General features: G+C 60.9%; 107 protein-coding genes and 2 tRNA genes (1 of these 109 running past the window's edge). 15 read left to right on the top strand and 94 right to left on the bottom strand.

Annotated elements, in window-relative coordinates:
- The 40 genes from miaB to pyrR form a co-directional block, all read right to left on the bottom strand.
- Positions 1–102, bottom strand: the 5' portion of a protein-coding gene (miaB, locus tag DXA43_RS04145) for a tRNA (N6-isopentenyl adenosine(37)-C2)-methylthiotransferase MiaB (protein ID WP_022094691.1). 1,269 nt of this gene lie to the left of the window's left edge; 102 of the gene's 1,371 nt are visible here — the first part of the coding sequence; it begins with the start codon at positions 100–102; the stop codon falls past the left edge of the window.
- A gap of 45 nt (positions 103–147) precedes the next feature.
- Positions 148–465: a stage V sporulation protein S gene (locus DXA43_RS04140; protein WP_006235982.1), complete on the bottom strand. Its 318-nt coding sequence runs from the start codon at positions 463–465 to the stop codon at positions 148–150.
- 74 nt (positions 466–539) lie between these two features.
- Entirely contained in the window at positions 540–1,625 is a 1,086-nt protein-coding gene (locus DXA43_RS04135) for an ATP-binding protein (RefSeq protein ID WP_117806327.1), read from the bottom strand.
- Position 1,626: 1 nt separating this feature from the next.
- The gene (gene rny, locus DXA43_RS04130) at positions 1,627–3,177 is read right to left on the bottom strand and encodes a ribonuclease Y (protein ID WP_089573375.1); all 1,551 of its coding nucleotides are present in this window, start codon (positions 3,175–3,177) and stop codon (positions 1,627–1,629) included.
- 257 nt (positions 3,178–3,434) lie between these two features.
- Entirely contained in the window at positions 3,435–4,127 is a 693-nt protein-coding gene (locus DXA43_RS04125; protein WP_117773512.1) for a regulatory protein RecX, read from the bottom strand.
- A gap of 11 nt (positions 4,128–4,138) precedes the next feature.
- The gene (gene recA, locus DXA43_RS04120) at positions 4,139–5,287 is read right to left on the bottom strand and encodes a recombinase RecA (RefSeq protein ID WP_099431786.1); all 1,149 of its coding nucleotides are present in this window, start codon (positions 5,285–5,287) and stop codon (positions 4,139–4,141) included.
- Positions 5,288–5,544: 257 nt separating this feature from the next.
- Entirely contained in the window at positions 5,545–6,075 is a 531-nt protein-coding gene (locus DXA43_RS04115; protein ID WP_117806326.1) for a CinA family protein, read from the bottom strand.
- A 12-nt stretch (positions 6,076–6,087) separates the two neighbouring features.
- Positions 6,088–6,636 carry a CDP-diacylglycerol--glycerol-3-phosphate 3-phosphatidyltransferase gene (gene pgsA, locus DXA43_RS04110; RefSeq protein WP_231500751.1) on the bottom strand — a complete coding sequence of 183 codons (549 nt, stop codon included), beginning with the start codon at positions 6,634–6,636 and terminating at the stop codon, positions 6,088–6,090.
- Between the two features lie 99 nt (positions 6,637–6,735).
- Positions 6,736–8,085, bottom strand: coding sequence for a 30S ribosomal protein S12 methylthiotransferase RimO (gene rimO / locus DXA43_RS04105; RefSeq protein WP_117773514.1), 1,350 nt, complete (start codon positions 8,083–8,085; stop codon positions 6,736–6,738).
- 27 nt (positions 8,086–8,112) lie between these two features.
- Positions 8,113–8,610: a YajQ family cyclic di-GMP-binding protein gene (locus DXA43_RS04100; RefSeq protein WP_022094699.1), complete on the bottom strand. Its 498-nt coding sequence runs from the start codon at positions 8,608–8,610 to the stop codon at positions 8,113–8,115.
- Positions 8,611–8,636: 26 nt separating this feature from the next.
- On the bottom strand, positions 8,637–10,130 hold the full coding sequence (locus DXA43_RS04095) for a RodZ family helix-turn-helix domain-containing protein (protein WP_089573380.1): 1,494 nt from the start codon (positions 10,128–10,130) through the stop codon (positions 8,637–8,639).
- The gene (locus tag DXA43_RS04090; protein WP_233540012.1) at positions 10,130–12,910 is read right to left on the bottom strand and encodes a DNA translocase FtsK; all 2,781 of its coding nucleotides are present in this window, start codon (positions 12,908–12,910) and stop codon (positions 10,130–10,132) included. Before DXA43_RS04090 ends, DXA43_RS04095 begins: the two co-directional genes overlap by 1 nt.
- A 1-nt stretch (position 12,911) precedes the next feature.
- Complete coding sequence (locus DXA43_RS04085; protein WP_117654800.1) at positions 12,912–14,582, bottom strand: ribonuclease J; 1,671 nt, start codon at positions 14,580–14,582, stop codon at positions 12,912–12,914.
- A gap of 292 nt (positions 14,583–14,874) precedes the next feature.
- Positions 14,875–17,121 carry a polyribonucleotide nucleotidyltransferase gene (locus DXA43_RS04080; RefSeq protein WP_117639884.1) on the bottom strand — a complete coding sequence of 749 codons (2,247 nt, stop codon included), beginning with the start codon at positions 17,119–17,121 and terminating at the stop codon, positions 14,875–14,877.
- Positions 17,122–17,271: 150 nt separating this feature from the next.
- Positions 17,272–17,550 carry a 30S ribosomal protein S15 gene (gene rpsO / locus DXA43_RS04075; protein WP_099431792.1) on the bottom strand — a complete coding sequence of 93 codons (279 nt, stop codon included), beginning with the start codon at positions 17,548–17,550 and terminating at the stop codon, positions 17,272–17,274.
- 138 nt (positions 17,551–17,688) lie between these two features.
- Positions 17,689–18,438, bottom strand: coding sequence for a DNA repair protein RecO (recO, locus tag DXA43_RS04070; protein ID WP_117806325.1), 750 nt, complete (start codon positions 18,436–18,438; stop codon positions 17,689–17,691).
- A gap of 15 nt (positions 18,439–18,453) precedes the next feature.
- Complete coding sequence (gene era, locus DXA43_RS04065) at positions 18,454–19,521, bottom strand: GTPase Era (protein ID WP_199580519.1); 1,068 nt, start codon at positions 19,519–19,521, stop codon at positions 18,454–18,456.
- Positions 19,522–19,533: 12 nt separating this feature from the next.
- The gene (locus DXA43_RS04060; RefSeq protein WP_117635248.1) at positions 19,534–19,911 is read right to left on the bottom strand and encodes a diacylglycerol kinase family protein; all 378 of its coding nucleotides are present in this window, start codon (positions 19,909–19,911) and stop codon (positions 19,534–19,536) included.
- A gap of 9 nt (positions 19,912–19,920) precedes the next feature.
- Positions 19,921–20,430 carry an rRNA maturation RNase YbeY gene (gene ybeY, locus DXA43_RS04055; RefSeq protein ID WP_117806324.1) on the bottom strand — a complete coding sequence of 170 codons (510 nt, stop codon included), beginning with the start codon at positions 20,428–20,430 and terminating at the stop codon, positions 19,921–19,923.
- Positions 20,427–21,413, bottom strand: coding sequence for a PhoH family protein (locus DXA43_RS04050; protein ID WP_117786041.1), 987 nt, complete (start codon positions 21,411–21,413; stop codon positions 20,427–20,429). The genes ybeY and DXA43_RS04050 overlap by 4 nt, the downstream gene beginning before the upstream one ends.
- Positions 21,394–22,686, bottom strand: coding sequence for a MiaB/RimO family radical SAM methylthiotransferase (locus DXA43_RS04045; RefSeq protein WP_117806323.1), 1,293 nt, complete (start codon positions 22,684–22,686; stop codon positions 21,394–21,396). The genes DXA43_RS04050 and DXA43_RS04045 overlap by 20 nt, the downstream gene beginning before the upstream one ends.
- A 9-nt stretch (positions 22,687–22,695) precedes the next feature.
- Positions 22,696–23,844, bottom strand: coding sequence for a molecular chaperone DnaJ (dnaJ, locus tag DXA43_RS04040; RefSeq protein ID WP_117806322.1), 1,149 nt, complete (start codon positions 23,842–23,844; stop codon positions 22,696–22,698).
- Positions 23,845–23,925: 81 nt separating this feature from the next.
- Entirely contained in the window at positions 23,926–25,029 is a 1,104-nt protein-coding gene (locus DXA43_RS04035; RefSeq protein ID WP_199580518.1) for a DnaJ domain-containing protein, read from the bottom strand.
- A 58-nt stretch (positions 25,030–25,087) separates the two neighbouring features.
- Positions 25,088–26,320 carry a radical SAM family heme chaperone HemW gene (hemW, locus tag DXA43_RS04030; protein ID WP_117806321.1) on the bottom strand — a complete coding sequence of 411 codons (1,233 nt, stop codon included), beginning with the start codon at positions 26,318–26,320 and terminating at the stop codon, positions 25,088–25,090.
- Between the two features lie 2 nt (positions 26,321–26,322).
- Positions 26,323–27,366 (bottom strand): tRNA dihydrouridine synthase DusB, encoded by a 1,044-nt coding sequence (dusB, locus tag DXA43_RS04025; protein WP_117806320.1) that lies wholly within the window; start codon positions 27,364–27,366, stop codon positions 26,323–26,325.
- A 4-nt stretch (positions 27,367–27,370) separates the two neighbouring features.
- Positions 27,371–29,182, bottom strand: a complete 1,812-nt coding sequence (lepA, locus tag DXA43_RS04020) for a translation elongation factor 4 (protein ID WP_117806319.1) — start codon at positions 29,180–29,182, stop codon at positions 27,371–27,373.
- A gap of 96 nt (positions 29,183–29,278) precedes the next feature.
- Positions 29,279–29,545 (bottom strand): 30S ribosomal protein S20, encoded by a 267-nt coding sequence (rpsT, locus tag DXA43_RS04015; protein ID WP_022094714.1) that lies wholly within the window; start codon positions 29,543–29,545, stop codon positions 29,279–29,281.
- A 133-nt stretch (positions 29,546–29,678) separates the two neighbouring features.
- Positions 29,679–30,641, bottom strand: coding sequence for a DNA polymerase III subunit delta (gene holA / locus DXA43_RS04010; RefSeq protein ID WP_117800128.1), 963 nt, complete (start codon positions 30,639–30,641; stop codon positions 29,679–29,681).
- Positions 30,642–30,719: 78 nt separating this feature from the next.
- Positions 30,720–33,023 carry a DNA internalization-related competence protein ComEC/Rec2 gene (locus tag DXA43_RS04005; protein WP_117806318.1) on the bottom strand — a complete coding sequence of 768 codons (2,304 nt, stop codon included), beginning with the start codon at positions 33,021–33,023 and terminating at the stop codon, positions 30,720–30,722.
- On the bottom strand, positions 33,020–33,730 hold the full coding sequence (locus DXA43_RS10435) for a ComEA family DNA-binding protein (RefSeq protein ID WP_117806317.1): 711 nt from the start codon (positions 33,728–33,730) through the stop codon (positions 33,020–33,022). The genes DXA43_RS04005 and DXA43_RS10435 overlap by 4 nt, the downstream gene beginning before the upstream one ends.
- Before the next feature lie 214 nt (positions 33,731–33,944).
- Positions 33,945–35,189, bottom strand: a complete 1,245-nt coding sequence (gene thiI / locus DXA43_RS03995; protein ID WP_117806316.1) for a tRNA uracil 4-sulfurtransferase ThiI — start codon at positions 35,187–35,189, stop codon at positions 33,945–33,947.
- Positions 35,190–35,471, bottom strand: a complete 282-nt coding sequence (locus DXA43_RS03990; RefSeq protein ID WP_035138532.1) for a DNA-directed RNA polymerase subunit omega — start codon at positions 35,469–35,471, stop codon at positions 35,190–35,192.
- Between the two features lie 5 nt (positions 35,472–35,476).
- Positions 35,477–36,046, bottom strand: a complete 570-nt coding sequence (gmk, locus tag DXA43_RS03985; RefSeq protein WP_099431806.1) for a guanylate kinase — start codon at positions 36,044–36,046, stop codon at positions 35,477–35,479.
- A complete protein-coding gene (mihF, locus tag DXA43_RS03980; protein WP_117806315.1) occupies positions 36,047–36,355 on the bottom strand; it encodes an integration host factor, actinobacterial type in 309 nt (102 codons plus the stop codon).
- 239 nt (positions 36,356–36,594) lie between these two features.
- Entirely contained in the window at positions 36,595–37,311 is a 717-nt protein-coding gene (gene pyrF, locus DXA43_RS03975; RefSeq protein ID WP_117564271.1) for an orotidine-5'-phosphate decarboxylase, read from the bottom strand.
- The gene (locus DXA43_RS03970; protein ID WP_199580523.1) at positions 37,305–38,213 is read right to left on the bottom strand and encodes a dihydroorotate dehydrogenase; all 909 of its coding nucleotides are present in this window, start codon (positions 38,211–38,213) and stop codon (positions 37,305–37,307) included. Before DXA43_RS03970 ends, pyrF begins: the two co-directional genes overlap by 7 nt.
- Before the next feature lie 14 nt (positions 38,214–38,227).
- Positions 38,228–38,995, bottom strand: coding sequence for a dihydroorotate dehydrogenase electron transfer subunit (locus tag DXA43_RS03965; protein WP_117806313.1), 768 nt, complete (start codon positions 38,993–38,995; stop codon positions 38,228–38,230).
- A gap of 116 nt (positions 38,996–39,111) precedes the next feature.
- Positions 39,112–40,401, bottom strand: coding sequence for a dihydroorotase (locus DXA43_RS03960; RefSeq protein WP_117806312.1), 1,290 nt, complete (start codon positions 40,399–40,401; stop codon positions 39,112–39,114).
- Positions 40,385–41,329 carry an aspartate carbamoyltransferase catalytic subunit gene (locus DXA43_RS03955; protein WP_117806311.1) on the bottom strand — a complete coding sequence of 315 codons (945 nt, stop codon included), beginning with the start codon at positions 41,327–41,329 and terminating at the stop codon, positions 40,385–40,387. The genes DXA43_RS03960 and DXA43_RS03955 overlap by 17 nt, the downstream gene beginning before the upstream one ends.
- Before the next feature lie 4 nt (positions 41,330–41,333).
- Positions 41,334–41,918: a bifunctional pyr operon transcriptional regulator/uracil phosphoribosyltransferase PyrR gene (pyrR, locus tag DXA43_RS03950; RefSeq protein WP_006236123.1), complete on the bottom strand. Its 585-nt coding sequence runs from the start codon at positions 41,916–41,918 to the stop codon at positions 41,334–41,336.
- 451 nt (positions 41,919–42,369) lie between these two features.
- Here pyrR and rpmB point away from each other — a divergent pair, with 451 nt between their 5' ends.
- On the top strand, positions 42,370–42,558 hold the full coding sequence (gene rpmB, locus DXA43_RS03945; RefSeq protein WP_022094725.1) for a 50S ribosomal protein L28: 189 nt from the start codon (positions 42,370–42,372) through the stop codon (positions 42,556–42,558).
- Between the two features lie 186 nt (positions 42,559–42,744).
- Here rpmB and DXA43_RS03940 read toward each other — a convergent pair whose 3' ends face one another.
- Complete coding sequence (locus DXA43_RS03940; RefSeq protein ID WP_117806310.1) at positions 42,745–43,521, bottom strand: transposase; 777 nt, start codon at positions 43,519–43,521, stop codon at positions 42,745–42,747.
- Between the two features lie 332 nt (positions 43,522–43,853).
- On the opposite strand from DXA43_RS03940, the gene adhE reads away from it, so the two are divergent.
- Together adhE and DXA43_RS03930 are read left to right on the top strand one after the other, a co-directional pair.
- Positions 43,854–46,502: a bifunctional acetaldehyde-CoA/alcohol dehydrogenase gene (gene adhE, locus DXA43_RS03935; RefSeq protein ID WP_117797767.1), complete on the top strand. Its 2,649-nt coding sequence runs from the start codon at positions 43,854–43,856 to the stop codon at positions 46,500–46,502.
- 88 nt (positions 46,503–46,590) lie between these two features.
- Positions 46,591–47,355, top strand: a complete 765-nt coding sequence (locus DXA43_RS03930; RefSeq protein ID WP_006236119.1) for an aminoglycoside phosphotransferase family protein — start codon at positions 46,591–46,593, stop codon at positions 47,353–47,355.
- Between the two features lie 177 nt (positions 47,356–47,532).
- Here DXA43_RS03930 and DXA43_RS03925 read toward each other — a convergent pair whose 3' ends face one another.
- From DXA43_RS03925 to rpsP, 26 genes are all read right to left on the bottom strand, one after another.
- Positions 47,533–49,254, bottom strand: a complete 1,722-nt coding sequence (locus tag DXA43_RS03925; RefSeq protein ID WP_233502546.1) for a proline--tRNA ligase — start codon at positions 49,252–49,254, stop codon at positions 47,533–47,535.
- Complete coding sequence (ispG, locus tag DXA43_RS03920) at positions 49,255–50,337, bottom strand: flavodoxin-dependent (E)-4-hydroxy-3-methylbut-2-enyl-diphosphate synthase (RefSeq protein WP_117806309.1); 1,083 nt, start codon at positions 50,335–50,337, stop codon at positions 49,255–49,257. It abuts the gene before it with no gap.
- 13 nt (positions 50,338–50,350) lie between these two features.
- Positions 50,351–51,712, bottom strand: coding sequence for an RIP metalloprotease (locus tag DXA43_RS03915; RefSeq protein ID WP_117564266.1), 1,362 nt, complete (start codon positions 51,710–51,712; stop codon positions 50,351–50,353).
- A 25-nt stretch (positions 51,713–51,737) separates the two neighbouring features.
- Complete coding sequence (gene dxr / locus DXA43_RS03910) at positions 51,738–52,925, bottom strand: 1-deoxy-D-xylulose-5-phosphate reductoisomerase (RefSeq protein ID WP_117806308.1); 1,188 nt, start codon at positions 52,923–52,925, stop codon at positions 51,738–51,740.
- Entirely contained in the window at positions 52,925–53,839 is a 915-nt protein-coding gene (locus DXA43_RS03905; protein WP_233502990.1) for a phosphatidate cytidylyltransferase, read from the bottom strand. The genes dxr and DXA43_RS03905 overlap by 1 nt, the downstream gene beginning before the upstream one ends.
- A gap of 2 nt (positions 53,840–53,841) precedes the next feature.
- The gene (locus tag DXA43_RS03900) at positions 53,842–54,636 is read right to left on the bottom strand and encodes an isoprenyl transferase (protein ID WP_117776218.1); all 795 of its coding nucleotides are present in this window, start codon (positions 54,634–54,636) and stop codon (positions 53,842–53,844) included.
- 1 nt (position 54,637) lies between these two features.
- Positions 54,638–55,174 (bottom strand): ribosome recycling factor, encoded by a 537-nt coding sequence (gene frr, locus DXA43_RS03895; RefSeq protein ID WP_006236112.1) that lies wholly within the window; start codon positions 55,172–55,174, stop codon positions 54,638–54,640.
- A gap of 2 nt (positions 55,175–55,176) precedes the next feature.
- Complete coding sequence (gene pyrH / locus DXA43_RS03890; RefSeq protein WP_040359955.1) at positions 55,177–55,899, bottom strand: UMP kinase; 723 nt, start codon at positions 55,897–55,899, stop codon at positions 55,177–55,179.
- A 117-nt stretch (positions 55,900–56,016) separates the two neighbouring features.
- Positions 56,017–56,886, bottom strand: a complete 870-nt coding sequence (tsf, locus tag DXA43_RS03885; protein WP_022094736.1) for a translation elongation factor Ts — start codon at positions 56,884–56,886, stop codon at positions 56,017–56,019.
- Between the two features lie 45 nt (positions 56,887–56,931).
- Positions 56,932–57,660, bottom strand: coding sequence for a 30S ribosomal protein S2 (gene rpsB, locus DXA43_RS03880; protein WP_006236109.1), 729 nt, complete (start codon positions 57,658–57,660; stop codon positions 56,932–56,934).
- Between the two features lie 219 nt (positions 57,661–57,879).
- Positions 57,880–58,788 carry a tyrosine recombinase XerC gene (locus tag DXA43_RS03875; RefSeq protein WP_334202455.1) on the bottom strand — a complete coding sequence of 303 codons (909 nt, stop codon included), beginning with the start codon at positions 58,786–58,788 and terminating at the stop codon, positions 57,880–57,882.
- Positions 58,789–58,796: 8 nt separating this feature from the next.
- Positions 58,797–60,134, bottom strand: a complete 1,338-nt coding sequence (gene trmFO / locus DXA43_RS03870; protein ID WP_117806307.1) for a methylenetetrahydrofolate--tRNA-(uracil(54)-C(5))-methyltransferase (FADH(2)-oxidizing) TrmFO — start codon at positions 60,132–60,134, stop codon at positions 58,797–58,799.
- 14 nt (positions 60,135–60,148) lie between these two features.
- A complete protein-coding gene (locus DXA43_RS03865) occupies positions 60,149–61,084 on the bottom strand; it encodes a DNA-processing protein DprA (protein WP_334202454.1) in 936 nt (311 codons plus the stop codon).
- On the bottom strand, positions 61,081–62,604 hold the full coding sequence (locus tag DXA43_RS03860) for a YifB family Mg chelatase-like AAA ATPase (RefSeq protein ID WP_117766659.1): 1,524 nt from the start codon (positions 62,602–62,604) through the stop codon (positions 61,081–61,083). Before DXA43_RS03860 ends, DXA43_RS03865 begins: the two co-directional genes overlap by 4 nt.
- Entirely contained in the window at positions 62,604–63,089 is a 486-nt protein-coding gene (locus DXA43_RS03855) for a YraN family protein (protein ID WP_117766661.1), read from the bottom strand. The genes DXA43_RS03860 and DXA43_RS03855 overlap by 1 nt, the downstream gene beginning before the upstream one ends.
- A 189-nt stretch (positions 63,090–63,278) precedes the next feature.
- The gene (locus DXA43_RS03850; RefSeq protein ID WP_117806306.1) at positions 63,279–64,067 is read right to left on the bottom strand and encodes a ribonuclease HII; all 789 of its coding nucleotides are present in this window, start codon (positions 64,065–64,067) and stop codon (positions 63,279–63,281) included.
- A gap of 93 nt (positions 64,068–64,160) precedes the next feature.
- Positions 64,161–64,502: a 50S ribosomal protein L19 gene (rplS, locus tag DXA43_RS03845; RefSeq protein ID WP_006236098.1), complete on the bottom strand. Its 342-nt coding sequence runs from the start codon at positions 64,500–64,502 to the stop codon at positions 64,161–64,163.
- Positions 64,503–64,713: 211 nt separating this feature from the next.
- A complete protein-coding gene (ppdK, locus tag DXA43_RS03840; RefSeq protein WP_117806305.1) occupies positions 64,714–67,464 on the bottom strand; it encodes a pyruvate, phosphate dikinase in 2,751 nt (916 codons plus the stop codon).
- Positions 67,465–67,761: 297 nt separating this feature from the next.
- Positions 67,762–68,637, bottom strand: a complete 876-nt coding sequence (locus DXA43_RS03835) for a pyruvate, water dikinase regulatory protein (protein WP_117806304.1) — start codon at positions 68,635–68,637, stop codon at positions 67,762–67,764.
- Between the two features lie 34 nt (positions 68,638–68,671).
- Positions 68,672–70,768: a glycine--tRNA ligase subunit beta gene (gene glyS / locus DXA43_RS03830; protein WP_117806303.1), complete on the bottom strand. Its 2,097-nt coding sequence runs from the start codon at positions 70,766–70,768 to the stop codon at positions 68,672–68,674.
- 3 nt (positions 70,769–70,771) lie between these two features.
- The gene (locus DXA43_RS03825) at positions 70,772–71,683 is read right to left on the bottom strand and encodes a glycine--tRNA ligase subunit alpha (RefSeq protein ID WP_006236091.1); all 912 of its coding nucleotides are present in this window, start codon (positions 71,681–71,683) and stop codon (positions 70,772–70,774) included.
- A gap of 59 nt (positions 71,684–71,742) precedes the next feature.
- On the bottom strand, positions 71,743–72,306 hold the full coding sequence (lepB, locus tag DXA43_RS03820) for a signal peptidase I (RefSeq protein ID WP_117806302.1): 564 nt from the start codon (positions 72,304–72,306) through the stop codon (positions 71,743–71,745).
- Positions 72,307–72,308: 2 nt separating this feature from the next.
- Entirely contained in the window at positions 72,309–73,067 is a 759-nt protein-coding gene (gene trmD / locus DXA43_RS03815; RefSeq protein ID WP_117806301.1) for a tRNA (guanosine(37)-N1)-methyltransferase TrmD, read from the bottom strand.
- Between the two features lie 10 nt (positions 73,068–73,077).
- Positions 73,078–73,599 carry a ribosome maturation factor RimM gene (gene rimM, locus DXA43_RS03810; protein WP_117806300.1) on the bottom strand — a complete coding sequence of 174 codons (522 nt, stop codon included), beginning with the start codon at positions 73,597–73,599 and terminating at the stop codon, positions 73,078–73,080.
- A 4-nt stretch (positions 73,600–73,603) separates the two neighbouring features.
- Positions 73,604–73,849 carry a KH domain-containing protein gene (locus DXA43_RS03805; RefSeq protein WP_117806340.1) on the bottom strand — a complete coding sequence of 82 codons (246 nt, stop codon included), beginning with the start codon at positions 73,847–73,849 and terminating at the stop codon, positions 73,604–73,606.
- 42 nt (positions 73,850–73,891) lie between these two features.
- Positions 73,892–74,233, bottom strand: coding sequence for a 30S ribosomal protein S16 (rpsP, locus tag DXA43_RS03800; protein WP_022094749.1), 342 nt, complete (start codon positions 74,231–74,233; stop codon positions 73,892–73,894).
- A gap of 201 nt (positions 74,234–74,434) precedes the next feature.
- On the opposite strand from rpsP, the gene dinB reads away from it, so the two are divergent.
- Positions 74,435–75,688, top strand: a complete 1,254-nt coding sequence (gene dinB / locus DXA43_RS03795; protein ID WP_197032155.1) for a DNA polymerase IV — start codon at positions 74,435–74,437, stop codon at positions 75,686–75,688.
- Positions 75,689–75,786: 98 nt separating this feature from the next.
- Here dinB and rsfS read toward each other — a convergent pair whose 3' ends face one another.
- From rsfS to DXA43_RS03700, 19 genes are all read right to left on the bottom strand, one after another.
- Positions 75,787–76,242, bottom strand: a complete 456-nt coding sequence (gene rsfS, locus DXA43_RS03790) for a ribosome silencing factor (RefSeq protein ID WP_117806299.1) — start codon at positions 76,240–76,242, stop codon at positions 75,787–75,789.
- 28 nt (positions 76,243–76,270) lie between these two features.
- Positions 76,271–76,804 (bottom strand): bis(5'-nucleosyl)-tetraphosphatase (symmetrical) YqeK, encoded by a 534-nt coding sequence (yqeK, locus tag DXA43_RS03785; protein WP_199410567.1) that lies wholly within the window; start codon positions 76,802–76,804, stop codon positions 76,271–76,273.
- 86 nt (positions 76,805–76,890) lie between these two features.
- Entirely contained in the window at positions 76,891–77,568 is a 678-nt protein-coding gene (gene nadD / locus DXA43_RS03780; protein ID WP_117637231.1) for a nicotinate-nucleotide adenylyltransferase, read from the bottom strand.
- Positions 77,569–77,571: 3 nt separating this feature from the next.
- Positions 77,572–79,038 carry a GTPase ObgE gene (gene obgE, locus DXA43_RS03775; RefSeq protein WP_199580517.1) on the bottom strand — a complete coding sequence of 489 codons (1,467 nt, stop codon included), beginning with the start codon at positions 79,036–79,038 and terminating at the stop codon, positions 77,572–77,574.
- An 84-nt stretch (positions 79,039–79,122) separates the two neighbouring features.
- Positions 79,123–79,380 carry a 50S ribosomal protein L27 gene (gene rpmA, locus DXA43_RS03770; protein WP_006236075.1) on the bottom strand — a complete coding sequence of 86 codons (258 nt, stop codon included), beginning with the start codon at positions 79,378–79,380 and terminating at the stop codon, positions 79,123–79,125.
- Between the two features lie 33 nt (positions 79,381–79,413).
- Entirely contained in the window at positions 79,414–79,788 is a 375-nt protein-coding gene (gene rplU / locus DXA43_RS03765) for a 50S ribosomal protein L21 (protein WP_035138585.1), read from the bottom strand.
- A gap of 67 nt (positions 79,789–79,855) precedes the next feature.
- Positions 79,856–80,668, bottom strand: a complete 813-nt coding sequence (locus DXA43_RS03760) for a TIGR03936 family radical SAM-associated protein (protein ID WP_099431827.1) — start codon at positions 80,666–80,668, stop codon at positions 79,856–79,858.
- Positions 80,665–82,542, bottom strand: coding sequence for a TIGR03960 family B12-binding radical SAM protein (locus DXA43_RS03755; protein WP_117806297.1), 1,878 nt, complete (start codon positions 82,540–82,542; stop codon positions 80,665–80,667). Before DXA43_RS03755 ends, DXA43_RS03760 begins: the two co-directional genes overlap by 4 nt.
- Positions 82,543–82,552: 10 nt before the next feature.
- Entirely contained in the window at positions 82,553–83,482 is a 930-nt protein-coding gene (locus DXA43_RS03750) for a YcjF family protein (RefSeq protein ID WP_117806296.1), read from the bottom strand.
- An 18-nt stretch (positions 83,483–83,500) separates the two neighbouring features.
- A complete protein-coding gene (locus DXA43_RS03745; RefSeq protein WP_055249988.1) occupies positions 83,501–84,727 on the bottom strand; it encodes an FtsW/RodA/SpoVE family cell cycle protein in 1,227 nt (408 codons plus the stop codon).
- A gap of 9 nt (positions 84,728–84,736) precedes the next feature.
- Positions 84,737–86,806, bottom strand: coding sequence for a penicillin-binding protein 2 (gene mrdA / locus DXA43_RS03740; RefSeq protein WP_117806295.1), 2,070 nt, complete (start codon positions 86,804–86,806; stop codon positions 84,737–84,739).
- Between the two features lie 13 nt (positions 86,807–86,819).
- On the bottom strand, positions 86,820–87,386 hold the full coding sequence (locus DXA43_RS03735) for a hypothetical protein (RefSeq protein ID WP_117646379.1): 567 nt from the start codon (positions 87,384–87,386) through the stop codon (positions 86,820–86,822).
- A gap of 11 nt (positions 87,387–87,397) precedes the next feature.
- Entirely contained in the window at positions 87,398–88,339 is a 942-nt protein-coding gene (gene mreC / locus DXA43_RS03730; protein ID WP_117564242.1) for a rod shape-determining protein MreC, read from the bottom strand.
- 78 nt (positions 88,340–88,417) lie between these two features.
- Complete coding sequence (locus DXA43_RS03725; RefSeq protein WP_006236061.1) at positions 88,418–89,449, bottom strand: rod shape-determining protein; 1,032 nt, start codon at positions 89,447–89,449, stop codon at positions 88,418–88,420.
- A gap of 127 nt (positions 89,450–89,576) precedes the next feature.
- A complete protein-coding gene (locus tag DXA43_RS03720; RefSeq protein WP_233502548.1) occupies positions 89,577–90,881 on the bottom strand; it encodes a tetratricopeptide repeat protein in 1,305 nt (434 codons plus the stop codon).
- An 11-nt stretch (positions 90,882–90,892) separates the two neighbouring features.
- Positions 90,893–91,435, bottom strand: a complete 543-nt coding sequence (locus DXA43_RS03715; RefSeq protein ID WP_117736658.1) for a peptidylprolyl isomerase — start codon at positions 91,433–91,435, stop codon at positions 90,893–90,895.
- Between the two features lie 107 nt (positions 91,436–91,542).
- Positions 91,543–92,685, bottom strand: coding sequence for a zinc ribbon domain-containing protein (locus tag DXA43_RS03710; RefSeq protein WP_158561643.1), 1,143 nt, complete (start codon positions 92,683–92,685; stop codon positions 91,543–91,545).
- 103 nt (positions 92,686–92,788) lie between these two features.
- Positions 92,789–95,506: an HAD-IC family P-type ATPase gene (locus tag DXA43_RS03705; RefSeq protein WP_199580516.1), complete on the bottom strand. Its 2,718-nt coding sequence runs from the start codon at positions 95,504–95,506 to the stop codon at positions 92,789–92,791.
- A 76-nt stretch (positions 95,507–95,582) separates the two neighbouring features.
- Positions 95,583–95,659: transfer RNA gene (locus DXA43_RS03700), tRNA-Arg, on the bottom strand.
- A gap of 204 nt (positions 95,660–95,863) precedes the next feature.
- Between DXA43_RS03700 and aroF the strand changes: the two genes are divergently transcribed.
- The 8 genes from aroF (at position 95,864) to aroQ (ending at position 104,301) form a co-directional block, all read left to right on the top strand.
- Positions 95,864–96,886, top strand: a complete 1,023-nt coding sequence (gene aroF, locus DXA43_RS03695; protein ID WP_117629151.1) for a 3-deoxy-7-phosphoheptulonate synthase — start codon at positions 95,864–95,866, stop codon at positions 96,884–96,886.
- A gap of 3 nt (positions 96,887–96,889) precedes the next feature.
- A complete protein-coding gene (locus DXA43_RS03690) occupies positions 96,890–97,804 on the top strand; it encodes a prephenate dehydrogenase/arogenate dehydrogenase family protein (RefSeq protein ID WP_117564237.1) in 915 nt (304 codons plus the stop codon).
- Between the two features lie 36 nt (positions 97,805–97,840).
- Entirely contained in the window at positions 97,841–98,947 is a 1,107-nt protein-coding gene (aroB, locus tag DXA43_RS03685) for a 3-dehydroquinate synthase (RefSeq protein ID WP_117806293.1), read from the top strand.
- The gene (gene aroA / locus DXA43_RS03680; protein WP_117806292.1) at positions 98,941–100,260 is read left to right on the top strand and encodes a 3-phosphoshikimate 1-carboxyvinyltransferase; all 1,320 of its coding nucleotides are present in this window, start codon (positions 98,941–98,943) and stop codon (positions 100,258–100,260) included. Before aroB ends, aroA begins: the two co-directional genes overlap by 7 nt.
- A gap of 1 nt (position 100,261) precedes the next feature.
- Positions 100,262–101,359, top strand: a complete 1,098-nt coding sequence (gene aroC, locus DXA43_RS03675) for a chorismate synthase (RefSeq protein ID WP_117806291.1) — start codon at positions 100,262–100,264, stop codon at positions 101,357–101,359.
- Between the two features lie 43 nt (positions 101,360–101,402).
- A complete protein-coding gene (gene pheA, locus DXA43_RS03670; RefSeq protein WP_117806290.1) occupies positions 101,403–102,548 on the top strand; it encodes a prephenate dehydratase in 1,146 nt (381 codons plus the stop codon).
- Positions 102,549–103,799 (top strand): shikimate kinase, encoded by a 1,251-nt coding sequence (locus tag DXA43_RS03665; RefSeq protein ID WP_117806289.1) that lies wholly within the window; start codon positions 102,549–102,551, stop codon positions 103,797–103,799.
- Positions 103,800–103,863: 64 nt separating this feature from the next.
- A complete protein-coding gene (aroQ, locus tag DXA43_RS03660) occupies positions 103,864–104,301 on the top strand; it encodes a type II 3-dehydroquinate dehydratase (protein ID WP_117806288.1) in 438 nt (145 codons plus the stop codon).
- Between the two features lie 104 nt (positions 104,302–104,405).
- Here the strand turns inward: aroQ and DXA43_RS03655 are convergent.
- From DXA43_RS03655 to DXA43_RS03645, 3 genes are all read right to left on the bottom strand, one after another.
- Positions 104,406–104,482, bottom strand: a tRNA-Arg gene (locus tag DXA43_RS03655).
- Between the two features lie 54 nt (positions 104,483–104,536).
- Positions 104,537–105,304, bottom strand: a complete 768-nt coding sequence (locus tag DXA43_RS03650; RefSeq protein WP_117806287.1) for an ABC transporter ATP-binding protein — start codon at positions 105,302–105,304, stop codon at positions 104,537–104,539.
- A gap of 11 nt (positions 105,305–105,315) precedes the next feature.
- Positions 105,316–106,161, bottom strand: coding sequence for an ABC transporter permease (locus DXA43_RS03645; RefSeq protein ID WP_233540011.1), 846 nt, complete (start codon positions 106,159–106,161; stop codon positions 105,316–105,318).
- A 160-nt stretch (positions 106,162–106,321) separates the two neighbouring features.
- Between DXA43_RS03645 and DXA43_RS03640 the strand changes: the two genes are divergently transcribed.
- The 3 genes from DXA43_RS03640 to DXA43_RS03630 are packed head-to-tail and all read left to right on the top strand — an operon-like array spanning position 106,322 to position 110,660.
- Positions 106,322–107,293 (top strand): glycosyltransferase family 2 protein, encoded by a 972-nt coding sequence (locus DXA43_RS03640; protein ID WP_117564228.1) that lies wholly within the window; start codon positions 106,322–106,324, stop codon positions 107,291–107,293.
- A gap of 6 nt (positions 107,294–107,299) precedes the next feature.
- On the top strand, positions 107,300–108,268 hold the full coding sequence (locus DXA43_RS03635; RefSeq protein WP_117806286.1) for a glycosyltransferase family 2 protein: 969 nt from the start codon (positions 107,300–107,302) through the stop codon (positions 108,266–108,268).
- Positions 108,252–110,660, top strand: a complete 2,409-nt coding sequence (locus DXA43_RS03630) for a YfhO family protein (RefSeq protein ID WP_117806285.1) — start codon at positions 108,252–108,254, stop codon at positions 110,658–110,660. The genes DXA43_RS03635 and DXA43_RS03630 overlap by 17 nt, the downstream gene beginning before the upstream one ends.
- 37 nt (positions 110,661–110,697) lie before the next feature.
- Here the strand turns inward: DXA43_RS03630 and DXA43_RS03625 are convergent, their stop codons facing one another.
- From DXA43_RS03625 to DXA43_RS03605, 5 genes are all read right to left on the bottom strand, one after another.
- A complete protein-coding gene (locus DXA43_RS03625; RefSeq protein WP_117806284.1) occupies positions 110,698–112,152 on the bottom strand; it encodes a sugar nucleotide-binding protein in 1,455 nt (484 codons plus the stop codon).
- Between the two features lie 123 nt (positions 112,153–112,275).
- Positions 112,276–113,295: a dTDP-glucose 4,6-dehydratase gene (rfbB, locus tag DXA43_RS03620; RefSeq protein WP_117806283.1), complete on the bottom strand. Its 1,020-nt coding sequence runs from the start codon at positions 113,293–113,295 to the stop codon at positions 112,276–112,278.
- A 75-nt stretch (positions 113,296–113,370) separates the two neighbouring features.
- On the bottom strand, positions 113,371–114,345 hold the full coding sequence (locus DXA43_RS03615) for a hypothetical protein (protein ID WP_117806282.1): 975 nt from the start codon (positions 114,343–114,345) through the stop codon (positions 113,371–113,373).
- 9 nt (positions 114,346–114,354) lie between these two features.
- Complete coding sequence (locus tag DXA43_RS03610; RefSeq protein WP_117806281.1) at positions 114,355–114,792, bottom strand: DUF4869 domain-containing protein; 438 nt, start codon at positions 114,790–114,792, stop codon at positions 114,355–114,357.
- A gap of 95 nt (positions 114,793–114,887) precedes the next feature.
- On the bottom strand, positions 114,888–115,343 hold a 456-nt coding region (locus DXA43_RS03605), incomplete at its 5' end, for a sugar nucleotidyltransferase (RefSeq protein WP_255413618.1).

Below are 115,343 nucleotides of genomic sequence, written 5' to 3'. Positions count from 1 at the left end.
ACCGCTCACACGCTCGGAGTCGTGCTGATTCATCTGGCAGCCAAAGGTGCGGATAAAGTAGGTTTTACCGGCAAGAATATCGCGTACGGAACGCTGGTCCATGTGCATAAGTCCTAACGATGGGGAGCGAAACGAGGCAAGCAGAAGCTATGCCACAGGCTTAACATCATCCATGACGACGTTATCCATAGCAGCTCGATTGATCTGGTGAACGTAGATAGAAAGGCGGATGGCCGTGCGCGACTCCCCGTTAATGAGGATGTCGGAGAACACGGGCGCGCAGGAAATATCAAAACCGGTTGGAATCAAAAAACCGCGCGCGATAGCAACGGCCTTAATGGCCTGGTTGACGGCACCGGCGCCGACACACTGGATGTTGACGGGTACACCATCCTTGACCATGCCGGCGATGGCGCCGGCAACGGACGCGGGCGATGATTTGCTTGATACCTTCAGGCAATCCATGAAGAAACTCCTGCATTTAAAAGTACGTTTTAACTGCAATAACTGTATCGTACCGAGTGGACTCGGTAAAGGCACTATTCCTCTTTGGCAAGATCAAAGGTCACGGTGATTCGATCACGCGAAACACGAATCTTTGGGTCGCCGCAAAGGTTGAGATAGTACCGGGCAGCAAGGTCATTAAAGTCGCGCTCCACAGCACGCGAAAACTGTGCAATGTCATCCTTGGCAATACGTAGCCCGCGACGATCCTTCGCGAGATCGACAGGAGCCGGCGCATGCGAGGACGAATCACGCTCGCGCAGCAGACGCGCGGCCACACCGCGAACGGGCTTAATCTGCCCCGCCAAAATGCGATGGGCCGTGCGCTCGGACATCTCAAGACCCAAACCCGAACAGATACGGATAAAGTCCTCGGCATCAGAAGCAAGGCCTAAACGATCGACAACCGGAAGCTCGCTCTCGTCATCAATGAACAGGAGACGAGACGTATCAAGCCGGCTTGACGCCTGAGCATAAAGGGTCGCGGCAATCTCAGACGGAGAACCAAGATAGACATCGCAACCACGCAACTCCTCGAGCGCAAACTCACATGCAGCGCGAATAATATTATGCGGACCGCGAGCACAGACATAACGTCCGTCCTCATCCTTGACGGCCTGGGGCCAGCTGGACTGATCGGCACGCTCACTGAGGCGGTCGGCCGCGACGCTCACCTTAAAGGCTGAACCAAGATCGACACCGGACGTGACCACACGGGCCTCATCGGTGTTCTGCTTGATCGAAAACAATGCCATGCCACGACCGTGAACGCCCCAACGGTCCATCTTCATGCTCTCGAGCTTGGAGGTAACGCGGGCATCAAAGATTCGCTCTTGCATATCCTGCGGAACGCCCGAACCGTTATCCAGAAAGACAAGCGTGCGGACGCCGTCTTCCTTGGTCGTGGCGAGATAGACCTTGTCGGCGCCGGCATCGCGAGCATTACGGAGCATTTCGATGACGATATCCTCGACATGCTGAATGTCGTGCTTTGCCTGGCGCCGCTCGGCCTCCGAAACGCGGAGGCGGACATACCCCTCGCCAAGGTTCTCCTCGACGCGAAGGTTGCCCTCCCCCGACATCGACGCGATAAATGAGATGAGCTCGTTCGCGTCGCTCATGTTATTTAGCGATATCGACAGCGCGGCTCTCGCGAATCACGACGACGCGCACCTGACCGGGATACTCCATCTCTTCCTCGATCTGATGGGCGATATCGTGAGCCAGAACCGTGGACTGGGCGTCGGAAATCTTGTCCGGCTGGACCATGACGTGGACCTCGCGACCGGCCTGCATGGCATAGGTACGTTCGACGCCGTCATGAGAGTTGGCGATCTCCTCGAGCTTCTCAAGACGCTTGATGTAGTTCTCGGCAGACTCGCGACGGGCACCGGGGCGAGAGGCAGAGACAGCATCGGCGGCCTGCACCAGGACATCGAGCACCGTGTTGGGGTCGACATCGGCATGGTGAGCCTCAATAGCGTGGACGATAACGGGCTTCTCGCCATAACGGCGGGCAAGCTCGGCGCCGATGACGGCATGTGGGCCCTCGACGTCGTGGTCGATTGCCTTGCCCAGGTCATGAAGCAGGCCGGCGCGCTTGGCGGTCACAACGTCCAGGCCAAGCTCGGAAGCCATCACGCCGCACAGATCAGAGACCTCGAGGGAATGCTGAAGCACGTTCTGACCAAACGAGGTACGGTAGCGCAGGGCACCAAGGGTCTTGACGATCTCGGGGTGCAGGTCGTGGATGCCGGTATCGAAGGCAGCCTGCTCGCCAGCCTCGCGCACGCGCTGCTGAACCAGGTCGGCGGCCTTGTGATACATCTCCTCGATACGGGCAGGGTGAATGCGGCCGTCGGCGATTAGGTTCTCGAGGGCGACACGGGCGGTCTCACGACGGACCGGGTCGAAGCTCGAAAGAACGACGGTCTCGGGCGTGTCGTCGATCACGAGGTTGACGCCGGAAACCTGCTCGAAGGTCCGGATGTTGCGACCCTCGCGACCGATGATACGGCCCTTGAGGTCATCAGAGGGAATGTGCACGGAGGTAACGGTGACCTCGGCAGTGTGGTCGGCAGCGCAGCGCTGAATCGCCAGAGACAGAATCTCCTGGGCGGTCTTGTGGCACTCGGCGCGAACCTGCTGCTCGGACTCGCGAATGATCGTGGCGGCCTCGTGGGTGACCTCGCCGCGAACCTTATCGAGGAGCTCCTTGTGGGCGTCCTCGCGGGTAAGGTCGGCGATACGCTCGAGCTCGGAGGTCTGCTTTGCGCAGAGCTCCTCGAGCTCACGGGAGCGCTTCTCGACCTGACCGGCCTGGCTGGACAGCTGATGCTCGCGCTTGTCGAGAGCGTCGTTGCGGCGATCAAGGGATTCCTCGCGCTGCATCACGCGGTTCTCGAGCGTACGAATCTCGTTCTTACGCTGCTTGTCCTCGGCCTCGGCGGCCTGCTTGTTCTTGATGATCTCCTCTTTAGCCTCGAGCAGAGCCTCTTTTTTGAGGGTCTCGGCCTGACGCTTAGCATCACCGATCAGGGACTCAGCCTGTGCGTGTGCCGACTGGATTTTTTCGTCGGCCTCGTGAAGACTACCCTGCTTGGCGGTGCGCATGTAGGCAATGGCGGCGATGGCACCCAAAACGATGCCAACGAGCGCTGCGATGATAGGCATGCTCACTCCTTTTTATGGATTCGTTACACAACAAAGCGAACCGTCCTTACGAACGGCTCGCGACATTTGAGTAATATGGGCGCAGCTTATGCGGGTCGGATACAGATAAACATATAAACAAACTCATCACAGATGAGCACATATCACAAAGCAAATGACAGTGTTTATCGTACGTTGAACCACAACAACTGTCAAATAAATGGCCCCAGCACGGCGGCTAAAACGCGGTGAACGGCAGGGCCACAAAACGCATACGCCTAAACCGCACATTCCTCACGTTCGGCATCGAGACGTGCCTTAACGGCATCGGCGGCGATGTGATACGAGAAGCCCTTGCCCATCAAAAACCGAACCAGTTTTTCGAATCCGCGCGTCTCTGGAACACGCCGCTTGGCGAGCAGGGCTGACGCACGCGCCAAATCGTCTTCGACGGCAAAATAGTCCTCGGGATAACCGGGAATGTCATCGAGCACGACATGACGGCGCTTGAGCTCGGTCTCGATTTTACGCTGTCCCCAACCGCGCCGCTTGCGTTCCTCGATAAAGTACGAGCAAAAGCGGTTCTCGTCTAAAAAGCGATACTCGGTGGCGCGCTCGACGGCGAAATCGATCGCGGTCTGGTGAAAGCCGTAGCGAGCCAGCTTGTCACGGACCTCGCCCGTCGCATGGTCGCGGCGCGATAACATCTCGGTCACCATGGTAAGTGCACATTTACGCTCGACGAGCTGCACCGCCTCACGAAAGTTGTCCCAATCACAGGGAAGATCGGGGCGGTTTTTGACATACAGGCGCGCGACCCGCGCGGGAATCCAAATGGACCGCTCAAAACCGCCCTCAAGCTCACAATCGATATGTGCGCAAGGCTTTTTGGACGCATACCCGCTCGAGAACGAGGAGGCCGCCTTCTTATCGGGAAAGACGACCGTGGCCTCGGTCACCGTATACGACATGAGCGTAACCGCTACTCGTCGTCATCATCGAGCATGGCGGAACCATCGATGGCGTAAAGCTCGTCAAACTCCTCAGGTGCAGGCTGATCGGTCAGCTCGACCTCGGACGGAGCATCGTCATCAAACTCAAGCCCGCAGGCAAGGCGGACCTTATGCTCAATCTCGTCGGCGCAATCGGGGTGTTCGCGCAGGAACGCCTTGGCGGCCTCGCGACCGTTGCCGAGCTTGTCCTCGCCATAGGCAAACCAGGAGCCCATCTTCTTGCAAATGCCGCACTCGACAGCCATGTCCAGAATCGAGCCCTCCTTAGAGATGCCCGTACCGTACATGATGTCGAACTCAGCAGAACGGAATGGAGCTGCCACCTTGTTCTTAACGACCTTGGCGCGCACGCGGTTACCGATAACCTCATCCTTAAGCTTAATGCTGTCGATGCGGCGAATGTCGATACGCACCGAAGAGAAGAACTTAAGGGCGCGGCCGCCCGTCGTGGTCTCGGGGTTGCCGAACATGACGCCGATCTTCTCTCGCAGCTGGTTAATGAAGATGCATGTCGTGTTGGACTTGGACAGCGAGCCGGCGAGCTTGCGGAGCGCCTGACTCATCAGGCGAGCTTGCAAACCGACCGTGGTATCGCCGATCTCTCCCTCGATCTCGGCACGCGGAGTCAGCGCGGCGACGGAGTCGACGACGATGGCATCGATGGCGCCGGAACGCACGAGCATGTCAACAATCTCGAGCGCCTGCTCACCCGTATCAGGCTGGGAAATCAGCACCTCGTCGATATCCACGCCAATGCGTGCGGCATACGTGGGATCGAGCGCGTGCTCGGCATCGATAAATGCCACCACGCCACCCATTGCCTGGGCCTCGGCCAGGATCTCGAGCGAAAGCGTCGTCTTACCGGAGGACTCAGGACCGTAAATCTCGACGATACGGCCGCGCGGCACACCGCCGATACCCAGAGCGGCATCGAGTGCCAGAGCGCCCGTGGGGATGGCCTCAACCTCAAGCTCGGGGCCGCCGTCACCATACCTCATGATGGAGCCTTGACCGAACTTCTTCTCGATCTCGGCCTTGGTGGTGGCGATCATCTCTTCGCGCTCTTTACCCGTCGTGGGTGCATGAACGGTACGTACGGGACCTGAATTCTTGGCCATGAATAGCCCTCCTCTTAACAACCTGTATCGATAATAAACGAACGGCTGTTCGTGGTCAACCGTTCAGGCCAATCATATGCAGGCAGTCTTTCCAAAACCCAACCAAACGCCGACCAAACACTGACCAAATGCTTGACCACAAAGGGCCGAATAAGAACAAGGAAGGCAAGAATACACCTATAACCAGCGCAAACGCTAAATTCGTCAGGGGTCCCTATCTCCACAATTAAGGGGCCCTAAGGCCCCTGAAAACACGTCTATTCCATAGAGTTGAGCACAAGGGCAATGCGTCCCAATGCCTCCGCGACCGCATGGGCACGAACACACGAACGGTCGCCCTCATAGTGGCAGCGCACAGAGTCCACGACCGGCACTTCCCCATCAGCCGCGCGATACGCCCAGCCAATATAGAAAGTGCCAGCCGGATCGTCCTCAGTGCCGCCGCCGGGGCCGGCATAACCCGTTGCGCTCACTGCAATATCGCTCTGGTACAGCTCCAGCGAACCCGCCGCCATCTCGCGCGCGGTCTGATGCGACACCGCGGTATAGCGGTCGAGCGTCTCCTGATCAACGCCCAAAACGCGATGCTTGATCTCATCGCAGTAGGTCACCGCACCGCCACGCAGCACCGCCGAGGCGCCCGGGATATCGGCAATCGTCGAGGAGATCATACCTGCCGTCAGCGACTCAGCCGTCGAAACCGTCACGCCCCGAGCGCTCGCGCGCTCGACAATATCGCGCGCCAGCTCCTCGTTATGTGCGGAAATCTGCTCAAAAGAGTCCGTCATACCCACCAGGACCTAGACCGAAAAGACGATCTTGCGGCAGTTCCAGAAGTACTGGGCGCCCGAGATAACGGTCAGGACAACGGCAACGGCGTACAGGAAGCGCGACACCGAGTAGATGCCGAGCGTCAGCGCCAGCGGGCCAAGGTGCAAGCCGGCCATCGCAAAGACGCACAGGTAACCGCAGATGGAGACCATCGTGGTCGCCGTCTTGTACTTGCCAAGCTTATCGGCGGCAACGACCACGCCGGCGGCACTCGCGACCATGCGAAGGGCGCTCACCAGAAGCTCACGGAACAGGATAATGAACACGGACCACACGGTCACAGCGCCAAAATCCAAGAACAGCAGCAGAGCCGAGAACACCAGCAGCTTATCGGCGATGGGGTCCAAGAACTTACCGAAATCGGTAATCTCGTTGCGCGAGCGCGCCAGATAACCGTCGACCTTATCGGTGCACGACAGGATCACATACAGAATGAAGGCAGCGGCGGCGAGCGGGCCGTCGAAGGTGCTCCAATCTGTACCGGCAACACTCGTGTGAGAAAGCGCCGACACGATCATGAACACCGGGATAAAGACGATGCGCACACACGTCACGATGTTGGCGGGCGTCCAAACACTCGTCAGTTCCTTATTGCTCTCGTTTGCCACGATGCTCTCCTACTCCACAACATGGCCGATAAGCTCATAGCAGAAGCTATCGGTAAACTCGACCGTCAGAATATCGCCCACGGACGCCTCGCTGGCGTCCAAGTGCACCGCGCCATCGGAATCGGGCGCCTGGAACCAAGCGTGGCCGATCAGCTCGGCGCCGTCCTCGGTCTCCTCGATGCCGTCGACAATCACCTGGGCGCGCTCGCCCACATGTGCGGCGGTGGCGGCAAAACCGAGCGACTCGGCCAGGTCCATGGCCTCCTGGGCGCGCTCGAGCTTGACCTCCTCATCGACCTGACCCTCCATCTTAGCGGCCAGGCTGCCCTCCTCCTGCGAGTAGGCAAAGACGCTCGTGTAGTCAAAGCCGACGGTGTCCATAAAGTCGATAAGGTCGCGGAACTCATCGTCGGTCTCGGTCGGGAAGCCGACCATGGCCGTGGAACGGATCACAATGCCGGGGATACGCTCACGCAGATCACGGAACAGGTCCTCGAGCTCCTGGCGCGAACCAGAACGGCGCATAGCCTTGAGGATGCGCGCGTCGCAGTGCTGCACGGGGATATCGATATAAGGCAGTACCTCGGGCGTATCGCGAATCGTATCGATAAGCTCGTCGGTCATGCCCTCGGGCTGCAGGTAGAGCACGCGGACCCAGACGTTGTGCGGGCGCACGGCCTCGGCGACGGCATGCAGCAGCTGCGCCAGATTGCGCGGCGAGCCATCGGTGACGTCTTCGTCGGCAAAGTCGGTGCCCCAAATACCCGTGTCCTGGCCGATCAGCACGATCTCGCGCACACCGCCGGCAACCAGGTCGCGCACCTCGGAAATAATGCTCTCGGCATTGCGCGAGTGATAACGACCGCGGATATACGGGATCATGCAGAAGCTACAGAAGCGGTTGCAGCCATCGGAGATCTTGACGTAGGCGACAGCGCCCTCGACGGTGCGCTTGACCTGCGGAATATAGGCGGCAATCTCACGCTCGACACCCAGCACGCCATCGATGACCGTCACGATGCCATCCTCCTCGTCGGCCTTCACAAAGGCAGCGACCTCGGGCAGCTCGTCAGGCAGGTCGTCGCCATAGCGCGACGGCACACAGCCGCACATGACGATGGGACAAGAACGAACGCCGTCCTGAACCTCGTTGGCGAGCTCGAGCGTGGTCTCGATGCTCTCGGACGTTGCGGAGGCGAGGAACGAGCATGTATTGACGATGGCGATATCGGCATCCTGTGGGTCGAATGCCTCCTCGTAGCCCGCGGCGGTCAAAAGAGAACGCATGCGGTCGGTGTCAACCTCGTTCTTAGCGCACCCGAGGGTGATGTAGAGCACGGAGCCCAACGGTGTATCCATGTTGGAGAGCAGTCCTTTCGAATGATATTAGCGGTAGTTGGTGAACTGCAGCGGCTGGCCGTAGTCCTGGTCGCGCAGGAACTGGATCACGGTCTGCAACGCGTCCTTCGAAGCAGAGGAAACACGCAGCTTGTCGGCCTCGATAGTCACCTTGACCTTGAGCTTTTGGTCCTTGATGTCCTTGTTGATCTTCTTGGCGGTCGCCTGGTCGATACCCTCGACGATATGGCCGAGCACGCGAACGGTGCCGCCCGATGCCGCCTGCGGAGCATCCCACGAGACAGCCTTGAGGTCGATGCCGCGCTTGATGAGCTTGGAGCTCAGCACGTCGATAATCTGCTTGGAGACAAAGTCGGCCGGGGCGTTGATCGTAAAGAGCTTGTCGCCCTTCGAAAGCTCGATCGTGGCGCCGGAATCCTTCAGGTCATAGCGCTGGGAAATCTCGCGCGTGGTTTGCTGGAAGGCGTTGTCGACCTCTTGCATGTTGACCTCGGACACGACGTCGAAGCTGGAATCTTTAGCCATGATGTTTCCTTTCGCGTACGAGCGGCTTAGTAGCTATCGTACGAATAGTCGGTAGAATCGGTGGGCGTCTGGCCGTCAGTTGCGGTATCGGCGCCATCCGTGGACTGGGCATCGGTGCCGTCGGTGGTGTCGGCACCATCAGAACTTTCACCATTCTCGGAATCAGTCGTCTCCTTCTTGGGAACGGTGATCGTCACACGCGCCACGCCCGAGGTCTTGGTATCGTAACGGACCTTTTCGCCGTTCTTGGTAACGGTGACATCGGAAGGCTTGGACGTGGTGATCTCGATCGAGGACTCGGGCGTGTACTCCTGCTCAAAGGGGCCAGTCGCCTGGGCGCCATAGACCGACTTTCCGTCGACCTTGACCTCAATCCACGCGGTCTTTCCCTTGGCAACGGAGACCTTAACCTTTGTGACCTCGTTCTCTTCCTTCTTGGCCGTCGTCTTGGCGGCGTCCGAATCAGTCGACTCGTCAGTCGGCTCATCGGTGTCTTCGTCCTCGTCGACCGTTTCGGTCTTCTTAGAAGACTTCTTGGTCGTCGTCTTGGTAACAGCGGGCGTCTCGGGCGTGGTCTCGGGCGTCGAAGATGCGCAGCCGCGCAGAAGTACCACGATGAGCACGATCAGCAGCAACGCCACGGCACCGATGCCGGCGTAGACGATACGCGGATCGAGACCGTTGTTTTGAGGAGTACGGGAACCGCCGCGTCCACGACTGGAACTGCTGCGGCCGCCTCCCTGAGGCATACGACCACGATTGCTGTCGGAACGGCCGCGATAGCCACCCTGGCCCTGAAGGCTGCACTGACCCGAGCGGGGCGCAAGTTCACCGCGGCCTTGATAGCCACGCTGGCCCGCACGCGGAGCCGAAGAGCGCTGGCCATACGGCTGTGGTTGAGAGCGAAGACGCGGCGTCACCTGCGTGGTATCGGCGTCCGCATAGCCACTGCGAGAGCGTCCGGTGGAGATACCACGGTGACCGCGATCAGAATAGCCGCCGTCGCCGTAGCCGGCACGAGGGTCACGCGCCACGCCGCGGGCAGCGGGAAGCGCACGGTCCTCGGGCATCGGCGTACTGCGGAACCGGTCACGCTGCGAGCGAATCTCCTCGCCCGAACCCGTCTCGGTAATATAACCGGCCTGCTGAGGACGCTGTCCATAGCGGGTCGAACGACCGCCCTGAACCATCAGGAAGCGCCCGTTATCGACAGAGGAACGCGAATTGACATAGCCGGCGGCGTCCTGAAAACGACCGCCCCGCTGCGACGTCTCGCGCTCGTATGCCATCAGCTCGTCAAAGTAGGCATTGACGACCTCGCGTGGATTGAGGCCCAAAAAGCGAGCATAGCTCGAAATCATGCCCTGCGCATAGCCGCGCGGCGGCATCGAAGCAAAGTTACCGGTCTCGAAAAACTCGATGATCTGCGGCCTGATTTTGATGGTGTTGGCGACCTGCTGAATGGAAAGGCCCATTCGGCGACGCTGCTCGAGCAGCATGTCACCAAAGCGTGCAGCCATCAGAATCCTCCAAACTCACGATCTTCACGTGCCATCTCGGCGTCGACAGATTCCAGCGCGGCAAGCCCCTCCTCGTCCAACAGGACCTCGCGCGGCTTGGAACCGTCGGGCGGGCCGACGACACCCTTTTCTTCCAGCATGTCCATAATACGCCCGGCACGCGCATAGCCAACCTTCAGACGACGTTGCAGGCCAGATGTGGAGCCAAGCTGCGATTCCACCACAATATGGGCGGCTTCCCAAATGAGCGGATCATCGTCTTGCGGCTCGGCTACTCCGGTGCGGACAATGCCGCCGCCACCCGCCATGGACATGGAAGCGGGCGCCACGGCAGACAGGATCTCCTCGTGGTAGTCTGGCTCACTCTGCGACTTGACGAACTCGACAATCTCGTTGATCTCATCATCCGAGACAAAGCAGCCCTGGATACGGCGGGGCTTGCCCCAGTCGACCTTGGAGAACAACATGTCGCCCAAACCGGTGAGCTTCTCGGCGCCCATCTGGTCGATGATGACGCGCGAGTCGATGCCCGTGGCGACGTTAAAGGCGATGCGGTTGGTGATGTTGGCCTTGATGAGGCCCGTCACCACGTTGGAGCTGGGGCGCTGCGTGGCAACGATAAGATGAATACCGGCGGCACGGCCCAGCTGTGCAATACGCACGATCGAGGCCTCGACATCCTTACCGGCGACCATCATCAGGTCAGAGAGCTCGTCAATGATAATGACAAGGTAGGGCATCTTTTGCGGCGGATTGTCGTAATGCTCAAACTCGCCAGCAGCCTGCTTTTCGTTGTAGGTCGAGATCTTACGCACGTTGAGACGCTCGAAGACCTTCAGGCGACGCTCCATCTCGGACACAGCCCATTGCAGAGCGCTCGCGGCCTGCTTGGGCTCGGTCACCACGGGCACATAGAGATGCGGCAGACCGTTATAGCCCGCAAGCTCGACGCGCTTGGGGTCGACCATGATCAGGCGAACGTCCTCGGGAAGGGCGCGCATGAGCAATGTCGTGATGATGGAATTGATCATCACCGACTTACCAGAACCGGTCGTACCGGCAATCAACAGGTGAGGCATCTTGGCGAGGTCGGCGACAACCGGCGTGCCCTCGGCGTCGCGGCCGATGGCGAGCTCGAGCGGACCGCCCTTCACATAGGGCAGTACGTCGCCCAGATTGACGTTCTGGCGCTTGCGGTTGGGAATCTCGATGCCCACGAGCGAGGTGCCGGGGATCGGGGCAAAGATACGCACCGACTGGGCAGCGAGCGAAAGCGCGATATCGTCCTCGAGGCTCGAAATTTTGCTCACACGCTCGCCCTCACCGGGCTGCAGTTTAAAGGTCGTCACCGTGGGGCCGGCGATCCAGCCGACCACGCGGGCACTGCGGCCAAACTCAAGCAAGGTGGATTGCAGTGACTCAGCGGTCTGCTCCAGCTCCTTGTCCGAAGACGCGGCGGAAGCCGACTGCGGGTTGGCATGCAGGATTTCGAGCGGCGGAAGCTTGAGGCCGTCCTCTTCTTCGCCCTCGGCGTCAGTTGCGGTGTCGCTCGCTCCCCCATTGTCAGCCGCAGCAGGAGCGGCAGAGGCCGTAGAGGTTGAGGCGTCAGCGACCTTGGGGTGCTTCAGGAAGTCGGGGATCTGGGGGGCGGCCGAGACGGGATTCACGGCAAACGGCGGCTCGGACTCGTCAACCTTGTCCGGATCGTCCTCCATCGAAAGCTGTCCAGTGACCTGACCGCGCTTGGCGTGGCGACGCGGCAGCAAGGTTGTCTTGGCGGTCTCGAGCGGAGCCTCGTCGTCCTCGTCGTCACCCTCGGTGAGCTCAATCTCGCTATCGGACCAAGACGGGTCGGGCTCGCTTGTGTTGAGCTTGGGCGCAGCCTTGCCCTTCTTGGCATGGCGGCGCGGCAGCAGCGTGGTCTTGGCGCGCTCGGCTTCAACCGACTCGGATACGTCGACAAATGGGTCATCGTCCTCGTCGTCATCCAAAACCGGGTCGACATCGCCACCCATGACCGTGGTCACCGCGGCGTCAGTCCCCTTCTGGCGCAGAATGCTCAGGTGCGGACGAGCGACGCCGGGAACAGACAGGGCCTCTTCATCGCCCCACGGGCTCGCATTGACATCGGCACGTCGACGCTCGGCAAAATCGGCAGCGCGATCGCGTGCGGAGCGCAAAACGCCACCCACCGAAAAGCCGATAATGACCAAACCAACGACGACAAGCCCCAGCAAGACAACCATGGCGATAGGTTTACCCAGGGCGTTTTGCAAGGCACTTGCGATAAAGGCGCCAATGTAGCCGCCCGACACGGAAAGGTTCTGCGGCGTAAACATAAGGTCGCACGAATCGCTCGTGCCCGGCACCATCAGCGAAAGAATGGAGACGACGGCGATAAAGACCAAGGCGCCGCCCGCAACAGAGCGCACGTTGAGCGGCGAGTCCTCACCCAAAAAGAGCGTGGCGGCAAACAGCAAGATGACGATCGGCAGCACGTAGGCGCCCAGACCAAAGCCCAGGTGGTAGAAACCGGCAACCGCAGCCGTCACGGGCGCTGTTGCCGGAGAGATCACGGCAATGAAGGACGCGATCGCCAAAACGGCGATGACCACACCGGCGATATCGCGATTGGCCGAAGGCTCGACCAAGGGCTCAAACTCATCGAACTCGGACTCGTGGCCCTTATTGGCACGCAGATGGGAACCGGCACCCTTAGCAGATGCCGGTTGGTTATTGGCCTTATTGCCTTTGGCGTTTTGTGCAGATCCGCGCGCCAAACTAAACCTCCATGACGACCGGGATGATCATCGGACGGGTGCGCGTACGGCTCCAGATAAAGTTAGAGAGCGAATCGCGCACGGCCTTGCGAATGGCATCGGAACCGCTGCTGGTAAAGCTGAACTTACCCTTCTCGATCGTCTTCATAATGGACGCGGAGGCATCCTCGGAGAACTGGTCGTCGATGGCAAACGAGACGCCGCGGCCCGAGAACTCGATGGCCTCGATCTTCTTATGTTTGAGGGAGACGATGGCAACGGCCGTGACCATACCGTCGTTGGCGAGCTTCTGGCGATCGCGCAGGACGATGGGGTCGGTATCGCCGATACGCAGGCCGTCGACGTAAACGACACCGGACTCGACGGGCGTACCGCGCTTGACGATACCACCGCGCATCTCGAGCGTGTCGCCGTTATCGAGGATAAAGATATGATCGTCCTTGATGCCCATCTTGCGGGCCAGCTGGGCATGGGCGCGCAGATGCACGGCCTCACCGTGAACCGGCATAAAATACGTGGGCTTGGCCATGGCCATCAGGAGCTTGAGCTCCTCCTGGCTACCGTGACCCGAGACGTGGACGAGAGCGCGGTTCTTATCCCACACGTCGCAGCCGAGCTTGGCCAGGCTGTTGACGACCTGCTGGACGGCCTTCTCGTTGCCAGGAACGGGAGTTGCCGAGAGGATAACGGTATCGCCCTCGTGGATGGAGAGCGTCTTGTGCTCGCCATTGGCCATGCGGGACAGGGCCGACAGCGGCTCGCCCTGCGAACCAGTGCACATGACGACGATCTTGTCGTCAGGCAGGTTATCGATATCGAAGGCATCGATGATATCGGCATCATCGATGTTGAGATAACCGAGCTCGCGCGCCACGCGGGTGTTCGTGAGCATGGAGCGACCGGTCACAACGACCTTACGGCCGCACTTGCGGGCGGCATCGCAGATCTGCTGCAAACGATGGATGTGGCTCGAGAACGATGCGACGAACACGCGACCCGGGGCGTTCTTGATGGCGTGCAGCAGGTTGGGACCAACCTCGGCCTCGGACTTGGTAAAGCCGGGAACCGTGGCATTGGTGGAGTCGGAAAGCAGCAGGTCGATGCCCTGCTTGGCAAAGCGGCTGATAGCGGCATAGTCGGGCGTGACGCCATCGATGGGCGTCTGGTCGAGCTTAAAGTCGCCGGTGTGCATAACGGTGCCCTGATTGGTGCGGATGAACACGCCCAGAGCGCCGGGGATGGAGTGCGTCATCGAGAAGAAGTCGAGCGAGATGCCGCCGAGGTTGACATGGCTGCCGCCCTTGACCTCGCGGAACTTAGGCGCGCGGATGCGGAACTCGGAGAGCTTGCCCTCGATAAAACCGAGCGTCAGCTTGCTCGAGAAGATGGGCACCTTGTTGTTGAGGTCCTGCAGCAGGTACGGAAGCGAACCGGTGTGGTCCTCGTGGCCGTGAGTGACGATGATACCGCGGAGCTTCTCCTCGTTCTCCAGAACATAGGTGTAGTCGGGAAGCACCAGGTCGATACCGGGCTGGGAGTCATCCGGGAACATAAGACCGGCGTCGACGAGCACCATGTCGTCGCCGCACTCGAAGACCGTCATGTTCTTGCCGATGCCGTCAAGGCCGCCGAGCGGAATGATCTTCAAAGGAGATGATTTTTTAGCTGCCATAGGTAAGTGTGGTTTCCTTTCTTCGAAACGGGTCTGGAACAACCGACGGGGCGCTTCTGGCAAACCGACCGCCGGGAACATACAAACATGCATCGCAGAGTCGATGCAATAACCACAGTATGATACCCATTTGCCCACCAACAGACCACCCATGCATCAAAGCCCCATCCAAACCGGTCTATCCCGCCGGTTTCCCGTAGAGCAGGAAACTTCATATGCGGCCCTCCCGGGCGCAAGCAAAAGGGCGACCCCTGTCCGGAGTCGCCCTTGCGGTGCTGGTTATGTACGGCTGTTACTCGGCGTCGTGGTGACGGCGGGGCTTGCGGCCTCCGTTGTCGCCGGGACGGCGCGGACGGTCACTGCGCTCGGAGCGCTCGCGACGCGGACGCTCACGGCGCTGGAAGTGCTCGCCGTCGCCCTCGGAGGCACCCTCGGCGCGTGCCGGGGCCTCGGGCTTATCCAGACGATCGAGCGAGATCTTACCGCGATCGTCGACCTCGATGACGACGACCTTGACCTCGTCGCCCACGTTGAGGACGTCCTCGACCTTCTCCACGCGGCCCTTGGCGACGCGGGAGATGTGAAGCAGGCCGTCCTTACCGGGCAGCAGGTTCACGAAGGCGCCGAAGGGCTGGATGGAGACCACGCGACCGGTGTACTCCTCGCCCGGCTCAGGAACCTTGATGATGAGCTTGATGCGCTCGACGGCCTGATCGACGGACTCGCCAGTGCCGCCGACAAAGACGGTGCCGTCCTCCTGGATGTCGACCGAAGCGCCGGTCTCATCCTGGATGCCGCGGATGACCTTACCACCAGAACCGATAACGTCGCGGATCTTGTCGGTCGGAACCTGGATGGAGACGATGCGCGGAGCGGTGCTGCGCGTGGTGTGGCGCGGCTCGGGGATCACATCGAGCATCTTCTGCAGGATGAAGGCGCGACCCTCCTTGGCCTGCTGCAGGGCGCGGGCCAAGATGTCGAAGGTAAGACCGGTGGCCTTGTTGTCCATCTGCAGGGCGGTGATGCCCTCGGTGGTGCCGGTGACCTTAAAGTCCATGTCGCCCAGGAAGTCCTCGAGACCCTGGATATCGGACAGGACCACGGTCTTGCCCTCCTCCTGGATCAGGCCCATGGCGATACCGGAGACCGGGCGCTTAATAGGCACGCCGCCGTCCATAAGGGCGAGCGTGGAGCCGCAGGTCGAAGCCATCGAAGAGGAGCCGTTGGACTCCATGACCTCGGAGACCACGCGAATAGCGTAGGGGAACTCGTTCTCGTCGGGGAGCACCGGGAGCAGGGCGCGCTCGGCCAGGTTGCCGTGGCCGATCTCGCGGCGCTTGGGGCTGCCCATGCGGCCAGTCTCGCCGGTGCAGAACGGCGGGAAGTTGTAGTGGTGCATATAGCGCTTGCCCTCGGTGGGCTCGATGGTATCCAGACGCTGACCCTCGTTGAGCATACCGAGCGACAGGACGGAAAGCACCTGGGTCTGGCCACGCTGGAACAGACCGGAGCCGTGAACGAGCGGCAGGTAGTTATCCTTCACCATGATGGGGCGAATCTCATCGGCGGCACGGCCGTCGACGCGCTCGCCGGTCTCGACGACCATGGTGCGCATAGCCTTCTTCTCGAGCTTCTTGAGCGCCACGGGGATCTCGCGCTCCCAAGCGGCCTGCTCCTCCTCGGTGAACTCGGCACGGATGGACTCCTTCAGAGCCTCGACCTTACCGATACGGGAGAGCTTGTCGGCATCGCGAAGGGCGGCGGCCATCTCGTCGTAGTGGGCGAAGATGCGCTCCTGGACCTCCTCGACGGGCTGGTCGAGCGGGTACTCCTTCTTGACGATGGCGCCATTGACCTGCTCCCACTCGGCAACGAACTCGTCCTGGGCCTGGCAGAAGGCGGCAAGGGCCTCCTGGCCAAACTTCATGGCGGCGAGCATGTCGTCCTCGGAGATCTCCTCGGCGCCGGCCTCGACCATCGAGATGAAGTCGGCAGAGCCGCCCAGCTCCAGGTCCAGGTCGGAGTTCTCGCGCTCCTCGTAGGTGGGGTTGACGATAAACTCGCCGGTCTCCACGTTACGGCCGATGCGCACGCAGGCAAGCGGGCCCTCGAAGGGCACGCCGCCGAGCGTCATGGCCAGGGAGGCACCCATGACGTTGATGACGTCAAAGGGGTTGACCTGGTCGGCGACGAGCGAGGTAGCGACGATGTGTACCTCGTTGCGGAAGCCGTCCGGGAAGCTCGGGCGAATCGGACGGTCGATCATGCGCGCGGTGAGCGTGGCCTTCTCACTGGGACGGCCCTCACGCTTGAGGTAGCCACCCGGGATGCGGCCGGCGGCGTACATCTTCTCGTTGAAGTCGACGGTCAGCGGGAAGAAGTCGTAGTTCTTGCGCTCCTTGGAGACGACCACGGTGTCGAGCATCGTGGTGTCGCCCTGCTTGACCAGGCAGGCGCCGGTGGCCTGCTTGGCAAGCTCGCCCGACTCAAAGGTGTAGGTCTTGCCGTACAGCTCAAAGGTCTTGGATACGAGTGTCATTGTTCTCCTTTACCCCGCAGACCCCTTGCCTGCGGGCTTCTCATGTGACGCGGGCCCCCTGCCCCCGCCACGCTTCAGAGCGCGATTGTTCACGCCCTTACACAAAAAGAGCGCCCCGCTGCGCAGGACGCTCTTAGCATGTACAAATCCTTACTGGATGTTGTCGCGGATGCCCAGAGCCTTAATGAGCTCACGGTACTCGACGATGTCGTTCTTCTTGATGTAGGAGAGAAGACGACGACGACGGCCGACGAGCATGAGCAGGCCACGACGGGTGTGGAAGTCCTTCTGGTGGGACTTCATGTGCTCGGTCAGCTCCTTGATGCGCTCGGTCAGGATGGCGACCTGAACCTTGGGGTTGCCGGTGTCGACCGGGGTGTTACCGAACTGGGCAGTCAGCTCCGCCTTGCGCTCTTTGGAAACAGTCATTGTTTCACCTTTCGCTTCTTGTCGCCCGCGGGCGACGCTATTCGCCTCGGACTGGGAAGCCGCCGGTGGAGCGAGCATCCAAGGTCGAGGTACCAACAGGTCGGTATGTTACCACAAGCAGCCCGTGCCTGCGCATCATCACCGACCCAACATGAATTCCATCGCACGGAGGCGCTGATCGGTGTGCGTCGCAGCCCACACATGCGAAAGCCCGAGCAAGAACGCCGCCGTATGCGTGTCGATCCTCTCGGCCATAAGCGCATCGAAGGTCATGGACATGAGGGCGCGCAGCCATGCGACCTCACCGGTCGACACCAGCTCGGCACCGGGCACGCTCGACGCGCACGACCCGCACATGAGGCCGCCCGCCTGGGGCGAAAAATACGACAGCATCGGGTCTCCGCACAGCACGCATGCCGAAAAATCGGGTCGGTAGCCAACGTGCGACAGCAATTTAAAGACAAAGGCCGCCACGAGCAGGTCCATATGTGCCGCGTCGAGCCCGCTGCCCACCAGGGCAAGCGCCCGCTGCGTGATGGCAAAGGTAAACGGATCCTCGGCGTCCTCGAACGAGCACACGCGCGCGACCTCGGCGATCGCGCTTGCGGAGCATGTCATCTCGTAATCGGGCGCGGCGCCGAGCGGCGCCTCCATAAGCTCGGCCTGGGAAACCACGTCGAGCGACCGTCCATGCGCAAGCAGCAGATCAACGGTACAGAACATCTCGCAGCGCGCAGCCAGGCGTCCGCCGGGTTTGCGGGCGCCCTTTGCCACGGCACGAACCTGCCGACCCCGCTCGTCAAGCATCGTCAGGATCAGGTCCGTCTCTTTGAGCTTCGTCTTATCGAGCACGAGCACTTTCGTGCGATATGTACGAGAACCTGCCATACGCGCCGCGTGTCCCTAATCCTCGGCGTTATAGCCAAAGCGGCGAATCTGGGCCTCGTCGTCACGCCAGCCGGCCTTGACCTTCACGTCCAGCTCCAAAAAGACTTGGGTGCCAAAGATGAGCTCAAGGTCGCGACGGGCGTCGATGCCGATATGTTTGATCATCTCGCCGCCCTTGCCGATGATGATGCCCTTTTGGCCCTCGCGCTCGACGTAAATGGTGGCGTGCACGCGCAGCACCTTCTTGGTCTGCTCAAGCGCATCGCAAATCACACCCACGGAGTGCGGGATCTCATCACGGGTGCGGCGCAAGACCTTCTCGCGCACAAACTCGGCAACGAGCGTCTCATCGGAAGCGTCGGTACCCATGTCCTCGGGGAACCAACGCGGACCCTCGGGCAAAAAGTGCGCAACGGTCTCGATGAAGGCATCGACGTTAAAGTTCTTGACCGACGACGTCACGATCTCGTCGTCATATTCCATAAGCTCGTGGGCGGCCTTAAGCTGCTCCATGACCTGTGCGGGGTCGGCTTCATCGGCCTTGGTGAGCACCAGGACCTTCTTGCAACGGGCGCATCTGACGCGCTCGGCAACCCAGGCGTCTCCCCTGCCGATCGGTTTGGTGGCATCAATCAAAAACGCGACAACATCGACATCGTTCAGCTCGAACAGCGCACTTTTATTGAGCTCGGACCCTAGACCGTCCTTGGGCTTGTGGATACCCGGGGTATCGACAAAGACCAGCTGGTAGCCGGGGCGGTTGACGACGGCGCGCATGCGGAGGCGGGTCGTCTGGGCCACCGGCGAGGTGATGGCGACCTTTTTGCCATAGCAGGCGTTGAGCAGCGTTGACTTACCGGCGTTGGGGCGGCCGACCAAGGCCACGAAGCCACTGCGGAAACCGGGCTCAACGTCGCCAAAGCCCGCGAGGCTGTCGTCCTCGTCGCACAGGGCGTCGAGTTCCTCGTCGCTCATGCCCTCAAACGGGTCGAACTCCTCGACTTCCTCATAGGCCTCGGTCGCCTTAGCATCCGGGGACTCGTCGTCCAAAATTTCATCGATAGGCTGCATATTGTCGGACATGGGAATCCCTTTCTAAATAAAGCCGAGCGCGTGGGCAAATACCAGCAAGCCCACAATCGCGGCGGTGATTGAAAGTACGTATACCGAGGCGGCGGCGATGTCCTTGGCGCGTTTTGCCAACGGATGGAGCTCCTGGGTCGCCAGATCGACAATGGCCTCCATGGCGGTATTGCACAGCTCGCCGTGAATCACCAGGCCGCAGCAGATGATAATCGTGGCCCACTCGGCAATGTCGAGCCCCACGATGCAGCCGGCAATGATGGTGCACACGCCCGCTACGAGCATGACCTTAATGTTGCGCTCGGTCTTGACGGCGGTGACGAAGCCCTCCATGGCGTAGGAGAACGACTTTAAAAAGGACGGATGGTCCTTGTTCGATCCGGGAATCATAAGCGGCTCCTAGTCGTGGGCATGATTGGTGATGGGGCCGACGTGAACGAGTTTGGGGTCCTCGCCGCGCTCGAGCGCCAGAACGCGCAGGATAGCGTCCTCGCGGGCCTCCATGACCTCGGCCTCGTCGTCCTCGATATGGTCATACCCCAGCAGGTGCAGCATGCCGTGTACGAGCATCAGGCGGCACTCGTCGGCAGGGCTATTGCCAAAGCCGGGGGCCTGACGGGCAATGACCTGCGGGGCCAAGATGATATCGCCGAGCTCGAGCGTCTCGTCGGCGGGAATATCCTCGTCAAAGGCCGAGTCGCATTCAAACGAGAGCACATCGGTGGTGCGGTCGATGCCACGCCACTCGTGGTTGAGCTCGTGCATCTCGTCCTCGTCGACATACGAAAGGGAAATCTCGACTTCACGTTCAACGTCCTCGGCAGCAAGCACAACCTCGCAAATGTGCTCCACCTCCTGCGCGTCGAGCAGCGTATCGAGCTCGGCATCGTTGCTGATCAATACACTCAACGGGACTCCTTTCGGTCGCGCGAGCGCTGCTCACGCACGTCATCATAAGCATCGTATGCCTCGACGATACGACCCACCAGGGCATGGCGCACCACATCGGCGCGCTCCAGGTGTGCAAACGCCACATCGTCGACACGGCCCAAAATCTTCTCGACATCCGCCAAGCCACCACGACGACCCACCAGGTCGCGCTGGCTGAGGTCGCCGGTAATCACGAACTTGGAGTTGAATCCAAGTCGTGTCAGGAACATCTTCATCTGCTCGGGCGTGGTATTTTGCGCTTCGTCGAGCACCACGAAGGCATCGCTCAGCGTACGACCGCGCATATAGGCAAGCGGGGCGATCTCGATCACGCCGCGCTCCATAAGCTCATCGGTGCGCTCGCGATCCATCATGTCAAAAAGGGCGTCGTAGAGCGGACGCATGTACGGATCGATCTTTTCCTCGAGGGTGCCGGGCAAAAAGCCCAGGTTCTCCCCTGCTTCGACAACCGGACGCGTCAAGATCAAACGGCCCACCTCGTGGCGCTTGAGCGCGGCAACGGCGAGCGCCATGGCCAGATAAGTCTTACCGGTACCGGCTGGACCCAGGCCAAACGTGATGGTATGCGAGCGGATGGCATCCACATAGCGCTTTTGCCCGAGCGTCTTGGGGCGAATGACGCGGCCGCGATACGAAAGCAGCACGTCATCGCGAAGCGACGTAGCCTCGTGCTCACCGTCGCGCAAGACGGCCAGGCAGCGAGAGACATCGTCGGCAGACAGGGTACGACCGGCCGCCGCCTCGCGAAAAGCATGTTCGAAAAAGCGAGCCACGAGTTCGACCTCGTCCGGGTCACCGCTCACGGCGATGCAATCGCCACGGGCGACCACATGGGCGCGAACCAAGCTCTCGAGTGCACGAAGGACGCCGTCGCCGGCGCCCAAAACGCACGAGGGATCAATTCCCTCGGGAACGGTAAGTCTAATCTTCGAGGCTTCCATGGACCTCCCTGCGCGCATGGACCAAGCCGGAATCATCGACTCCGATGATAGCAACATCGAGCAGGCACGGGGCTGTAAGTCCACAGGTATCGTCAAGACGGGCATGATGGAACGAACCGAGCGTCAGGCTGTCACCATACTCGAGCACGGCACGCTCGACAGTGCCCACGCGACGACGAGCATCGGCAATAGCGAGCTCCTGCGCCGTGTCTCGCATACGACGGCTGCGCTCGGCCATAACCTCGGGCGGCACCTGGTCGGGCATGTCGGCAGCAAGGGTACCGGGACGCTTGCTATAGCGGAACACGTGCATACGCGAGAAACCCACACGGCGGCACAGCGCCAGCGACTCCTCGAACTCCTCGTCCGTCTCACCAGGAAAACCGACGATGACGTCGCACGAAAGAGACGCCTGCGGCAGGATGGCGCGAATCATGCGCACCGTGTCCTCAAAGGCCTCGGCACTATAGGGACGACCCATGCGATGCAGCGTCGCCGTACAGCCGGACTGCACGGGCAGGTGCAAAAACGGGGCAATACGCTGCGGATAGCGCGCCATAACCTTAAGCAGGCGCTCAGAGATATCCATGGGTTCGACCGAGGAAATGCGCACATGCGCAATAGTCGTGCGCTCCATGATGGCCTCGAGCAGCTCATCGATTTCGACATGCTCGTCGGTCGCGCTCTTGCCATCGTAGGCACCCAGGTTCACACCGGTCAGCACCACCTCGGGCACGCCGGCCTCCTGGGCCTCGCGAACTTGCTCAAGCACGGACTCGACAGGCACGGAGCGCTCGGGGCCGCGCGCCTTCCACACAATGCAATAGGTGCAGCGATGGTTGCAGCCGTCCTGGATCTTCACGCCCAGGCGAGAGCGACCGAGCGCATCGACCACCCCGCCATCGCTGCAGGCGGGAACGCTATCGGACTCAACGCCCAGCACCTCGCAGACACGTTCGGCGACATCGATCTTGGACGGCTCGGCGATCACGCGATCCGAAAGCTCCAACAGCTCCTCGGGATGCAAATTGACCACGCAACCGGTCACGAGCACATAGGGCTCATTTGGATGGGCCAGCGCATGACGGACGGCCTTACGGGTCTTGGCCTCGGCCTCGCCCGTAACGGCACAGGTGTTAATGACGATCAAATCGGCATCCTGGGGCTCCACAATAGCAAAGCCCAGGCGCATAAGATCGGCAGTGATACGGTCAGACTCAACCCGGTTGACACGGCAGCCGAGGTTGACGACGGAAATATGGGGTGCGAGCACGCGGGCTCCTTAATCGAGGATATCGTCGAGGGCACTCTTAATACGGTCGGTCACCGACTTCTTACCGGAAGCGACGTCATCGCCCATCTCGTCGGCAAAAGCACGGAGCAGCTCGCGTTGCTTATTGGAAAGATTGGTGGGAACGACCACGCGCAGTTGCACGATCAGGCGGCCACGCGAACCGCCACCGCCAATGCGCGGCATGCCGTAATTATTGACGCTCACGGTGTCGCCGTACTGGGCGCCGGCGGGAACCGTCACCTTAACGACCTCGTCGGGCATAATGCCCTCGACCTCGATCTCGCAGCCGAGCGCAGCCTGCGCAATCGAGATATCGCTCACCAGGTACAGGTCGTCACTGTTGCGCTTAAAGCGCTCATGGTCGGCAACGCGCACGTTGACAATCAGGTCGCCCGAAGGCTCGCCGCGAAGGCCGGCCTCGCCAAAGCCGCTCACACGCAGCTGGCGACCGGTCGAAACGCCGGCGGGAATATCGATGTCGATCTTTTCGTGCGAAGGCGTGCGGCCCTGACCGTCGCAGGTCTCGCAGGGATGGTCGATAACCGTGCCCTCGCCATGGCAGTCGGGGCAAGGCGAGGAAGACTGAACCTGGCCCAAAAACGATCGCTGAACCGTCGTGACGTAGCCCGTACCGTGGCAGCGACTGCACTGCTTTTCCTGTGCACCCTCGGCCCTACCGGTACCGTTGCAGTCCTCGCAAGGAGCAAGGCGATCATAGCTGATCGTCTTTTTGCAGCCGAGCGCCGCCTCCTCGAGCGTCACCGAAAGCGAGATGGCCATGTCACGTCCGCGACGACGCTCACGACGGCTGCGGGCGCCACCGCCGGCACCGCCGCCAAAAAACGATGAGAACAGGTCGTCCATGCCCATGCCACCAAAGATATCGTTGATGTCGACATAACCAGAGCCACCGGGGCCGTCCGCGGTGCCGTAACGGTCGTAGTTAGCACGCTTCTGCTCATCGGAAAGAACGGAATAGGCCTCGTTGAGCTCCTTGAACTTGGCCTCGGCCTCGGGGTCGTCCGAAACATCCGGATGTACGGTACGGGCCTTCTTTAAAAACGCACGCTTAATCGTCCGCGCGTCGGCATCCCTGTCGACGCCAAGCACCTCGTAGTAATCCCTATTTTCCGACACGACCGAATCCTTCCGACTTTCAATATTGTCACAGTGCGTCCTATACCCATGCAGGGCCGGCCGCAAACAGAGGGTTTGATGTTATTGCATCCCGTAGGGCGCAAGCATCGCGCGCTGCGAGCAGCTCGCGAACCAAACCGACACGAGCGCGAACATGAAGCCGTTGGCAAAACCGTTGGCAAACTGCATCGCACCGCGCTTCCACCACAGCAGGCTGCGATGAAGCACACCGTCCGAAAGCACCATGAACAGGCCCATGGTAAACGGAATAAAGCACATCACGGCAAAGGCCGAGAACACGCCCGAGATGGCCGACAGCACCAAAAACGGCGCCACAATGCCCATCAGGTAAAAGCCAGTACGAGCTTTGCCTTCCAAGCGCTCGGCCTCAACATGGGCGCGGCCGACCAGGTCGCCGCCCGCGGCACCGTTAGTGCCAGCATGGCCCATGCCGCCAATGCGGACCTCGTCGCCGTCATGCGTGCCGGCAGGAAACTCAATCGTCTGCTCGGAGGTCACACGGGTTCGCCCGCTGCCACCGCAATCGGGGCAGGGGTCGGCCACGACCTTACCGGAACCGCCGCACTCGGGGCAGACCGACTGGAACGTGCCCGCACCAAACAGGAAGGACAGGTCGACGTCGATGTGGCCGCGGCCACCGCAGCTCGGGCAGGTATGGGCATGCTCAGACGAAACGGAGCCCAAGCCGCCGCAGTTGCTACAGGTATCGAAGCGCGTGTAGCGGACGGTCTTGCGGGCACCGCCCTTGGCCTCCTTGGCGTCGAGTTTGATATCGACGACCACGTTGGCGCCGTTCTCGGGATTGTAGGCAGCCTGGCCGCGACGCTGCTGGCCCCAGGCGCCACCAAAGGGAAAGCCGCCCTCAAAGGGATTGCCATAGCCCGTGCTGCCGGCGTAGCCGCCACCATAGGGCGAAGCCGTAGGAGCACCGGCAAAGGGATTGCCAGAACGCATGGCGTCGTAGCGCGCACGTTTTTGTTCATCCGAAAGCACGGCGTAGGCCTCGGAAACCTCTTTAAACTTTTCCTCGGCATCCGGCTCTTTATTGACGTCCGGATGGAGCTTACGGGCCTTTTGCTGGAAGGCCTTTTGAATATCACGCGAGGTGGCGTCCTTGGAGACACCCAGAATCTCGTAGTAATCTTTTTCGTTCATCGTCGCCATGCGCGGCAACCTCCTGCTCACAGCAGCGTATATATTCCGGTAATTCTACCCGAGCGGCCTAAGCTAGATCCCAAAACAGCTCGAACAGAACATTTCCATCGAGCCAGCCCAGATGGGTCGGCGCCAGACGGGCACAGGAGCAGCCAGCGATGACATCGACAGAGGCGATAGGCCCCGCATGGGTATCACCGTGCTCGGGCACCCAAGTGGCAAGCCCAAGCTCAAGAGCGCGATCACAAGCCGCTGCCAGTTCATCGGCAGGGATGACACGAGACGCGCGAACCAACAGGTCGGAATCAACACCGCGCGTCATGCGACAAGCGAGCATCAGGTCCTCGGCCGCCGCCTCGCGCCGCGACAGATACTCGGCATCAAACATCGTCGCGGCATCGTCGCGTTGTACCAAACGCACGCGGTGAAAGTCACCACGGGGAGCCACGCCGGGAAACAGTCCAGCCAAGCGGTCGAAATCCTCGTCGTCGAGCATGCCCGCGGCAGAACGACCCAGGCCCAGGTAGCCCCGACCAGTCCAGTAGGCGATATTATGGGCACATTCATGCCCATCGAGCGCGTAGCTCGCCACCTCATACGGATGGTAGCCGGCCGAACTCAGCCGCTGGCGCGCAACGTCCATGCATGCGGCCTGGAAATCCTCATCGGGCTCAAGCGACTCGTCACGGCATGCCATGCGATAGAGTGGTGTGCCCTCCTCGAGCGTGAGCGGGTACACCGATACATGATGCGGCGCCGCCGCCAGCACGCCATCGAGCGTGCTCCGCCAGCTTGCGGCCGTCTGCCCGGGAAGGCCGCAAATCAGGTCGCACGACGCATCGAGGCCAGCGTCCTTCACCGTCGCGATAGCCGCAAGTGCCCGATTGGCATCGTGAATGCGGCCAATAGCAGCCAGCTCGGTATTGTCGAGGGTTTGCACGCCCAGAGAGATGCGCGTGACACCCGCCTCGGCAAGCGCTGAGGCGAGCTCAGCGGTCAGGGACTCAGGATTGGCTTCGCAAGTAAATTCAACGGGTTTGCACCACATGGAGATACGCCGGGCAAGTTCCACCAAGCGCTCCCCTGCCAGCGATGGCGTGCCGCCGCCAGTATAGACCGTGCGGACCTGCGCAAGCGCCCCGGCGTCGCCAAAGGAATCGAGGCGCGCATACAACTGCTCAAAATAGGAATCAAGCGCGGCATCCAAATCACACGCAGCAAAGCTGCGCGAGTCAAAGTCGCAGTACCGGCACTTTTGAGCGCAAAACGGCACGTGCACGTACAGCGCGGTAACGGCCACCGTTAGGCCTCCAGCGGATGAGCAGGCACCGACTCGCCGGCGGCAAGCGCGGCCTCGCAGGCCACCACGTCGCGCTCGATATCATCGACCAGCGCCATAAACTCCTCGTACGTAGAGCAACGCACCACCTGAGCGCGCCAGGCGGCGGCATGGGGCATGCCCTTTAAGTACCAGCTTGCGTACGTGCGAGCACGCGACATGAGCGGCAGAAGCTCGTGCGTCAACGTCAGGTGCTCGCGCAGAGCCTCCAGGCGCTCGACCGAGGAGCGAGAAGGAACCGGCGTGCCATCGAGTGCAAGGGCTCGGGCATCGCCGAACACCCACGGATTGCCGTAGATGCCGCGCGCGATAAACACCGCGCTGGCACCCGAGCCGTGCAGATGCTCAGCAGCGTCCTCGGCCGAGAACACATCGCCCGAACCAATCACGGGAATCTCGACAGCGTCGGCAACCTCATCGACGACCGACCAATCGGCCTGGCCCGTGTAGAGCTGCGTGGCGCAACGACCATGCACGGCGACTGCGGCAGCCCCTGCACTCTCAAGCATCTGGGCAAATGTCGCGGCATTGCGGTCCTCGGCATAAAAGCCCTTGCGAATCTTGACGGTCACGGGCACGTGCGCCGCGCCAACCGTGGCCTCGACGATCTTCTCCGCCAGGTCGGGCGTGCGCATGAGCGCCGAACCCTCGCCCTTGGTGACAACCTTGCGGGCGGGGCATGCCATATTGATATCGATGAGCGACAGGCGATCGCCAACGCGCTCCTCGACGGCGACGACGGCGCTCGCAAACTGCTCGGGCCTGGAGCCAAAGAGCTGCACGCAAATCTGCTGCTCCTCGTCGGCCGGTAGCACCAGGCGCCAGGTCTTGTTGCTGGCATAGGCAAGACCCGCCACGCTCACCATCTCGCTGTAGGCAAGGTTGGCACCGCGGCGGCGACACATGATGCGATAGGCGGGGTCGGTCACGCCCGCCATGGGAGCCATAAGGAACGGCTGCTCGGCATAGGCACCCAGCAGCCGCTTGCTGTATTCAGAAAGCGCCATGGACCTACTCGTCCACCTTGAGGATCGCCATAAACGCCTCCTGCGGGACCTCGACCGATCCGATGGCCTTCATACGCTTCTTGCCCTCTTTCTGCTTCTCGAGCAGCTTGCGCTTACGCGAGATATCGCCGCCGTAGCACTTAGCAAGAACGTCCTTGCGACGCGCCTTGACGGTGGAACGGGCGATGATCTTGTTGCCGATAGCACCCTGGATGGGCACCTCGAACAGCTGACGCGGGATGATCTCCTTGAGCTTGTCGCACAGGCCACGGGCCAGGCCATATGCCTTGTCCTTATGGACGATAAACGAAAGCGCGTCCACCTCGTCGCCCGAAAGCAAAATTTCGAGCTTCACGAGCTCGGAGGGACGGTACTCGTTGAACTCGTAGTCGAGCGAGGCATAGCCCTTGGTGCGGCTCTTGAGCTGATCGAAGAAGTCCAAGATGAGCTCGGCGAGCGGCATATCGAAGCGCATCTCGACCGATTTGCTCGTCAGGTGGATCATGTCGGTTGTGACGCCGCGGTGCTCGATGGCGAGCTGCATGACGGCACCCGTGTACTCAGGCGGGCAGATGATCTTTGCCTTGAGGTAGGGTTCCTCGATACGATCGATGCGTGTGGCCTCGGGAAGGTCCTGCGGACTGCGGACATCGATCATTTCGCCGTCGGTCTTGTAGACGTGATAGTCAACCGAGGGACTCGTGGCAATGAGGTCCAGGTTGAACTCGCGCTCCAGGCGTTCCTTGACGACTTCCATGTGCAGCAGGCCCAGGAAGCCCACGCGGAAGCCAAAGCCGAGCGCCACCGAGGTCTCGGGCTCCCACACCAACGACGGGTCGTTGACGTGCAGTTTATCGAGCGCGTCACGCAGGTTCTCGTAGTCCTTGTTGTCGATCGGGAACAGGCCCGTATAGACCATGGGCTTGGCCTCGCGATAACCGGGAAGCGGCTCGGGGCAGGGGTTCGACGCCCACGTAAGGGTATCGCCCACGCGAACGGCCTCGGGATCCTTCAAGCCCGTGACCACATATCCGACCTCGCCGACCGTCAGCGCGTCGACCGGGGTCTCGGCAGGACGCTTGACGCCCACGCCGTCGACCAAAAAGTCGCCCTTGGCTTGCATCATAAGCAGCGTATCGCCCTTTTTGATGGAACCATCGAAGACGCGCACCGTAGCCACCACACCGCGATACTCGTCAAAGTACGAATCCAAAATGAGCGCTTTGAGCGGAGCGTTTGCATCGCCCTTAGGCGGCGAAATCAAAAAGACAATGGACTCCAGCAGATCGTGAATGCCCTCGCCGGTCTTGCCCGAGACGCACACAGCATCATCGGCAGGGATCGCCAGGTCATCCTCGATCTCGGTCTTAACCTCATCGGGATGGGCCGAGGGCAGGTCGATCTTGTTGATGGCCGGCACAATGTCCAGATTGGCGTTCATGGCGAGCGTCGCGTTGGAAACGGTCTGCGCCTCGACGCCCTGCGTGGCGTCGACAACGAGTACCGCGCCCTCACAGGCTGCCAGCGAGCGCGAGACCTCATAGGTAAAGTCCACGTGGCCCGGCGTATCGATCAGATTGAACTGATACGTCTCACCATCGTCGGCGTCATAGGAAACGCGGACGGCATTGGACTTGATCGTAATGCCGCGCTCGCGCTCGATATCCATGGTGTCGAGCAGCTGCGACTCCATGTCGCGTTCGTCGACGGTATGGGTGAGCTCGAGGATGCGGTCGCTGATCGTGGACTTGCCATGGTCGATATGCGCAACGATCGAGAAGTTGCGGATGTGGGAAATGTCAATTGAAGTATTCATGCGGACTATCTTACCCGAGCGGTACAAAAAATGGAGCCTGTTCCATAAAACAGGCTCCATTTATGCGCGTAATCTGTGTGGTGTGAAATTTACAACTTAGGCGTTGATGCTGTTCACGAGCTTGGCAAGACCGGACTTGCGGTTGGAAGCCTGGTTCTTGTGGATAACATGCTTGGCGGCAGCCATGTCGAGACGCTTGGTGACGGTCTTGAGGGCAGCCTGGGCCTTCTCGGCGTCGCCCTCGGCGACGGCGGACTGGACGTGCTTGGTCAGCGTCTTGAGCTCGGACTTGACAGCCTTGTTACGCATGCGAGCTGCCTCATTGGTGCGGATACGCTTCTTCTGAGACTTGATGTTTGCCACTTCTGGAGTTCCTTTCGAGTTCCTTGCAAAAAATGTATGACACCTCTGAGACACGGTGAGGTCATGCAAGCGCCTACTATAGCACGCTCCCTCTCAAAGGGATAGAACGAATTTGTCAAATAGGCAGGTATCATCACGATTTTCTCAAGATGTTCGTAATCCAGAGCAAAAGCGCCGTCTGAGAATCGGCCGAACCCTTGAGCGCGAGCTCCACATCAACGGCACCCTCGAGCGCTGCGACGAGCTCGGTCATCGAAAAACGACGCGCCCAGGTAAGGTGATTCTTGACCTGCCAGGACTGGAGCTTGAGCGTTGCGGCCAGCTCGCGACCCTGCCCACGCGCGTCGAGCGCCTTGGCGACGATCAGCTCGCGAATGCGACCGCACAGCAATGTGTAAGTCCACACGTAGCTCTTGGAGGGCAGGAGCTTAAAGAGCTCGAGCGAACGCCGCATATCGCGAGCCGAGACGGCGTTGAGGAAGTCCCAGGGTTGGACCTCGGCCGTACGTACAATCCAGCGATCAACATCGGCAAGTTCAATCTGGGGCGACTCGACCATCTGGGCAAGCTTGGCCAAGTCGTTATCGAGCATGCGCGTGTTTTCGCCCGAACGCGAGACGAGCTCCTCGGCGGCCGCCGTCGAAATCGACTTACCGCGCTGCGTCGCCATCTGCTGAACACGGCGCGGCAGTTCCCAGCGCTTGGTACCCGAGCAATCGACGATAGCCTTCTTGTCGATCTTGGCGATTGCCTTATACAGGCGCGTATTCTTGGCAAGTGAGTCAGCGATGATGAGGCAGACCGTTGTTGGGCTGGGACTCGCCAGATACCCAACGAGCGGCTCCGAGACCGCCTTGGCGAGCTTTGAGCAGCCATCGAGGATTACCAGACGAAACTCGCTGCCCATCGGAAAGGTGTTAAGCGATCCGATAATGGACTCGATATCGGGGTCCTTGGTCATGTCTCGCTCGTCGAGGTTGAACTCGACCATACCCGATTTTTCCAGACGCGCTTTCATACGCGAGACGGCGTGGTCGCGCTTGACTCCGTCGGTACCGACGATCAGATATGCCGGCAGCAAACCGGTTTCGGACATTGCGCTCCCCTCCCGCAGGCCTTCGTATTCGTTCCGTGCCATTCTAGCCCAGGGGCCCACCACACGCCAACGACGTCGTCACGGTCGCTGGCATCGCATCGCAAAGCCATTCGCAGTCGGTGTGACGGTAATGTCGCCGTGTTCGATGGTACACGCGAACACACCACCCGCTTCCTTAACGGCATCGATGCAGGCATCGGACGGATGGCCGTATCGATTCCCCTCACCGGCGCTTGCGAGGGAAAGCTCGGGCTTCAGGACGTCCAGCAACTCGCCATCGACTGAAACCTTGGAGCCGTGATGCCCAAGTTTAAGGACATCGATATCCCCCACCTCCTGCACGAATTCCCGCTCTTGGTCGAGCTCGGCATCACCGGTGAGAAGTATTCGCAGGCCCTTGCCTTCCTGAACATAAGAGAGCAGCAGGACAAGCGAGTCCTCATTTCCCTCGCCATCCACGAACTCGAATGGCCACATCACGCGAGCGCAAAATGAGCCGATGTCGACCGTATCCCCACGGCGCACCTGCCGATACTCCACGCCAGGTCGGTTCAATACCTCGGCAGGAGCATCCTCCAGCGCATCCGCCGCCACGGCAATCGTTCCGACCGAAAACTGTTCGAGCACGGCAGGCAAACCACCCCAGTGGTCCTCATCCCAATGCGTCACAAAGACGGCATCGATATGGTGCACGTTATTGCGAACCAACGCCGCAACCACACGCTCGTCGAGCCCGCAGTCGACGAGAGCTACTGCGCCGCCTTGGCGGATAAGAATCGCATCGGCCTGGCCCACATCGAGCACCGTCACCGAAGGCGGAGCGAATCGATCCCAATAGACGTACGGAATCGCAGCCAAGAGCATCAGGCATGCAAGCCCCACCGCCATAGGACGTGCACGGGGACGCGGCCACCAGACCAGCAGAACCGCCAGAAAACACGGCACTAGGTAAATCCACATGCTATCGGGCGGCACGCTCACGTATGCACCCGGCACGGCGGCAAACAGCTGCTCGAAGAACAGCGCGCAACGGGCGGCAATCATGGGCACAACGAGCGCCCAAGTCCGCAACGGTCCCACGAGCGAAAAGGGAGCCAGCGCGATCGACACAGCGAGCAGAACGCTCACCACCGGACCGATGACCGCATTTGCCAACGGAGCAATGAGCGAGAATGTACCGAAGGCAGGAATGGTAATGGGAAGTGTCGCCAGTTGCGAGCACAGCGTGACGGAAAGCACGCTGGCAACGCCCGATGGCACACCTAGCTCACCCAACGCGTAGGTCGCATAGGGACAAAAACACAGAATGGCTAAGACGCTGGCGCATGAAAGCTGAAAGCCCATCTCGAACAGCACCGTCGGCCGCAGTAGCACAAAGATGGACATGGTTACGAAGAGTGCCGAAAGGCCGTGCCGACGACGCCCCGCGCCGTTTACGACAAGCGTCACGAACACCATGCAGCACGCGCGCACGGCCGAGGGAGACGCGCCCGTAAAGGCAGCGTAGCCCACAAGCGTTATCGCCAATATCGCCCGCTGAAGACCACGTGAGCACCGAGTCTTTTGCAATACACCCTCGATTACAAACCCCACGATAGCCAAATGGCTGCCCGAGACTGCGATAAGATGCGCCGTTCCCGTCACCGAAAACCAGTCGCCCGCCGGCTGGGCGCGCAGCTCGGCCGAACGACCGCAGACGACACCGGCTATGAGCGCACGCGCCGGGTCGGTCGCAGGCGCGATGGACGCAAGCAGCCCATTTCGCAGCCGAAGCAGCGGCCTCGGAGAACCCTCATCGACCGACACAATCCGAACGGCTTTAACCTTGCGCACCTCGCCTCGAAGCACGCGCGATCGTCCATACGCATCGTTCTCAAAACGTGACACGCGACCGATAACACGCACGTGCGCCCCGACCTTGAACTCACGGTCACACGATAGGCGAACCGTTGCCAAGTTCTTACCGTCCGAGCGTGCCTCGCAGGTATAGGAATACACGTCGTCATTTATGGATGGGTCACCCTGCACGACAAACTCGAGACTGCTTGCCGCTCGACCGTCGAGCGTCTTCGAGGCGTTGAGCGCACCCACGGCCCACCACGCCGAAACGACCGCACCCGCCACGAGACCGACGGACGCGGCATACAGCCACCGCTTCAAAGGGGCAAGCCTCGCACAAGAGTGAGCCAGCACAACGAAAACCGCTGCCGCAACGGGAATGGCCCATAGCGGCCCGACCGCCGTCGCCCGCCCCCTCAGCAGCGCATCAGCGGCTATGCTGAGCACCAAGGCGCAGCTCACGCACATGCCGGCACACAGGGCCATCGTCCACGGAATCAGGGGCCGCGGAGGCATCACGTGCTCTCGCTCGGTCGCACTCATACGCAGATGCAATCTTTGATTTTGGCAAGCTTCTTCTCGCCGATTCCCGACACGCGCATGAGGTCATCGACCGAGGTAAAAGCCCCGTTTTGCGTCCGCTCGTCGATAATCGATTGAGCCATAGAAGGCCCGATGCCCGAAAGCGTCTGCAGCTCCGCCGCACTTGCCGTATTGATGTTCACGAGTCCCGACGAAGACCCCACACCAGAAGTCGCGGCGGCACCGCTTTCGCCCCCGCCGACCGCCGCAGCCGCTTGTTGCTCCCCCACCGCCGGAACATAGATCTTTTGTCCATCCGTGATCTTGGACGCGCGATTAAGCCCTGTCACATCCGCCTCGGCCGTAAGCCCTCCGGCGGCGTCGATCGCTTGGGATACCCGTGCTCCATCTTTGAGCCGGTAAACGCCAGGCCTCACAACGGCGCCATCAACATCGACGTACACCTCGGCAGCAGAAGAGCTCTTGTCAGACGACTCATCGGCATCGTCAGGTGACGCATCCCCGGCCCCGCGCACATCCGAGGCGCCCGCCTCATCGCTACGTTCAAACGACACGTCGCTGGAGTGGCCACCAAAACCTGCTATCGCCAAGCCGCTCGCGGCGGCAATGACAACCAGAATCGCCAGGACCATCGCCTTGTGGCCGAGCAGCTTTTCTGCCCAGCGGTCCATCCGTTTAACCCGTTCGTGTTGCTCGCGCTGCGCCATAGCAAACACCTCCCAACACCATCGTGTCAGGAAACGAACGCCGCAGCCTCCGCACGCCCACGCCGGTTTTCGCGGTCAAACCAAAAGTTAACCAAAACCTTGCGCAAATGTGCCCGTTTATTCAGGCACACGTCAGCAAATGAACACTTAGCCGCAAAATGCCCAGATAGCAAAAGACCGACGATGCAGGCGCATCGTCGGTCTATGCACAAATTTACTCGTGATCTTGGTAAATCTCACGCGGAGCAAGCTCAGAATGTTTGCGTTTTAAGGTCTTAGGGGCCTTGTACGTGTTGCTCTCGAAGTCGATGTACTCGGTCTGCTTGAGCAGACGCTCAATCATCTCCTCATGATCAAACAGTTTCCAGGCCTCATGCACGGCATCGAGTTTAGCGTGCGTCTCGGGACGGCGCGGCATAAACAGCGTGCAGCAGTCGGGAGCGGCCTCAGTCGAGATATCGAACGTACCGATCTCCTCGGCGCGTGCGATGATCTCCTGTTTGTCCGAACCGATGAGAGGACGGAACACGGGAATCTTCACGGCTTCGTTGACGGCCATGATGTTCTCAAGCGTTTGGGAGGCAACCTGCCCAAGCGATTCGCCCGTAACGATGGCCCTGGCACCCTCGATGTGTGCAATGCGCTCGGCAACCGAATACATGATGCGGCGATACATGATCACGCGCAGGTTACTGGGACAGGTGACCGAAATCTCACGCTGGCAGTCGCCAAACGGCACCACGTACAGGCGGCCGATCTGGACACCCGGCTCAAGCGCACGGATGATATCCTGCACCAAATACTCGCTCGTATCGGGCGTCTGCGGACGACCGGAGAAATGCACCGGCACGCAGACCGCGCCGCGACGCGCGAGCATCCAAGTCGCCACCGGAGAATCGATACCCGACGACAGCAGCGTCACGACCTTGCCGGCAGAACCCACCGGAAGGCCGCCAACGCCGCGCTCGGAGCGCGCATACACGTAGACACTACCCTGAACCACCAGAACGTGCACCATCGCGTCGGGGTCGTGCATCTGGACCTTTTTATCGGGAAACGCCTCACACAGCACCTCGCCAACCTGTCGATTGATATCGATCGAGGTGAGCTCATAGTCAGTATTGGAGCGCTTGGCGTGCACCTTAAACGAATCGAAGGAACCAAACTCGCGCAGCGCCTTCACGGCGGCGGCGCAGTACTCCTGCGGGTCGCGGTTGGTGTGATACGCCAAAGACACACGGGCAACGCCGGGAACGGTGCGAATGACACGCGCCGCCTCGTCGGCCTGATGTTCGTTAAAGGTCACGAGGATATAACCGGAAATTCGAGACACGGCATTCACGGAAAAGGCGGCCAAGGCCGCCTTGATGTTATCCATGAGGATATGCTCAAAATGTGCGCGGTTCTTGCCCTTCAGCCCAACCTCGTGATAGTGGACTAGGCAGACGCGAGCCGCCATTTAGGCTTCAGCAACCTTGTGGCCAAGCGCCTTCTCGTAACGAGCCTCGTCGTAAGAGATGTCACCGTCGACAATCTCGTCCATAGCCATCGAGATGGTATCGGCACCGGAAAGCCCGATGGTGATGTCATCGACATCCTGGACGGCAAGCACGCGGTTGTGCTGGCCACGCAGCATGCTATTGATGTCGCAGGCGCGCTTGGAGGCAAGCGAAGCGAGCAGGAAGCGGTTGTGATCGGTCTTCTCCAGAAGATCGTCAATGCAAGGCTTTACAACGGACACGGACCTCAGATCCTTTCATGCATATCGAGAACGCGAACGAGCTCATCGGTCGCGCGGTCGAGATCGTCATTCACCACGACGTCGTCGTAGCGGTCGGCAAGGGCAAGCTCATCGGCGGCGTTTGCCATACGCAGCTCAATCGTCTCGGGCGTCTCGGTACCGCGACCGACTAGACGCTCGCGGAGCACCTCAAGCGAAGGCGGCTTGATAAAGATCAGCACGGCCTCGGGGAAACGCTCCTTCACCTGCAGGGCGCCCTGGACATCGATCTCCAAAATCAGAGACGAGCCCGAGGCGAGCTTGGATGTGACCTCGCTCACCAACGTGCCGTAGCAGTTACCGTGGACCTCGGCCCACTCAACAAACTCACCGTTTGCCACGCGGCGGTCGAACTCCTCGCGCGTCAGAAAAAAGTAGTTGACGCCGTCGACCTCACCTTTGCGTGGTGCTCGCGTGGTAGCCGAAACCGTCAGACCCAGGTTCGAGCGGCGCTCGCGCACACGAGTGACGAGCGTACCCTTGCCTGCGCCTGACGGTCCAGAAATCACAAAGAGCTTGGAATCCTGAGCGCTCACTTATTTGGTCAGCTGCTCGAGGAGCTGCTCGCGCTGACGGACACCGAGGCCCTGGACGCGACGAGTAGCGGAGATACCGAGCTCCTCCATGATCTTGGCGGCCTTGGCCTTGCCATAACCGGGGAGAGACTCGATGAGGGTGGAAACCTTCATGCGGGAAGCGATGGGGTCATCGGAGTTGAGCACGGACTCGAGGGACTTCTCGCCCTTCTTGATCTGCTCGCGAAGCTCAGCGCGGGCGTGACGTGCGGCAGCAGCCTTCTCAAGAGCCTGCTTGCGCTGCACGTCGGTAAGCTGAGGGAGTGCCATTCGTACCTCCAAATAGTTGGGTTATATCTGATTCAATAATTGGCATTTTAGCACGTAGAACGCACAAAAAGCCTAATCGCGGCTCCATAGGTTAGACGATACCCGCAAAAAGTGCAATATACTGCGCCCAAAGTTAAGCCCCTGACCTGCGATTCCACACAAAGGATGGGAAAGTTTACGCAGGCACAGGGGCTATTTTGTGCTAATGAGACCCAAAAGTGGTGACTTAGGGGAATCTTTTACGCGACGTTTTCGACCAGCTCGGCGACGATGGCGTCAAAGGCGGCAACCGGATCGTCGGCACCGGTGATGGGACGGCCCACCACAATGTGGCTTGCGCCACGCTCGATAGCCTGGGAAGGCGTCGCCACGCGGGACTGGTCACCAAGGGCGGCACCCACCGGACGCACACCCGGAGTCACGATCAGGGCATCAGGACCCAGCAGCTCACGCATGTCGTGAGCCTCCATCGGTGAGCACACGATGCCATCGATGCCATTGGCCTGAGCAAGCTTTGCCAAGCGGGCGGCCTCCTCGGCCACGGGAGACTCGACGCCGATCTCGCTCAAGGCATCCTGATTCATGCTCGTGAGCACGGTGATGGCGACGAGCTTGGCGCGGTCCTCACGCGCCTCCTCGGCACCCTCGCGGCAGGCAGCGAGCATAGCACCCGAGCCCAGGCCGTGGACCGAAAGCAGGTCGGCACCAGCAAGCGAGGCCGAGCGGGCAGCGCCGCGCACCTGATGCGGAATGTCATGGAACTTAAGGTCGAGGAAGACCTTAAAGCCAAGGTCCTTAAAGGTCTTGACGATCTGGGGACCCTCAGCGTAATAGAGCGTCATGCCGACCTTGAGCCAGGCGGCATGGCCCGAAAGCTCGTGGGCGAGCTCGAGCGCGCGCTCACGGTCGCAGTCGAGGGCGACGATAACACGGTCGCGGGCATCATTCTCTAGCATTCGAAAGCACCCACCAGCTCGTTGATGTCCTTTACGCCCTGGGACTCGGCCCAGGCCTCGAGCTCATGCGCGATCTTAAGCGAAGCGCACGGATCGACGAAGTTGGCCATGCCGACCGACACGCAGGTGGCGCCGGCCAGGATAAACTCAGCCGCATCCTCGCCAGTCATGACACCGCCGACACCGTTGATGGGGATATCGACGGCCTGGGCAACCTCCCAGACCATGCGCACGGCGATGTGGTGGCACAGCGGGCCCGAAAGGCCGCCCTTGGGCTTGGCCACGCGGGACTTGCGGGTATGGACGTCGATGGCCATGCCCTGGATGGAGTTGATGACCGAAAGGCCGTCGGCGCCGGCAGCCTCGAGAGCCTTGGCAATCTCGGCGACGTTAACCGGAGCCATCTTGACGAACAGCGGCTTATCGGTCACCATACGGCAGGCGGCCATGACGGAAGAGGCGCCCTCGGGCGTAGAGCCCATGGCGGCACCGCCGGCGGCGATGTTGGGGCAGCTCACGTTGATCTCGTAGCCGGCAGCCCAGGGGCATAGCTCGACATACATCTCGAGCGCGCGCACAAACTCATCAACGGAGTGCCCGGCAACCTGGCAAATGACCTGGCAACCGTCCTTGGACAGCTGCTCGAGCCACGGGCCGGACTCACGGGCAAAGGCGGCCACGCCGGGGTTCTGAAGACCCACGGAGTTGATCATACCGCCGGGAATTTCGGCCATGCGGGGCGCGGGATTGCCGGGCCAGGGCTCGGCAGCGCAACCCTTGGTGGTGATGGCGCCCAGCTGGGAAACATCAAAGAAGTTCTGGAACTGCCAACCGTAGCCAAAGGTACCGGCTGCGGTGTTAATGGGGTTCTGCATCTTGACGCCGCCGAAATCGACGGCCATGTTAACGGTACCCACTAGAAGACCACCACCTTGGAAGCATCGAACACGGGGCCGCACATGCAAGCACCCTTCATACCGTCGACCGTCTCGACATTGCAGGTGTTGCAGGCGCCAAAGCCACAGCTCATCATGCGCTCAAGCGACACCTCGCAGTACGCACCGGCCTCGGCGGCAGCGGCGGCGACTTTCTTCATCATGACAGCGGGGCCGCAGCTGGCGACGTAGTCGTAGCCGCCCTCGCCAAGCAGCTCGGCTGCCGGATCGGTGCAAAAACCGTGCGTGCCGAGCGAACCGTCGTCGGTGCACACGTTAACCGTGGCGCCCAGCGCACGGAACTCATCGACACCCACGACTTTGGAAGCGGTGCCAAAGCCCAGGCACACGTCCACATCAACACCCTGCTCGGCAAGCATGCCGGCAAGACACAGCACAGGCGGAACGCCGATGCCACCGGCGACGAGCAGTGCCTTCCTGGTGCCCTCGGGTACCATCCAGCCACGGCCACCGGGGCCCAACAGGTTAGAGGTGGAGCCAGGGCCCATCTGGGACAAACGGCGGGTATCGTCGCCCACGACGGCGTACCACAGCTCGACGGTGCCGGCCTCGGCGTCGGCGCGATAGAAGCTCAGGGGCACGCGAAGCAGCGAGGAGGCATCGCCGGGCACGGCAATGTTCACAAACTGACCGGGCTTGAGCGCACTTGCAAGCTTGGGGGCCGAGATTACGAGCGAGAAGATGCCGTCGGCGATCTCCTGGTTCGAGACGACCTCGAAGTCGTGCATGCGTGCAGTGGAAGGTGTGGGCATAGACGCTCCAATCCCCCATGCGGTTGCATGGTTCAGGCGAACAGAAAGCGCGGCACCGCAAGGGCGCCGCGCACAAAAGCGATAAGGCTATGCTAGCAGATGCAGCCGTCGGCGAGCGTCTGCTTGCCGCCGACAAACACATCGGTGGCACGACCGGTGAGCGTGCGGCCGGCAAAACCGGAGTTCTCGGCACGCGACTCGTAACCGTCCTCGCCGACCGTCCAGGTAGCAGCGGGATCGAACACGGTCAGGTCGGCAACGGAGCCCGCCTTGACCTGAACCTGGTCGAGGCCCAGGATCTCACGCGGTTTGATGGCCATGAGCTCGACCATGCGGCCCATGCTCATCTTGCCCGTGTTGACCAGCTCGGTGAGCACGAGCGACAGCGAGGTCTCGAGGCCGATCATGCCGAAGGGCGCAAGCTCGAACTCGCGGGCCTTCTCCCACGGAGTGTGGGGAGCGTGATCGGTGACGATAGCGTCGACGGTACCGTCGATGACGCCCTGACGGATTGCCTCAGCGTCCTCATCGGTACGCAGCGGCGGATTGACCTTGAGAGAGGTGTTGTAGGTCTCGTCCAGGTCGTTCTCGGTCAGGAACATGTGGTGCGGGGTGGCCTCGCAGGTAACCTGAACGCCAGCGGCCTTACCGGCACGCACGATCTCCAGGCCATGGGCGGTGGAGATGTGCTGGATGTGCAGCTTGGCACCAGTCAGCTTGGCGATCTCGATGTCGCGGGCGATCTGGAGCTCCTCGCCGGCAGCCGGCCAGCCCTCGAGGGCCAGACGGGTCGAGACCTTGCCCTCGTTGATCTGGCCGTGGCCGACCAGATCCTCGTCCTGGCAGTGGCTCATAAAGACCTTGCCGAACATCTTGCCGTAGTCCATGCAGCGACGGAGCATGCCCGCACCCTGCACGCCGCGACCGTCATCGGTGAAGGCGACGGCGCCGTGGGCGACCATATCGCCCATCTCGGACATAGCCTCGCCCTTAAGGCCGCGAGTCATAGCACCAGAAGGATAGACGCGGCAGTGGCCGACCTCGGCAGCGCGGGACTTGACGAACTCAACGACGGTTCCGTTATCGGTAACGGGGTCGGTGTTGGGCATGGCGCACACGCCGGTGAAGCCGCCCTTGGCAGCAGCGCGGGTGCCGCTCTCGATGTCCTCTTTGACCTCGTAGCCAGGCTCGCGCAGATGCACGTGCATATCCACCAGGCCGGGGACGAGATACTTGCCGGAAAGGTCGCGGACCTCGGCTCCCTCGGCGGCGAGGTTCTCGCCGACCTCGGCGATCTTGTCACCGTCGATCAGGACGTCGACGACACCGTCAAGCTCGACGGACGGATCGACGACGTGGGCATTCTTAAGAAGCAAGGCCATTATCGGCACCTCCAAGCAGCAGATACAGGATAGCCATACGCACGCAGATACCGGCGTAGACCTGCTCCAGGATGACGGAGCGTTGCGGGTGGTCGGCCATATAGGAGTCGAACTCGACGCCGCGGTTGATGGGGCCCGGGTGGCAGATGATCGCATCGGGCTTCATGAGCTTATCGCGGTCCTTGGTCAGGCCGAAGAGCTTGTGGTACTCGCGAATGGTCGGGAACGGGGCACCCTCGAGGCGCTCCTGCTGCACGCGCAGCATGTAGACGACGTCCAGCTCGGGGAGTACCGAATCGAGGTCGCTCGTCACGTGGTCGCAGCCCAGGACCTCGGGCGCCGGCGGCAGCAGCGTGCCGGGGGCGACGGCGTAGGTCTCGCAGCCCATGATCTTAAGTGCGGGGATCAGCGAGCCGCACACGCGGGAGTGCGCAATATCGCCGACGACGGCGACCTTCAGACCGTGGAAGTCACCCTTGTGCTCCCAGATGGTGTACAGGTCGAGCAGGGCCTGCGTGGGGTGGTTGTGCTTGCCGTCGCCGGCGCAGATGACGCTCGCGGGCGAGTTCTGCGTGACGATGTAGGGAGCACCGGCGTGCTTATCGCGAACGACGATGCAATCAATCTTGTAGGCGTTGAGGGTCTCGACGGTGTCGACGAGGCTCTCGCCCTTGACCGTGGAGGTCGAGGAGCCGCCAAAGTTGAGGCTGTCGGCCGAAAGACGCTTCTCGGCGAGTTCGAAGGAGCTGCGGGTGCGCGTCGAGGGCTCGTTGAACATGTTGACGATGGTCTTGCCCTTGAGCGTGGGGACCTTCTTGATCGCACGCTCGTTGACCTCAGAGAACGCCTTGGCGGTCTCGAGGATGAGCTTGATGTCCTCTTCGGAGTACTCGGTAATGTCGATCAGGTGCTTATGGTTGAACGCCACGGTACTACTCACCTCCCAGCGGCGCGGAGCCCACGTGGGAACCCGGCGCGACGTCGTTAATCTCGACGGCGGTGTGGCCGTCGACTTCCTTCATATATAGGTGCACATTCTCCTCATGCGACGAGGGAACGTTCTTGCCGACAAAGTCCGGCGAGATGGGGAGCTCACGGTGACCGCGGTCAACGAGAACTGCCAGCTCGATGCGGCTCGGACGGCCCAGGTCCATAACGGCGTCCAGAGCGGCGCGGATAGTACGGCCCGTATACAGGATGTCGTCCACCAGCACGACGCGCTTGCCGTCGACGCTGAAGGGAATGTTGGTAGCGTGGATCGCGGGAGCGAAATTGGTCGCATAGTCATCGCGGTAGAAGCTGATGTCCAGGCTGCCGAGCGGAACGTCGACGCCCTCGATCTCCTTGATCTCCTCGGCGAGCTTCTTTGCCAGAAGGTCGCCGCGCGTGACGATGCCGACCAGAGCGAGGTCTTCACAGCCCTCGTTGCGCTCGAGAATCTCGTGCGCGATGCGGGTCATCGCTCGATTGACGGCGGTCTCGTCCATGATGACCGCCTTGGGGGAAGTCGTGCCCATCGATCTCCTTCCTCACATGTCTTGACTGCTGACACAGTCAAAAAAATAGATGCCCGACCGCTTAAAGCGGACCAGACACCCACAGGAAGGGCTGCTCTTCGGCAGCTATGTAATTCCATGTGGGTATCTCGTACCCCTTTAATGGTCAAGGGATAGTGTAGCCAACCTCGAGCTTAATTGCGAGCATAAATACAGAACAATCCGTAAACGGAGCCCAATGCTCCATAAACCTATATATATTTGTGGGACGAGCTTGAAAACGCACGCACGAGCTGGCATAATCCCCTCTGCTGCACGCAAATCGGATCTACGTCCAGGGCCGTGGCGTGAGCACTATCGCCAAAAGAGGAATATCTCTGTGTAGATTACGCACAGGGAGCTGCTTCTGTGCTATAGTTCAGGCTTGTTTGTTAACGCGACATGTTCGTTTGTCGCCCAAGGAGGGTCAGTTATGTCCAAAGTTTGCGAAGTTTGCGGTAAGCACCCCGTTGCCGGTCGCTCCATCAGCCACTCTCACCGCGTCACCAACCGTAAGTTCCGCCCCAACATCCAGCGCGTTTACGTCGTCGTCGATGGTCACCGTCGCAAGATGAACGTTTGCTCCACCTGCCTCAAGTCCGGCAAGGTTGCGCGCTCCTAAATAAGGTCTTACCAACAAGTACCTCGGACTCTCCGGGTCAAAGACCTCGCGTTCATATAGAACTTACCAAAGGCGTCCTCCCCCACGGAGGGCGCCTTTTTGCACTCATTGGGGACAGACTTACATGAGTGTTTTCACGCATTGGGGACAGACGTAACGCATGCCGACTGCGGTTCGGCCCCTACCTCACGCTGCCTCCTTCCAGCCTACAGTGGCCTTGGTCACGCTTGTAGCGCCGATACCGGTGATACGGGCAATTTGCTTGACCGTGAGATGTGCCCGCCTGAGCCTCAGCAGACAGGCATCACGTTCGGAGCGTGGCAGGGCCTTGAGCAGCGCAGGATCCATGCTCGGCAAAACTTCGCGCGCAACGGAAAGGGCGTCCTCATCGGGGATCCGTCGGCGCGGAAGAATCTCCACTGACCAGATGCGCCCGGCAACTTCCTCGAGATGCTCGCAATAGCAACGAGAGCCTCCGACAATATCGAGCATAGGAGCCGCGTCACAGATATCAAAGGGATCGTATCCCAGCTGGTATGCCTTGTAGCTTGACCAGCGGTAGGCATCGAGCGAGTCGAGCACACCTTTCACAGGATTGAGATGGATATAATCGAGCAACTGCACCGCCTGCGTGTCCGACTCGACCGCGATCCGCGAATAGCGATTATCAAACAGGTGACCCGTTCTTTCCGTTTTTCCATTGAAATACTTGGCATAGGCCGTCAGCGCGCACTGCATTGCCTTTGAAAGGTTGTCATATGGGTCATCAACCATCAAATGGAAGTGATTATCCATAAGGCACCAGGCCAACACCGCCACGTCATGGCACGCAAACCTGTCTGAGATGTCCGATAAGAAACGATAGCGGTCGGAATCATCTTCAAAAATGATCTGTTTGGAGTTGCCGCGGTCAAAGACGTGGTAATAGCCGGTGAGCGATATTTCGCGGGCGCATCGGGGCATGGTCTCTCCTTTCAAAGCCGTACAGGCAACACCTAAAAGGAGAGAAGGAACGCGAAATGCTGAGCCTGTGACCTATTTATATCCAATCTGCGCCAAAAACAGGCCCAGAACGGCAAAATGACAAATCCATGTCTGTCACAAATGAGTGAAAGCACTCATGTAAGTCTGTCCCCAATGAGCGGGGCAATGCAATAGGCAGATACTTATAGTTGAAACGTTTCAGTTGATTGAAACGTTTTAGTATGCCTTTTACGGGAATCTTACCGTTTACCGAATTATTTCTTGCTATCATGCAAGACGTAGGGTAAATCTCCGATCGCAAGGAGACACAAATGGTGAAAAAGTCACCGGAAAACACTACTCCCGCAATTGTGGACAACGTAGAGGCGCTTGAGGCTAAGCTCGCTCAGATGCGAGAGGCCCAGGCGCTTTTTGCTACGTACACGCAGGAGCAGGTCGACAAGATCTTCTATGAGGCCGCCATGGCCGCCAACAAGGCTCGTATCCCGTTGGCGAAGATGGCCATCGAGGAGACCGGCCGCGGCGTTCTTGAGGACAAGGTCATCAAGAACCACTACGCCGCAGAGTACATCTACAACGCTTACAAGAACACCAAGACCTGTGGTGTCCTGGAGCGCGACGAGGCTTATGGCATCACCAAGATCGCCGAGCCCATCGGTATCGTGGGCGCCGTCATCCCGACGACCAACCCCACCTCCACTGCGATCTTCAAGACGCTGATCAGCCTGAAGACCCGCAACGCCATCATCATCTCCCCGCACCCGGCTGCCGCCAAGTGCACCATCGCCGCCGCCAAGCTCGTGCTTGACGCCGCCGTCAAGGCCGGCGCCCCCGAGGGTATCATCGGCTGGGTCGATGTCCCCTCCATCGAGCTAACCAACATGGTCATGCGCGACGTCGACATCATCCTCGCCACCGGTGGCCCGGGCATGGTCAAGGCCGCCTACTCCTCGGGCAAGCCCGCCCTGGGCGTTGGCGCCGGTAACACCCCGGTCGTCATCGACGACACCGCCGACGTGCTGCTCGCCGTCAACTCCATCATCCACTCCAAGACCTTCGACAACGGCATGATCTGCGCTTCCGAGCAGTCCGTGACCGTCATCGACACCATCTATGACCAGGTTAAGGCCGAGTTCCAGAAGCGCGGCTGCTATTTCGTCAAGCAGGGTGCCGAGATGGAGGCCCTGCGTGCCGCCATGTTCAAGAACGGCGCCCTCGATCACCGCATTCCCGGCATGGCTGCCGCCAAGATCGCCGAGCTCGCCGGCATCGAGGTTCCCGCCAAGACCAAGATCCTGATCGCCGAGGTCACCTCCACCGACCCCGCCAAGGAAGAGTTCTCCCACGAGAAGCTCTCCCCGGTCCTGGCCATGTATCACGCCAAGGACTTCCAGGAGGCCGTCGACAAGGCCGAGCACCTGGTGCTCGCCGGTGGCCCGGGCCACACCGCCTCTCTGTACGTGCACCCCGCCCAGGCCGAGAAGATCAGCCTATTCGAGCACGTCATGAAGGCCTGCCGTATCGTCATCAACACCCCGTCCTCGCACGGTGGCATCGGTGACCTGTACAACTTTGGCATGAAGCCGTCTCTGACCCTGGGCTGCGGCTCCTGGGGCGGCAACTCCGTCTCCGAGAACGTTGGGGTGAAGCACTTGATCAACGTTAAGACTGTGGCCGAGCGCCGTGAGAACATGCTGTGGTTCCGCGCTCCCGAGAAGGTCTACTTCAAGAAGGGTTCCACGCCCGTCGCCCTCGACGAGCTGGGCAACGTTATGGGCAAGAAGCGCGCCTTCATCGTCACTGACCAGTTCCTCTTCAAGAATGGCAACACCCGCGCCATCGAGGCCAAGCTCGACGAGATGGGCATCGCTCACGACTGCTTCTACGACGTCGAGCCCGATCCGTCGCTGCAGTGCGCACGTCGCGGCGCCAAGCAGATGGCTCTCTTTGAGCCGGACGTCATCATCGCCGTCGGCGGTGGCTCCGCTATGGACGCCGGCAAGATCATGTGGATGATGTACGAGCACCCCGAGTGCAAGTTTGAGGACATGGCCATGGACTTCATGGACATCCGCAAGCGTATCTTCACCTTCCCCGAGATGGGCAAGAAGGCCTACTTCGTCGCCGTCCCGACCTCTTCGGGTACCGGCTCCGAGTGCACGCCGTTTGCCATCATCACCGACAAGGAGACCGGCATCAAGTGGCCGCTCGCCGACTACGCGCTGCTCCCCAACATGGCTATCGTCGACGCCGACAACTGCATGACCGCCCCGCGCGGCCTGACCGCTGCCTCCGGCATCGACGTCATGACCCACGCCATCGAGTCCTACGTCTCCATCATGGCTTCCGACTACACCAAGGGCCTCTCCGAGCGCGCTGCTAAGCTCGTCTTCGAGAACCTGCCCTCCAGCTTCACGAACGGCGCCAAGGACCCGCATGCACGCGAGGAGATGCACAACGCCTCTTGCATGGCCGGTATGGCCTTCGCCAACGCCTTCCTGGGCCTCAACCACTCCATGGCTCACAAGCTCGGCGCCTTCCATCACCTGCCCCACGGCCTCGCCAACGCCGTCATCCTGACCCGCGTTATGCGCTACAACGCCGCCGAGGCTCCCGTCAAGATGGGCACGTTCTCCCAGTATCCTTACCCCAACGCGCTGCACAACTACGCCGAGATGGCCAAGTACTGCGGCATCGAGGGCAAGGACGACAAGGAGGTCTTCGAGAACTTCATCACGAAGCTCGAGGAGCTCAAGGACTTCATCGGTGTCAAGAAGACCATCGCCGACTACGGTGTTGACGAGCAGTACTTCCTCGACACCCTCGACGAGATGACCGAGCAGGCATTCAACGACCAGTGCACCGGCGCTAACCCGCGCTACCCGCTCATGAGCGAGATCAAGGAGCTCTACCTGGACGCCTACTACGGCCGCGAGCCTCAGGACTACGCCGTCTGCTAGTTTTAGCACGGTTTTTAACGGCGGGGGTGCACGGGTGTTTCACCCCCCCCCGCCGTCGCTTCTATCGCATCGTTGAAAGGATGCAACCATGCTGCTACCCGATTCCAAGACCGAGCTCGTCCGCCGTGGCAACAAGGTCGTTTACGACCTGGGCGACAAGATTGTCAAGGTCTTTAACGAGACCAAGCCTGTCTCCGACGTGTTCAACGAGGCTTTGAATCTTGCCCGCATCAATGAGTGCGGCATCCGCAGCCCCAAGGCTCTCGAGGTTTCCCAGCTCGAGAACGCCAACGGCTGGGCGCTCGTGACCGAGAAGGTTCCGGGCACCACCCTTGCCGAGAAGATGACTGCCGAGCCCCAGCGCTTTGGTGAGTATCTCGAGATGTTCGTCGACCTCCAGATCGAGATCCACGGCTACACCTCCCCGTTGCTCAACCGTCAGCGCGACAAGTTCGCCCGCATGATCGACAGCCTTGATCAGCTCAATGCCACCACGCGCTACAACCTTCAGGAGCGTCTGGACGGCATGACCAAGGAGTTCAAGGTCTGCCACGGCGACTTCAACCCCTCCAACGTCATCGTCGGCGACGACGGCCAGCTCTATGTGTGCGACTGGGCACACGCCACCCAGGGCTCCCCTGCTGCCGACGTTGCCACCACCTACCTGCTCTTCGCCCTCAACAGCAAGGACCAGGCTGAGGCCTACCTGGAGCTCTACTGCGACCGCGCCGACATGCCCATGCAGGTCGTGCGTCAGTGGACGAGCATCGTCGCCGCTTCCGAGCTCGCTCGTAAGCGCAACGTGAACGATGAGTTCCTGAAGAACTGGATCGACGTCGTCGATTATCAGTAATATCTGAGCGATTTATTTCGCATCGGAGGCACAAGAAAACCCCGCAGCTCATATGGGCTGTGGGGTTTTCCTTTTAGATATCGAGGATGCCACAAGATAAAAGGACGGCCCCACATCTCCCCGATCTGGAGAAATGTGGGGCCGTCCCGTATATCGAACTACAAGCGAAATCGTCGATTAACGGCGGGCCGCCTTAACAAGCTCGGCAACCTTGGCGACGACCTCGTCGATCGCCACGTCCTCACGCTCGCCCGTGGCACGGTCCTTGAGCTCCACAGTACCATTCTTGAGGCCGCGCTTACCCAGAACGACCTGATACGGGAAGCCCATGAGGTCGTTATCGGCAAACTTAAAGCCGGGACGCTCGTCACGGTCATCGACGACAACCTCGATACCCTCGGCGCACAGGCCCTCGACGATTTGGTCGCAGACGGTTGCGCACTCCTCCTTCTTGGGATCGAGCGGAATCACCGCGACCTCGTACGGGGCAACGGAGACCGGCCAGACGATACCGTGCTCGTCGTTGTGCTGCTCCACGACGGCAGCAAGCGAGCGGGACACGCCCACGCCGTAGCAACCCATGATAAGCGGCTTCTCCTTGCCGTCCTCGTCCATAAAGGTGGCGCCCATGGCCTCGGAATACTTGGTACCCAGCTGGAAGACCTGCGAGACCTCGATGCCGCGAGCAGCAGAGAGCGGCTTGCCGCAGTGCGGGCAGGGATCGCCGGCAACGACGGTGACCAGATCTGCCCACTCATCGACGGTAAAGTCGCGCTCGGGGCAGGCACCGGTAAAGTGATAATCGACCTCGTTGGCACCGCAGGCCCACTGCTTGGACTCGCGCAGGCTCTCGTCGCACACCAGACGGATGCCCTCGGGCAAGTTAACCGGTCCGATAAAGCCCTTGTGCAGACCGTAGGTCTGGAGCTCCTCGTCGGTCATCATGCGATAGCCCTTGCCAAAGACGTGCTCGGCCTTGCAGTCATTGAGCTCGTGGTCGCCCGGGACAATGGCCACGACTGGCTTGCCCTCGGCATCGATCAACGCCAGCGACTTTCGCGTACCGTTCTCGGGGAAGCCAAAGAACTTGGCAACGGCCTCGATGGTGCCCATGCCCGGAGTCTCGACCTTGGTGAGCGTACCGTCGCCGGGGCCCTCGGTCACGACGACCTTGGTGCTTGCCGCCTCGTCATCGGCAGCAAAGCCGCAATCGTCGCAGTAGACCAGCGAAGCCTCGCCGGCGTCGGCCAAAGCCATGTACTCGACGGAGGTATCGCCACCGATCTCGCCGGAGTCGGCGACAACGGGCAGAGCCTTGATGTAGCAGCGCTCGCAGATGTTGGCGTAGGCCTGCTTCATCTTGTCGTACTCCTCCTGCAGACTCTCCTGCGTGGCGGAGAAGCTGTAGGCGTCCTTCATGATGAACTCGCGACCGCGCATCAGGCCAAAGCGAGGGCGGAACTCGTCGCGGAACTTGTCCTGAATGTGGTACAGGTTGACGGGCAGCTGCTTATAGGAGCGCAGCTCATTGCGCACTAGGGCCGTGACGGTCTCCTCGTGCGTGGGGCCCAGGACGAACTCGCGACCATGACGATCGTCAAAGCGCACAAGCTCCTTGCCATAGGCGTCGATACGGCCGGACTCACGCCACAGCTCGGCATCGACCATGATGGGCATCATAAGCTCCTGGGCGCCGGCAGCGTCCATCTCGTCGCGCACGATGTTCTCAATCTTGCGGATCGAGCGCCAAGCAAGCGGCAGATAGGAATACAGGCCGGCGGCCTCCTTGCGGATCATGCCGGCACGGAGCAACAGGCGGTGGCTGGCGAGCTCAGCGTCCGCCGGATCCTCTTTAAGCGTCGGCGCATAGAGCTTAGACATATACATTGCTCGAGTCATTTACTTCTCCTCAATAAGCTTGTCGACCTCGGCCATAAGCGCGTCGACAATTTGGTCCTCAGCTACTTTACCAATGATCTGGCCATGCGAAAAGAGCAAGGCCTGACCACGTCCGCAAGCAACGCCCAGGTCGGCATCAGAAGCCTCACCGGGGCCATTAACGGCACATCCCATGACGGCAATCGAAAGCGGCGCGGAATAGTTCTTAAGCCGCTCGGTGACCTCCTCGGCGATGGGAATGAGGTTAACCTGGCAGCGGGCGCACGTGGGGCACGAGACAATCTCGGGACCACGGCGACGCAGGCCCAGCGACTGTAGAATTCCCCAGGCGACCGGCGGCTCCTCAACCGGATCGGCCGTGAGCGAGACGCGCATGGTGTCACCGATACCCTCAGACAGCAGGATACCAAGGCCCACCGAGCTCTTGATGGTGCCCTGCAGCTTGGTACCTGCCTCAGTTACGCCCAGGTGAAGCGGAACGTGGGGAATCTCACGCGACAGGGCTCGATAGGTATCGAGCGTCGTCTGCACGCTATGGGCCTTGGCCGAAAGCACAATGTTCGTAAAGCCGCGGTCTTCAAAACGCCTGACGAAACGCTCGCTCGACATCACGAGCTTTTCGGGCTGCGTGAGGTCGTCGCGCTCGGCGATATCCTGCTCAAGCGAACCGGCATTGACGCCGATACGAATCGCACAGCCCGCGGCACCCGCAGCATCGATAACCGCGTCAACCTTGGCCCAATCGCCGATATTGCCGGGATTGATGCGCAGCTTGGCAGCACCGGCCTCAACGGCACCAATGGCGAGCTTATGGTTAAAGTGGATATCGGCGACAATCGGCACCGGAGACTCGGCACAGATGGTGCGGAAACCCTCAAGCGCGGCCTCGGTGGGCACGCTCACGCGCACGATATCGCAGCCAGCCTGCGCCAACGCGCGCACTTGCGCAAGCGTTGCCTGGGCATCGGCGGTATCGGTGCAGGTCATAGATTGGACCACCACCGGCGCGCCGCCACCGATCTGCACGCCGCCCACATGCACGGGGCGCGTCAGCTCGCGAGGCAAAGGATGGGATAAAGACAATCCAAACACTCCCCTACAGAATAAATCGAAGGATGTCGGAACGAAGCATATAGACAAACAGCAGTGCAAAGAGCGCGATGCCGACATAGCTGACGATTGTCTGCACTTTGAGCGGCAGCTCGCGGCCCGCAATCTTTTGAATGATCTCGATGACCAGCTTGCCGCCATCGAGTGGTGGGATGGGTAGCAGGTTCATAAAGCCAAGCGAGAACGAAATGAGGGCGGCAAAGGAAAGGAACGTGGCAGGGCCGGCAGCAGCGGCCTGTGAGGACATAACGCTAATACCCACGATCGAAGAAGACTGATCGAGAATCTCCATCGTATGCTGCGGCTGGAGCAGGCGCATCACGCCATCCGCTGTCTGCACGACATAGGAGAACGACAGGCGAGCCGACGTGATGGGGTCTAAACGGACCACCTGCGTAGAGGCATACACACCTAGGCGCTCGTCCTCTTTGAGCGCAACCGTGGTCGAATGCTGCTTGCCGTCACGCTCGTACTCGATGGCGATATCGTCCTTACCGGCAGCCTTGCCGATGGCATCGTAGACATCCATCCAAGTGGAACATGAGACACCGTCAACCGAAAGGATCGCGTCACCGCCCTCGATACCCGCCTTGGCGGCAATAGACCCCTCGTCAACCTGACCGATCACGTTGGTATCCATCGGCACGGTGACACCCGCAATGGAATAGATGCTCATAAGGAGCAAAAAACCCGTCAAGATATTGACGATAATGCCCGCGAGCAGCATAAAGGCGCGCTTGAGAAAGCCTTGGCCAAGATAGGTGTGCGAGCGCTCTTGCGCAAGGAACTCGGCCTCGCCGCACGGCAGCTCCCACACATCGCCCTCGGCAGTCGCATGTTCGCGATCGAAACGGCGACCATCAAAGGTGGTATAGCCTGCCTTGTCTCGCGGCAACGTCTGATATTTGGTGGGATAGTAGCTCGGCGAGGGCTTCTCCCCTTCCTCATACCAGGGCGCGATGGAGCCCCAGCCCAGCAAAAGGGCGCATGCCTCGAGCACATCCTCCTCGGAAAGCTCGAGCTCGACAGCAAGGTCGGCCACGGTCACGCGACCATGACGATAGATAGCCGCGAGTACGCGGTCGGCGCACGAAACATCGGTCGGATCCATACCGCAGATGGCAGCGTAGCCACCCAGCAGCAGCGGGGTCACGCCAAACTTGGTTCCAATGCGACGCGACGTGTAATGGATGTCAAAGCGGCACGGCAGACCCAAAAAGAACTCGGTCACACGGACGCCGCAGGCACGCGCCGCCAAAAAGTGGCCGCCCTCGTGCAAAAACACGAGGACGGAAAGCATCAGCAGGCCCCAAAAGACCGATGAGAGAACGCTCAGAACAGTATCCATAAAACGAAAAAGCAATCCTTATGGGTTAGGAACGGGTTGCGGCGAGCACCTGCGCAGCCTTTTCACGCACCCACGCATCGATGTCGCGAAGCTGCTCAAACGAATCGACCACCTGCATATCGTGGGCGTCCATGCAGGATTCCACAATGCGATCGATATCGGTAAAGCTGCAGCCATCGTGCAGGAAGGCATCGACGGCGACCTCGTTGGCGGCATTGAGCACGCACGGCATGGTGCCACCCGTCTTGCCGGCACGCTCGGCCAGTGCCAGACAGCGGAAGGTATCCATGTCGGCAGCATCAAACGTGAGCTGCCCCAGCTCGCGGAAATCGATACGAGGCGCCGGAGTATCCCAACGCTCGGGATACGAGAACGCGAACTGGATGGGAATACGCATGTCGGATGCACCGAGATGCGCCATCACGGAGCCGTCGGCGAACTCGACCATAGAGTGAATCTTGGACTGACGCTGCACGACCACGTTAATGAAATCGAGGTCGCAGTTAAACAGATGCATGGCCTCAATGCGCTCCAGGCCCTTGTTCATGAGGGTGGCGGAGTCAATGGTGATCTTGGCACCCATGGCCCACGTGGGATGCGCGAGGGCATCGGCACGCGTCACGCGATCGAGCTCGTCGCGCGTGCGGCCAAAGAACGGACCGCCCGAGCAGGTGAGCCAAATGCAGTGGGCCTCGCGCGGGTTCTCCCCCAGATAGCACTGGTAGATGGCGGAATGCTCAGAGTCGACCGGAATAAGCTGGCCCGGTTGCGCCAACGGCATAAGCAAGTCGCCACCGACGACGAGGGACTCCTTGTTGGCAAGAGCAAGGCGCTTATTCGAGGTCAAGGCCGCATGGCTCGCCTCGAGACCGGCGGCGCCCACAATAGCGACGAGCACGCAGTCGACATCGTCGCGACGCGCGAGTTCGCAAACCGCCTGCGCGCCAACGCCGAGCTGTGTGCCCTCGGGCAACTCCTGCAGCACGGCGTCATCGCCATGAGCGACATCGGCAACGGCAACCGCCGGAACCGAGAACTCGCGGGCAGCGGCAACGAGCTCCGAGGTGCTGGAATTAACGGACAGCGCCGTCACCTGCAGGCGATCGGCATGCCTACGGCATACATCGAGTGCCTGCGTGCCGATAGAGCCCGTACAACCCAGGATGGCAACGCGAAGGCGTCCATCGGGGCCATACGTCGTCTGGAAGGACATTACAGCACGCCTCCGATCATCAGCAACAGCTGTGCGGTGATGCAACCGAAGATAAGCGAATCGCTACGATCGAGCATTCCGCCGTGGCCCGGGATAAGGTTGCCGGAATCCTTGACGCCCACACCGCGCTTGATGCGCGACTCGATAAGGTCGCCGATAACGCCCAGAATGGACACGACCACGCCGCACAGCAGCGCATAGGGCAGGCTGAGCTTGTAGAAGTGCGTCGCCCACAGGATGAGCCAAATCAAAACCGAGCCCAAGATGCCGCCGGCAAACCCCTCCCAGCTCTTTTTGGGGGAGATCTTGGGAACCATCTTGTGCTTGCCGATACGGCTGCCCACGATGTAGGCAAACGAATCGGAGACCCAAAGGGACGCGCAAACGCCCACTGAAAGCAGGGCGCCGGCAAAACCGGGCACGGCATCGCGCAGCAGCACGATAGCCGACAGCATAAAGCCAGTGTAGATGGGACCCATGAGCGTCACGGCCACATCAGAGATGCGGGTACGCGGCGACCAGACATACCAAATGCCCACAGCGAGCATCAAGGCAAAAAGCAGGGCATTCAGCAACATCGAATCGCCCAACGCCGACAGCGGAAAGAGTACGGCGGCAGCGATACCCATGCGCTCGTTAGCCATCTTGCCATCGAGCCTTGTCATACGGAAAAACTCATAGCAGCACAGACCGCTCATGACAGAAACAAAGATGGCCGTGGGCACGATACCCAAAACCAGGCACAGGATAAAGACAACGGCGTAGACGATACCGGCGGCGGCACGGGTAATAAAGCCCGCCAGCCACGAACCGGTGCCGCTCTTTGCTGCAGGTGCTCCCGCAGCGGCAGCCTTGCGCGCAGGCGCCGCGGAAACTGGCGTCTTGGGAGCAGATGCCTTGGGACGATCGGACACGATTAAGCCTCCTCGGTCTTGCTCAGTCCACCAAACCTACGGTCACGGCCCTGATAGGCCAAAATGGCGTCGACAAGGCCCCAACGATCAAAGTCGGGCCAATAGGTATCGGTGACGTAGAATTCGGAATAAGCCACCTGCCACAGCAGATAGTTCGAAAGGCGCAGCTCACCAGAAGTGCGAATCACAAGCTCAGGATCGGGAAGGCCGGCGGTATAGAGGTGGGAAGCCACCATGTCGTCATCAATTGCGGCAGGATCGATCTTACCGGCGGCAGTGTCGAGTGCGATTTGACGGACAGCGCGGGTAATCTCGGCACGCGCGCCGTAGTTGACGGCAAGCGCCAGCGTCATACCGGTGTGATCGGCGCACTCGGCAAGACCGCGTTCAAAAACGTCGCGGGTCTTCTTGGGCAGCGCGGAAATGTCACCCAAAAAGACAACGCGCACATTTTCGCGCTTCAGAAGCGGCAGCTCGTCGATAAACGTCTTGGCAAACAGATGCATCAAGACGTTTACCTCATGCTGCGGACGGTTCCAGTTTTCGGTAGAAAACGCATAGGCAGAAAGCACGTCGACGCCCAGGCGCACGCAGGCGGTAATGATCTCGCGAAGGGAGACGATACCCGCCTTGTGGCCCTCAGTGCGCGCAAGACCGCGCGACGTGGCCCAACGACCGTTGCCGTCCATGATGCACGAGATATGGTGCGGAATGTTATTGAGGTCAAGGTCGGAAAAACCGACGCCCGCAGGGGCGTCGGCAAAGTACTCGACCAGTTTATGCTCGTCGTATTGCACCTTAGATCTCCATGACCTCGGCTTCTTTTTCCTTCAGAAGCTCCTCGACCTTGGCGACATACTCATCGGTGTGCTTCTGGACCTTGGCCTGCTCGCGACGGACATCGTCCTCGGTGAGCTCCTCATCGCGCTCGAGCTTGTTGTTAAAGTCGCGACGGATGTTACGGATAGACACCTTGGCCTGCTCGGCGTACTCGCGGCACTCCTTGACGAGCTCGCGACGGCGCTCCTCAGTGGGAGCCGGGAACGGAAGACGAACGACGGTGCCATCGGAGTTGGGGGTAATACCCAGATCGGAAGCGCCGATGGCCTTGACGATAGCATTGATGAGCGCCTTGTCCCACGGCTCGATGAGCAGCATGTGGGCCTCGGGGGTCTTGACGGCGGCAACCTGCGTGACCGGCGTGGGAACACCGTAATAATCGACGGTGATGTCGGACAGAATGTTGGCATTGGCGCGGCCGGTACGAACCTTGGAGAAGTTATGCTTGAGGGACTCGAGCGACTTGTCCATATGGGCGGTGATGTTCTCTGCCATGCTTAATCCTCCTGATAGACGAGCGTGCCGACGGGCTCACCCGCGAGCGCGCGCTTGACGGTGTCCTCGCCATCGATGTTGAGGACCAAAATAGGCATACGGTTATCCTGGCACAGAGCCGTAGCCGTGGAATCCATAACCTGCAGGCCGCGAACGAGAACCTCGTGATAGGTAATCTTGTCAAAACGGACGGCATCGGCGCACTTGACGGGATCCTTGTCGTAGATGCCGTCAACCTTGGTGGCTTTAATCAGAATCTCGGCGCCGATCTCGCACGCACGAAGAGCCGCGGCGGTGTCGGTCGTAAAGTACGGATTACCCGAACCGGCGGCAAAAATAACAACGTTGCCCTTGGAAAGGTGGTTGATAGCGCGACGGCGAATATAGGGCTCGCAGATCTCGTTCATCTGGATAGCGCTCATCACGCGGCAGGGAACATCGTTATGCTCGAAGGCATCCTGCAGGGCGAGCGCGTTCATAACGGTTGCCAGCATGCCCATGTAGTCGGCCTGAGCACGCTCCATGCCACCGGCAGCGCCTGCCATGCCGCGGAAAATATTGCCGCCGCCGACAACGACGCCGACCTCATGGCCAACGGCGAGCAGCTCCTTGACCTGCTTGGCAAGATGGTCGGTAACCTTGGGGTCAATGCCATATTGGCCGTCGCCCATCAGTGCTTCGCCGGAAAGCTTAAGAAGCACGCGTTTATATCGGATGTCGGACAAAGCGATCCTCCTTTAATTAGACTCTCAATATGATATCAAAGGCTCTAAGAAGAGCCATGAAAAAGCAGGCTGTGAGTAAAACCCACAGCCTGCTCATTACCAGCTACAAGAGCTTATTTACTCGCCACGGACCAGACGGTCAAAGGCAACGACGGTAATGGTGTCGCCGAGCTCCTTGGAGACCTGCTCAGCGTACTTCTTGATGGTGAGGGAGCTGTCCTTGATGAACTCCTGCTCGGTGAGCACGGACTGCTTGTAGAACTTCTCCAGACGGCCGACAGCCATCTTCTCCTGGATGGCCTCGGGCTTGCCGGACTCGGCAGCCTGAGCCATGTAGATCTGCTTCTCGTGCTCGACGGTCTCGGCCGGAACCTGATCGCGGGTGGCGCAGATCGGGGCGACGGCGGCAACCTGAAGGGCAACGTCGTGAGCGAAGGTCTTGAAGGACTCAGCCTGAGCGGTCTCGGCCTTCTCGAAGGCGAACTCGACGAGGACGCCGATCTTACCACCCATGTGGATGTAAGAAGCGAGCGCGCCGTTCTCGGCCTTGCGGGCGGCGAAACGGGAGATCTTCATGTTCTCGCCCATGATGTGAATCATCTCGGTGAGCTCGGAGGAAACGGTCTCCTCGCCCATCGGCTTCTCGAGCAGAGCGTCGACGTCAGCAGGCTCGGTGGTAGCGACAACCTCGGCGACCTTGGAAGCAAAGCCGGTGAACTTGGCGTTGGAGCCAACGAAGTCGGTCTCGCAGGAGAGCTCGAGCAGAGCGCCGGTCTTGCCATCCTCGGAGACGAACGCGGCGACAGCGCCCTCGTTGGTCTCACGGCCAGCCTTCTTGGCAGCCTTGGCAAGGCCGTTCTTACGCAGAACGTCGACAGCGGCGTCCATGTCGCCGTCAGCCTCGACGAGAGCCTTCTTGCACTCCATCATCGGGGAGTCGGTCATCTCGCGGAGCTGCTTGACCATAGCGGCGGTAATCTGGGCCATTGTGGTTCCTTTCAAAGAGATGAAAAAGAATTAACTAAGACTGATTTACTCGGCCTTGGGCTCAGCGGCCATCTCGGCCTCGGAGACCTGCTCCTTGCCGGAGCCAGCGAGGCAGGCGTCAGCCATGAGCTCGCACATAAGGGTGACAGCGGAGATAGCGTCATCGTTGCAGGGGATGCCGTACTCGACCTCGTCGGGATCGGAGTTGGTGTCGATCAGAGCGACGACGGGGATGTTCAGGCGCTGAGCCTCCTTGATGGCGTTCTCCTCGCGCTTAGTGTCGATGACGAAGAGAGCCTGGGGCAGACCCTTCATGTCGCGGGCGCCACCGAGGTTGGTCTGGAGCTTGGTGAGCTCCTTGCCGAGCACAGCCTGCTCCTTCTTGGGGAGCACTGCCATGCGGCCGTCCTCGACCATGGCCTCGAGCTCCTCCATGCGGTTGATGCGGGAGCGGATGGTGACGAAGTTGGTCAGCATACCGCCGAGCCAACGCTGGTTGATGTAGGGCATATTAGCGCGCTCAGCAGCGTTCTTGACGGCCTCCTGAGCCTGCTTCTTGGTGCCGACGAACAGCACGTTGCCGCCCTTGGCGACGTTCTTGACGAAGGTGTAGGCCTGGTCGGCGTCGAGGATGGTCTGCTTAAGGTCGAGGATGTAGATGCCGTTGCGCTCACCGAAGATGAACGGCTTCATCTTGGGGTTCCAGCGACGGGTCTGGTGACCGAAGTGGCAGCCGGCCTCGAGCAGGGTGCGGATATTAATCTTGGTAGCCATGTTAAACCTCCTGTGGTTTGCCTCCGCGCGGGGTCATCCTCCAAAACCAACCCGGACATGTGCTACCAAAGCCCGGGCACCACGGTATGAAGTAGCCGCGCGTGCGTGATAAAAACCTGTTGCCGTGAAGCAACCCGATGAATGATAGCAGGAATGCATCTTCCTGCCAACCCGCAATCAAAACCACACACCTGAGCGCGGCGCGGGACGTCCCAGCCACTATTCGCCGCGGGGATGGGCTTGAGCCACAGCCCGCTTAAGCCGATCGGGTGTGAGATGCGTGTAGATCTGCGTCGTGGACAGGCTCGCATGGCCCAGCAGCTCTTGAACCGAGCGCAGGTCCGCACCGCCCTCGAGCAAGTCGGTCGCAAAGGTATGGCGCATCGCATGCGGGGCGATGTCGGCAGGCATGCCGGCGAGCGTCGCCAGCGTATGAAACCGCCGCCTGAGCATGGCGGCACTCATGCGATTACCGCGCGCCGATATAAGCAGCGGATGCGGCCCGGTAACGGGGTCACGACGCTTTGCCTGAGCGAGCAACTCCGGCCTTCCCTCCTCAATATAGAGACGCGTCGCCTCGAGCGCACGACGATACAGAGGGACGATACGTTCTTTGCTCCCCTTGCCCCACAGGCGCAGCGTGCGTTCGGACCACGCAATGGACTCCACATTGAGTGCTGCGAGCTCAGAGATACGGGCGCCCGAGGCATAGAGCAGCTCGAGCATCGCCGCATCGCGCAGTCCCGCGGGTGTAGAGGTATCAGGCGTCTTGAGCAGCGCCTCCACCTGTTGGGTCGTCAGCACACCGGGTAGATCGCGCGGAAGCTTGGGCGAGGAAATTGCCGAGACCACATCGCCCTCCACGACCCCCTCGGCAGCCATCCATCGATAGAGCGATCGGATAGCCGACAGATGCGCCGCAAGCGTTCGGGGAGCCACCTGCTCACGCGAAAGCTCGGCAAGATAGCGACGAATGGTGCGCACGTCGGCAGCGAAAGCATCGATATCCTCGCGCTCGCACCAGGCAGCAAAGCGCTCCAGCCTCGAGCCATAGGCCGTCACCGTATTGGGAGAAAGCCCCTCGACACGTGCGATATAGGCGATAAACGAGTCGACGGTGTCGTACAGGTCAAAGGCTATGACCGGTCGCCTCCAAACAGATCGGGGCGAGTGGCCAGATAGGCATCAAGGGCCTCGAGCGCACGGTCCGCATAGGCCTGGTAGCGGTCGCGCTTGCTGCGGCGCTTACCATCCTCGAGTGGCGGCACCAGGCCAAAGTTGACATGCATAGGCTGATAGCCCACCGTGGCCGGATCGGTAGCATAGCCCACGAGCGCGCCCAAAGCACCCACGCGCGGCAGCTCGATGGGAGCGGCCCCGACAGCCTCGGCATAGGTGTTGAGTGCCGCGAGCAGACCTGTCGCCACGGCTTCCATGTACCCCTCGGTGCCGGTGATCTGACCGGCCAGGCGCACGCCGGTACCAGGCACGGCAAAGGTGCCATCGAGCACGTGCGGCGCATCGACAAAGGTATTGCGGTGCATGACACCGTAGCGGAAGAACTCAGCGTTCTCCAGGCCCGGCACCATATGGAAGACGCGCTTCTGTTCGCCAAAGGTCAGGTTGGTCTGGAAGCCCACCAGGTTATAGGCGGTCTTCTCCTTGTTCTCGGCACGCAGCTGAATCGCCGCCCAGGGACGACGACCGGTTCGCGGGTCGGTGAGGCCGACGGGCTTCATGGCGCCAAAGCGAATGGCGTCCTTGCCGGTGCGCGCAACTTCCTCGGCAGGCTGGCAGGCCTGGAACAGATCGCCGCCCTCAAAGTCCTTGAGCACCACGCGGTCGGCCGTGGTAAGCGCCTCGATAAAGGCCTCGTACTCTTCCTTGTTGAGCGGAGCGTTGAGATAGTCGCCGCTCCCCTGCTCCTCGTAGCGCGACTGCGAGAACAGCACGTCCATATCGAGCGTGGAGGCATCGACGATCGGCGCCGCGGCATCGAAGAACGCAAGGGCGTCGCCACCGACGAGCTTCATGACCTCTTCGCTCAGCGCCGGCGAGCACAAGGGGCCAGCGGCAATGACCACGTGACCTTCGGGAATCTGCGTGACCTCGCCGTGAATGATCTCGATATTGGGACGGGCGGCAACCTCGGCCTCGACAAACTCGGAAAACTTGACGCGGTCGACCGCCAAGGCGCCACCGGCGGGAACAGCCGCGCGATGGGCGCAATCGAGCAGGACTGAACCCATGCGCTCAAGCTCGGCCTTCAGCAATCCAGCCGCGGAATCCGGACGGGTCGACTTAAACGAATTGGAACAGACGAGCTCTGCCAGGTGATCGGTATGGTGGGCCGGGGAGCTAACCTGGGGGCGCATCTCGCACAGCTTTACGGCGAACCCGCGATCTGCCAGCTGAATCGCGCACTCCGAACCCGCCAGACCGCCACCGATAACCGTCACCTGATCAAACAGCATCTGCAAACACCTTTCTAATTGACATGTTTTCCATTGTGACCGAAGGGTGTCTGAGCGTGAAGGGCAAACTTGGAGGGCGCATACCTTCCATCCATCATGCGCTCGATAAGACCCTCGAGCTCAAGCGAACCCAGGAGTTTGAGTACGCCGACGGCATCGAGCGAGACGAGCGCCGCGATGTCGTCGACCTTGAGCGGAGAGGCGATGAGCGCATGCATCACGGTCTGCTGTGTTTGATCCAGGTCGGCAATGCCGGGAGCATCGGGGCGCGAGTAGCGCAGGGTGCCGTAGATGCGTGAAATAGCCATCTCGATAGATTCCTCGTCGATGATGCAGCAGGCACCGTTCGCAATGAGGTAATTCGTGCCACGCGACTCGGGCGATAGGATCGACCCTGGCACGGCAAGAAGTTCTCGCCCCAAATCCATAGCAGCCTCGGCTGTAGAAAACGTCCCGGAAGGCATACCCGCCTCGGATACAAAGAGGGCTTGCGACAGGGCCGCGATTACGCGATTGCGGCGCGGAAAGGCAAACTTGCGCGGACCCATGCCCCACGGAGAGATCGACACGACCGCGCCACCCGTATCGAGCGTGCGCGTAATAAGCCCCGCGCTCGAACGCGGGTAGACCACGTCGGCGCCCGTCCCCAGCACCACGACGTGTTTGCCGCCGGCATTGACCGCAGCCCAACCCGAGGCCTGGTCACAACCGACCGCGCCGCCCGAAACTACCGTCACGCCCGCCTCGACCGCAACCTTTGCCGCAAGCTCTGCCACGGCAAGACCATACGGAGAGGCCTTGCGCGCGCCGATGATGGAGAGCGCGGGCGTCGAAAGCACCTCGGGGTTGCCGCGCACATAGAGTGTCTGGGGCACATCAGAAAGCTCCAAAACGGTCTCGGGATACAACGCGTCACCTGGATGCAGCTCGAAGGTCCCCTCGGCCATCATTGGTCCCTCCTTCCCTGGTACATCGCCGCCTCGAGCACGTGGTCCTGCGTCACTTGCTCGCTCTCGGCGACGTCGGCGATGGTACGCGCGATACGCACCAGGCGCACGATGCCGCGGCCCGTGAGATGCGTGCGCTTCGACAGGCCGAGCACACACTTCTCCGCCGCATCATCGAGCTCAAAGGTCGAAACGACGCCGTCAATGGACCGTGTCTCGTCATCCTCGGCCTCGGCATCAGCATCGTCCATACGGGATTCGCGCCAAGCGCGAAAAGCACGACCGCGCACAACGTAGTCACGTAACTCAGCTGACGACATACCCTCCGCGCCCTCGATAATCACCTGAGGGTCGGGACGGGTCACATCGATCATCATGTCGATACGGTCGGCCAAAGGACCGCGCAGTTTAGACCGATAGCGCTCGACCATCGCCGCCGAGCAGCGACACGGTACCTCACGATCGCCCAAAAAGCCGCAGGGGCAGGGATTGCTCGCAGCCAGCAGCTGAAAGCGCGACGGGAAGGTAAAAGCCCCGTCGACGCGTACGATCCTGACGTAGCCGCGTTCGATGGGCTGACGCAGCGTCTGCAGCACACCCGTGGGAAACTCAGCAAGCTCGTCCAAAAAGAGCACGCCGCCATGAGCAAGGCTGATCTCACCCGGGTGCACCGGGCGCCCACCGCCGATAAGACCTGCGGTCGAAATACTGTGATGGGGACTGCGGAAGGGCCGGTGCCCCGCCAACAAGCCATCAATGTTCTCACCCAAAACCGAATGGATGCACAGCGCCTCCTGTTGATCCTCAACGGAAAGCTCGGGCAGGATGCCGGTCATACGACGCGCGAGCATCGTCTTGCCCGATCCCGGGGACCCGATCATGAGCAAGCCGAGTTCTCCTGCCGCCGCAAGCGCCATGCCGCGCTTGGCGACCTCCTGCCCCAGTACGTCGGCATAGTCGAGCTCGGGCTCAAAGGTCGCCTCGAGCACTTCAGAATCCAAGTAGTGCCGCGCGGCATCGCCCATGCCATGGGCAAGCTGAGACAAATGATCGATGAATCCACAATCCACGCCCGCAAGCGGCACATGCTGATCGGACCTGCCGGCGATAAAGGACAGCCCCATATCACGCGCCAATAGCTGAAACGCCACCTCGCCCTTGACAGGAAGCACCGTACCGTCCAAGCCAAGCTCACCAGCGATAAGACAACGATCGAGGTTGTCGCGGGGAATCTGACCATCGGCCGCCAATACCGCGATGGCGATGGGCAGATCAAAGCCGCTACCGGTCTTGCGAATATCGCCAGGCGCCAGATTGACCGTAATGCCCGAGCGCGGGATCTCGAACCCGGCGGAGCGCATCGCGCAGCGAATACGACCGCGTGACTCCATCACCTCCATGCTCGGAATGCCGAGCATCTGGATGCCCGGAACGCCACCGGCAAGCGAGACCTCGACCGTGACGTGAATCGCCTCGACGCCGCGGATGCAGGCCGCGTGAACGGCAAACGTCTCGAACGCCATCACGACACCTGCCAATCGAACGCGTTGTACTGATGCTCGATCTCGGCGATATGCCCGCCACGAATGGTGACGCCCACGGCATCGAAGCGAATCGCCTTGAGCGGATAATGCTCCATGAGGTAGCAACTTGCGATGCGGCGGTAGCGGCGTTGCTTTTGGGCGTCCACGGCCTCCTCGGGAAAGACCCGCGTGCTGCAATCCAGTGCAACTCGTCTGGTTTTGACCTCGGCCATCACCACGACATCGTCGAGCTCATCGAGCAGCACCAGATCGGCCTCGCCCTCGGTGCAACGATAACCCTGCTCCAGCAAGGTGTAGCCGCGCTCGTTAAAGTAGTCGATGGTGATCAGCTCGCCCAGCATGCCCAGCTCGCGGGGACTGAGTCCCTTGATAAAGTCGGGCGTCATCGCCCCACAGTCGAGCTCGCCGTTTTCCCAACGCTCCTTGAGTTGCTGCGTCTTGCTCTTTTTGCTTGCGGCACTCATGGGGTCTCCTTTCCCGCACACTGCATTGCCCCGATGATGAGGGCACCTTTCATGCGGGTAAGTACCGGAAGCAAACCAAAAGCTGACCAAATGCCGTCAAAAAACGGGCCGTACGCAGCAATGGTGTTGCATACGGCCCGCTACCAGCAGGTTTATAAAACCCCTGAGGTCCCTGTCTCCACAATTGACCTAGAAAAGGCGCTCAGTCTGCAGAAAGTTTCCGCAAAAGCTCACGCGGTGCAGTGGACAAAGTCCATGTTTGCGAATGGCCTCGATATGCTCGGGGCTTGCATAGCCCTTCGACTCGGCCAGATGGTACTCGGGATACTCGGCGTCGTACTCGACCATCATCTCGTCACGCGTGACCTTGGCCATGATGGACGCCGCGGCGATGCAGGCGATTTTGGCATCGCCCTTCACCACATCGCGCTCGTTAGGAACGGCGCCCAAGGGGTTGCCATCCATGAGGACGCGGTCGGGTTCAAGTCCCGTATCGGCCACGGCGCCCGCAACGGCAGTACGGATAGCACGGGCCATGCCCATCTCATCGATATCCTTCGGCGCGATATGGCAAAAGCCGATGGCAGTCGCCACCTCGGCTATCTTCACCGAGAGCAACTCGCGGCGCGCGGGCGTGAGCTTTTTGGAATCGTTGATACCCCAGACGCGCGGCTCCATAGGAAGACAGACGGCGCATACCGTCAAAGGGCCGGCCACCGATCCGCGACCTACCTCGTCGACACCAACGACCACCCCATCGCCGCCAAGCTCATGCATAAGCTCGTACATGTCATTGACGCGCTCGCGCTCGGCAAGTTCCTTGGCATGGCGCTTAAGAGCACGCTCGCAAGCCTTGATCACCTGCTGGCGCGGGTCCTCGCGATAATGCTCCACGAGGGCGGGAATCTCCTCGAACGTGGCGCTCGCCAGCTCGCCGGCAACCTGCGATGCCGAAACCGAGCTCGTCATGTTGGCCATACCAGACCCTCCTTGCATGCAAATCAGATAAAAAGAAGGGCCACCCGAAGGTGACCCTCGTGTCCAAACGAGTGGACAGACGCTGCGATCTTCTTAGCGCTTCTCGGGGATGCGAGCAGCCTTGCCCACCTTGTCGCGGAGGTAGTACAGCTTGGCGCGACGGACGCGACCATGGCGAACGACCTCGAGCTTGGCGATCTTGGGGCTGTGAAGCGGGAAGGTACGCTCAACACCGACACCGAAGGACATCTTGCGGACGGTGAAGGTCTCGCGGGCACCGGCGCCGGCCATGCGGATGACGTCGCCCTGGAAAACCTGGATGCGCTCGCGGTCGCCTTCCTTAATGCGGTAGTGAACCTTGACGTTGTCGGCGACGCGAACCTGAGGAATGTCCTCGCGGATCTGCTGACGCTCGATTGCGCGGATGTAATCCATGTGCAATTCCTTACTCTTCTAGAGGTGCCGTACCACCTTGGCCGGCACGTAGTTGAACAAACGTATTCGAGTATACACGCGCGGGTTTCTGCTGCAAGAACAATTTTTTGCGCAGACAAAAAGACAAAACCCGCACATGATAACCGCCCGCTTCACGAATGAGACGGGCGGTATGAAGGGGGGGCTACGCTAGGCGTCTAAACGCTAAACGCTAGGCGGAACGCTTGGCCTCGAGCTTGGCCTGGGCGGCAGCTAGGCGCGCGAGGGGCACGCGGTAGGGCGAGCAGGACACATAGTCCACGTCGGCCACGTTAAACAGGCCCTTGATGGACTTGGGGTCGCCGCCGTGTTCGCCGCACACGCCAAAGTGCATGTCGGGATTGGTGGCGCGGCCCTTCTCGACGGCCAAGCGCACGAGCTCCAGCACCGCCGTGTCGATGGTCTCGAAGGGGTTGTCCTTCAGGATCTTCTTGTGCAGGTACAGCGGAATGAACTTGGCCTCGGCATCGTCGCGGGAGAAGCCGAAGGTCGTCTGGGTGAGGTCGTTGGTGCCAAAGCAGAAGAAATCTGCGTGATGGGCGATCTCGTCGGCGACCATGCAGGCGCGCGGCAGCTCGAGCATCGTGCCCACGGGAATGTTGAGCTCGACACCTTCCTCGGAGGAAACCTCGGCGATGGCACGCTCAATGACCTCGCGGGTCTGGACATGCTCTGCCGTGATGGAAACGAGCGGAACCATGATCTCGGGGCGTGGGTCGACACCATCCTTGATAAGGCGGGCAGCAGCCGTGGCCACGGCGCGGACCTGCATGAGCGGCAGATCGCCAAAGACGACGGACAGGCGCACGCCGCGCAAGCCCAGCATGGGGTTGGACTCGACCATGCCGTCAATGCGACGTAGGCGGGCGCGCAGGGCAGTGAGCTCCTCCTCGGGAGCGCCGGCGGCCTCCTTCTTGGTGATGGCGACCTCGAGCTCGCGAGGATTATCCAGGAACTCGTGCAGCGGCGGATCAAGCAGGCGAACGACCACATCGCGACCGGACATGGTCTTGAACATGGCTAGGAAGTCCTCGGTCTGGACCTTGAGCAGGTCGGCCAGGGCCTGCTGCTTCACGGCCTCGTCGTCGGACAGGATGAAGCTCTGGATGATGTTCTTGCGATCGCCCAGGAACATGTGCTCGGTGCGGCATAGACCGATGGCCTCGGCGCCAAACTCGAGCGCGAGCTCGGCATCCTCGGGGTTGTCGGCGTTGACGCGCACGTGGTTGGCGTGACCGTCGGTCTCGTCCAAACGGATCTCATCGGCCCAAGACAGGATGGTGTCCAGGTCGCCGGTGAGCTCTGCAGAGACCAGGTCAACCGCGCCGTCGACGACGATACCCTGGGTGCCGTCGATGGAGATGACATCGCCCTCGCGCAGCACGCGGTCGCTGCCCTCGATGCGCACGACCTTCTCTGCCGCGTCAATGTGGAAGCGCTCAACGCCGCAAACGCAGGGCGTACCCATGCCGCGGGCGATAACGGCGGCATGGCTCGTCTTGCCACCGTGGCTGGTCAGGATGCCCTCGGCGGCGACCATGCCCTTCAGGTCGTCGGGGTTGGTCTCCCAGCGGACCAGAATGACCTTGTGGCCCTCGTTGGCGCGCGCGACGGCGTCATCACTCGAGAACACGACCTCGCCCACGGCGGCACCAGGGCTGGCGTTAAGGCCGCTGGCCAGGGCCTCGTACTTCTTGGAGGCGTCGAACTGCGGGTGCAGGAGCTGGTCGAGCTGCGCGGGATCGATGCGGCTCACAGCCTCCTCGCGGGTGATGAGGCCCTCCTCGACCATTTCGATAGCAATGCGCAGGGCGGCAGTGGCGGTGCGCTTGCCCACGCGGGTCTGGAGCATCCAGAGCTTGCCCTGCTCGATGGTAAACTCGATATCGCACATATCGCGGTAATGATCCTCGAGCGTCAGGAACACGCGCTCGAGCTCCTCGCCTGCGGACTCGAGGCCCGAGGTGGTCTTGAGGTCGGCGATGGGCTCGGTGTTTCGGATGCCGGCGACGACGTCCTCGCCCTGGGCATTCACCAAAAAGTCGCCATAGAACTCCTTGGTGCCGTCGGCCGGGTTGCGCGTAAAGGCGACGCCGGTCGCAGAGGTCTCGCCCTTGTTGCCAAAGGCCATGGCCTGGACGTTGACGGCGGTGCCGAGCTCGTCGGAAATGCCGTGCTGTTTGCGGTAAATGCAGGCACGCTCGTTCATCCAGCTGCCAAAGACGGCCTGGATGGCAAGGCGCAACTGGAGCTCCGGATCATGCGGGAAGACGGGCTTGCCGTCGGCAACCTCAAGCTCGGGATACAGGGTCGCCTCGACGTTATCGGAGAAAATACCCTTGAACGTCTCGACAAGCTCCTGCAGGTCCTCGGCCGAAAGCTCGGAATCGACGCGAACGCCGGCGACCAGGCGGGCCTGGGTCAGAGCGTTCTCGAATAGGTCGGCGTCGACGCCCATGACGACGTTGGAGAACATCTGGATAAAGCGACGGTAGCTGTCCCAGGCAAAGCGCGGGTTTTGCGTCTGGGCGATAAGGCCCTGGACGGAATCGTCGTTGAGGCCCAGGTTGAGGACCGTGTCCATCATGCCGGGCATGGAGAACGGAGCGCCCGAGCGAACCGACACGAGCAGCGGATCGGAGGCATCGCCGAGTTTCTTGCCGCAACGGGCCTCGAGGTCCGCCTCGGCGGCAACGATCTCATCGAGTGCGCCTTCGGGCCAGACGTTGCCGGCACCGGAGTACTCGACACAGGTCTGGCAGGTAATGGTAAAGCCACCGGGAACCGGCAGACTGATGCGGCTCATCTCGGCAAGGTTTGCGCCTTTGCCGCCAAGCACGAAGTTCATGGATTTGTCGCCCTCAGTGACACAGGTGCCCTGGGCGTCGGTTCCAAAACGGTAAACCCTCTTGCAATCGCTCACGATACTTCCCCTTCCATGCACTTACGCGCACGACCGTGGTAACGAATCGACCCGCCGAATGCGAGCCGTGAGGGTACTATACGGCGGGTTTTGGGCGGGCTTGCGCAGAGGGCGCGGGGGTTGGTAAACGTGGTAAATATGGCGGTAAACGGTAGGTAAAGTTGGTTACCTTATGAAGATACCAATGCAAGATGCTTGCAGGTCAAATGCTAGTTTATTGCTAAATCGCTTTACCAATATCGTGCATTATTTTTAGGTAGTCTTTTAGAGACGGGCATTTTTAGCTACCCCAATAAGCTAGCTTTGCTGGGCTCGGCGGGCGGCGCGGCGGGCACGGGCATCTTGGATTTCCTCCAAGTGGCTAATGATCTCGGCAGCGCTTTCCTCGATGGCCTTGCCATCGGTACGCACCACAAAGCAGCCTAGGCGCTTCATGAGGGCACGGGCTTCCTCAAGCTCGCTGCGCACACTCTCGGGCTCGGCATAGGAGCCGGCAACGGCACGGGCGTAGTCATCGCCCAAGCGACTATCGCGAATTTCGGAAATCACAGCGACGGTCGAGATCAGACCAAACAACCGCATCGGGTCAACCTCGTAAATCGACTTCGGCGGCTCCATGCCATGCGCCAGTGGGACATTGGCGACCTTGTAGCCCTGATAGGCTAAATACATCGACAGCGGCGTCTTGGATGTACGCGACACACCCAGCAGCACGATATCGGCACCCGACAGATCGTCGCAACCGCGCCCGTCATCGTGCTCAACGAAATACTCCATGGCCTCGATACGATGGAAATAGCGGTCATCGGTCTTGTGAATCACGCCCGCAACGCACTTGGGCGGCACACCGATGAGCGACGACAGCACGGCAAGCGTCGGGCCGATCAGGTCGACCGAACGGATATGCAGCATACCCAGGTAATCGAGCACGCGGGCGCGAAGCGCCGGATCGACAATGGTATGGAACACGGCGACATCGCGATGGTCGGCATCGACGCGCGGCCCCACAAATGACTTGACCTGCTCCACGGAGGTCACCTTGGGCAGGCGCAAAACGCGAAAAGCCCCTTCATCAAATTGCCCGGACGCCGCAAGCACCACCTCACAAGCGGTATCGCCGAGCGAGTCGGAGATAACGATAACGGTGGGACGAGCGGTGACCGGGCAATCCATGCGGGGCTCCTTTTGCGCTTATGCGCAGGCTGGCTTACTTTTTGCGGGCAAGCTCACCGATGTTGGCAATGCCGGAGAAAACGGCCTCGAAGCGGTTGAGCAGCTTAAGGCGATTATCGCGAAGCAGCTCGTCCTTGTCCATGACCATGACCTCATCGAAGAAACGGTCGATGGGCGCGCGCAGGGCGGCGAGGGCGGCAAATGCGGTCGGGTAGTCCTCGGCAGCAAGGGCGGCATCGACGGCGGTCTGAGCAGCCTCGGAGGCGTCGGCGAGCGCAAGCTCGACCTCGCCCATCAGGCTGCGGTCATACTCCGCACCCAGCTCGGGCTTGGAGATATGCGCGGCGCGGGCATAGGCGGTCGCCAGGTTGTCGAACGTCTCAGCGTCGTTCTTGCGGGCCTCGTCGAGGGCGGCGCAGCGGGCGAAGAAGACGGACGGGGCGATGATGTGCACCGCGGAGACGGCGGCGACGGTATCGGCCGGAATCTTTTCGTCGCGGGCCATGCTCACCAGGCGGCCATGGAAGAAGTCACGAACCTGCTGGGCGACCTCGGCGGCGTCGAACTCAATGCCCTGCTCACTGTAGAGTTCGAGGGCAAAGTCGATGAGCGACGTGGGGTCGATCGGCAGACGGTCGCGCAGGATGTTGATAATGCCGATAGCGGCACGACGCAGCGCGTAGGGGTCGGAGGAGCCGGTCGGGGGCTCGCCGATGGCAAAGATACCGGCGATGGTATCGAGCTTGTCGGCGCAGGCCACGATGCAGCCAGCGGTGCCCTCGGGCAGCTCGTCACCGGCAAAACGGGGACGATAGTGATCGCGAATAGCATGGGCGACCTCGTCGTTCTCCCCCATCGCGGTCGCGTAATAACCGCCCATCACGCCCTGCTGGCTCGTGAACTCGACGACGGCGTTGGACACCAGGTCTGCCTTGCACAGGTGTGCGGCGCGAGCAGCGTCGGCGGCAAGATGGGCGCCCAGGTGAGCCTCGCGGGCGATAGCGAGCGCGAGCTGCTCGATGCGCTCGGACTTGGCGAGCACGCTACCGAGCTTCTCCTGGAAGGCAACCTTGGACAGACGCTCACGGAACTCGTCGAGGGAGATCTTCAGGTCCTCATCGTAGAAGAACTTAGCGTCGTCCAGACGGGCGCGCACGACGCGCTCGTTACCGTCGATCACTCGCTCGGCGTTCTCGGGCTTGCTGTTGGAGACGACCACGAACTCACGCGTCAGCTTGCCCTCGCCGTCATAGATCGGGAAGTAGCGCTGGTTGGTGAGCATGGACTCGCAGATAATCTCGTGCGGGACCTTGAGGAACTCCTCGTCGAAAGTACCGACGAGCACCGTCGGCCACTCGCAGAGGTTAATGACCTCCTCAAAGACCTTCTTGGGCGTATCGACATGGCAGCCGGGGCGAGCGGCCTCGACCTCGGAGATACCGGCAAGGATGGCCTCGCGACGGCGCTCGGCAGAAAGCACGCCGGCGTCCTCGAGTACCTGCTCGTAGGCGGCGGGGCTGGCGACAACGTGGTCACCGGGGCCGAGCACGCGATGGCCGCGCGTGGTGTTGCCGCTCGTCACGTCGGCAAACGACACGGGCACAACATCCTCGCCCAGAAGGCAGCAAATCCAGCGGACCGGACGCACGAACGTCGCGTGCTCGTGGCCCCAGCGCTGGCTGCGGTAGTTGGGCCACTGCAGGCCGGCGATGGTCTTCTCGCACAGGGCCGTCAGGATCGGGGTAGCCGGTGCGGAAGGAATGTTCTTCTCGGCGAACACGTACTCACGGCCGTCGGTGTCCTCGCGACGGACCAGATCCTCGGCACCCACACCGCACTTGCGGGCAAAGCCCTGGGCGGCCTTGGTGGCGTTGCCGTCGGCATCGAAGGCAATGTTAGCCGCGGGACCGCGCTTGACCTCGTGAACCTCATCGGTCGCAGTGGCGACGTTGGCCACGAGCGCAGCCAGACGACGCGGGCTCGAGATCACGCGGACCTCGCCATGGGCCAGACCGGCCTCGTCGAGGCCCTTGGCAATCATGGTGCCAAGCTGCTTGACGGCATTGTTCAGCGGTGCGGAGGGCATTTCCTCCGTACCGATCTCAAACAGGAAATCCTTAGCGTCTGCCATGGCTTACGCCACCTCGCCTTCCTGGTCGGCATTCTCGTTGACTCCGGCGACCTCGGCCATGTAGGCCTCGCAGCACGCCTTAGCGACGGCGCGGACGCGCAGGATGTAGTTAGCACGCTCGACCGCGGACAGCGCGCCGCGGGCATCGAGCAGATTGAAAGCGTGGCTGCACTTCATGACACAGTCGTATGCGGGCAGCGGCAGTTTGCGCTCCAGGCAGGAATGGCACTCGGCCTCGTAGTCGTCAAACTTCTGACGCATCATCTCGACGTTGGCGACCTCAAAGTTATAGGCACTGAACTCGCGCTCGTTCTCGAGGAACACGTCGCCGTAGGTCATGGGCGTGCCGTCGGGCAGATAGCTCCACACCAGATCGTAGACCGAGTTGACGCCCTGGGCGTACATGGCGATACGCTCCAGGCCATAGGTAATCTCGACGGGCACGGGGTCGACCTCGATACCGCCCACCTGCTGGAAGTACGTAAACTGCGTGACCTCCATGCCGTTGAGCCAGACCTCCCAGCCAAGGCCCCAGGCGCCCAGGGTCGGGCTCTCCCAGTCGTCCTCGACAAAGCGGACGTCATGGTCGTTGGGGTCCAGGCCAATGGCGGCCAGCGAACCCAGGTAGAGCTCCTGGGCGTTGACCGGCGACGGCTTGATGAGCACCTGGAACTGATAGTAGTGCTGCATGCGGTTAGGGTTCTCGCCGTAGCGGCCGTCGGCGGGACGGCGGCAAGGTTGAGCATAGCAGGTGCGCCACTCGGCGGGACCGAGCGAGCGCAGCGTGGTCGCGGTATGGAAGGTACCGGCACCGACCTCGGAGTCATAGGGCTGCATAATGACGCAGCCCTGCTCGCCCCAGTACTGCTGGAGGCGCAGGATGATGTCTTGGAAGGAAAGCGATGAAGCGTTCATGCCTCTAATATCCCCTCGTCGAAACGAATACACGGTTAGGTACTGTACTATAGCGGTTTTTAATCGATAGCGCCGATGCGGTTGAGCGGCCAGTAACGCACGAGTGCCACGGCGATCAAATCAGAGCGATCAACGGGACCAAAGTAGCGTGAGTCGGCTGAGTTCTCGCGGTTGTCGCCCATCACCCACACGCAGCCGTCGGGGACGGTGTAGGGATAGCTCACCTGGGCGGCGGGCGCCTGGACCGAAAGCGGCCAGCTCATGCCGGTCGTATAGTCCTCATCGAGCGCCTGGCCGTCGACGACGACCTTGCCGTCCTGAAGGTCGACCGTCTGACCGGCCGTGGCGATGACGCGCTTTACCAGCACGTCATGCTCGGACGTGGCATCGGGGTTATGGAACACCACGATATCACCCTGTTTGACGGGCTGACCGAGCTCGAGGCTCACCTTTTGTGCCAGGATCTGGTCGCCAATCTCGATCGTGTCCTCCATGGAGCCGGTGGGCACCACAAAGGGCTCGACCACAAAGGTGCGGATCAGGAAGGTGGCCACGAGCGCGATTGCGATGACCGCGATCCACTCAAAAGCGCCCCTCAACGCGGAATGTTGCGTAGGAACCATACTCACTCCTCGCTCTGCGAATACGAAGCGTCAAGGATCTCCTGCGCGTAAGCGCGCTCCTCGAGCGTGAGCCGCGCCGTCTCGATCAAGTCCGGACGCCAGCGGCAGGTGCGCTCGATGGCATTCTTACGGCGCCAGGCGTCAACCTTGGCATGGTCGCCGCTCACGAGCACCGGCGGCACGCCCTCGCCGTTGAACTCGGCAGGGCGGGTGTACTGCGCATACTCGAGCAGGCCTCCGTCCTCGGCGGTCGAGAACGACTCGTCCACGTTGCTCATCTCGTCACCAAGGGCGCCGGGGATCAGGCGTACGACGGCATCGGCAACGACCATAGCGGGAAGCTCGCCGCCCGTGAGCACGTAATCGCCGATCGACAGGCGCTCGTCGGCATACGCATAGGCACGCTCGTCAACACCTTCGTAACGGCTGCACACAAACAGCAGGCGCTCGCTTTTGAGCAGGCGCTCGGCCACATGCTGCGTAAAAGGCTCGCCGCACGGGGTGAAGAACACCACCGTCGGCTTGGGGCCCTCCGCGCTAATGGCCTCGATAGCCTCGGCGATAGGCTCGACCTTCATCAGCATGCCCTGCCCGCCGCCGTACGGCTCGTCATCGACGGTACGATGGCGGTCGTGCGTCCAGTCGCGCAGGTTATACGCCTTAAAATCAAAAAGGCCGGCCTTGCGGGCGCGGCCCAAAATCGATGTGGACATGACGGGCTCAAACATCTCGGGAAAGACCGAAAGGGTCTCAATCAGCATGTTGTCCTCCCTACTTGTCCATATCGATCAGGCCGTCCATAACGTGGACGGAAATTGTTCCTGTGTCGGGAAGATCGAGCACAACCTGCTCGATCACGGGAATCAGTACCTCGCCGTACCGATCGCCCTCGACGACCCAAACATCGTTAGCGGACGTCGACATGATCTCGACGATCGTACCGAGTGAACCGAAGCGCTCGTCGACCACCTCGCGACCCATCAGGTCGGAATAGGCGGCGTCGAGTGAATCGAGCTCAAAATCGTCACGATTTGCCAACACATAGCATCCCGTGATGCCCTCGGCGGCCGTCAAGTCGTCAATGCCCTCAAACGAGACCAGATCGCCATCGCCCGTATCGGTGACGGACACGACCGTGCAAAAGCGGTCGCGCTTGAGCGCCGGCGGCGTCAGGGCGACGCGCATACCCGGCTCTAATACAGAAGGAAGCCCCCGCAGCGGCTGCGCGAGGACCTCCCCCTTCCTTCCGTGCGGCTTGACCACACGGGCGATGTTTTTGTACTGGGACCTCAAGGTCCTAGCCCAGAACCTCTACCTCGACAGCAGTGTCGAGGCGAGCGGCCAGTGCACGGGCGAGCGTGCGAATGGCCTTGATGGTACGGCCACGACGGCCGATGACCTTAGCGACGTCATCCTCGGCGACCGAAACCTCAATCATGGAGGCGTCGTCACCATCGATGACCTCAAGGCTCACGGAATCCGGGTCGTCGACGATCTGAACAACGAGATATTCGACGAGATCGGCGATGCGATCTGAGAGCATTGCCTCACCCTCGAGCTGTGCAGCGTCAACCTCAGGCACGATTTACTCCTCGGCGCCCTCAGCGGCCTCAGCGGCAGCCTTAGCGGCCTCGGCCTCTTTGGCGAGCTGCTTCTTGGACTTCTTGACGACGGTCTCGGTCTTCTCGCCCTCGTTGGCGGCCTTGACCAGAGCGGCGACGGCGTCGGTGAGCTGAGCGCCCTTGGACTGCCAGTCGGCGATCTTCTCGAGGTCGAGATTGATGGTCTTGGGGGCGGTCATCGGGTTGTAGCGGCCAACCTCCTCGATGATACGACCGTCACGCGGGGCGCGGGAATCGGCGACGACGACACGGTAGTACGGACGCTTCTTAGCGCCGTGACGAGCAAGGCGAATCTTGACTGCCAAAGGAAACTCCTCCAACCAAGCAGCTTTAGGCTGCAACTACAAACAAACAGTTGAACATAATACGCCATCGACGCGGGCAGGTGAAGTCCGTGAGACCAACTTCTTCGGTGTAGTCGAGGGCAAATCCATATCTTAGACAAGAATTCGGGATTTGCAAGCACATACACGCACCCCACATGAGCTGCGCGGTATACTCATGACATGGAAAGACGCGAACATACATACGGTTATGAGGATGCCATGGGCGTCACGCCGCCGCCCTGGACGGGTCCGGCGGTGGGCCTCATGGACCTCGATGCGTTTTTTGCGAGCGTGGAGATGCTCGATCATCCCGAATGGCGCGGAAAGCCGCTCATCGTGGGCGGAGACGCCGATTCGCGTGGCGTCGTGTCCACGTGTTCGTATGAGGCACGTCGCTTTGGCGTGCACTCTGCCATGGCCTCGGCCGAGGCGCGGCGCTTGTGCCCGCAAGCCATTTGGACGCACGGGCACTTTGATCGCTACCGCGAGGTGAGCGCGCAGGTCATGGCGATTCTTGCCGAGGAGACGCCGCGCGTTGAGCGCGTATCCATCGACGAAGCCTTTATCGATATCACACCGGGTCGCTTTGCGCCCGAAGACCCGCTACTGGTTGCGCGGCGTATAAGCGACCGCGTGGCAGCGCTGGGAGTGACCTGCTCCATTGGCGTGGGCTGCAACAAGACGGTCGCAAAGATCGCAAGCGAGCGGGATAAGCCGTTTGGGCTGACCATCGTGCGCCCCGGAACCGAGCAGCGCTTTTTGGCCGCGCTGCCGGTATCTGCCATGAGCGGCATCGGGCGCTCGGCCGAGGAGCGACTGCGCCGCATGCGCATCTACACGCTCGGCGAGCTGTCACGTTCACCGGAATCAACCTTGGCCTCTATTTTTGGCGTCAACGGCGAACGCATGCGCCAGCGTGCGCTGGGACTCGAAATATCCGAAGTAACAAGCCTCGATGAGGAACGCGAGGTTAAATCCGTGAGCAATGAGCGCACCTTTGCGAAAGATTTGACTGAGCGTGGGGACATCGAAGCGGCGATTGCGCTGTTGGGAGAGTCGGTTGGACGCCGCCTGCGCCGTCAGGGACTGACGGGCGGCACGGTAACGCTCAAGCTTAAGTATTCGTATGGCAGCGGACGCACGGCGCAGCGGCGGCTTCCCCACCCCACCGACGATGAGAACATCTTTGTGGCGGTTGCGCTCGAACTGCTCGACAACATCTGGCAGGAAGGCATGCATGTGCGTCTGGCGGGTATCGGGATGAGCGACTTTGACCATCAGGGCGGCATCCAGACCGACCTGTTCTGCGAAGTCGACGACCGCGGAGCCCAATCAAGCGACCGTCGCGACCTCTCAGTCGCGATCGATGCCGTCCGAGACAAGTTCGGCGACACCGCCCTATCTTTCGGCCGCCAATCCCGCTTCAATGATTAACCGCCTTTGTAAAAATAGAAAGCCGGGCAGGTGCGGAAAACCGCAACTGCCCGGCGAAATGCGCGAGGCTAGCTAAAAGCCCCATATCAAATGAGCCACTAGAGGAGGTCGAGGGGGAGCTGGGGGGCGTCACCCCAGAGCTTTTCTAGGCGGTAAAAGTCGCGGGCTTCGGGAGTGAAGACATGGACGACAACCGAGCCGTAGTCCATGAGCATCCAGGTCTTCTGCTCGCGGCCCTCGATGGAGAACGGATGCTCGCCGCAAGCCTCGGCAACCTTCTCCTCGATCTCGTCGACAATCGAATCGACCCGGCGGTTGTTGGTACCGGTGGCAAGCACAAAGTAGTCGCACACGTCGGAAAGCTCGGTCAGGTCGAGCACCTGCACGTCCTCGCCCTTCTTGTCGTAGGCGGCCTGCGCGGCGGCGCGGGCGACATCCTCGGCGGCGACACCGCTCGCGGACAGCGAGGCGGCGGTGCGGTCGGACGTGGCAGCGAAACTCTTGTGCTCCACACCTTCAAGAATCTGCTCGTCAGTCATGGTCTCGTCGGCCATGGAATACCTCTTTCTAGACACACCCGAGCTAGCGCAGCTGGGCGTAATGGTTGTAAATCGTAATAGCCGTGGGATAAAGATAGCGCCCGGACTGGATCACAAAGACCAGACCCTGCGCAAAACAGGAGAAGAACAACTCATCGAGCGAGGACTTCCCCACCATCTTGCGCAGCGCATGGGCATAGTCGCCGTGACGGTTGGGCTCGATGGCATCTGCCACAAAGACCACCATATCGAGCGGCGTCATGTCGCAGGCACCCACGGTGTGACGGTCGACAGCCTGGAAAACGGCCGGTGACAGCTCGGGAAAAAGCTGCGGAAGCTCATAGGCGGCAACAGGGCCATGCAAAAGCGGCGTCGCGGCGGAAGGAGAGCCAGCAACCTTGATGCCATAGTGAAGCGCGCGGGCCACGAGCTCGTCATCGGAAAGAACCTTGTCCCAGTCGTGAATTAAGCCGGCGGCAGCCGCATCAAAGCGGTCAACGCCGTAGACCTCGGCCAGATGAAGTGCGGTCTCGGCAACACCCAGCGAATGCACATAGCGCTTGCGCTTATCTTTCATGCGAACATCGAGCAGCTCTTGAATGCGCTTGAGCAGCGCGCGCTCATCGCCCTCAAACTGATCCTCTACCGACAACGTAGCCCCCATCACTCAAAATCTTCTTGGCCCAAATCGGCATATAGCCTGCGCTTGCGAATGTAGCCGAGCACGGACTCGCTCGTAAGATAGCGCACGCTCATGCCGCGGGCAACTCGCTTACGAATGTTCGTCGAGCTGATCGCCAGCGCCGGAATCTGAATATAGCGCACGTCGAACGGCAGCCCCGACTCTTTGATTCGGGCACGCGCCGTATCGATATCAAAGCCCGGTCGCGTCGCCGCAATAAAGGTAGCAAGCTCAGCGATTCGTTCGGCATCATGCCAGGTCACAATATCGATAATCGCATCGGCGCCCGTAATAAAGTAGAGCTTTACCTGCGGCGGGTAAAAATCGCGAAGGGCATGAAGCGTATCGGCCGTATAGGTTACACCCGGACGGTCAATCTCGAACCGGCTCGCCAAAAAGGCCGGGTTCGCGGCGGTGGCGAGGACCGTCATGGCATAACGGTCCTCGGCAGGCGTAACCGGCTTGTCAAGCTTAAAGGCGGGAGAGCCCGCCGGCATAAAGAGCACAGCGTCCAAGTCGAGCGACTCGCGCGCCTGCTCGGCAGTCACCAGGTGCCCGTAATGAATCGGGTCGAATGTGCCGCCCATAATGCCAAGCCGAAACTCCTTGCCCTCTTTTATGGGCAGCTCGGGCAAACCGATTCCACCGCGCAGCGACATGGCTTACTCGCCCTCCGAGGTCTCGGCATCGTCCGCGGCATCCGCCGCATCGACAACCTCGACGCCCTCATCCGCAGCATCGGCCACGTCAATGGCCTCAACGGCAACGTCCTCACCAGCGTCCTCGAGCTCCTCGTACTCCGAGAAGTCCTCAGCGCCCTCAAAGTCAAAGGCGCGCTGGCAAATGCGGACCTCGTCGCCCGCACGGCAACCGGCCTTCTCGAGCGCGTCGTCAACACCCATACGCGCAAACTTATGCTGCAGGTAGATGACGGCTTCCTCGTTTTCCCAGTCGGTCTGGATGACCATGCGCTCGATGGCACGACCGACCACGCGGAAGGCACCGGGCTCTTCCTGGACAATGCGGAAACGCTTCTCGCGCTGCAGACGGCGGCGCTCCCACTCCTCGTCGCGCAGATCGACCGGCTCAGCGGAGACCGCCAACTCGGCACGCAGCTTAGCCACCTGCTCGCCCACGGCAAGCATCAGCGTGTTGAGGCCGGCGCCCGTCACGGCGGACACGGCAAAGAACATATGTCCATCGTCGAGCGCGGCGCGCTTGAGGTCGGCAATCTTGTCGGCCGTGCCCGGCGCATCGCACTTGTTGGCGACGACGATCTGCGGACGCTCCGAAAGCTCGGCGCCATACTGCTCGAGCTCACGGTTGATGATACGGTAATCCTCGACCGGATCGCGATCCTCAAACCCGCCCGTCATGTCAACGACATGCATGATGAGCGCCGTACGCTCGATGTGGCGCAGGAACTGGTGGCCCAAGCCCTTGCCCTCGCTCGCGCCCTCGATGAGGCCGGGGACGTCGGCAACGACATAGGAGTACTCGCCGGCACGCACCATACCCAGGTTGGGCACGAGCGTGGTAAACGGATAGTCGGCGATCTTGGGTCGGGCGGCACTCATGCGCGCGATAAGCGAGGACTTGCCCACCGAGGGGAAGCCCACGAGCGCGGCATCAGCCATGAGCTTCATCTCGAGCTCAATCCAGTGCTCCTCGGCCGGCTCGCCCAGCTGGGCGAATGCGGGCGCGCGGCGCACCGACGTCACAAAGTGCGTATTGCCCAGACCGCCGGCACCGCCGGGCGCCACAACGACGCGCTCGCCATCATGCACCAAGTCGGCAATCTCGAACATCGGGGTCTGCGTCTCGGGGTCGAGCTCGCGCACCACGGTACCCATGGGAACCTTGAGAATAAGGTCCTCACCGCTCTTACCGTTACGACGGGCACCCTGCCCGTGCGTGCCGCGCTCGGCGCGGAAGTGATGCTTAAAGCGGTAATCGATCAGCGAAGACAGCTGAGCATCGGCCTGGATGACGACATTGCCGCCACGACCGCCGTCGCCGCCATCGGGGCCGCCCTTGGGGACAAATGCCTCGCGCCTAAACGACATGCATCCGGCTCCGCCGTCGCCGCCGCACACGTTAATGCGGCTGATATCGGTGAACTGTGACAACAGAATCGCCTCCTACAAAAAGAGGGAGACCCTTGAATCCTAAAACTCAAGTGCCTCCCACATATGTGCTCTATGAAGGGTGAATTACGCGTTCGCGAGCGGGCGTACGCTGACCCTGTGCTTGATACCCTTGTGGAACTCAACGGTACCGTCGACCAGCGCGAACAGCGTGTCGTCCTTGCCACGGCCAACGTTCTCACCCGGGTGGATGTGCGTGCCGTGCTGACGGACGAGAATCGTGCCCGTGGTTACCGTCTGGCCGGCATAGCGCTTCGTGCCAAGGCGCTGACCGCGGGAGTCACGGCCATTACGGGAGGAACCGAGTCCTTTTTTGTGTGCCATTGTGTATACCTACTCTTTCGTTACGAGTGTAATCTACTCGGCGACGGGAGCCTCGGCAACAGCCTCGGCCTCTGCCTTGACAGCCTTCTTGGCGCGGGACGTAGCCTGGACCTTCACGATCTTCAGCTTGGTGAGCTGCTGACGGTGACCCTTCAGACGACGATAGCGCTTACGCTTGTGGAACTTGAAGACCAGCTGCTTCTCGCCCTTGAACTGCTCAACGATCTGAGCGGTAACCTTGGCCTTGGCCAGCTTGTCGGGATCGGTGACGATCTTCTTACCATCGTTGAGGAAGATGACCGGCAGGGTGACCTTGTCGCCCTCATTGCCCTCGATCTTCTCGACGGTGATGACATCGTCGGTGGCGACCTTGTACTGCTTGCCGCCCGTGTTAACGATTGCGTACATGTTTACTTGCCCTTCATGCATCAGTTAGTGCAACAGCCGAATATAGTAGCAGGCGAAAATACCCCCGTCAACGAGTATGTGGAGCAAATCCACAAGTTCGCACAGGTATGGGGCTGACGAGTCGGCCCTCGTCGTCCTCGCATGCTTGATTCTGACGCTCGACATCGTAGGAGCAGATGGTCACGAGGTCTTGCATACCGGTGGAAACAATAGGTGCATCCACGCCCGGGGTCAAGCCCTGCAACAAAACATCAGCAGCGGAAAGCAAAATTTCCGGACGCATGGAGCCCTCGTTGTCGGCATGGGTGTCGAGCATGAGCACCAAATGGTCCGGACGCTCCCCAGCCGTGAGCTCATAGCCCACGAGCGTGTGATCCAAATCCAAGCGCTTGCTCTTTTTGCCGCGCGCGTAGTCGATGCCATGGTCCGCGCGCAGCGTGTCGATCGCACGACGCACCTCGTCGGCGCTTACGGGCGCCTCGGGATCCAAGTGCAGGTCGATGCGATACGACAGACGCGTGAGTTGCGCCGTCAACGCCGGCGTGCGCACGTCGATATACGCCGCCTCGATGGGCGCCAGATCGGCCGGAGACGCCGCAGCCAGGCGCCCAAACGCCTCGTCGAGCGCCACGAACTCGGTCATAAACAGGTCATACCACTCGCAGGTCGACGACGTACCCACCGGTAGCGCCGAAGAGAAGCCCACGCGCATGTGCGGAGAAAAGCCCTGCGTGACGGCATAGGGAAGTCCCGCGCGGCGCACGATGCGCTCAATGGTATGGATTACTTCGAGATGGCCCAGGTACTTAAGGCGATCGCGCTTGCCATAGCGAACACGAAGTCTAAAGAGCGTGGGGTTGTCGGTCAGGCGCTCACTCATGCGCGATCACCCATCAATACATTCTTGGCGTGAAGCGTGGGGCAGATTCCGCAGCCGGTGCACGACGTGCGGGTGCAGTCGGGAGTCGTGACGCCCTCGAGTGAGCGACGGCACTCGCGCTCGAGGAAGCCACGCGTGCAGCCGGGGCTCACATGCTCCCACGGTAGGCGCCAGTCCAACTCGTAGGGCAGGTGCACGAGCTCATTGAGGTCGATGCCGTTTTTGGCAGCAGCCTCCTTCCAGTTATCGAGCGAAAAATGCTCTACCCAGGCGTCAAAGCGAGAGCCAGCGCGCCAAGCGTCGATGATGACGGGCGTCATGTCACGACCGGCGCGGGACAGCGCGGCCTCGATGAGCGAGGTCTCGGCATCGTGGTAATGCACGCGGACGGCACGGTTGCGAACGCTCGTGATGAGCAGCTTCTGGCGACGCTTGACGTCGTCGTAGTCGAGCTGCGGGCACCACTGGAACGGCGTGGCAGCCTTGGGGATAAAGACCGAAACCGAGATGGACACCGAGATCGAGCCGCGACGAGCCTTGGGCACCACGGAACGACCGAGCTCCAGCACGTGATCGGCCAGATTGGCGATGGCCACGATGTCCTCGTCGCGCTCGCCGGGAAGGCCCATCATAAAGTAGAGCTTCATGCGGTTCCAGCCGGCCTCGAAGGCCGCCTTGGCCGCACGGTCCAGGTCCTCCTCGGTCACGTTCTTGTTAATGATGTCGCGCATGCGCTGGCTGCCGGCCTCGGGCGCGAACGTCAGGCCGCCCTTCTTTTCGCCGGCGACCGACTCGGCCATATCCACGCCAAACGAATCCAGGCGCTGCGACGGAATAGACACGCGAATACCCGTATCCTCCAGGCGGCGGTTGAGCCTGCCGAGCACGTCGCGAATGCAGGAGTGGTCGGTCGTGGAGAGCGAGGTCAGCGACACCTCGTCATAGCCGGTCTTTTCCAGACCCTGAATCACCGACGAGACGATCTGGCCGGCCGAGCGCTCGCGCACCGGGCGATACGTCATGCCGGCCTGACAAAAACGACAGCCGCGGGCGCAGCCGCGCAGGATCTCGATAGACAGGCGGTCGTGAACCAGCTGCGCATAGGGCACGCACGACTGCGACAGCGGATTCGTGGCGCCGAAATCCTCGACGACGCGCTTGTAGACCACGGTCGGCGCATCCTTGCCTTCACGCGGCACGGTGTAGCCATGCGGCGAGCAGGGCTCGTCGTGACGAACCTCATAGAGCGACGGCACGTAGTTGCCGGCAATGGATGCAAGCTGCTCAACAATCTGCGCGCGCGGGACTCCTTCGTCGCGCAGGCGGCGATGCAGCTGGCAGGTCTCGAGCAGCGATTCCTCGCCCTCGCCGATGAGGATGGCATCGAAGAAGGCCGCGTACGGCTCGGGGTTGTACACCGAGGGACCGCCGGCGATGATGATGGGGTCGTCTTCGCCTCGGTCGGCCGCTAACAGCGGAATGCCAGCGAGATCGAGTGCCTCGAGGAAGTTCGTCACCGCCATCTCGTGCGGCACATGCAGGCCGACGATATCAAACGAAGCGACCGGCGCTGCACCCTCGAGCGACAGCAGCGGAATGCCCGCCTCGCGCATAGCGTCACCCATATCGGGCCACGGCACATAGCCACGCTCGCAGGAGATGCCCTCGGCCTGGTTAAGAATGTTGTAGAGGATGGCGATACCTTGGTTGGGCAGACCGACCTCGTATACGTCCGGATAGATCAGGCAACAACGGTAATCGGCATCGGCCTTGGAAAGCGTGCCCCACTCGTGATCGATATAGCGGCTCGGTTTCTCGACCTTGGCGAGCAGCGGCTCAATTAAATGAAAACAGTCTTGGTATGCAACGCGCAACAGAAAACCCCTAAGCAGCGAGATCGGATGCGTCTTGGTAGGACGCCATAGGACGGGTAGCGCCCGCGACCGTGGTCACCAGATCACGAACGCGGGAGAACGTGGCAGTGACTACCTCGTTGGCACGGCTGTAGTCGACATCGCGCTCGTAGAGCGAAACGAGCGCACGGCCCATGCCATAGGTGCCCGCGGCAGCAGTGAGCGCCTTGACGGCAAACCCAATATGCGGCGTCTGCTTGACGAGCGCACGGGTGACCGCGCGGATCACAAGACCGCCGGCAAGCACGCCCGCGACCTCGTAGCCGCGCTCAGGCTTAATGCCGTGTCCAAAGACGGCAGCGAGCTCAAAGAGCATGCCCACCTGCGCCAGCGCCATAACGGGATAATCGGCGCCCGGCAAAAACACCAGCGCACCGGTCGCCATATTGGTGAGCGCGCACGAGGTGATGATACGGTTGGCCGCCGCGATGCGCATGAAGGCAAAGTTCGCCGCAAAAGCCGTTTCCTTTTCGGTGCGATCGAGAATCCAGCGGGCAAGCGTCTCGAGCAGATACGTCTTATCGGTTGCCGCCACCACGCCGAGCATGGGCGTGGACTCCTCGATAAACGGCACCTCCACAGCTGACTCGGCAAGCACGCACACGGGCGCGCCGGCGATCACGAGCTCCTGCACGGCACTCTCCAAGCGGTCGGAGCCGCACGAGAGCACCAGCACCACATCGGTATCGGTCTTTGGAGCAATTCGCTCCTCCCCCAGACGCTCGACGCGTACAATGCCCGAGGTCGTCTGCGGCACAAAGGCGTCACGCACCGTCTCGGCCAGAAAGCGCGAGGCGGACGAATCCAAATAGACCGAGACGCGCACCGGCGTATCGGAATCCTTCTTAACGGACGCGCCCATCTTAAAAGCGCGGGTCAACTTATCTACGGGAATTTTCATAGCAAACCCCTCCAGCGGTTACGCGGCGCCCGAACGATGCCGCCATATGGATTGTACGATACCCACCGTCAGCAGCTGAATCATCATCGAAGACGAACCGAAGCTAATAAACGGTAGCGGAATACCGGTAATCGGCATCATGCCGATGCACATGCCGATGTTTTCGAAGGTCTGGAACGCCCACATGCCAACGATGCCCACACACGAAAGACGCAAGAACAGCGACTCACACTTAAAGGCGACGCGAATCGTCGAAAAGATCAGCAGCACGTAGAGGCATAGGAGCAAAAAGGAACCGCAAAAGCCAAAGGTCTCGGACAGGAAGGCGAAGACGAAGTCGGTGTGGAACTCAGGCAGAAAGCCGCCGGCCGACTGCGTCGCATGGCCCAAACCCTTACCAAAGAAGCCACCCGAGCCAACGGCGATAAGCGACTGCTGCAGATTGTAGGCATCGTCCGAATCGGCATTATCGGGGTCGATAAAGACCGTCAGGCGGTTCATCTGATACTGCTTGATGAGCACATCGTGGCCGAGCAACGAATCAAAGACCGAATCGAGCGCCAGGACGAGGGCCACCAGGCCCACGAGCAGGGCCAGGGTCGACAGCACCCATTCGCGGCGTGCACCGCTCATGCAGATGACGATGGCGCCCGAGACCAGCACGACCAGGCCCGAGCCCAGGTCGCCCATGGCAACGACGGCCAAAAACGGGATGGACAGCATGCCGCAGAGCTTGACGTAGTCGCGAACGGTATCGATGCGGCCGTTATACTGCGAGCCAAGCGTGGCGATAAAGAAGATGGTGATGAGCTTGGCAAGCTCAACCGGCTGGAATGTCAAGCCGATACCGGGAATCTTGATCCAGCCCGTCATGCCCAGACCGCCTGTATAGGACAGACCCGGAATCTTGGGCGAGAAGATAACGATCAGGTCGATGACGAGCAACGCTGTCGAGAAATTGGAAATACCGCGCAGGTCGGTACGCCAGACGAGCACCGCCAGCACCGCCCCGATGCCAATTCCCAGAAGATGACGTGAGAACGAGGCATCGGCCTTAAACTGTGACGCCGACCAAATAATGATGGCGCCATAGGCAACGAGCGCGACGGTAGCCAGCAGCACACCGATATGCACCTTTTGGCGAAACGTACCGCGCGAGGCCGAAAGTTGCTTGTTGACACGGTCCAGGCTGCTGCGAGAGCCGGTCTTGGTTGAACGGAACAGATCCGCCGGAGAAAAATCCATCGCAACCTCCTATCGAACCGAAGAATCGCCCGAGGCCGAAGAGGTATCGGGCTCGTCATAAATCACGCCGAGCACGTCGCGCACGACATGCATCGCGGTATCTGAGCCACCGCCGCCCTGCTCCAGGACAGTAGCGATGACATACTTGGGATCATCGGCCGGTGCATAGGCGCAGAACCACGCGTATTCGTCCTCGCCGCTTTTCTCGCCCGTGCCCGACTTGCCGTATACCTGAGGCGTCAGGTTGCCAAAGTGAGCCGCCAGGGACGTCGATGCCGTGTAAATCACGTCGTGCATACCGTTGCGAACAAGAGCTAAATCCGAATCGCTGTTGATCTTGGCCTCCAGGCGCTTCTTCTTGCCCTTGCCGTTGTACTTATAGGCATCGCCGTCGCCATCGCGCGACACGGCAGACAAAAACACGTGAGGCACGTACTGTTTGCCGCCGTTGGCAAGACCCATATAGGCGCACGCCATCTGCAGGGGCGTCACCAGGATGTCGCCCTGGCCGATGGCAATGTTGGTCATATCGCCGGCATTCCACTTGCGGTCCTCGGCAGAGGCGTCGGTAAAGTACGACTCTTTCCACTCGGCATCGGGAATACGGCCCGCGCCCTCACTCGGCAGATCGATACCGCAGGTCTTGCCTAGGCCCCAGCGACGAAAGACCTCCTGCAGGCCCTCGGAATGTTGCTCGTCATAAAAGAACGCCTTGCCCATGTCGTAGAAGACGGGGTCGCACGAGTTGGCGATACCCGACTGCAGCGTCATGGTGCCGTGGCCAGACGTCAGCCAGCAGCGCTTGCCCCAAGCCTTGCCCAAGCCCGTCCAATAGCCCGTGCAGTTGGTTGTCTGCGTTGAAGTGTAGGTTCCAAACTCAAGACCAGCCAGTGCCGAGAGCGGCTTGATGGTCGAGGCCGACATGTACTGTCCGCTAATGGCGCGGTTGAGCAGCGGGTGCGAACCCTTGTCATCATTGAGCTCGGTCCACACGTCATTTGAGACGCCGCCGATAAAGACGGACGGATCGAACTTGGGCTCGCTCGCCATGCCCAGGATCTCGCCATTGTTGGGATCGAGACACACCACAGCGCCGTTGCCGGCATTGCTGTAGCCAGTGGTCTTGGCAAGCTCGATGGCGCTCGCCAGCGCCGTCTCACAGGCCTGTTGGATCTTAAGGTCGAGCGTGAGCTTAATGTCGGAGCCGGCCTTGGCGGGCACGGCGCCGGCCTGACCGGTCACGTTGCCCGAGGCATCGACCTTGACGGTCTGCTCGCCACGAATACCCTGCAGCAGGTTTTCGTAGTAGCTCTCAACACCCGCCTGGCCCACGATATCGCCCGACTGGTACGTAATCCGGCCAGCAGAAGCATCATCATCACCAGAGGTTTTCTTATTCTGGGCCTCGAGCTGCTCGGAGGTAATGGTGCCGGTATAGCCCAAGATATGGCATGCCGTCTCGCCATATGGATACTGGCGCTCGGTACGCTCGGCAATCTTGACGCCCGGGAACTCGCCGGCGTGCTCCTGAATATAGGCAACCGTGGAGCGACGGACGTCCGTCGCGATGGTATGCAGGCTCTGAGCGCCCTCGGAATTGTCCTGAATATTGCGCAGAACCGCCACGTAGGGCATACCGAGCACGTTGGCAAGATGGCGAACCAGAACCTCATCCTCGGCAAGGTCGCGGTAGGCCACGACAGCAAGTGAGGGACGGTTCTGGACAAGTGCCACGCCATTGCGGTCGAGGATGCGGCCGCGCACAGCGGGTGTGGTAACGGTGCGCGTCTGATTGCTATTAGCCTGCTTTTCGTAATAGTCCGACGAGACCATCTGCATGCCCCACAGCTTGACGGCAAGCGCCGCGAACATCGCGCCCACACCCGTGGTGAGGATGGAGAAGCGGCCCTTAAAGGCGGTCGCCGCGGTATTGCCCTCGCCCTCGGTGGCGCGCGGGGCCGTTCCATGCTGCGTATCGTAGGTAAAACGAGAATCGCCGCGACGCATGATGACCAGTGCGACCACGATGGCCACAACCAGCACGATACCGGCGATAATAACCGTCATCTGGGAAGACATCTACGAGCCTCCCCTATTTGAGCTTACGGGTCTTGGGCTTAAAGCGCATGCCCGTCTGGCGTCCGCCACGTGCGGAGAATCCATAACCGGACTGCGGCACGACGCCGGACATCAAAAACGGAATGGCAACCAGACCCGTCAGGATCGAAGACGGCAGTGCATGGCCGAAGATCGCCACGACAAAGCTCGTCTCCAAACCCATAAACAGCAAGATGATGCTGTAGATCACATTAATGACGAACGCGAAGGCGCCCACAGTGATGCCGCGCGCACTCGGGGTACCGCCCGTCTGACCGGCAGCGCTATGCACCAGGGCAAAAGAACCCACGGTCAGCAGGAGCGACATAACGCCCACCGGCACGGCAGCGGAAAGGTCATAGAACAAGCCGCTGCAAAAACCGCACACGACGGCACGGGTCGGGTCGCCCGAGAACACGCTTAGGCACACCAGGATAATCATAAAGTTGACGCGACCGCCCGCAATGGAGATCTGCGGTGCCAGGCCTGCCTGCAACAGCACGCACACGATGGCGGCGATTACAAACGTGCGGGAGCTCATCCCCTGCTCATGTAGATCCATGGACATGCCCCCTATTCGCTCGAGCCGGAATCGGTCGTCTCGGACGTGTCGGAACTGTCATCCGGGCTCTCGTCCTTCGTCTTGGTCGCAGCATCGCGCGACGTTCCCTGCGGCGTGCTGTTGGCCGTGTTCACGTCCTCATCCGAGGCCGACTGTTCGTCGGTCAGCGAGGTAATGACCAGCACTTCCTCGTTGTTCTCGGCCGTCGTCTGGGCGCGCACCACAATGGTGTAGTACACGTCGTTTGCCGATTTCTCAACCGACGAGACGGTGCCGAGCGGTAGACCCTTGGGGAACACACCGCCAATGCCCGAGGTCACGATGATGTCGCCAACCTTAACGTCGGAGTCGACGCTCACGTACTCAAGACGCAGCGTGCCGTCAGCCTGACCCTGCAGCATGCCCTGGGCGCGCGTGTCCTGCACCATAGCGGATACGCCCGAGTTCTCGTCGCCAATCAGGCGCACGGTGGACGTCTTGGCCGAGACCTCGATAATCTGGCCTATGACACCGGCAGAACTCGTCACAGGCATGTTGATGGTAAGACCGTCGGCAGAACCCTTATCGATGGTGACGGTCGAGGTCCAGGCATCGCCCGAAGCGCCGACGATACGAGCTGCGGTTGATTTGAGGTTGTAGGTCGACTGCAGGCCGACCAGCCCCTCCAGTCGCTCGGCGGTCTTTTGAGCCTCGGAGAGCTCGGCAACCTTAGAGGTCAGTTCCTCGTTTTGCTTCTTAAGCTCGTCAAGCGTGTCCTGCGACGCCGTAAGGTTAGAGAACACGTTACCGATCGCATTGAAGGGAGCCGCCACAGCCGAGCCCACAAAGCGCACCGGCGAGGTAATCGTCGTCACGCCCGAGCGCACGGCATGAATCGGTCCTGCCTCGCCCTCGCGGATGTAAAACGTGAGCAGCAACACCGAAATCAGGCTGAAAACAATCAACGGGCGCATACCCGTTGATTGTCGCTTGGTATTCAGATTTGTGGAGAAACCCGAAGATCGTGCCAAATGGAATCCACCTTTTGGAAATTAAGCATTGGTCTGGACGAAGCCGCCATCAAACGCATTGGCCTCGAGCACGCGGGCACAGCCGTTAACAACGTTATCGAGCGCCGTGGGGCTAACATTGACCGAAACGCCGGTCTCATCGCGCAGGCGCACATCGAGACCGCGCAGCAGCGCGCCGCCACCGGTCAGCAAAATGCCATAGTACATAAGGTCCGAGGCAAGATCGGGAGGCGTAGCGTCGAGTGCGTCCTTGACGGCCTTGGCCATCTCGTCGAGCGGCTTGTTGAGTGCGCGACGAATCTCCTCGCTCTCGATGCGCACGGTCTTGGGCAGACCGGTGATCACGTCGCGGCCGTTGACCTCGACGTCGAGCTCGTCCTTGAGCGGCACGGCGGAGCCGACCTTGATCTTGATGTCCTCTGCCGTACGCTCGCCGATGGCCAGGTTGTAGGCATCACGAACGTGCGTGAGGATGGCCTGATCGAACTCGTCGCCGGCAATACGGATGGACTGCGAGACGACGATGCCGCCCATAGCGATAACGGCAACCTCGGTGGTACCGCCACCGATGTCGATGACCATGGAGCCGGTGGGTTCCTCGACGGGCAGGTCGGCGCCGATGGCAGCCGCCATGGGCTCTTCGATCAGATAGGCCTGGCGGGCACCGGCCTGGATCGTGGCCTCAAAGACAGCACGCTTCTCGACCGACGTGACACCGGAGGGAACGCAGACGACAACACGCGGACGCGGAGTCCACGGATAGCGCTTCTCGGACGCCTTGTCGATAAAGTAGCGAAGCATGGCCTCGGTAACATCGAAGTCGGCGATGACGCCGTCCTTCAGGGGACGAACGGCCACGATGTTGCCGGGCGTACGGCCGAGCATGCGCTTTGCCTCGATACCGACCGCCAAGATGCGCTCGTCGTTCTTGTCGATGGCGACAACAGAGGGCTCGCGAATGACGATGCCCTTGCCGCGCACGGAGACAAGCGTATTGGCGGTGCCGAGGTCGATGGCAAGATCGCCCGCATAGCTACCGAAGAACATATCCATCAAAGAAAACAACGCAACTCCTGATGTGTTGGATGATTGCTGGAAAACTACTAGCTCATCATACTAGCGCAAGCCCGGCGCCTCACTTGCGGTGAAGCGCCGGGCAAAGCTAAATCCCATAAGGTCACTACTGGTTGTCAGCAGCCGAGAAATCCATATCAAGCGAAGAAACGGCCCAGCCGATATGGTTGTCGGAGCGCACGAATTTGACGGTGTACTCCTGCTCGCCGCCCTTGGACAGCGATGCCTTCACCTTGGCGGTCGTCTCGGTCATGGACTGATCCATGCCCTCGACGGACACGGTGGCACCCTGCGGAATCGAGGAGATGATCATCGACTTAGCGTCCTCGGACAGGCTCGAGGCCAGGCAAGACTCGGCCTTTGCGGCGTCACCGTCGCCGGCAGCCTGGAACAGATCGGTAACGACAGACTCCTGAGACGGGAAGCCAAAGCCGCGCGTGTAGGCAAAGCCCAGACCGCCCGCGGCGATCAAAATGAGCAGAAGCAGCACGATGAAGACTTTAAGACCCGTGTGGCGATGGCGACGACGGACCTTGGCCTGCTTACGATCCTGACGGTCCTGCTGGACCATCTCGGACTCGGACAGCGTAAAGAAGCCGGTGTCCGAGGGATCGGGCATAAACTGACCGGTCGCGCCCGTAGGATCGAGCGGATCGACGGCAGGAGCGTCCATCGCGGGCGCCGGAGCCGTGGCCATAGCCGTCTGGGCAGACAGCGCAGCAAGCGAATCCTGCACGCGGGCAAGCTCATCGGCCTGCTCGGAGGTGAGCTGGTAGATGCCATCGGCAGTAGCGGCGTTAAAGGCGTCGAGTGCGTCGGAGGGACGGCCGGCGGCAGAAAGCGCCTGACCCATGCCGGCGTTGAGCGCACGCGTGTCGTCGCGGGGGCCGGCAAAGTCGATAGCCGTGCGGTAGGTCTCCACGGCATCCGCCGGACGGCCGAGCTTAATGAAGCAACGACCGAGCTCGCCGAGTGCGGCGGCAGGAGCCGGATTGGCGCCGTCGATGGCAGCCTGACGGAAGGCGGTTCCCGCGTTGGCATAGTCGCCCGATTGGAACAGCGCATTGCCCAGACCCAGATAGGCCTTGAACGGCGTGGCATAGGAAGCATCCTGCGTAGCAGCAGAGAACGCCTGAGCGGCCGTCGTGTAGTCGCCCACCGCGGCGAGCGCCTTGCCGCGGTTGGTGAGCAGCGCGCCGCGCTTGCCGTAGGTGCCGTCGTTGAGGGCGGCGGCATAGGCCTCGGCGGCCTCGGCATACATGCCCAGGTGCATCAAGGCGTTGCCACGAAGGTGGTCGGCCTCGCCCATAATCTCATCGGGAGTCTTTGCCGCCCCAAGCATCTGGGCTGCAGCGGAAAAATCACCCGCGCGGTAAGCGGCGCGGCCCTGTTGGATCAGCTGGCTATTCAAGGAAGTCCCCTTTACTCGTGAACGATCTCGACATGAACGATCTCGTCGCCGGCACGCAGCTGCGAAATCACATCGAGACCCTCGACCGTGGTACCAAAGACGGTGTAACCGGAATCGAGGTTATGCTGGGCACCCAGGCAGAAGTAGAACTGCGAACCCGCGGAATCGGGGTCCATGGAGCGCGCCATGGCAAGGGCGCCATCGACATGGCTGTTGCGCGGATTGGTGGCGAACTCGCCCTTGATGCAGTAGCCGGGGCCACCGGTACCGGGCATGCCGTCGGGGCCCTCAAGACCGGCGGCGACGTCGGCGCCGGACATGTCGCGGGTATTGGGGTCCCCGCCCTGGATAACAAAACCGGGCACATAGCGATGGAACTTAAGGCCATCATAGAAGCCCATCGTGGAAAGCTCGCAGAAGTTCGCGACATGAATGGGAGCGCCCTCGCCGTCAAACTTGACCTTGATGGTACCCTTCGACGTCTCGATTACGGCGCACTCGTCGCCGACAAGCTGATACCCGGGCGTGTAGAGCTCTTTCTTAAAACCAAACATGTGGTTCCTTCCTCGTGCGTTTAAAGCATATTTATACGAATTGTAGCAATAAGCACGGGCTTACATCAATTGCGCACGTAGGTTATGCCGACTATGGCGAACTATTTTTAGGAACGCTGCTGCGGCTTCCAGGAACCCACATTGGCGTCGTACTGGTTCAGCGCGCTGTTGCCACCCTGCGCGATGGGCGCCAGGATCTCGCTTTGGTGGGAACTCATCGACTCGCCATCGGGAATGGCCAGCGAGATATCCCAGCTCTGGCAGATCACGTCAACGCGCTCATACATCCACTCGGCAAGCTGCTTTAAGTGGGCGATGTCGTCCGCATAGACCGTATCGTCCTGATACTTAAGATTGTTGAGCTCATCTTGCGTCTTTTTAATCTGGTCACGCAGGGCGTAGGCACTCTGCGACAGCTCCTGACGGGTGGACAGCGGCGTTCGGAGATAGCCGTTGTTAAAGGAATCGATGACCTCGCCAATCTGGTCCTCGTCAGCATAGGACACGATGGTCTGATACAGACCGTCCAGCCTGGTATAGAGCTGATCATCGGTGAGCACGGTTTCTTCCTGGACCACCTCCGCAGAATCGTCCTGCTTGGCATCGTCCTCAGTGGCCTCGCCCTTTTGGCGCGTGGGGAAGGTGGTCTGTGCAGCTTGGCCAAACTGGTCGTAGAAGCCGGGCATAACACCCATGGGATCGGTCGTCACGAACCAATAGGCACCGCCGCAAACGACGGCAAGGACCGCGATGATAATGAGCGGCTTGGGAATATGACGCTTGTGCTTGTGATAGGCGTCCTCGTCGGGGTGCACCTTGCGCTTGGGTTTTTGAGCATCGTCATGCAGGGAAACGGGCATGGGAATATCGACCTTGGGAATACCGAAATCCTTATCGAAAGCCGGCAGCACGCAGGTCTCATTGGGGTCGGCGGCGTCCGAAAGCACCGCAGCGGCAGAGGCCGGCGCATGCGGCACCTCGGTGTCGATCTGCTCTTGCGTTAGGCGCGGAAAGCCCGCCGTGCGGCCCGCTGCCAGGTCGGATGCGGCCGCGTCCTCGGAGAGGATACCCGGAGCAGGGCGTCCGCATTTGGGGCACGTACGATCATGCGGAGAAAGACGGGCACCGCAGCCCTCACAGAACACGAACTCGGTGTGCTCGGGACCATCGCCCGGACCCACATAGGCGTTGCAGTAGGGGCAGAACGAGGCGCCGTCCTCGATAGTCTTAAGGCAATGCGGGCAGATCACGGCATCCTCTTTTCGAAGCAATTCAAACAATCGAGGTTAGAGCATAACATCGCCACGGCCCCACAGGAGCAAGGCACCAATTCAACATCGCCAGGGTGCGTAGTTACTTCTTCTTTTTGCTCGGCATCGAGACTTTGATGCCTTGGGCGGACTTGGTTACGCGAGAGCGCTTGGCTCCGCTACCCTTCTTTTTCTTGGGCTGGGCCTGGGCCACGCCCTCGAGTGCGCGGGCCTCGGCCTCACGAACGGTGCGAGATTCGCGGCGCTGCGCCATGTCGGCGGCGACGCGCTTGGCAAAACGCTCCGCCGTCGAACCCGTCGAGCTCACCTTGCCGCCACCGCGACCCAGGCGGACGCGCACACCGCGGCCAAAACCAGTTGCGGCATGACGACGACGCGGCTTGAGCGAATCCATCATCGTGGCGAGCTTAAAGAACACCGAGCAGGTAATGACCACGATGACAGCCAAGATAACCATCTGGCCCATCGACAGGTTGGCAATAGACAGCAGCTTCGGGAATCCGATAACGCCCACCAGGATGCCGGCAACTACAAACACAAAGAGCACCACACGTAGGGGCGTGAGAGGCTGCGAGATGCGCCAGATCAGGCTGACGCTCGCCGCGCACGACGTAAGCAGGCACATCGTAGACAGCGTGAGCTGGCTAAAGCCAAACACGCGTGCCACAAAGATATCGAGCGCCGCAGCCATAATGACCGCAATCGACGCCGGCAGTGCCCGCTTGAGCACGTTCGTCAGGAACGACCCCTTCACGCGAGCATTGTTGGGCTCCAGGCCCAACACAAAGCCCGGCGCGCCGATGCAGAAGAAGTTGATGAGCGTCATCTGAATCGGCTCGAAAGGGTACGGCGGCAGCGCGATGCACAACGCCGCCAGGCCCATCGAGAACAGCGTCTTAGTCAGGAACAGCGAGGCCGAACGTTGCAGGTTGTTGATGGAGCGACGGCCCTCGGCCACCACGGCGGGCATCGAGGCAAAGTCGTTGTCGACGAGCACGATCTCGGCCACGTTACGCGCGGCATCGGAGCCGGCCGCCATGGCCACGGAGCAGTCGGCCTCCTTGAGCGCCAGCACGTCGTTGACGCCGTCGCCCGTCATGGCCACGGTGTGCTCGCGGCGCTTGAGCGCCTGCACGAGCTCGCGCTTCTGCTGCGGGGTCACACGACCAAAGACATGGTAGCGGTCCACTGCGGCATCGAGCTTGGCCGGCGTATCGAGCGTCGTGGCGTCCACATAAGCGTCCGCCCCCGGCACGCCCACCACGCGCGCGATCGACGACACCGTACGCGGGTCGTCGCCACTGATCACGTTGAGGGTCACGCCCTGCTCGTTAAAGTAGCCGATGGTCTCGGCCGCCGAGGTACGGATCTCGTCGCGTATGGTCACAAAGCCCACGGGCTCGGCCTCGCCCACCATATCGCCATCGGGCGTAAAGCCGTCCACGCGCGCCACCACGAGCACGCGGCAGGTATCGGCAAGCTCGGCGACACGGTTCTCGACCTGCGAAAACGCACGCTCCGAAAGCACAAACTGCGCAGCGCCCATCACATAGGAGCCCTGCGCAAACGAAGCGCCACTCCACTTTTTGGAGGACGAGAACGGAATGACCGACAGCGGCTCAGACACCTCGACCGGGCGATCGGCGTAATAGTTGAGCAGCGCCTGGCAGGTCTCGTTGGCATCGGCCGAAGTCGCACGCGCCACGTTAGCCAGCGCAAAATCGAGCACCGTGGTATCGACGGGGACGGCGGCGTCGCTCTCCCCCGCACCCATACCCTCGACCGGCAGCGGATACGTGCCCTCGACCTCCATGCGACCCGACGTGATGGTGCCCGTCTTGTCCAGGCACAGCACGTCGACGCGCGCGAGCGTCTCGATGCAGTAGAGCTGCTGCGCCAGCACCTTGCGGCGGGCCAGGCGCACCGTGGCGATGGCGAGCACCGACGAGGTCAGCAGCACCAGGCCTTGCGGGATCATGCCCAGCAGGGCGCCCACCGTGGACAGCAGCGCCGACGAGGGCACGCGGCCGGCCAGCAGCTCGGAGAAGCACCACGAAAGCGCGCTATCGCCCGGGGTTCCCGCGGCATCCCACAGCTCGCTCACACTCGAGGAAAACAACGCCAAACCGAGCGGGATCATGATGATGCTCGCAAACCGCACGATGGCGTTAAGCGCGTTCATGATCTCGGAATTGACCTTTTTGACGTACTTGGCCTCGTTATTAATTTTGGCTACGTAGTTGTCGGCGCCGACATGGATCACGCGGGCGCGCAGCAGGCCCGAGTCGATAAAGCTGCCGCTCATGAGCTCGGAACCGGGCTGTTTCTTAATAAGATCGCTCTCGCCCGTCAGCAGGCTCTCATTCACGAGCGCCTCGCCCGAAACCACCACGGCGTCAGCGGGGATCTGGTCGCCGCGCCCCAAGCGGATGATGTCATCGAGCACGATCTGGTCCAGGTCGAGCTCCACCTCGGCGCCGTCGCGCACCGCGATGGCCTTCTTGGAGGTCAGCAGTGTGAGCTTATCGACCATCTTCTTGGAACGCATGGATTGAATGACGCCAATAGCAGTATTGAGGAACACCACGAACAGGAACGTCAGATTCTTAAACGAACCGGTCAAAATGACCAGGAACGCCAAGATCACGTTGATCAAATTGAACAGCGCGCAGAGGTTCTCGATGATGAGCTCTTTGACCGACTTGGTCTTGAGCTCCATGTTGCGGTTGATCTTACCGGCGGCGATGCGCTCCTCGACCTCGGCGGTCGAGAGTCCGCGCTCGATATCCATTGCTGCCATACCACATCCCATCACGTCGCGTCGGTATAAGAAAAACCGCCCGGACCATGCGAGGTTCGGACGGCCTTACGTTCGATGGTGCCCCATGTTGGATTCGAACCAACGGCCTTCTGCTCCGGAGGCAGACGCTCTAATCCCCTGAGCTAATAGGGCCAACGTTTGGCATTATACCCAAGTGCACCACGGGCTATCAAAATAAAAGAAAAAGCTTTGCAATTCCGAGGAAGACGCGGCACAACGGCTCACTTTAGAAGGCAAAAGCGAATCAGATAGTATAAACTCTCATGCACCATATATACACGGCTCGCGATGCGGGCCGTTTTTGCAAGGGTTATCCATCGAGGTGAGAGGCACACCATGATTGCAATTTTAAAGCAGAGCGCCAGCGACGAGGCCGTCAGCCATATCGTCAGCTGGATTGAGAAAAAGGGCCTGAAGACCGACGTCTCGCGCGGCGAGAATGAGACGATCATCGGCCTGGTGGGCGATACGACCAAGATCGACCCGTTCCTGCTCGAGTCCATGGACGTCGTCGAGCGCGTGCAGCGCGTCTCCGAGCCGTTCAAGCGCGCCAATCGCAAGTTCCACCCCGAGGACTCCGTCATCGACTGCGGCCACGGCGTCAAGATCGGCGGCGATCAGTTCCAAGTCATTGCCGGCCCGTGCTCCGTCGAGGGCGAGAACCTCATCCGCATCGCCCGCCGCGTGAAGGCCGCCGGTGCCACGATGCTGCGCGGCGGTGCCTACAAGCCCCGCACTTCCCCGTACGCCTACCAGGGCATGGGCCCCGCCGGTCTGGACCTGCTGTGCGAGGCGTCTGCTGAGCTCGACATGCCGATCGTCACCGAGATCATGGACCCACGCGACGTGCAGGTCTTCCTGGACAAGAAGATCGACGTCATGCAGATCGGCGCCCGCAACGCCCAGAACTTCCCCCTGCTCAAAGAGGTCGGCAAGACCAAGACTCCGATCTTGCTTAAGCGCGGCATGTCCGGCACGATCGATGAGCTGCTCATGGCCGCCGAGTACATCATGAGCGAGGGCAACGACAACGTCATCCTGTGCGAGCGCGGCATCCGCACCTTCGAGACCCGTACTCGCAACACATTCGACCTCAACGCCGTGCCGGTGCTGCACCACCTGTCGCACCTGCCCGTCGTCGCCGACCCCAGCCACGCCACCGGCTACACCCGCTACGTTGAGCCCATGGCGCTCGCCGCGACCGCCTGCGGTGCCAACGGCCTGGAGATCGAGGTCCACGACGAGCCCAGCCGCGCATGGTCCGACGGCGCTCAGGCCCTCACCCCCGATCAGTTCGACGACACCATGCGTCGCATCCGAGCCATCCGCGAGGTTGTCTGCCAAGAGACCATGGAGTAGCCCATGGGTACAGTGAGAAACGCGCGCGTTAACCAGGGCGGCCCCAAGTGCGCCGGCATCGTCGGCCTTGGCCTCATCGGCGGCAGCTTTGCCCGCGGCTATGCGCAGGCGGGCGTTCGCGTGCTGGCCTGGGATCCCGATGACGATGTCATGACCGCCGCCAGCATGGGCACCGTCGCCGGAGAGCTCAACGACAAGACACTCGGCGAATGCGACATCATCGTCCTGGCTTGCTACCCCGAAGCCTGCATCGAATGGCTCGAGGCACACGCCCAGGCACTCGCCGACGCCACCGATACCGAGGCCATCATGGGCCCCGTGGTAATTGACACGGTGGGCGTCAAGGGTATCGTGTGCGAGCGCGCCTTTGAGCTTGCCCGCGAGCACGGCTTTTACTTTGTGGGCGCGCACCCCATGGCGGGCACGCAGTACTCGGGCTATGCACACTCCCGCGCCGACCTGTTCCAGGGCGCCCCGCTGGTGCTCGTACCGCCCGCGGTGGACGATGCGCTCAAGCTGGAGCTTTTGGGCCAGGTGCGCGAGATGGTGCGCCCCTTGGGCTTTGGCAAGTTCAGCGTGACCAGCGCCGCCGAGCACGACCGTGTCATCGCCTTCACGAGCCAGCTTGCGCACGTGGTATCCAACGCCTACGTCAAAAGCCCCACTGCCCAGGTCCACCACGGCTTTTCGGCCGGCAGCTACCGCGATCTCACCCGCGTGGCGCACCTCAACCCCCAGATGTGGTCCGAGCTCATGATCGACGACGCCGACGCGCTCGCCTTCGAGATCGACCATCTGATCGAATCGCTTGGCGCCTACAGCCGCGCGCTCAAGGACCGCGACCAGCGCTATCTGGAGAATCTCCTTGCCGAGGGCGACCGCATTAAGCGCGCACTCGACGACGAGGCCTCCCACTAGACAACCCATCACGCCAGGTCGAAAGGACCGAAGCTTATGGCGATTACCATCGATATCGACACTGCACGCCCCTACCAGGTGCATGTTGGCACGTTTTTGCTGGAGCAGGCGGGGCCGCTCGTGCGCGCCACCGCCGGCGGCACCAAGGCCGTCATCGTGACGGACACCAACGTGGGCCCGCTCTACCAGATGCCCGTTAAGCAGAGCCTGGAGGCGTCAGGCTACGAGGTGAGCATCTGCACCTTCGAGGCCGGCGAGGCCCATAAGCGCGCCGAGACCTACGTTGCCATTTTGGAGTTTGTGGCCGAGCACGAGCTTTCGCGCTCCGACGTGATCGTGGCACTCGGCGGCGGCGTCGTGGGCGACGTGGCGGGCTTTGTAGCCGCCACCTACATGCGCGGCTGCAAGTTTGTGCAGATCCCCACGAGCCTGCTCGCCATGGTGGATTCGTCGGTGGGAGGCAAGACCGCCATAGACCTGGCTGCCGGCAAGAACTTGGCCGGCGCCTTTTGGCAGCCGAGCGTGGTTATCGCCGACGTGGGGTGTCTGGCCACCCTCACGCCCGAGCAGTTCGCCGACGGCTGCGGCGAGGTCGTCAAGCACGCCGTGATCGCCGACCCGGAGCTTTTCGCCGAGCTGGAGAAGACCCCGCTCACGCTGGAGCTGCTCAACCGCGATGTGGCCCGCGTAGCGCTCATCATCGCCCGCAATATCGACATCAAGCGCGCCGTGGTCGTCGCCGACGAGCGCGAAACCAACCAGCGCAAGCTCCTCAACTTTGGACACAGCGCCGGACACGCCGTCGAGGCCTGCGAGCACTTTGAGCTCGGACACGGCAACTGCGTGTCGATCGGCATGGGCATCATCACGCGCGCCGCGGCCCTGCACGGCGTCTGCGATGCTGCACTGCCCGATCGTATTGAGGAACTCTGCGCCCGCCATGGCCTCAAGACCCGCTGCGACCTAGATGCCGATACCGTCTTTGCCGAGGCGCTCCACGACAAGAAGCGCGCGGGCGACACTATCGATCTGGTGATTCCGCACGGCATTGGCCGCTGCAGCATCGACCGCACGCCGCTTTCCACTTTCCACGAACTCATTGCCGAGGGCCTCGGCCAGAAGGGAGACGCATCCGCATGCTAGCCCGCATCACCCCGTCCCCGCTTAAGGGCACCGTTCCCGCCATCGCGTCCAAGTCGATGGCGCATCGCCTCATCATCTGCGCCGCGCTTGCCAACGGCGAGACGCACGTCACCTGCAACACCACCTGCGCCGACATCGAGGCCACGGTGCGCTGCCTTACGGCACTGGGTGCTCGCATCGAGACCGTCGAGGACGGCTTCCAGGTCCACCCCACCATGAAGAGTGTTGAGTTTGGCCTGCTCAAGGCCCTTGCCGGCGGCACGCTTGACTGCGGTGAAAGTGGCTCCACGCTGCGCTTTATGCTGCCTGTCGCCTGCGCGCTGGGTGCAGAAGCAACTTTTGTGGGTCAGGGGCGCTTGGGCGCCCGCCCGCTCTCCCCGCTCTCGGACGAGATCATCGCCGCCGGCTGCGACCTACAGGGTCTGGGCGGTTTTCCGCTCAAGACGAGCGGCCGCATGCGCCCGGGCACCTTTGTGCTTCCGGGCAACGTGAGCTCGCAGTACATCTCGGGCCTGCTGCTGGCAGCCCCGCTGCTGGCCCAGCCCTCCTGCGTGCAGGTAACCGGCCTCATCGAGAGCCGCCCCTACATCAACCTGACGATCCAGGCCATGAAGGCCTTTGGCGTCGAGGTCAACGTCGAGCGTATTCCGGCCAAGGACGGCCAGCCCGAGGTCACGAACTTCCGCGTGAGCAGCGGCTCGTACCGCACGCCCGGCAGCGTTGCTGTCGAGGGCGACTGGTCCAACGCCGCCTTTTGGCTGTGCGCCGGCGCTATCGGCGCCGACCCCATCACCGTGGAGGGCGTATCCCTGAGCTCCGCGCAGGGCGACCGAAACGTGCTCGCCGCGCTTTCGCGCTTTGGCGCCCGCATCGTGCGCTCCACCAACGCCGCCACCGTGCAGTCCGACAAGCTCGCCGGCTTTGAGATGAGCGCCCACGACATTCCTGACCTGGTGCCCGTCATCTCGGCCGTAGCCTCGCTGGCGCAGGGCCGCACCTTTATCCGCGATTGCGCCCGTCTGCGCATCAAGGAATCCGACCGCCTGGTCACGACCACCCGCGAGCTCACCGCGCTGGGCGCGCAGGTGCGCATTGCCGGCGATGACCTCATCATCAAGGGTGTCGATGCCTTCACCGGCGGCGAAGTCGATTCGCACAACGACCATCGCATCGCCATGATGGCCGCTATCGCCGCGAGCCGCGCCACCGGCGAGGTCGTGATCCACGGCGCCGAGGCCGTCAACAAGTCCTATCCCGATTTCTTCGACCACTACCGCCTGCTGGGCGGCAAGGTCACACTCGAGGAGGAATAGCATGTCCTCGACCTTTGGCAACGTCTTACACTTAAGCATCTTCGGCCAGTCGCACTCCTCCGCCATCGGCTGCTCCCTCGATGGCATTCCGGCGGGCATCGCTGTTGACCAGGAGCGGCTGCAGGCCTTCCTTGACCGTCGTGCCCCCGGTCGCGACGAGACCGCGACCAAACGCCGCGAGGCCGACGCCGCCCGCATCATCGCCGGTGTGGTCGATGGACATACCACCGGCGCGCCCATCGCCGCGATTATCGAGAACACCAACACGCGCTCCAAGGATTACTCCGAGCTGCGCCGCAAGCCCCGTCCCGGACATGCGGACTTCCCTGCGCGCGTGAAGTATCACAACATGCACGATGTCGCCGGCGGCGGACACTTCTCCGGCCGCCTAACGGCACCCCTGTGCATCGCCGGCGGCATTGCGCTGCAGGCACTCGAGGCCCGCGGCATTAAAGTGATGGCGCATGTGGCGCAGATCGGCGGCATCTCCGACCTGCCGATGGACGACATAGTCTATCGCGAGGCCGACCGCAAGGCGATCCTTACGAACGATCTGCCGTGCATTGACGCCGCCGCAGCCGGCCGCATGCGCGAGGAGATCCTAGCCGCGCGCGACGAGCTTGACAGCATCGGCGGCATCGTGGAGTGCGGCATCTACGGACTTCCCGCGGGCATCGGCGACCCCATGTTCGACGGCATCGAGAACCGCATCGCGCAAATCGCGTTTGGCATTCCCGCAGTAAAGGGCGTGGAGTTTGGCATGGGCTTTGCCGTGGCCGCCATGCGCGGCAGCGAGAACAATGATCCGTATCGCATCGATGCCGAGACCGGCGAGATCGAGGTCGAGTCCAACAACGCCGGCGGCATCCTGGGCGGTATTTCGACCGGCGCGCCCGTCATGTGGCGCATGGCCGTAAAGCCGACGCCCTCCATTGGCCGCGAGCAGCAGACGGTGGACATGGACGCTATGGAAAATGCCGAGCTCTCGGTCCACGGCCGCCACGATCCCTGCATCGTCCCCAGAGCTGTCCCCGTAGCCGAGGCAGCCGCCGCCCTTGCCATCTGGGACGCCCTCCTCGAAGACGCCGCCCAGCGCTAACTACCCACCCCTCAACATCCCCCGACACGTGAAAGGGGTCTCCATGGACCTTGCTGACATCCGCCAGGCCATCGATGGCATCGACACCACGCTCCTCAACAGCTTTGTCGAACGCATGGACATTGCCACCGAGGTCGCCAAGTCAAAAATCGAGATGGGCAAGGCCGTCTTCGACCCCGTCCGTGAGCGCTCCAAGCTCAACAACCTCGCCAGCCGCGCGCCCGAGCGCTACGAGGCGCAGACCATCACCCTGTTCCGTCTCCTCATGAGCATGAGCAAGGCCGAGCAGCAGCGCTACATCAACGAGCTCAAGGGCATCACCGTCTCGCAAAAGGCCCACGCCACGGCTACAGCCTCCGACACGCCCTTCCCTCAAACGGCCACCGTCGCCTGCCAGGGCGTCGAGGGCGCTTACAGCCAAATCGCCGCGTGCAAGCTCTTCGACGTGCCCGACATCGCGTTTTTCGAGACCTTCGAGGGCGTCATGCGCGCCGTACGTGACGGCTTCTGCGAGTTTGGCGTGCTGCCCATCGAAAACTCCACCGCGGGTTCCGTCAACGCCGTCTACGACCTGCTCGCACAGTTCGATTTCCATATCGTGCGCTCGCTGCGCCTCAAGATCGACCATAACCTGCTCGTCAAACCCGGCACCAAGCTCGCAGACGTGCGTGAGGTCTACAGCCACGGCCAAGCCATTGCCCAGTGCGCCGGCTTTATCGAAGCCCACGACCTGCACGCCACCAAGTACCCCAACACGGCCATGTCGGCCGAGATGGTCGCTAACTCCGACCGCACCGACGTTGCCGCCATCGCCTCGCGCAGCTGTGCCGCACTGTATGGCCTGGAGATACTGGAATCCAACATCCAGGACTCGGACAACAACTACACGCGCTTTGTCGTCATCAGCCGCGAGCCGCGCGTCTACCCCGGTGCCAACCGCACCTCGCTCATGATCACCACGACCAACGAGCCGGGCGCCCTCTACCGGGTGCTCGAGCGCTTCTACGCCCTCAACATCAACCTCATCAAGCTCGAGAGCCGCCCCATCCCCGGCCGCGACTTTGAGTTTATGTTCTACTTTGACCTGGACTGCCCCTTTGGCAGCAGGGCCCTCGACGACCTGCTCGATTCCATCGACGACGTGTGCGAGAGCTTTACCTACTTTGGCAGCTACACGGAGGTGCTCTAGATGACCGATGTCGCCGCAACCCGCCCCTACGGCGTGCTGGGCCGCGTGCTGGGCCACAGCTACACGCCGACCATCTACAAGGAGCTCGCGGGGCTCGAATACGTGCGTTTTGAGCGCGAGCCCGAGGACCTCCAGGCCTTTATGACGGGCGACGAATGGGAGGGCACCAACGTGACCATCCCCTACAAGCGCGCCGTCATGGAGTATCTGGACGAGCTGAGTCCGCTCGCCGAGCGCATGGGCAACGTCAACACCATCACACGCCTGCCTGACGGTTGTTTGCGCGGCGACAACACCGACTACTTTGGTTTTCAGTGTCTGGTCGAGGAGTTGGGCGTAGAGGTTGCCGGCAAGAAGGTCCTCGTGCTCGGAGCCACCGGCGGTGCGGGTACTACGGCCAGTATGGTGCTCGGCGATCTGGGCGCCACCGTCGTGCCCGTGGGCCGCACGAGCCAGGTCAACTACGACAATATCTCGCAGCAGTCCGACGCTGCCCTGCTCGTCAACTGCACGCCCGCCGGCATGTTCCCCCACTGTCCCGACGCCCCCTGCACACTCGAGGGGCTCAATGCGCTCGAGGGCGTTATCGACATTGTCTACAACCCCGCTCGCACGGGACTCATGCTCGAGGCCGAGCGCCGCGACATCCCCTGCATCGGCGGTCTGCTCATGCTCGTGGCCCAGGCGGCGCAAGCCGTTGAGCGCTACACCGGCCAGGTCACTCCGCGCGAGCGCATTCTGGACGTAACGGAGCGCCTGTCACGCCGCGAACAGAACATCGCGCTGATCGGCATGCCGGGCTCGGGCAAGACCCGTGTGGGCGAGCAGATTGCCCTGCTCACGGGGCGAGAGCACATCGATCTGGATCGCGCCCTCGAGGAGCGCCTGGGCATGCCCTGCGCCGACTTTATCGTCGAGCGCGGCGAGGCGGCGTTCCGCGAACAGGAGACGGCGGCGCTGGCCGACATCTCCAAGCGCAGCGGCCTGGTGCTTTCCACCGGCGGCGGCGTGGTCACGCGCGACGAGAACTACCCGCTGCTGCACCAGAACAGCCAGATTGTGATGCTCAATCGCAAGCTCGACGAGCTCGCCCACAAGGACCGCCCCATCACGGCGCGCGATGGCATCGACAAGCTCGCCGAGCAGCGCATGCCGCGCTACCGCTCCTGGGCCGACTACATCATCGACTCACGCGACTGCGCCGCCAACACCGCCCAAGCCCTCCTCGACACCCTCCCACCCGCTCTCTAACCAAAACAACCACAAAGGGGACAGGCGCCTTTGTGGTGGTTTTCCAATCGCAAAGGAAGCAACCATGAAAGCACTCGTCATCAACGGCCCCAACCTCAACATGCTCGGCATTCGCGAGCCGGGCATCTATGGCAGCGACAACTACGACCGCTTAGTGCAGATCTGCCAGGAGGCAGGTGCCGCACAGGGCTTCGACGAGATCGAGGTCTTCCAGTCCAACCACGAGGGCAGCATCGTCGACAAGATCCAGGAGGCCTACGGCAAGGTCGACGGCATCGTCATCAACCCGGCCGCTTATACGCATACGAGCGTGGCGATCCTCGATGCCCTCAAGGCCGTCGCCATCCCGGCTGTGGAGGTCCACATCAGCGCCGTAGAGACACGCGAGGACTTCCGCCAGGTGAGCTATGCACGCCTGGCCTGCTTCGCCACCATCACCGGCGAAGGCCTCCAAGGCTACGCCCACGCGTTGGAGCTGCTGAGGGAGCGTATCGAAAAGTAAAATGCCAACCCCAACAAACAGCAGCGGCTTGCTCGCGCTCGGCTCCAGCAGCACACAAGATGAAAAAAGCCCAGACCACCAAGCGGTCCGGGCTTAATAAACGATGGTGCTCCATGGCGGATTCGAACCGTCGACCTTGGGATTAGAAGTCCCCTGCTCTATCCAACTGAGCTAATGGAGCAAATAACCGCACGCCCAAGCAAGCGTAAGCCTGTCAGGCGCAAGTAATTATAACCTAGTTGAACTGCTCGCGGTACGCCTTGCAGACCTCATCGACCGGGCCGTCCATGCGAAGGTCACCCTTCTCAATCCAAACGGCACGCTGGCAGATGCGCTCAACCTGCTCCATGGAGTGCGAAACGAACAGAACCGTCACGTCGCCGCTCTGGATAAAGTGCTGGATGCGGGCCTCGCACTTCTGCTGGAAGAACACGTCACCGACGGACAGCGTCTCGTCAACGATCAGAATATCGGGCTCGGTAATCGTCGCGATTGCAAAGGCGATACGCGCCACCATGCCCGAGGAGAAGTTCTTAAGCGGCATATCGACAAAGTTCTGCAGCTCAGCGAACTGGATAATGCCGTCAAAGTTGGCGTCGATGAACTCCTTGGTATAGCCGAGCAGGGCGCCGTTCAGATAGATGTTCTCGCGGGCGGTCAGCTCGGGGTCAAAGCCGGCGCCAAGCTCAATCAGCGGCGCGATGTTACCGTGCACCTTAACGCTGCCCTCGCTAGGCTCAAGCACGCCAGCGATAATCTTGAGCATCGTAGACTTGCCGGAACCATTGGTGCCGACCAGACCCACGACCTCGCCGCGATGAATATCAAACGAGATGTGCTTAAGCGCCCTAAACTCCTCAAAGAACAGCTCGTGCTTGGCAAGCTTAATGAAGTACTCCTTGAGGTTGGTCAGCGACTCGGACGCCATGTTAAAGATCATGGTGACGTCGTCGACCTCGACAGCCAGAGGCTGCTCGCTGTAATCAACAACAGATTCAGTCATCACAGCACTCCTTAGATGTAGAGGATGAACTTGCGCTCGGACTTATGGAACACGGTATAGCCAATAACAAGCGCAAGAACCGCCCAAGCAGCGCACATACCAGACGTCATAAGCGAGGGCGTAGTTTGGAACAGAAAGATATCGCGCATAAACTGCAGGTAGTTGTACATGGGGTTCGCATACATCAAGATACGCACGAGATGCGGCATTTGCGCAATATAGTCAGTCGTCCAGAAGATGGGCGTAATATAAGTCCACGCCGTAATGACTACGCTCCACAGATGCATAACGTCGCGGAAAAAGACCGTAAGGGCAGAGAGCATCATGCCCAGGCCCATGCAGAAGCACATAAGCAGCAGCAGGCAAACCGGCAGCAGAATCAGGTGCCAAGAAGGCATAACGCGGAACCACAGCATGACGATGGCGACGGCGACCAGCGAGAAGGCAAAGTTCACCAGCGAGAAAAGCACTTTCTGCACCGGGAAGACCCAGCGGTGCACCTTAACCTTCTTGAGCAGAGGGGCAGCACCCACGATCGACGTTAGGGCCTGGTTCGTGGACTCGGACATGACGGCAAAGGTAACGTTACCCACGATCAAGTACAGCGGGTACATCTCGGGCGTCATTGATCCATTGCGGCCCTGGCCAAAAATCGTCGAGAACACGATGGCCATGACGATCATCATCAGCAGCGGGTTGAGAACCGACCATGCGACGCCCAGAACGCTACGGCGATACTTGATCTTAAAATCCTTGGTAACCAGCTGACGAAGGATAAACGCGTCCTTCTCAAATTCGTTCTTAGCAAACGTCGCAGGCAGACTGCGAGTTTCTTGTTGCTTTGTCTGATCCGACACGGATGCAACTCCTTTACTCGTAATCGTTGACAAACGAACAGTATAGACCCGACGGCCATGCAAACGATTCGCGCAACAAAACTGGAGAACTAACCCACATCTTAGGATGCCAAGCCCAAACGGCTATACTTTCAAGAATTGAATGTATAAGGAGCATTGAGTGAATTCTGAATCCATCGCCGTCATCATCCCCTGCTACAACGAAGCCCTCACGATCGGCAAAGTCATCGACGACTTTCACCGCGAGCTTCCGCAAGCGACGGTCTATGTCTATGACAACAACTCGTCGGACGATACCTCACGCATCGCCACCGAGCACGGCGCCACGGTCCGCTTTGAGCCCCGTCAGGGAAAGGGCAACGTGTGCCGCCAGATGTTTCGCGATATCGACGCCGATTGCTACCTGATGGTCGACGGCGACGACACCTACCCCGCCGAGGCGGCCAAGGCCCTCTGCGAGCCTATCCTCAACGGCGCGGCCGATATGACCGTAGGCGACCGCCTTTCCAACGGCACCTACGCCGAGGAAAACAAGCGTGCTTTCCACGGCTTTGGCAACAATCTGGTCCGCGCCATGATCAAGTGGATCTATGGCTACAGCTTCGATGATGTCATGACCGGCTACCGCGCCATGAGCCGCCCGTTCGTTAAAACCTTCCCTGTGCTTTCCGAGGGCTTCCAGATCGAAACCGAGCTCTCGATCCACGCCGTCGACCACCGCTGGCGCATCAAAGATGTGCCCATCGAGTACCGCGACCGTCCGGAAGGCTCCGAGTCCAAGCTCAATACCGTGAGCGACGGCATTAAAGTCGTCACGATGATCGGCACGCTGTTCAAGGACTACCGCCCGCTGAAGTTCTTCAGCCTCGTCGCGCTTCTGTTTGCGGTGATCGGCCTCGCCCTGGGCATGCCCATCGTTGTCGAGTATTTCCAGACCGGCCTCGTTCCGCGCTTCCCCACCGCCATGCTCGCCGCGTCGTTTATGTTCCTGTGCGGCCTGAGCCTTGCAACCGGATTCATCCTGGATTCTGTAGCAAAGGTCGAAAAAAAGCAGTGGGAGGTCAACGTATATAGCAAGTACGCCTACGACGACCAGCCCGGCCACCCTACTTCCAAGCCAAGCGAGAGGTAAACCACCATGCCGCTCATCTCCATCGTCGTACCGAGTTACAACGAGCAGGAATCACTTCCGATCTTTCTCAAAGAGCTCGATGGCGTCGTTCGCATCATGACCCGGCAAGACCCCGGCATCTCCTTTGAAGCCGTCCTCATCGACGATGGCTCGGCAGACAAAACGCTCGCCGTCATGAAGGCGGAAGCCGCGGCGGCGCATCCATACGCCATCCGCTGGCACTCTTTCTCGCGCAACTTTGGCAAGGAGGCGGCACTACTCGCCGGACTCCAACACGCAAGGGGCGACTATGTCGCCACCATGGATGCCGACATGCAGGACCCGCCCTCGCTCCTGCCGCAGATGTACGAGATCTTGCAGACCGAAGACTACGACAACGTCGCAACGCGCAGGACCACCCGCAAAGGCGAACCTCCCATCAGGTCGTTCTGTGCCCGTATGTTCTACAAGATCATCAACCGCATTTCCAAGGCCGACATCGTCGACGGAGCACGCGATTTTAGGCTCATGAAGCGGCCTATGGTCAACGCCATCATCTCCATGGGCGAATACAACCGATTCTCCAAGGGCATTTACGGCTGGGTCGGCTTCAAGACCAAATGGCTCCCCTACGTAAACGTCAACCGCGTGGCCGGCGAGACCAAATGGAGCTTTTGGTCGCTGCTCCTTTATTCCATCGACGGTATCGTCGCGTTTTCCACGGCACCGCTCTCCCTCGCCGCCCTCACGGGTATCGTCTTCTGCCTCATCGCTATTCTGGGATTCGTCGTCATCCTAGTAAAGACGCTTGTCTGGGGCGACCCCGTCGGCGGATGGCCGTCGCTCGCCTGCCTCATAACGCTGTTTGGCGGCATGCAGCTTCTGTGCCTGGGAATCATAGGTGAATACTTGGCAAAAGCCTACTTGGAAACCAAGCGACGTCCCATCTATATCATTCGAGAATCCAACGAGGAATCTGATGACACGGCCCAATAACAGCACGCTCAAGAATGTGGCGTTCTACGCCGCCTGCTTCGCATTTTCCGTCGCACTCTTTGTCGCACTTGCAGTGGCAGGGCATGTCTACCCCTTTGGCGACAACTCGTTTCTCACCAACGATCTCAAATACCAATACATCGACTTCTTTGCTTGGTTCCGGCGCGTCCTTTTAGGCGAGGCAAGCCTTCGCTATTCCTTCTCGCAGGGACTCGGCATGAACACATGGGGGCTCTATAGCTACTACCTCGCCAGCCCCTTCAACCTGCTCTGCGCGCTGTTTCCCGCAGACAAGCTAACGCTCTTCGTGTTTGTTATCTCCGCGCTCAAACTGGGCTGCATCCACATCAGCAGCGCTCGGTATGTGCAAAAGCGCTTTGACCTACCCAAGCCCGCAGCATTCCTGCTTTCCCTCTCGTTCACGTTTTGCAGCTGGACCATCAGCAACCTACGCAACCCGCTCTGGATCGATTGCCTCATCCTGCTGCCCATCTGCGCCTACGGATGCTACGAGCTCATCCGCAAGCAGCGCATGATCCGCCTCGTCATCGCAACGGCGCTCAATGTCATGTTCTGCTGGTATACGGCCTACATCAGCATCCTGTTCCTCTGCATCTTCGTATTGGTCGAATTTGTCGATTATGTTGCAGAAGAAGGTTTTAGCTGGAAGCTCATGCTCGATCGGGCCCTGCGATTCGCCGGGGCTATCGCGCTCGGACTGCTTCTGTCCGCCTGGACCTTTTTGCCGACCATCCTTGCCATGTCCAAGGGCGGTCCCGTTCTAGCACTCGGCCCCCTACTTAAAACCAGCCTCAAGTCGCTCATCAGGGGCTTTCTTCCCTGCATGTGGGTAAGCAACGAAAGCACACCGCAGTTCTATTGCGGCATCGTCATGATGCTGCTTGCGGTGAGCCTGCTGGTTAACCGCACGGTTTCGATCAAGACGCGCATCGCAACACTCGTCGTCACGATAATCCTGGTCGCAAGCTCCGTTTTGAGCCCGCTCGAGTACATCTGGTGCGGCATGCGCGTTCCCAACGGCTTCTACTCGCGCACGGCTTTTTTGCTGAGCTTCTTTGCGCTGTGGGCCGCAGGACACGCGCTGCAGGCGCTCAAAAACCAGCCCAAATTGCGTCAAGCCTATCGCCCCGTCGTCATCATGCCCCTCCTGGCACTAACCGCCATTGAGTTGTTTGCCAACGCCCATGTTATGTGGAACCAGCTGTACACAGGCTATTCCGAAAAAGCCAACAGCGCCTATGTCGCCACCGCAACCGACACTATCACGACCATTCAAGACCAGACTTCGGCGTCGTTCTATCGCATTGACCGCACAACCACACGCGTCGACAGCGCCGCCCTCAACGAAGGCCTGGCGCTTGGGTACAACCAGTTGTCTTCGTATTCGTCTGCCAACAACCCGCAGGCCATCGCACTGCTCAACTCCCTTGGATACAGCAGCGTCGGCGAATTCTCGACCCGTTATGCCGAGCCCATTCTTGCCGTTGATGCCCTGTTGGGAGTCAAGTACGCCATCGCCGAGCACGCGCCTTCGGGATACGCGGCAATGACTGAAATAGCCGATACAGCAAGTGCGGTGTACGAGAACCCCTATGCGCTCAGCGTTGGTGTCATGGCATCCAATGACATTCAAAACTGCACGTTGAAGGGCGAGAACCCCTTCGAAAAGCAAAACGACCTCTACAGCAAAATCCTGGGCCGCGAGGTAATGCTCTATACCAAAATCGAGGCCAAAAACACGGAGGATGACGAGAACTTAAGGCAGTGGAACGCCACCGTGCCGTCGGGTTCCATCGGGTATCTCTACATCAACAAAGATGCGACCGCCGGCAGTTATTGGCCCGTCACCCTTACTATCGACCAGCGAACGATCGGAAACGAGGCCTGGAGATTCGACAATAATATCCGCCAGATTGCGGATGCATCGGACTCCCCGAGCCAGCATACGGTGTCAATCGGAGTCGTAGAGGGCTATACAGACATGCCCCAAGACAATGAGCCGGTCTTTTACGCCCTCAATCTGGACGTTTTCGAGCAGATTATTAACGAGCTTAAGATGAGCGAATTTGTTCCGACGGTTTTTGAGGACGGAAGGATCGAAGGCGAGTATACCGCCAAGGATGACGGCAACCTACTGCTGAGCGTTCCGTACGATGAGGGCTGGAACGTAACGGTAAACGGAACCGCCACAGAACTAACGCCCGCCGCCGACAAGGGCTTGTCATCCTTGAACATGCAGAAAGGCGCGAACAGGATCGTGATGACCTACAAGACTCCGGGCGCCCTTGCGGGGCTTGCAGTGAGTCTGGCGACCGCCGCCGCCCTTGTTGCAGCGGGGCTATTCACCAGGCAAAAGAAAAGCCGCCGTTAAAGAACGGCGGCTTTTACTCTCGAAAAGTTAATAGCGGCTAGAGCGTCTTGAGGTACTCCCCCAGCTCTTCCTCCCAGTCGGGCATGTGGAACCCGACCGACTCGAGTTTGGACAGGTCGAGCGCGGAGTGGACCGGGCGCGGGGCGACGGGGCCGGCGGCATTCGCGTAGTAGTCGGCGGTCGACACCGGCACGACCTTGTCGCCATTGCCGTTGGCGGCCTCGAAGACGGCGCGGGCGATGTCCGCCCAGCTCCTCACGGCGCCGGAGCCGGTGCAGTCGTAGGTACCGTAGGGGGCGTGCGAGCCCAGCACGTGGAAGATGGCCTCGGCCATGTCGCGCGTGAAGGTCAGGCGTCCCAGCTGGTCGTCCACGACGGTGACCTTGTCCAGCTTGTCCTCGGGGTCGGCGACGCGGTCGGAGAGGCCCTTCATGGTCTTGACGAAGTTGTGGCCCTCGCCGATGACCCAGGAGCTGCGCATGACGTAGTGGCGCGGGCACCCCGCCACGGCGATGTCGCCGGCGGCCTTGGTCTGGCCGTAGACGGACAGCGGGGAGAACGGCTCGTCCTCCGTGTGGACCTCGGCCGTGCCGTCGAAGACGTAGTCGGAGGACACGTGGACGAGCGTGATCCCGTGCCCGGCGCAGGTGCGGGCGAGCAGGGCCGGCCCGGTCGCGTTGGCCTTCCAGGCGGTCACGCGGCCCTCGGGGGTCTCGGCCCTGTCGACTGCCGTGTAGGCGCCGCAGTTGATCACGGTGCCGTAGAGCGACCAGTCGTACTGCGCGTAGGCCGCCGGGTCGGACATGTCGAAGGTGTCGATGTCGCAGAAGTCGAAGTCCTTGGCGACGCCGCGCTCCTCCGCCAGCGCGCGCACCGCATGGCCCAGCTGGCCGTTGCAGCCGGTGACGAGGATGCGCTTCGGCGCCATCGGGACGACGTCCTTCAGCATCGGGTGGTTGAGGTCGGCCTCGGATACGGTGGCCTCGTCGAGGGGGATCGGCCACTGGATGTTGAGCTCCGGGTCGGCGAGGTTCACGAAGGTGTAGGTCCTCTTGAGCTCCAGCGACCAGTGGGCGTCCACCAGGTAGGTGTAGGCGGTGCCGTCCTCCAGCGCCTGGAAGGAGTTGCCCACGCCGCGCGGGACGTAGATGGCCTTGCTCGGGTCGAGCGTGCAGGTGAACACCTTGCCGTAGGTGGCGCTGCCCTCGCGAAGGTCCACCCAGGCGCCGAAGACCGAGCCGCGGGCCACGGAGATGAACTTGTCCCAGGGCTCGGCGTGGATGCCGCGCGTGACGCCGCGGCTGTCGTTGTAGGAGATGTTGTTCTGGACGACTCGGAGGTCCGGGATACCCAGGGCGGTCATCTTGGCGCGCTGCCAGTTCTCCTTGAACCAGCCGCGCGAGTCGCCGTGGACGGCGAGGTCGACGACCTTGAGGCCCCCGATGCCGGTCTCGGCGACGGAGAGGTCCTTCTCAAATGCGATGTCTGCCATGTGGGAAAAGCTCCTATCGAAGAGGTTGGATAACCGGGGGCGCCCGCGCGGGGACGCAGGATCATCCCCATGCCCTGCGGCCCCGCGCGGGCGCCCCGCGGCGCGGTACGCCGGGATGCGGTCTTACTGGCCCTGCGCCCTGTATCTGGCCTCGGTGGCCTCCTTGGCCGGGCGCCACCAGGACTCGTTGGCGACGTACCAGTCGATCGTCTGCTTGAGTCCCTCGGCGAAGTCGGTGTGGGCCGGCCTCCAGCCCAGCTCGCGCTGGAGCTTGGTGGGGTCGATGGCGTAGCGGCGGTCGTGGCCGGGGCGGTCGGCGACCCAGTCGAAGTCCTCGGGGTCGCGTCCCATCGCCTCCAGGATCATGCGCAGGACCGTGATGTTGTTCTTCTCGCCGTCGGCGCCGATGAGGTAGGTCTCCCCCATCTCGCCCTTCGTGAGGATGTCCCAGACGGCGCTGGAGTGGTCCTCGGTGTGGATCCAGTCGCGGACGTTCTCGCCCTTCCCGTAGAGCTTGGGGCGGACGCCGTCGATGATGTTCGTTATCTGCCTGGGGATGAACTTCTCCACGTGCTGGTAGGGGCCGTAGTTGTTGGAGCAGTTGGAGATCGTGGTGCGCAGGCCGTAGGTGCGGGTCCAGGCGCGGACCAGCATGTCAGAGGACGCCTTGGTGCTCGAGTACGGGCTGCTCGGGTGATACGGCGTCTCCTCGGTGAACTTCGCCGGGTCGTCGAGCGCCAGGTCGCCGTAGACCTCGTCGGTGGAGACGTGGTGGTAGCGGATGCCGTACTTGCGGACGGCCTCCAGCAGGCGGAAAGTGCCCTCCACGTTGGTGCGCAGGAACGGCTCGGGGTCGGCGATGGAGTTGTCGTTGTGGCTCTCTGCGGCGTAGTGCACGATGGCGTCGTGGCCCGGGACGATCCTGTCCAGCAGCTCCGCGTCGCAGATGTCGCCCACGACGAGCTCCACGCGGTCCGAGGGCAGCCCGGCGATGTTCTCGGGGTTGCCGGCGTAGGTCAGCTTGTCCAGGACGGTCACGTGGACGCCCGGGTGGTTGTTCACGACGTAGTGCACGAAGTTGCTGCCGATGAAGCCGCAACCGCCCGTGACGATGATGTTCTTGGGTTCAAAGATCTCAGACATGAAAATCCAATCTGAAGCATGTACAGCTTCTTTAGTATGCCGCAGGAAGTGACGACGCGACACTATTCAACAAAACTATCGGACATTTCGGCATGCGATAAGAGCCATGACCTTCGCAGAATTACTTCCCGTACAAAACGCCTCCGGAATGCAGTCTTTGTCGTACTGAAAAACCGAACCCGTAGTTTCTTCGCGTAAGTACTTATAGAAGAAGTCCTCCCAGCTTTTAAACTTCTCACTGTCTGCAAACGCTTCCGGGGCTTCCAGCACCGTCTTAGCATCAAGCCCAGAAATTACGTCGGAGCTCAGCAGAAGCCACTCGAACGACTCGGGAAGACAAACCGTTACTGCATCGCGGCGAATGTCCTGGAGCTTAAGGACACGGTCCGCATAGCACCCAAATGCTGCTCCGTCCGCAACAACAAACACGCGATCGTCGAGATGCCGATCCAACCACCCCAAAATCGCGCTGTTCGTCATAGCCGAAGCACAGGTAAGCTCACTGTCAGCGAAATGCCGTTCAAAGAATTGAAAACCAGACTTACTGTCCTCGCATAGAAGGATAGAAAAGTCCTGTTTTGGCGTCGACCGGGAAAGAGCGTAACGGTGATTGCCGCGATCTTGATAAACGGGTACGAAGGAGTGGTATTTTCCGCTCGTCTTAATCTTGTAAATCTCATCCACACTATACGGAAGATTGGGAAAGTCAGCCCTTGAGATCAGCACGAAGTAGTTCGAGGAATACAACACATGATGAGCGAATTCGTCGGAATGAATCTCTTTTAAGCCCTCGTCAACAAATACAATCGAATCATGAACGGATGAAAGCTGGTTTCTCCAGTCATAATCGGTCAGGGCAACGCAGGGACAATCGCATTGCAAGGAAACGCCAGACTGCTCGCCCATGCGCATATAGTCTGCGACCATATCGAACAGCGTCGTCTTGCCCGTGCCACTATCACCACGCACGATAGTGATATTCCGCTTAATAGTGAATGTATACTTAGTTCCCCTGCGGCGGGAAATCTTAACGAGATGCGAACCGTTCATAAGCAGCACCTACAGATACGGAATCGACTCATGAATCAGCTCGGCCATGTTATGGACAATGCGGCCGCTGTTCACGACTTTAATTTTGAAGTCCTCGCGTCCAAAATCCATCACATGGTAAAGATTCACAACAAGCTTGCGGTCTTTCGCCATGTCGAGAATCCACTTAGCGCAGTTATCGCCACAGGTCGAAGCATTATAAATATGCTTTCGATCGAACCTCATGAGCAGCAACGTTTTCACGCCACCAGAAAGCTGAAGTGGAGAGATGGACCCAAGCACGGGGCTTTCAATGACATTTTCGGAGACAACATCCGATCGATCGACATCTTTAATGATCGAAACCGCATAGGGGTTCGTGATCCAAGAAGACCGGTAAGAGTTTTTGAAATATGTCGCTGTGTTGTAAATCGCTTCTGGCATATCGCCAAAGTAGACGTTTAACACATCCACTCCCAATCATATTGTCTTTGCGGTCAACGTAATCATAACGAAAGGGGCCACCAGATAAACGGTGACCCCTAAAAGAAAGCAAGACAGCGCTAGTACTCGCGCGGGCTGTTGACGATCTCGCCGGCGGCGACCTTCTTCAGGTGCTGCCCGTAGACCGACTTGCCGTAGGCCTTCGCTGCCTCCTCCAGCTCGGCGGTCGTGATCCAGCCGTTCTCCCAGGCGATCTCCTCGGGCACGGACACGGGCAGGTCCTGGGAGTGCTCCACGGCGCGGACGAACTCCGCGGCCTCGTGCAGGCTCTCCATGGTGCCGGTGTCCAGCCACGCATAGCCTCGGCCCAGGGTGACGACCGACAGCGTCCCCTCCTCCAGGTACATCTGGTTGAGCGTGGTGATCTCAAGCTCGCCGCGGGCGGACGGCTCCACCCTATGTGCCTTGGCGGAGACATCGCCCGGGTAGAAGTACAGGCCGGTGACGGCGTAGGAGCTCTTGGGCTCCGCGGGCTTCTCCTCGATGGAGACGGCCCTGCCCCGCGCGTCGAACTC

This window comes from Collinsella sp. OF02-10, assembly GCF_003463445.1.
Taxonomy (GTDB): domain Bacteria; phylum Actinomycetota; class Coriobacteriia; order Coriobacteriales; family Coriobacteriaceae; genus Collinsella.
This window is presented reverse-complemented; position numbering and strand designations above follow the sequence as displayed.

Coding starts and splice junctions, on each gene's coding strand:
- DXA43_RS04140 (WP_006235982.1), bottom strand. CDS start 465: ATGGATTGCCTGAAGGTATCAAGCAAATCATCGCCCGCGTCCGTTGCC.
- DXA43_RS04135 (WP_117806327.1), bottom strand. CDS start 1,625: ATGAGCGACGCGAACGAGCTCATCTCATTTATCGCGTCGATGTCGGGG.
- rny (WP_089573375.1), bottom strand. CDS start 3,177: ATGCCTATCATCGCAGCGCTCGTTGGCATCGTTTTGGGTGCCATCGCC.
- DXA43_RS04125 (WP_117773512.1), bottom strand. CDS start 4,127: ATGTCGTATACGGTGACCGAGGCCACGGTCGTCTTTCCCGATAAGAAG.
- recA (WP_099431786.1), bottom strand. CDS start 5,287: ATGGCCAAGAATTCAGGTCCCGTACGTACCGTTCATGCACCCACGACG.
- DXA43_RS04115 (WP_117806326.1), bottom strand. CDS start 6,075: ATGACGGACTCTTTTGAGCAGATTTCCGCACATAACGAGGAGCTGGCG.
- pgsA (WP_231500751.1), bottom strand. CDS start 6,636: ATGATCGTGTCGGCGCTTTCTCACACGAGTGTTGCCGGTACAGATTGG.
- rimO (WP_117773514.1), bottom strand. CDS start 8,085: ATGGATACACCGTTGGGCTCCGTGCTCTACATCACCCTCGGGTGCGCT.
- DXA43_RS04100 (WP_022094699.1), bottom strand. CDS start 8,610: ATGGCTAAAGATTCCAGCTTCGACGTCGTGTCCGAGGTCAACATGCAA.
- DXA43_RS04095 (WP_089573380.1), bottom strand. CDS start 10,130: ATGGCTGCACGCTTTGGTGACATGCTGCTCGAGCAGCGTCGCCGAATG.
- DXA43_RS04085 (WP_117654800.1), bottom strand. CDS start 14,582: ATGGCAGCTAAAAAATCATCTCCTTTGAAGATCATTCCGCTCGGCGGC.
- DXA43_RS04080 (WP_117639884.1), bottom strand. CDS start 17,121: ATGACACTCGTATCCAAGACCTTTGAGCTGTACGGCAAGACCTACACC.
- rpsO (WP_099431792.1), bottom strand. CDS start 17,550: ATGACTGTTTCCAAAGAGCGCAAGGCGGAGCTGACTGCCCAGTTCGGT.
- recO (WP_117806325.1), bottom strand. CDS start 18,438: ATGGCAGGTTCTCGTACATATCGCACGAAAGTGCTCGTGCTCGATAAG.
- era (WP_199580519.1), bottom strand. CDS start 19,521: ATGTCCGACAATATGCAGCCTATCGATGAAATTTTGGACGACGAGTCC.
- DXA43_RS04060 (WP_117635248.1), bottom strand. CDS start 19,911: ATGATTCCCGGATCGAACAAGGACCATCCGTCCTTTTTAAAGTCGTTC.
- DXA43_RS04050 (WP_117786041.1), bottom strand. CDS start 21,413: ATGGAAGCCTCGAAGATTAGACTTACCGTTCCCGAGGGAATTGATCCC.
- DXA43_RS04035 (WP_199580518.1), bottom strand. CDS start 25,029: ATGGCGACGATGAACGAAAAAGATTACTACGAGATTCTGGGTGTCTCC.
- dusB (WP_117806320.1), bottom strand. CDS start 27,366: ATGGCGCTTTCTGAATACAGCAAGCGGCTGCTGGGTGCCTATGCCGAG.
- lepA (WP_117806319.1), bottom strand. CDS start 29,182: ATGAATACTTCAATTGACATTTCCCACATCCGCAACTTCTCGATCGTT.
- holA (WP_117800128.1), bottom strand. CDS start 30,641: ATGTCCGAAACCGGTTTGCTGCCGGCATATCTGATCGTCGGTACCGAC.
- DXA43_RS04005 (WP_117806318.1), bottom strand. CDS start 33,023: ATGAGTGCGACCGAGCGAGAGCACGTGATGCCTCCGCGGCCCCTGATT.
- DXA43_RS10435 (WP_117806317.1), bottom strand. CDS start 33,730: ATGGCGCAGCGCGAGCAACACGAACGGGTTAAACGGATGGACCGCTGG.
- thiI (WP_117806316.1), bottom strand. CDS start 35,189: ATGGCGGCTCGCGTCTGCCTAGTCCACTATCACGAGGTTGGGCTGAAG.
- mihF (WP_117806315.1), bottom strand. CDS start 36,355: ATGGCACTCCCTCAGCTTACCGACGTGCAGCGCAAGCAGGCTCTTGAG.
- pyrF (WP_117564271.1), bottom strand. CDS start 37,311: ATGCTAGAGAATGATGCCCGCGACCGTGTTATCGTCGCCCTCGACTGC.
- DXA43_RS03970 (WP_199580523.1), bottom strand. CDS start 38,213: ATGGCCGTCGATTTCGGCGGCGTCAAGATGCAGAACCCCATTAACACC.
- DXA43_RS03965 (WP_117806313.1), bottom strand. CDS start 38,995: ATGCACGACTTCGAGGTCGTCTCGAACCAGGAGATCGCCGACGGCATC.
- DXA43_RS03960 (WP_117806312.1), bottom strand. CDS start 40,401: ATGGCCTTGCTTCTTAAGAATGCCCACGTCGTCGATCCGTCCGTCGAG.
- pyrR (WP_006236123.1), bottom strand. CDS start 41,918: ATGGGCACGACTTCCCCCAAGGCGGTCATCATGGACGAGACCGCCGTC.
- rpmB (WP_022094725.1), top strand. CDS start 42,370: ATGTCCAAAGTTTGCGAAGTTTGCGGTAAGCACCCCGTTGCCGGTCGC.
- DXA43_RS03940 (WP_117806310.1), bottom strand. CDS start 43,521: ATGCCCCGATGCGCCCGCGAAATATCGCTCACCGGCTATTACCACGTC.
- adhE (WP_117797767.1), top strand. CDS start 43,854: ATGGTGAAAAAGTCACCGGAAAACACTACTCCCGCAATTGTGGACAAC.
- DXA43_RS03930 (WP_006236119.1), top strand. CDS start 46,591: ATGCTGCTACCCGATTCCAAGACCGAGCTCGTCCGCCGTGGCAACAAG.
- DXA43_RS03925 (WP_233502546.1), bottom strand. CDS start 49,254: ATGACTCGAGCAATGTATATGTCTAAGCTCTATGCGCCGACGCTTAAA.
- DXA43_RS03915 (WP_117564266.1), bottom strand. CDS start 51,712: ATGGATACTGTTCTGAGCGTTCTCTCATCGGTCTTTTGGGGCCTGCTG.
- dxr (WP_117806308.1), bottom strand. CDS start 52,925: ATGTCCTTCCAGACGACGTATGGCCCCGATGGACGCCTTCGCGTTGCC.
- frr (WP_006236112.1), bottom strand. CDS start 55,174: ATGGCAGAGAACATCACCGCCCATATGGACAAGTCGCTCGAGTCCCTC.
- tsf (WP_022094736.1), bottom strand. CDS start 56,886: ATGGCCCAGATTACCGCCGCTATGGTCAAGCAGCTCCGCGAGATGACC.
- rpsB (WP_006236109.1), bottom strand. CDS start 57,660: ATGGCTACCAAGATTAATATCCGCACCCTGCTCGAGGCCGGCTGCCAC.
- trmFO (WP_117806307.1), bottom strand. CDS start 60,134: ATGCTGTTTGATCAGGTGACGGTTATCGGTGGCGGTCTGGCGGGTTCG.
- DXA43_RS03865 (WP_334202454.1), bottom strand. CDS start 61,084: ATGATGGCCGAGGGGACCTTCGAGCTGCATCCAGGTGACGCGTTGTAT.
- DXA43_RS03860 (WP_117766659.1), bottom strand. CDS start 62,604: ATGGCGTTCGAGACGTTTGCCGTTCACGCGGCCTGCATCCGCGGCGTC.
- DXA43_RS03855 (WP_117766661.1), bottom strand. CDS start 63,089: ATGAGTGCCGCAAGCAAAAAGAGCAAGACGCAGCAACTCAAGGAGCGT.
- DXA43_RS03850 (WP_117806306.1), bottom strand. CDS start 64,067: ATGGCCAACATGACGAGCTCGGTTTCGGCATCGCAGGTTGCCGGCGAG.
- rplS (WP_006236098.1), bottom strand. CDS start 64,502: ATGGATTACATCCGCGCAATCGAGCGTCAGCAGATCCGCGAGGACATT.
- DXA43_RS03835 (WP_117806304.1), bottom strand. CDS start 68,637: ATGGATTGCCCGGTCACCGCTCGTCCCACCGTTATCGTTATCTCCGAC.
- glyS (WP_117806303.1), bottom strand. CDS start 70,768: ATGGCAGACGCTAAGGATTTCCTGTTTGAGATCGGTACGGAGGAAATG.
- DXA43_RS03825 (WP_006236091.1), bottom strand. CDS start 71,683: ATGAACGCTTCATCGCTTTCCTTCCAAGACATCATCCTGCGCCTCCAG.
- lepB (WP_117806302.1), bottom strand. CDS start 72,306: ATGGTTCCTACGCAACATTCCGCGTTGAGGGGCGCTTTTGAGTGGATC.
- trmD (WP_117806301.1), bottom strand. CDS start 73,067: ATGCTGATTGAGACCCTTTCGGTCTTTCCCGAGATGTTTGAGCCCGTC.
- DXA43_RS03805 (WP_117806340.1), bottom strand. CDS start 73,849: ATGCTCTCAGATCGCATCGCCGATCTCGTCGAATATCTCGTTGTTCAG.
- dinB (WP_197032155.1), top strand. CDS start 74,435: ATGGAAAGACGCGAACATACATACGGTTATGAGGATGCCATGGGCGTC.
- rsfS (WP_117806299.1), bottom strand. CDS start 76,242: ATGGCCGACGAGACCATGACTGACGAGCAGATTCTTGAAGGTGTGGAG.
- yqeK (WP_199410567.1), bottom strand. CDS start 76,804: ATGAAAGATAAGCGCAAGCGCTATGTGCATTCGCTGGGTGTTGCCGAG.
- nadD (WP_117637231.1), bottom strand. CDS start 77,568: ATGTCGCTGCGCGGTGGAATCGGTTTGCCCGAGCTGCCCATAAAAGAG.
- rpmA (WP_006236075.1), bottom strand. CDS start 79,380: ATGGCACACAAAAAAGGACTCGGTTCCTCCCGTAATGGCCGTGACTCC.
- rplU (WP_035138585.1), bottom strand. CDS start 79,788: ATGTACGCAATCGTTAACACGGGCGGCAAGCAGTACAAGGTCGCCACC.
- DXA43_RS03760 (WP_099431827.1), bottom strand. CDS start 80,668: ATGAGTGAGCGCCTGACCGACAACCCCACGCTCTTTAGACTTCGTGTT.
- DXA43_RS03750 (WP_117806296.1), bottom strand. CDS start 83,482: ATGAAAATTCCCGTAGATAAGTTGACCCGCGCTTTTAAGATGGGCGCG.
- DXA43_RS03745 (WP_055249988.1), bottom strand. CDS start 84,727: ATGGATTTTTCTCCGGCGGATCTGTTCCGTTCAACCAAGACCGGCTCT.
- mrdA (WP_117806295.1), bottom strand. CDS start 86,806: ATGTCTTCCCAGATGACGGTTATTATCGCCGGTATCGTGCTGGTTGTG.
- DXA43_RS03735 (WP_117646379.1), bottom strand. CDS start 87,386: ATGGATCTACATGAGCAGGGGATGAGCTCCCGCACGTTTGTAATCGCC.
- mreC (WP_117564242.1), bottom strand. CDS start 88,339: ATGCGCCCGTTGATTGTTTTCAGCCTGATTTCGGTGTTGCTGCTCACG.
- DXA43_RS03725 (WP_006236061.1), bottom strand. CDS start 89,449: ATGGATATGTTCTTCGGTAGCTATGCGGGCGATCTTGCCATCGACCTC.
- DXA43_RS03715 (WP_117736658.1), bottom strand. CDS start 91,435: ATGTTTGGTTTTAAGAAAGAGCTCTACACGCCCGGGTATCAGCTTGTC.
- DXA43_RS03705 (WP_199580516.1), bottom strand. CDS start 95,506: ATGGCAGCAATGGATATCGAGCGCGGACTCTCGACCGCCGAGGTCGAG.
- aroF (WP_117629151.1), top strand. CDS start 95,864: ATGATTGCAATTTTAAAGCAGAGCGCCAGCGACGAGGCCGTCAGCCAT.
- DXA43_RS03690 (WP_117564237.1), top strand. CDS start 96,890: ATGGGTACAGTGAGAAACGCGCGCGTTAACCAGGGCGGCCCCAAGTGC.
- aroB (WP_117806293.1), top strand. CDS start 97,841: ATGGCGATTACCATCGATATCGACACTGCACGCCCCTACCAGGTGCAT.
- aroA (WP_117806292.1), top strand. CDS start 98,941: ATGCTAGCCCGCATCACCCCGTCCCCGCTTAAGGGCACCGTTCCCGCC.
- aroC (WP_117806291.1), top strand. CDS start 100,262: ATGTCCTCGACCTTTGGCAACGTCTTACACTTAAGCATCTTCGGCCAG.
- pheA (WP_117806290.1), top strand. CDS start 101,403: ATGGACCTTGCTGACATCCGCCAGGCCATCGATGGCATCGACACCACG.
- DXA43_RS03665 (WP_117806289.1), top strand. CDS start 102,549: ATGACCGATGTCGCCGCAACCCGCCCCTACGGCGTGCTGGGCCGCGTG.
- aroQ (WP_117806288.1), top strand. CDS start 103,864: ATGAAAGCACTCGTCATCAACGGCCCCAACCTCAACATGCTCGGCATT.
- DXA43_RS03650 (WP_117806287.1), bottom strand. CDS start 105,304: ATGACTGAATCTGTTGTTGATTACAGCGAGCAGCCTCTGGCTGTCGAG.
- DXA43_RS03635 (WP_117806286.1), top strand. CDS start 107,300: ATGCCGCTCATCTCCATCGTCGTACCGAGTTACAACGAGCAGGAATCA.
- DXA43_RS03630 (WP_117806285.1), top strand. CDS start 108,252: ATGACACGGCCCAATAACAGCACGCTCAAGAATGTGGCGTTCTACGCC.
- DXA43_RS03625 (WP_117806284.1), bottom strand. CDS start 112,152: ATGGCAGACATCGCATTTGAGAAGGACCTCTCCGTCGCCGAGACCGGC.
- rfbB (WP_117806283.1), bottom strand. CDS start 113,295: ATGTCTGAGATCTTTGAACCCAAGAACATCATCGTCACGGGCGGTTGC.
- DXA43_RS03615 (WP_117806282.1), bottom strand. CDS start 114,345: ATGAACGGTTCGCATCTCGTTAAGATTTCCCGCCGCAGGGGAACTAAG.